111 protein-coding genes, 3 tRNA genes and 1 other RNA gene (1 of these 115 running past the window's edge) are annotated in these 113,993 nt (G+C 75.4%); 59 read left to right on the top strand and 56 right to left on the bottom strand.

All coding sequences use genetic code 11. From position 1 onward, the window contains the following. Positions 1-174: the beginning of a GNAT family N-acetyltransferase gene (locus H7K62_RS24095; RefSeq protein ID WP_186719789.1), read on the bottom strand. It extends 384 nt beyond the left edge of the window; the window shows 174 of its 558 coding nt (coding positions 1-174); its start codon is at positions 172-174; its stop codon lies off the left edge, out of view. A 111-nt stretch (positions 175-285) separates the two neighbouring features. On the opposite strand from H7K62_RS24095, the gene hemW reads away from it, so the two are divergent. Further along, positions 286-1,593, top strand: a complete 1,308-nt coding sequence (gene hemW, locus H7K62_RS15190) for a radical SAM family heme chaperone HemW (protein WP_186719787.1) — start codon at positions 286-288, stop codon at positions 1,591-1,593. On the opposite strand, the gene H7K62_RS24090 is transcribed toward hemW, so the two are convergent. Further along, positions 1,571-2,251 (bottom strand): DUF4870 domain-containing protein, encoded by a 681-nt coding sequence (locus tag H7K62_RS24090; RefSeq protein ID WP_186719785.1) that lies wholly within the window; start codon positions 2,249-2,251, stop codon positions 1,571-1,573. The genes hemW and H7K62_RS24090 overlap by 23 nt on opposite strands. Before the next feature lie 137 nt (positions 2,252-2,388). After that, positions 2,389-3,282: a DUF3097 family protein gene (locus tag H7K62_RS15180; RefSeq protein WP_186719897.1), complete on the bottom strand. Its 894-nt coding sequence runs from the start codon at positions 3,280-3,282 to the stop codon at positions 2,389-2,391. Between the two features lie 210 nt (positions 3,283-3,492). Between H7K62_RS15180 and hrcA the strand changes: the two genes are divergently transcribed. Continuing rightward, positions 3,493-4,542, top strand: coding sequence for a heat-inducible transcriptional repressor HrcA (hrcA, locus tag H7K62_RS15175; protein WP_186719783.1), 1,050 nt, complete (start codon positions 3,493-3,495; stop codon positions 4,540-4,542). 74 nt (positions 4,543-4,616) lie between these two features. After that, positions 4,617-5,747 (top strand): molecular chaperone DnaJ, encoded by a 1,131-nt coding sequence (gene dnaJ, locus H7K62_RS15170; protein ID WP_186719781.1) that lies wholly within the window; start codon positions 4,617-4,619, stop codon positions 5,745-5,747. Positions 5,748-6,022: 275 nt separating this feature from the next. Here dnaJ and H7K62_RS15165 read toward each other — a convergent pair whose 3' ends face one another. Continuing rightward, entirely contained in the window at positions 6,023-6,604 is a 582-nt protein-coding gene (locus H7K62_RS15165) for a Gmad2 immunoglobulin-like domain-containing protein (protein WP_186719779.1), read from the bottom strand. 101 nt (positions 6,605-6,705) lie between these two features. Here H7K62_RS15165 and H7K62_RS15160 point away from each other — a divergent pair, with 101 nt between their 5' ends. Then, positions 6,706-7,053, top strand: coding sequence for a histidine triad nucleotide-binding protein (locus tag H7K62_RS15160; RefSeq protein ID WP_186719777.1), 348 nt, complete (start codon positions 6,706-6,708; stop codon positions 7,051-7,053). A gap of 37 nt (positions 7,054-7,090) precedes the next feature. On the opposite strand, the gene H7K62_RS15155 is transcribed toward H7K62_RS15160, so the two are convergent. Continuing rightward, complete coding sequence (locus tag H7K62_RS15155) at positions 7,091-8,899, bottom strand: glycoside hydrolase family 15 protein (protein WP_370591799.1); 1,809 nt, start codon at positions 8,897-8,899, stop codon at positions 7,091-7,093. A gap of 365 nt (positions 8,900-9,264) precedes the next feature. Here H7K62_RS15155 and H7K62_RS15150 point away from each other — a divergent pair, with 365 nt between their 5' ends. The 7 genes from H7K62_RS15150 (at position 9,265) to H7K62_RS24085 (ending at position 18,004) form a co-directional block, all read left to right on the top strand. Further along, the gene (locus tag H7K62_RS15150) at positions 9,265-10,368 is read left to right on the top strand and encodes a PhoH family protein (protein ID WP_186719775.1); all 1,104 of its coding nucleotides are present in this window, start codon (positions 9,265-9,267) and stop codon (positions 10,366-10,368) included. Then, complete coding sequence (ybeY, locus tag H7K62_RS15145) at positions 10,365-10,856, top strand: rRNA maturation RNase YbeY (protein ID WP_186719773.1); 492 nt, start codon at positions 10,365-10,367, stop codon at positions 10,854-10,856. The genes H7K62_RS15150 and ybeY overlap by 4 nt, the downstream gene beginning before the upstream one ends. Before the next feature lie 25 nt (positions 10,857-10,881). Then, positions 10,882-12,345 (top strand): hemolysin family protein, encoded by a 1,464-nt coding sequence (locus tag H7K62_RS15140; protein WP_186719771.1) that lies wholly within the window; start codon positions 10,882-10,884, stop codon positions 12,343-12,345. Next, positions 12,335-13,330, top strand: a complete 996-nt coding sequence (era, locus tag H7K62_RS15135; RefSeq protein WP_186719769.1) for a GTPase Era — start codon at positions 12,335-12,337, stop codon at positions 13,328-13,330. The genes H7K62_RS15140 and era overlap by 11 nt, the downstream gene beginning before the upstream one ends. A gap of 132 nt (positions 13,331-13,462) precedes the next feature. Beyond that, positions 13,463-14,221: a hypothetical protein gene (locus H7K62_RS15130; protein ID WP_186719762.1), complete on the top strand. Its 759-nt coding sequence runs from the start codon at positions 13,463-13,465 to the stop codon at positions 14,219-14,221. 274 nt (positions 14,222-14,495) lie between these two features. Continuing rightward, complete coding sequence (gene leuA / locus H7K62_RS15125) at positions 14,496-16,268, top strand: 2-isopropylmalate synthase (protein WP_186719761.1); 1,773 nt, start codon at positions 14,496-14,498, stop codon at positions 16,266-16,268. 128 nt (positions 16,269-16,396) lie between these two features. After that, a complete protein-coding gene (locus H7K62_RS24085; protein WP_186719760.1) occupies positions 16,397-18,004 on the top strand; it encodes a GGDEF domain-containing protein in 1,608 nt (535 codons plus the stop codon). Between the two features lie 22 nt (positions 18,005-18,026). On the opposite strand, the gene H7K62_RS15115 is transcribed toward H7K62_RS24085, so the two are convergent. Then, the gene (locus H7K62_RS15115; RefSeq protein WP_186719759.1) at positions 18,027-18,887 is read right to left on the bottom strand and encodes a tryptophan-rich sensory protein; all 861 of its coding nucleotides are present in this window, start codon (positions 18,885-18,887) and stop codon (positions 18,027-18,029) included. Positions 18,888-18,932: 45 nt separating this feature from the next. Here H7K62_RS15115 and recO point away from each other — a divergent pair, with 45 nt between their 5' ends. Beyond that, the gene (recO, locus tag H7K62_RS15110) at positions 18,933-19,676 is read left to right on the top strand and encodes a DNA repair protein RecO (RefSeq protein ID WP_186719755.1); all 744 of its coding nucleotides are present in this window, start codon (positions 18,933-18,935) and stop codon (positions 19,674-19,676) included. A gap of 51 nt (positions 19,677-19,727) precedes the next feature. Beyond that, a complete protein-coding gene (locus H7K62_RS15105; protein ID WP_186719753.1) occupies positions 19,728-20,594 on the top strand; it encodes an isoprenyl transferase in 867 nt (288 codons plus the stop codon). A gap of 83 nt (positions 20,595-20,677) precedes the next feature. Here the strand turns inward: H7K62_RS15105 and H7K62_RS15100 are convergent, their stop codons facing one another. Continuing rightward, positions 20,678-22,519: a phosphoenolpyruvate carboxykinase (GTP) gene (locus H7K62_RS15100; RefSeq protein WP_186719751.1), complete on the bottom strand. Its 1,842-nt coding sequence runs from the start codon at positions 22,517-22,519 to the stop codon at positions 20,678-20,680. Between the two features lie 116 nt (positions 22,520-22,635). On the opposite strand from H7K62_RS15100, the gene H7K62_RS15095 reads away from it, so the two are divergent. The 4 genes from H7K62_RS15095 (at position 22,636) to H7K62_RS24080 (ending at position 27,238) form a co-directional block, all read left to right on the top strand. Next, the gene (locus tag H7K62_RS15095; protein WP_186719749.1) at positions 22,636-24,084 is read left to right on the top strand and encodes a helix-turn-helix domain-containing protein; all 1,449 of its coding nucleotides are present in this window, start codon (positions 22,636-22,638) and stop codon (positions 24,082-24,084) included. Positions 24,085-24,138: 54 nt separating this feature from the next. Beyond that, positions 24,139-24,951 (top strand): alpha/beta fold hydrolase, encoded by an 813-nt coding sequence (locus tag H7K62_RS15090; RefSeq protein WP_186719748.1) that lies wholly within the window; start codon positions 24,139-24,141, stop codon positions 24,949-24,951. A gap of 86 nt (positions 24,952-25,037) precedes the next feature. Further along, complete coding sequence (locus tag H7K62_RS15085) at positions 25,038-26,456, top strand: glycine--tRNA ligase (protein WP_186719747.1); 1,419 nt, start codon at positions 25,038-25,040, stop codon at positions 26,454-26,456. 128 nt (positions 26,457-26,584) lie between these two features. After that, positions 26,585-27,238, top strand: coding sequence for a PilZ domain-containing protein (locus H7K62_RS24080; RefSeq protein ID WP_186719746.1), 654 nt, complete (start codon positions 26,585-26,587; stop codon positions 27,236-27,238). A 149-nt stretch (positions 27,239-27,387) separates the two neighbouring features. On the opposite strand, the gene H7K62_RS15075 is transcribed toward H7K62_RS24080, so the two are convergent. Then, on the bottom strand, positions 27,388-28,833 hold the full coding sequence (locus H7K62_RS15075) for a cation:dicarboxylate symporter family transporter (RefSeq protein ID WP_186719745.1): 1,446 nt from the start codon (positions 28,831-28,833) through the stop codon (positions 27,388-27,390). Between the two features lie 160 nt (positions 28,834-28,993). On the opposite strand from H7K62_RS15075, the gene H7K62_RS15070 reads away from it, so the two are divergent. The 12 genes from H7K62_RS15070 (at position 28,994) to H7K62_RS15015 (ending at position 42,140) form a co-directional block, all read left to right on the top strand. Further along, positions 28,994-30,649 carry a sensor histidine kinase gene (locus tag H7K62_RS15070; RefSeq protein WP_222437664.1) on the top strand — a complete coding sequence of 552 codons (1,656 nt, stop codon included), beginning with the start codon at positions 28,994-28,996 and terminating at the stop codon, positions 30,647-30,649. Continuing rightward, positions 30,646-31,362 carry a response regulator gene (locus tag H7K62_RS15065; protein ID WP_186719744.1) on the top strand — a complete coding sequence of 239 codons (717 nt, stop codon included), beginning with the start codon at positions 30,646-30,648 and terminating at the stop codon, positions 31,360-31,362. The genes H7K62_RS15070 and H7K62_RS15065 overlap by 4 nt, the downstream gene beginning before the upstream one ends. Positions 31,363-31,443: 81 nt before the next feature. Then, the gene (locus tag H7K62_RS15060; RefSeq protein ID WP_186719743.1) at positions 31,444-32,448 is read left to right on the top strand and encodes an ABC transporter ATP-binding protein; all 1,005 of its coding nucleotides are present in this window, start codon (positions 31,444-31,446) and stop codon (positions 32,446-32,448) included. After that, complete coding sequence (locus H7K62_RS15055; RefSeq protein ID WP_186719741.1) at positions 32,445-33,233, top strand: ABC transporter permease; 789 nt, start codon at positions 32,445-32,447, stop codon at positions 33,231-33,233. Before H7K62_RS15060 ends, H7K62_RS15055 begins: the two co-directional genes overlap by 4 nt. 11 nt (positions 33,234-33,244) lie before the next feature. Beyond that, positions 33,245-34,534 (top strand): sensor histidine kinase, encoded by a 1,290-nt coding sequence (locus H7K62_RS15050; protein ID WP_186719740.1) that lies wholly within the window; start codon positions 33,245-33,247, stop codon positions 34,532-34,534. Further along, entirely contained in the window at positions 34,531-35,148 is a 618-nt protein-coding gene (locus tag H7K62_RS15045) for a response regulator transcription factor (protein ID WP_186719738.1), read from the top strand. The genes H7K62_RS15050 and H7K62_RS15045 overlap by 4 nt, the downstream gene beginning before the upstream one ends. A 149-nt stretch (positions 35,149-35,297) precedes the next feature. After that, positions 35,298-35,888, top strand: coding sequence for a hypothetical protein (locus H7K62_RS15040; protein WP_186719736.1), 591 nt, complete (start codon positions 35,298-35,300; stop codon positions 35,886-35,888). A 108-nt stretch (positions 35,889-35,996) separates the two neighbouring features. Next, positions 35,997-37,394: an MDR family MFS transporter gene (locus tag H7K62_RS15035; RefSeq protein ID WP_186719891.1), complete on the top strand. Its 1,398-nt coding sequence runs from the start codon at positions 35,997-35,999 to the stop codon at positions 37,392-37,394. A 64-nt stretch (positions 37,395-37,458) separates the two neighbouring features. After that, positions 37,459-38,259, top strand: coding sequence for a signal peptidase I (gene lepB, locus H7K62_RS15030; RefSeq protein ID WP_370591795.1), 801 nt, complete (start codon positions 37,459-37,461; stop codon positions 38,257-38,259). An 893-nt stretch (positions 38,260-39,152) separates the two neighbouring features. After that, positions 39,153-39,542, top strand: coding sequence for an STAS domain-containing protein (locus tag H7K62_RS15025; RefSeq protein ID WP_186719734.1), 390 nt, complete (start codon positions 39,153-39,155; stop codon positions 39,540-39,542). 47 nt (positions 39,543-39,589) lie between these two features. Then, positions 39,590-40,801: a tRNA dihydrouridine synthase DusB gene (dusB, locus tag H7K62_RS15020; protein WP_370591794.1), complete on the top strand. Its 1,212-nt coding sequence runs from the start codon at positions 39,590-39,592 to the stop codon at positions 40,799-40,801. Positions 40,802-40,805: 4 nt separating this feature from the next. Next, positions 40,806-42,140: a deoxyguanosinetriphosphate triphosphohydrolase gene (locus H7K62_RS15015; protein ID WP_370591793.1), complete on the top strand. Its 1,335-nt coding sequence runs from the start codon at positions 40,806-40,808 to the stop codon at positions 42,138-42,140. A 72-nt stretch (positions 42,141-42,212) separates the two neighbouring features. On the opposite strand, the gene H7K62_RS15010 is transcribed toward H7K62_RS15015, so the two are convergent. Further along, positions 42,213-43,568, bottom strand: coding sequence for an Nramp family divalent metal transporter (locus H7K62_RS15010; protein ID WP_186719732.1), 1,356 nt, complete (start codon positions 43,566-43,568; stop codon positions 42,213-42,215). A 141-nt stretch (positions 43,569-43,709) separates the two neighbouring features. Beyond that, positions 43,710-44,663 carry a dihydrodipicolinate synthase family protein gene (locus H7K62_RS15005; RefSeq protein WP_186719729.1) on the bottom strand — a complete coding sequence of 318 codons (954 nt, stop codon included), beginning with the start codon at positions 44,661-44,663 and terminating at the stop codon, positions 43,710-43,712. A 177-nt stretch (positions 44,664-44,840) separates the two neighbouring features. Between H7K62_RS15005 and H7K62_RS15000 the strand changes: the two genes are divergently transcribed. Beyond that, the gene (locus tag H7K62_RS15000; protein WP_222437662.1) at positions 44,841-45,851 is read left to right on the top strand and encodes a LacI family DNA-binding transcriptional regulator; all 1,011 of its coding nucleotides are present in this window, start codon (positions 44,841-44,843) and stop codon (positions 45,849-45,851) included. A 9-nt stretch (positions 45,852-45,860) separates the two neighbouring features. Here the strand turns inward: H7K62_RS15000 and cls are convergent, their stop codons facing one another. Next, positions 45,861-47,396 (bottom strand): cardiolipin synthase, encoded by a 1,536-nt coding sequence (gene cls, locus H7K62_RS14995; protein ID WP_255480491.1) that lies wholly within the window; start codon positions 47,394-47,396, stop codon positions 45,861-45,863. A 105-nt stretch (positions 47,397-47,501) separates the two neighbouring features. On the opposite strand from cls, the gene dnaG reads away from it, so the two are divergent. The 3 genes from dnaG to H7K62_RS14980 all read left to right on the top strand — a co-directional run bounded on the left by dnaG (position 47,502) and on the right by H7K62_RS14980 (position 50,367). Further along, complete coding sequence (gene dnaG / locus H7K62_RS14990) at positions 47,502-49,409, top strand: DNA primase (protein WP_186719727.1); 1,908 nt, start codon at positions 47,502-47,504, stop codon at positions 49,407-49,409. Positions 49,410-49,572: 163 nt separating this feature from the next. Next, positions 49,573-49,971, top strand: a complete 399-nt coding sequence (locus tag H7K62_RS14985; RefSeq protein WP_186719725.1) for a hypothetical protein — start codon at positions 49,573-49,575, stop codon at positions 49,969-49,971. A gap of 120 nt (positions 49,972-50,091) precedes the next feature. After that, positions 50,092-50,367 carry a hypothetical protein gene (locus tag H7K62_RS14980; RefSeq protein ID WP_186719723.1) on the top strand — a complete coding sequence of 92 codons (276 nt, stop codon included), beginning with the start codon at positions 50,092-50,094 and terminating at the stop codon, positions 50,365-50,367. A gap of 33 nt (positions 50,368-50,400) precedes the next feature. Here H7K62_RS14980 and H7K62_RS14975 read toward each other — a convergent pair whose 3' ends face one another. The 3 genes from H7K62_RS14975 to H7K62_RS14965 are packed head-to-tail and all read right to left on the bottom strand — an operon-like array spanning position 50,401 to position 53,779. Next, a complete protein-coding gene (locus tag H7K62_RS14975) occupies positions 50,401-50,604 on the bottom strand; it encodes a hypothetical protein (protein ID WP_186719716.1) in 204 nt (67 codons plus the stop codon). A gap of 37 nt (positions 50,605-50,641) precedes the next feature. Then, on the bottom strand, positions 50,642-52,645 hold the full coding sequence (locus tag H7K62_RS14970; RefSeq protein ID WP_186719714.1) for a primary-amine oxidase: 2,004 nt from the start codon (positions 52,643-52,645) through the stop codon (positions 50,642-50,644). Between the two features lie 9 nt (positions 52,646-52,654). Further along, entirely contained in the window at positions 52,655-53,779 is a 1,125-nt protein-coding gene (locus H7K62_RS14965; RefSeq protein ID WP_186719712.1) for a hypothetical protein, read from the bottom strand. 147 nt (positions 53,780-53,926) lie between these two features. Here H7K62_RS14965 and H7K62_RS14960 point away from each other — a divergent pair, with 147 nt between their 5' ends. Beyond that, on the top strand, positions 53,927-54,598 hold the full coding sequence (locus H7K62_RS14960) for a restriction endonuclease (protein WP_186719710.1): 672 nt from the start codon (positions 53,927-53,929) through the stop codon (positions 54,596-54,598). A 15-nt stretch (positions 54,599-54,613) separates the two neighbouring features. On the opposite strand, the gene H7K62_RS14955 is transcribed toward H7K62_RS14960, so the two are convergent. Further along, positions 54,614-54,844: a hypothetical protein gene (locus tag H7K62_RS14955; RefSeq protein ID WP_186719706.1), complete on the bottom strand. Its 231-nt coding sequence runs from the start codon at positions 54,842-54,844 to the stop codon at positions 54,614-54,616. 307 nt (positions 54,845-55,151) lie between these two features. On the opposite strand from H7K62_RS14955, the gene H7K62_RS24075 reads away from it, so the two are divergent. Further along, the gene (locus H7K62_RS24075) at positions 55,152-57,755 is read left to right on the top strand and encodes an AbfB domain-containing protein (RefSeq protein WP_186719705.1); all 2,604 of its coding nucleotides are present in this window, start codon (positions 55,152-55,154) and stop codon (positions 57,753-57,755) included. A 54-nt stretch (positions 57,756-57,809) separates the two neighbouring features. Here the strand turns inward: H7K62_RS24075 and H7K62_RS14945 are convergent, their stop codons facing one another. From H7K62_RS14945 to H7K62_RS14935, 3 genes are read right to left on the bottom strand one after another with little or no spacing between them, the layout of a single operon-like run. After that, positions 57,810-58,454 carry a class I SAM-dependent methyltransferase gene (locus tag H7K62_RS14945; RefSeq protein ID WP_222437661.1) on the bottom strand — a complete coding sequence of 215 codons (645 nt, stop codon included), beginning with the start codon at positions 58,452-58,454 and terminating at the stop codon, positions 57,810-57,812. Further along, positions 58,451-58,708, bottom strand: coding sequence for a hypothetical protein (locus H7K62_RS24070; RefSeq protein ID WP_186719702.1), 258 nt, complete (start codon positions 58,706-58,708; stop codon positions 58,451-58,453). Before H7K62_RS24070 ends, H7K62_RS14945 begins: the two co-directional genes overlap by 4 nt. Positions 58,709-58,749: 41 nt before the next feature. Beyond that, a complete protein-coding gene (locus H7K62_RS14935) occupies positions 58,750-59,262 on the bottom strand; it encodes a hypothetical protein (protein ID WP_186719700.1) in 513 nt (170 codons plus the stop codon). Between the two features lie 65 nt (positions 59,263-59,327). On the opposite strand from H7K62_RS14935, the gene H7K62_RS14930 reads away from it, so the two are divergent. Further along, positions 59,328-59,930, top strand: coding sequence for a hypothetical protein (locus tag H7K62_RS14930; RefSeq protein WP_186719699.1), 603 nt, complete (start codon positions 59,328-59,330; stop codon positions 59,928-59,930). A 121-nt stretch (positions 59,931-60,051) separates the two neighbouring features. Further along, positions 60,052-61,329, top strand: coding sequence for an ANTAR domain-containing protein (locus tag H7K62_RS14925; protein WP_186719698.1), 1,278 nt, complete (start codon positions 60,052-60,054; stop codon positions 61,327-61,329). 66 nt (positions 61,330-61,395) lie between these two features. Here the strand turns inward: H7K62_RS14925 and H7K62_RS14920 are convergent, their stop codons facing one another. The 3 genes from H7K62_RS14920 to folE all read right to left on the bottom strand — a co-directional run bounded on the left by H7K62_RS14920 (position 61,396) and on the right by folE (position 63,323). Continuing rightward, complete coding sequence (locus H7K62_RS14920; RefSeq protein ID WP_186719694.1) at positions 61,396-61,740, bottom strand: hypothetical protein; 345 nt, start codon at positions 61,738-61,740, stop codon at positions 61,396-61,398. Between the two features lie 177 nt (positions 61,741-61,917). Further along, positions 61,918-62,583 carry a GntR family transcriptional regulator gene (locus H7K62_RS14915; RefSeq protein WP_222437660.1) on the bottom strand — a complete coding sequence of 222 codons (666 nt, stop codon included), beginning with the start codon at positions 62,581-62,583 and terminating at the stop codon, positions 61,918-61,920. 86 nt (positions 62,584-62,669) lie between these two features. Further along, positions 62,670-63,323 (bottom strand): GTP cyclohydrolase I FolE, encoded by a 654-nt coding sequence (gene folE / locus H7K62_RS14910; protein WP_186719692.1) that lies wholly within the window; start codon positions 63,321-63,323, stop codon positions 62,670-62,672. Between the two features lie 175 nt (positions 63,324-63,498). Between folE and H7K62_RS14905 the strand changes: the two genes are divergently transcribed. The 8 genes from H7K62_RS14905 (at position 63,499) to H7K62_RS14870 (ending at position 75,400) form a co-directional block, all read left to right on the top strand. After that, positions 63,499-64,818 (top strand): sarcosine oxidase subunit beta family protein, encoded by a 1,320-nt coding sequence (locus H7K62_RS14905; protein WP_186719690.1) that lies wholly within the window; start codon positions 63,499-63,501, stop codon positions 64,816-64,818. 35 nt (positions 64,819-64,853) lie between these two features. Further along, positions 64,854-65,132: a sarcosine oxidase subunit delta gene (locus H7K62_RS14900; protein WP_186719688.1), complete on the top strand. Its 279-nt coding sequence runs from the start codon at positions 64,854-64,856 to the stop codon at positions 65,130-65,132. Continuing rightward, complete coding sequence (locus tag H7K62_RS14895; protein WP_186719686.1) at positions 65,129-68,074, top strand: glycine cleavage T C-terminal barrel domain-containing protein; 2,946 nt, start codon at positions 65,129-65,131, stop codon at positions 68,072-68,074. The genes H7K62_RS14900 and H7K62_RS14895 overlap by 4 nt, the downstream gene beginning before the upstream one ends. Further along, positions 68,067-68,687, top strand: coding sequence for a sarcosine oxidase subunit gamma (locus H7K62_RS14890; protein WP_186719684.1), 621 nt, complete (start codon positions 68,067-68,069; stop codon positions 68,685-68,687). Before H7K62_RS14895 ends, H7K62_RS14890 begins: the two co-directional genes overlap by 8 nt. 54 nt (positions 68,688-68,741) lie before the next feature. Beyond that, positions 68,742-71,222 (top strand): GcvT family protein, encoded by a 2,481-nt coding sequence (locus H7K62_RS14885; RefSeq protein WP_186719682.1) that lies wholly within the window; start codon positions 68,742-68,744, stop codon positions 71,220-71,222. Continuing rightward, a complete protein-coding gene (locus H7K62_RS14880; protein WP_186719680.1) occupies positions 71,219-72,598 on the top strand; it encodes an L-serine ammonia-lyase in 1,380 nt (459 codons plus the stop codon). Before H7K62_RS14885 ends, H7K62_RS14880 begins: the two co-directional genes overlap by 4 nt. A gap of 11 nt (positions 72,599-72,609) precedes the next feature. Beyond that, on the top strand, positions 72,610-73,509 hold the full coding sequence (purU, locus tag H7K62_RS14875) for a formyltetrahydrofolate deformylase (protein ID WP_370591792.1): 900 nt from the start codon (positions 72,610-72,612) through the stop codon (positions 73,507-73,509). Positions 73,510-73,765: 256 nt separating this feature from the next. Continuing rightward, positions 73,766-75,400, top strand: coding sequence for a BCCT family transporter (locus H7K62_RS14870; protein WP_186719677.1), 1,635 nt, complete (start codon positions 73,766-73,768; stop codon positions 75,398-75,400). Between the two features lie 41 nt (positions 75,401-75,441). On the opposite strand, the gene H7K62_RS14865 is transcribed toward H7K62_RS14870, so the two are convergent. Beyond that, positions 75,442-76,248: an IclR family transcriptional regulator gene (locus tag H7K62_RS14865; protein ID WP_186719675.1), complete on the bottom strand. Its 807-nt coding sequence runs from the start codon at positions 76,246-76,248 to the stop codon at positions 75,442-75,444. Between the two features lie 212 nt (positions 76,249-76,460). On the opposite strand from H7K62_RS14865, the gene H7K62_RS14860 reads away from it, so the two are divergent. Beyond that, entirely contained in the window at positions 76,461-77,774 is a 1,314-nt protein-coding gene (locus tag H7K62_RS14860; RefSeq protein ID WP_186719673.1) for an aromatic ring-hydroxylating oxygenase subunit alpha, read from the top strand. Beyond that, on the top strand, positions 77,771-78,958 hold the full coding sequence (locus H7K62_RS14855) for an FAD-binding oxidoreductase (protein ID WP_186719671.1): 1,188 nt from the start codon (positions 77,771-77,773) through the stop codon (positions 78,956-78,958). Before H7K62_RS14860 ends, H7K62_RS14855 begins: the two co-directional genes overlap by 4 nt. Before the next feature lie 45 nt (positions 78,959-79,003). Here the strand turns inward: H7K62_RS14855 and H7K62_RS14850 are convergent, their stop codons facing one another. From H7K62_RS14850 to H7K62_RS14835, 4 genes are all read right to left on the bottom strand, one after another. Then, positions 79,004-79,915, bottom strand: coding sequence for a GNAT family N-acetyltransferase (locus H7K62_RS14850; RefSeq protein WP_186719670.1), 912 nt, complete (start codon positions 79,913-79,915; stop codon positions 79,004-79,006). A 7-nt stretch (positions 79,916-79,922) separates the two neighbouring features. Beyond that, positions 79,923-80,306: an ATP-binding protein gene (locus H7K62_RS14845; RefSeq protein ID WP_186719668.1), complete on the bottom strand. Its 384-nt coding sequence runs from the start codon at positions 80,304-80,306 to the stop codon at positions 79,923-79,925. A gap of 79 nt (positions 80,307-80,385) precedes the next feature. Next, entirely contained in the window at positions 80,386-80,907 is a 522-nt protein-coding gene (locus H7K62_RS14840; RefSeq protein ID WP_186719666.1) for a hypothetical protein, read from the bottom strand. A gap of 81 nt (positions 80,908-80,988) precedes the next feature. Beyond that, positions 80,989-81,198, bottom strand: a complete 210-nt coding sequence (locus tag H7K62_RS14835) for a hypothetical protein (protein WP_186719664.1) — start codon at positions 81,196-81,198, stop codon at positions 80,989-80,991. Positions 81,199-81,339: 141 nt separating this feature from the next. On the opposite strand from H7K62_RS14835, the gene H7K62_RS24065 reads away from it, so the two are divergent. Next, positions 81,340-82,650 carry an SDR family NAD(P)-dependent oxidoreductase gene (locus tag H7K62_RS24065; protein ID WP_222437659.1) on the top strand — a complete coding sequence of 437 codons (1,311 nt, stop codon included), beginning with the start codon at positions 81,340-81,342 and terminating at the stop codon, positions 82,648-82,650. On the opposite strand, the gene H7K62_RS14825 is transcribed toward H7K62_RS24065, so the two are convergent. From H7K62_RS14825 to H7K62_RS14805, 5 genes are all read right to left on the bottom strand, one after another. Next, positions 82,623-83,342, bottom strand: coding sequence for a class I SAM-dependent methyltransferase (locus H7K62_RS14825; RefSeq protein ID WP_370591791.1), 720 nt, complete (start codon positions 83,340-83,342; stop codon positions 82,623-82,625). The genes H7K62_RS24065 and H7K62_RS14825 overlap by 28 nt on opposite strands. Further along, a complete protein-coding gene (locus tag H7K62_RS14820; protein WP_186719662.1) occupies positions 83,339-83,770 on the bottom strand; it encodes a hypothetical protein in 432 nt (143 codons plus the stop codon). Before H7K62_RS14820 ends, H7K62_RS14825 begins: the two co-directional genes overlap by 4 nt. A gap of 142 nt (positions 83,771-83,912) precedes the next feature. Next, positions 83,913-85,511: a methyl-accepting chemotaxis protein gene (locus H7K62_RS14815; RefSeq protein WP_186719660.1), complete on the bottom strand. Its 1,599-nt coding sequence runs from the start codon at positions 85,509-85,511 to the stop codon at positions 83,913-83,915. A gap of 79 nt (positions 85,512-85,590) precedes the next feature. Beyond that, positions 85,591-86,328 (bottom strand): HpcH/HpaI aldolase family protein, encoded by a 738-nt coding sequence (locus H7K62_RS14810; protein ID WP_186719658.1) that lies wholly within the window; start codon positions 86,326-86,328, stop codon positions 85,591-85,593. Positions 86,329-86,368: 40 nt separating this feature from the next. Further along, positions 86,369-86,617: a hypothetical protein gene (locus tag H7K62_RS14805; RefSeq protein WP_186719656.1), complete on the bottom strand. Its 249-nt coding sequence runs from the start codon at positions 86,615-86,617 to the stop codon at positions 86,369-86,371. 152 nt (positions 86,618-86,769) lie between these two features. Here H7K62_RS14805 and H7K62_RS14800 point away from each other — a divergent pair, with 152 nt between their 5' ends. Further along, positions 86,770-87,201 carry a GNAT family protein gene (locus tag H7K62_RS14800; RefSeq protein WP_186719654.1) on the top strand — a complete coding sequence of 144 codons (432 nt, stop codon included), beginning with the start codon at positions 86,770-86,772 and terminating at the stop codon, positions 87,199-87,201. Here H7K62_RS14800 and H7K62_RS24060 read toward each other — a convergent pair. After that, positions 87,198-88,118 (bottom strand): bifunctional methylenetetrahydrofolate dehydrogenase/methenyltetrahydrofolate cyclohydrolase, encoded by a 921-nt coding sequence (locus H7K62_RS24060; RefSeq protein WP_186719652.1) that lies wholly within the window; start codon positions 88,116-88,118, stop codon positions 87,198-87,200. The two genes, H7K62_RS14800 and H7K62_RS24060, sit on opposite strands and share 4 nt — an antisense overlap. A 96-nt stretch (positions 88,119-88,214) precedes the next feature. Then, the gene (locus tag H7K62_RS14790) at positions 88,215-89,093 is read right to left on the bottom strand and encodes a hypothetical protein (RefSeq protein WP_186719651.1); all 879 of its coding nucleotides are present in this window, start codon (positions 89,091-89,093) and stop codon (positions 88,215-88,217) included. A gap of 115 nt (positions 89,094-89,208) precedes the next feature. Between H7K62_RS14790 and H7K62_RS14785 the strand changes: the two genes are divergently transcribed. Beyond that, a complete protein-coding gene (locus H7K62_RS14785) occupies positions 89,209-89,727 on the top strand; it encodes a GNAT family N-acetyltransferase (RefSeq protein WP_186719650.1) in 519 nt (172 codons plus the stop codon). 92 nt (positions 89,728-89,819) lie between these two features. Here the strand turns inward: H7K62_RS14785 and H7K62_RS14780 are convergent, their stop codons facing one another. The 11 genes from H7K62_RS14780 to H7K62_RS14730 all read right to left on the bottom strand — a co-directional run bounded on the left by H7K62_RS14780 (position 89,820) and on the right by H7K62_RS14730 (position 95,445). Continuing rightward, positions 89,820-90,410 (bottom strand): hypothetical protein, encoded by a 591-nt coding sequence (locus H7K62_RS14780; protein ID WP_186719649.1) that lies wholly within the window; start codon positions 90,408-90,410, stop codon positions 89,820-89,822. After that, on the bottom strand, positions 90,410-91,009 hold the full coding sequence (locus H7K62_RS24055) for a DUF6286 domain-containing protein (protein WP_186719648.1): 600 nt from the start codon (positions 91,007-91,009) through the stop codon (positions 90,410-90,412). The genes H7K62_RS14780 and H7K62_RS24055 overlap by 1 nt, the downstream gene beginning before the upstream one ends. Then, a complete protein-coding gene (locus H7K62_RS14770; RefSeq protein WP_186719647.1) occupies positions 91,006-91,497 on the bottom strand; it encodes an Asp23/Gls24 family envelope stress response protein in 492 nt (163 codons plus the stop codon). Before H7K62_RS14770 ends, H7K62_RS24055 begins: the two co-directional genes overlap by 4 nt. Positions 91,498-91,510: 13 nt before the next feature. Then, entirely contained in the window at positions 91,511-91,702 is a 192-nt protein-coding gene (locus tag H7K62_RS14765; RefSeq protein WP_186719645.1) for a DUF2273 domain-containing protein, read from the bottom strand. Between the two features lie 113 nt (positions 91,703-91,815). Next, positions 91,816-92,175, bottom strand: a complete 360-nt coding sequence (locus H7K62_RS14760) for an Asp23/Gls24 family envelope stress response protein (RefSeq protein ID WP_222437658.1) — start codon at positions 92,173-92,175, stop codon at positions 91,816-91,818. Beyond that, positions 92,172-92,624 carry an Asp23/Gls24 family envelope stress response protein gene (locus tag H7K62_RS14755; protein WP_186719643.1) on the bottom strand — a complete coding sequence of 151 codons (453 nt, stop codon included), beginning with the start codon at positions 92,622-92,624 and terminating at the stop codon, positions 92,172-92,174. The genes H7K62_RS14760 and H7K62_RS14755 overlap by 4 nt, the downstream gene beginning before the upstream one ends. A 253-nt stretch (positions 92,625-92,877) precedes the next feature. Further along, a tRNA-Ile gene (locus H7K62_RS14750) sits at positions 92,878-92,951 on the bottom strand. A gap of 40 nt (positions 92,952-92,991) precedes the next feature. Further along, a complete protein-coding gene (locus H7K62_RS14745) occupies positions 92,992-94,344 on the bottom strand; it encodes a hypothetical protein (RefSeq protein ID WP_222437657.1) in 1,353 nt (450 codons plus the stop codon). A 317-nt stretch (positions 94,345-94,661) separates the two neighbouring features. Next, positions 94,662-94,734, bottom strand: a tRNA-Asn gene (locus H7K62_RS14740). 73 nt (positions 94,735-94,807) lie between these two features. Continuing rightward, positions 94,808-95,242, bottom strand: a complete 435-nt coding sequence (gene arfB, locus H7K62_RS14735; RefSeq protein ID WP_186719639.1) for an alternative ribosome rescue aminoacyl-tRNA hydrolase ArfB — start codon at positions 95,240-95,242, stop codon at positions 94,808-94,810. A 53-nt stretch (positions 95,243-95,295) separates the two neighbouring features. Next, the gene (locus tag H7K62_RS14730) at positions 95,296-95,445 is read right to left on the bottom strand and encodes a hypothetical protein (protein WP_186719638.1); all 150 of its coding nucleotides are present in this window, start codon (positions 95,443-95,445) and stop codon (positions 95,296-95,298) included. Positions 95,446-95,501: 56 nt separating this feature from the next. Here H7K62_RS14730 and H7K62_RS14725 point away from each other — a divergent pair, with 56 nt between their 5' ends. Then, a complete protein-coding gene (locus H7K62_RS14725; RefSeq protein ID WP_222437656.1) occupies positions 95,502-96,008 on the top strand; it encodes a hypothetical protein in 507 nt (168 codons plus the stop codon). 92 nt (positions 96,009-96,100) lie between these two features. Here the strand turns inward: H7K62_RS14725 and H7K62_RS14720 are convergent, their stop codons facing one another. Next, positions 96,101-96,856, bottom strand: a complete 756-nt coding sequence (locus H7K62_RS14720; RefSeq protein ID WP_186719637.1) for a hypothetical protein — start codon at positions 96,854-96,856, stop codon at positions 96,101-96,103. A gap of 62 nt (positions 96,857-96,918) precedes the next feature. Then, entirely contained in the window at positions 96,919-97,326 is a 408-nt protein-coding gene (locus H7K62_RS14715) for a hypothetical protein (protein ID WP_186719636.1), read from the bottom strand. A gap of 290 nt (positions 97,327-97,616) precedes the next feature. Between H7K62_RS14715 and H7K62_RS14710 the strand changes: the two genes are divergently transcribed. Next, positions 97,617-98,120, top strand: a complete 504-nt coding sequence (locus H7K62_RS14710) for a DUF3145 domain-containing protein (protein WP_186719634.1) — start codon at positions 97,617-97,619, stop codon at positions 98,118-98,120. Between the two features lie 66 nt (positions 98,121-98,186). On the opposite strand, the gene H7K62_RS14705 is transcribed toward H7K62_RS14710, so the two are convergent. From H7K62_RS14705 to fdhD, 8 genes are all read right to left on the bottom strand, one after another. Continuing rightward, positions 98,187-99,440 carry a beta-ketoacyl-[acyl-carrier-protein] synthase family protein gene (locus H7K62_RS14705; protein ID WP_186719632.1) on the bottom strand — a complete coding sequence of 418 codons (1,254 nt, stop codon included), beginning with the start codon at positions 99,438-99,440 and terminating at the stop codon, positions 98,187-98,189. A gap of 132 nt (positions 99,441-99,572) precedes the next feature. Beyond that, complete coding sequence (locus H7K62_RS14700; protein WP_109776135.1) at positions 99,573-99,821, bottom strand: acyl carrier protein; 249 nt, start codon at positions 99,819-99,821, stop codon at positions 99,573-99,575. 88 nt (positions 99,822-99,909) lie between these two features. Beyond that, complete coding sequence (locus tag H7K62_RS14695) at positions 99,910-100,932, bottom strand: beta-ketoacyl-ACP synthase III (RefSeq protein ID WP_186719630.1); 1,023 nt, start codon at positions 100,930-100,932, stop codon at positions 99,910-99,912. Continuing rightward, positions 100,929-101,924, bottom strand: a complete 996-nt coding sequence (locus H7K62_RS14690; RefSeq protein WP_186719628.1) for an ACP S-malonyltransferase — start codon at positions 101,922-101,924, stop codon at positions 100,929-100,931. The genes H7K62_RS14695 and H7K62_RS14690 overlap by 4 nt, the downstream gene beginning before the upstream one ends. 101 nt (positions 101,925-102,025) lie before the next feature. Continuing rightward, positions 102,026-103,255, bottom strand: a complete 1,230-nt coding sequence (locus H7K62_RS14685) for a PucR family transcriptional regulator (RefSeq protein WP_222437655.1) — start codon at positions 103,253-103,255, stop codon at positions 102,026-102,028. Positions 103,256-103,608: 353 nt separating this feature from the next. Next, a complete protein-coding gene (locus H7K62_RS22710) occupies positions 103,609-103,740 on the bottom strand; it encodes a hypothetical protein (RefSeq protein ID WP_255480462.1) in 132 nt (43 codons plus the stop codon). 150 nt (positions 103,741-103,890) lie between these two features. Beyond that, positions 103,891-106,698: a pyruvate dehydrogenase (acetyl-transferring), homodimeric type gene (gene aceE / locus H7K62_RS14680; protein ID WP_370591790.1), complete on the bottom strand. Its 2,808-nt coding sequence runs from the start codon at positions 106,696-106,698 to the stop codon at positions 103,891-103,893. 165 nt (positions 106,699-106,863) lie between these two features. Then, a complete protein-coding gene (gene fdhD / locus H7K62_RS14675) occupies positions 106,864-107,781 on the bottom strand; it encodes a formate dehydrogenase accessory sulfurtransferase FdhD (RefSeq protein ID WP_186719624.1) in 918 nt (305 codons plus the stop codon). A gap of 131 nt (positions 107,782-107,912) precedes the next feature. Here fdhD and H7K62_RS14670 point away from each other — a divergent pair, with 131 nt between their 5' ends. The 6 genes from H7K62_RS14670 to H7K62_RS14645 all read left to right on the top strand — a co-directional run bounded on the left by H7K62_RS14670 (position 107,913) and on the right by H7K62_RS14645 (position 111,285). Beyond that, entirely contained in the window at positions 107,913-108,335 is a 423-nt protein-coding gene (locus H7K62_RS14670; RefSeq protein WP_186719622.1) for a DUF3052 domain-containing protein, read from the top strand. Between the two features lie 25 nt (positions 108,336-108,360). Beyond that, positions 108,361-108,433: transfer RNA gene (locus H7K62_RS14665), tRNA-Val, on the top strand. 19 nt (positions 108,434-108,452) lie between these two features. Further along, positions 108,453-109,298, top strand: a complete 846-nt coding sequence (locus tag H7K62_RS14660; protein ID WP_186719620.1) for a Nif3-like dinuclear metal center hexameric protein — start codon at positions 108,453-108,455, stop codon at positions 109,296-109,298. After that, positions 109,295-110,056, top strand: a complete 762-nt coding sequence (locus H7K62_RS14655; protein WP_186719617.1) for a zinc ribbon domain-containing protein — start codon at positions 109,295-109,297, stop codon at positions 110,054-110,056. Before H7K62_RS14660 ends, H7K62_RS14655 begins: the two co-directional genes overlap by 4 nt. A gap of 7 nt (positions 110,057-110,063) precedes the next feature. Then, a complete protein-coding gene (locus H7K62_RS14650) occupies positions 110,064-110,486 on the top strand; it encodes a rhodanese-like domain-containing protein (protein ID WP_186719615.1) in 423 nt (140 codons plus the stop codon). Positions 110,487-110,529: 43 nt separating this feature from the next. Then, positions 110,530-111,285: an alpha/beta fold hydrolase gene (locus H7K62_RS14645; protein ID WP_186719613.1), complete on the top strand. Its 756-nt coding sequence runs from the start codon at positions 110,530-110,532 to the stop codon at positions 111,283-111,285. A 7-nt stretch (positions 111,286-111,292) separates the two neighbouring features. Here H7K62_RS14645 and H7K62_RS14640 read toward each other — a convergent pair whose 3' ends face one another. Together H7K62_RS14640 and H7K62_RS14635 are read right to left on the bottom strand one after the other, a co-directional pair. Then, complete coding sequence (locus tag H7K62_RS14640) at positions 111,293-112,561, bottom strand: SLC13 family permease (protein WP_222437654.1); 1,269 nt, start codon at positions 112,559-112,561, stop codon at positions 111,293-111,295. After that, the gene (locus H7K62_RS14635; RefSeq protein ID WP_186719612.1) at positions 112,558-113,355 is read right to left on the bottom strand and encodes a YaaA family protein; all 798 of its coding nucleotides are present in this window, start codon (positions 113,353-113,355) and stop codon (positions 112,558-112,560) included. Before H7K62_RS14635 ends, H7K62_RS14640 begins: the two co-directional genes overlap by 4 nt. Before the next feature lie 92 nt (positions 113,356-113,447). Here H7K62_RS14635 and rnpB point away from each other — a divergent pair. After that, an RNA gene (rnpB, locus tag H7K62_RS14630) (RNase P RNA component class A) lies at positions 113,448-113,880 on the top strand. The last annotated feature ends 113 nt before the right edge of the window (positions 113,881-113,993 follow it).

The following is a 113,993-nucleotide window of genomic DNA, read 5'->3' as shown; positions in this document are numbered from 1 at the left end:
GTCGGCGCTGGCCGGTGGGTACGTCATGGACGCGGGAAGGCAGTACCTGTCCTGCCCCGGACCGGGCTTCAGCGCCAGCACGGAGGCCAGCAGCCGCGGGTCGCTGGCGTCCGACAGCGGCTCGAGCCTGACCGCCGGCAGCTGCCGGGGCTTCCTGGCGCTCGCTCCACCCACGCCCCCATCCCAGCACCCGCCCGCTCCGCCGCGCGCTCCCACCCTCGGTGGGCGCTCGGTGGGCGCTCGGTGGGCGAAGCGCCCACGGGAGGGGTGCGACGATGGACGGCGATGAGCCCCGCCCTGCCCGACGGCGACCCCGCCCCCGCCGACGGGCTGCTGCCGGCCTCCGCCGCCACCGGCGCCGCGACCCGTGACCTCGGCGTCTACCTGCACGTGCCGTTCTGCCGGGTCCGCTGCGGCTACTGCGACTTCAACACCTACACCGCCTCCGAGCTCGGCCCGCCCGAGCTGCCCGGCGCCTCCCAGGCCGGCTACGCCGGCGCGCTCGTCGAGGAGGTGGCGCTCGCGGCCCGGGTGCTGGAGGCCTCGGGCCTGCCGCGCCGCGAGGTCTCCACCGTCTTCGTCGGCGGCGGCACGCCCACGCTGCTGCCCGCCGCCGACCTGGCCCGCGGCCTCGACGCCGTGCGCGAGCACCTCGGCCTGGCCGCCGGCGCCGAGGTCACCACCGAGGCCAACCCCGACTCCGTCACCCCCGCCTCGCTCGCCGAGCTCGCGGCGGCCGGGTACACGCGCGTGAGCTTCGGGATGCAGTCGGCGGTGCCGCACGTCCTCGCCGTCCTCGAGCGCACTCACGACCCGGCCCGCGTGCCGCAGGCCGTCCGCTGGGCCCGCGAGGCGGGCCTCGCCGTCAGCCTGGACCTCATCTACGGCGCGCCGGGGGAGTCCCTGGCGGACTGGCGCACCAGCCTGGACGCCGCGCTCGCCTGCGAGCCCGACCACCTCTCCGCCTACGCCCTGGTGGTGGAGGAGGGGACGGCCATGGCCGCCCGGGTGCGCCGCGGCGAGCTGCCCGCGCCCGACCCCGACGACGAGGCCGCCCAGTACGAGCTCGCCGACGCCGTGCTCCGCGACGCCGGGTACGGCTGGTACGAGGTGAGCAACTGGGCGCGCACGCCCGCCGACGCCTGCCGCCACAACGTCGCCTACTGGCGCGGGCAGGACTGGTGGGGCGCCGGCCCCGGCGCGCACAGCCACGTCGGCGGCGTGCGCTGGTGGAACGCCAAGCACCCCGCCGCGTGGGCCCGCCGCCTCGCCGCGGGCACCAGCCCCGCGGTGGGCCGGGAGGTCCTCGACGACGACGCGCGCGCCGTGGAGGCCGTGCTCCTCGGCGTCCGCCTGGCCGAGGGGCTGCCGACCTCGCTCGTGCCGCCCACCGGGCTCGCGCAGGTGCCGCGCCTCGTGGCCGACGGCCTCCTCGAGGACCCCGCACGCAGCGGCGCCCCCGACGGCGAGCAGCCGCGGCTGCGGCTGACGCTGCGGGGGCGCCTGCTGGCCGACGCCGTCGTCCGCGCCCTCCTCGGCTGGGAGGGGGCCGGCGACGGCGCCGCCGGCGTCACTTCACGAGCCGCCAGTTGACCGGGTAGCGGTAGTCGACGCCCTGGTTGGCCTTGACCGCCGCGATGATCTCGAAGACCAGCCCCACCACCCCGACGACGACGAGCAGCGGCACCGTGAGGATCGCGCCCACGAAGAGCGTGACCACGGTCAACAGGATCAGCGCCACGTAGACGATCGTCAGCAGGATCTGGAAGTTCAGCGCCTCCACCACCTGCCGGCGCACGAACGCGCCCCGCTCGCGGAACACGAAGAACAGCACCAGCGGGCCGACTGCGCCCAGGTACAGGAAGTAGGCGGACAGGCCGCTGAGCAGCAGGCCCGCCACGATCGCCGACACGTGCGCCAGGCAGGCCCACAGGCGCTGGTCCTGCGGGCTCATCTCGCCGCGGGGCTGGCCGTACGCCGGCGGGTGGCCCTGCTGGGGACCGGGCTGGCCGTACCCGGGCTGCGCGGGCGGTAGCTGCTGGCCGTACCCGGGCTGCGCGGGGGGCGGCTGCTGGCCGTAGGACGGCGCCGGGTGCCCGTAGGACGGGGCTCCCGCGCCGGGAGCCGTCGCGGCGCCGGGCTCGGTGGGCTGCTCGCCGTACCCGCTGCCGTACTGGCCGTAGTGCGGCGGCGGCACCTCTCCGGGCTGCTGGTCAGGCTGGTCGGACGGCCGGCCGGGCTGCTCGGACACTTCTCCTCCTCGCGGCCCGGGGCTCTCCGCGGGCCAGCCCCCAGGGTTCCGGAAGATGCCACCCGGCACCAGCGCCACACGCCCGGACGGCGCTGCTCGTCGTCCCCCTGCTCCGTCTCCTGCCCCCGTCCGCGCGGTCAGCGGTCCAGCTGGTCCCCGGTGACGAAGTCGATGAGCTCCTCCACCCGCCCGGACAGGGTCGGCTCCAGGTCCCCGATGGTCCGCACGGTCCCCAGCACCCGCTGCCAGCCGCGGGCGACGTCGGCGGGGGTGTCGTGCGGCCAGCCGAGGGCCTCGAGCACGCCCTCCTTCCACGGCCGGCCCCGCGGGACCACCGGCCAGGCGTCCAGCCCGAGCCGCGCCGGTCGCACCGCCTGCCACACGTCCACGTAGGGGTGCCCCACCACGAGCACGTGGTCGGCGGCGCCGGGCGCGGCGCGCAGCGCGTCAGCCACGAGGCGCGTCTCCTTGGAGCCGGTCACGAGGTGGTCGACCAGCACCCCGACCCGCCGGCCCGGCCCGGGACGGAACTCGGCGACGGCGGCCGCGAGGTGGTCGACGCCCTGCAGGCCCTCGACCACCACGCCCTCGACCCGGAGGTCGTCACCCCAGACCTTCTCCACGAGCTCGGCGTCGTGCTTGCCCTCCACCCAGATCCTCGAGCCGCGCGCCACGCGGGCGCGGGCGCCCTCCACGGCGAAGGACCCGCTGGCGGTGCGGCCCGGGCGCAGCGGCGCCGCTCCCGAGGCCGTCCGCGCCGCCGGGGGCGGGCCGACGGGCGGCACGAGCCGCACGGGCTGGCCCTCCTCGAGGAACCCGGGCCCGAGGGGGAAGCTGCGGGTGCGGCCCTTCCAGTCCTCCAGCACCACCACGTGCACACCGCCGGCCTTCTCCACGCGCACCACGGCGCCGCTCCAGCCGGTCTCGACGTCCTCGACCACCAGCCCGACGGCCGCCGGCACCTCGCGGCTCGCGGTGCGGGCGCGGCGCCGGCCCGTGGTGGGGTCGGTGACGGTGTCGCCGCGGCGCAGCGGCGCGGAGGCGCCCCAGCCGCCGTAGAGCGCTGAGGACGACGACGCTGCTGGCGGCGCGGACCGCGGTGCGGACGCGGGGCGCCGCGGGGGTGTCGGGGGAGTCGGCACCCGATCGACGCTACCTGCGGCTCCGGCCGGACGGCGTAGGATTGGCACTCCGTGCTGCTGAGTGCCAGCAGTGGTGCCGACGAGCGGGAGGGACGCACCGTGACCGAGCCCCGGCGCCTCGCCGTCCTGCGGGCCATCGTCGAGGACTACGTCGCCACGCAGGAGCCCGTCGGCTCCAAGGCGCTCGTGGAGCGGCACGCCCTCGGCGTGTCCCCGGCCACCATCCGCAACGACATGGCCGCGCTGGAGGAGGAGGGGCTCATCGCCCAGCCCCACACCAGCGCCGGCCGGGTGCCCACCGACAAGGGCTACCGCGCCTTCGTCGACGGGCTGCCCGCCGTGCGCCCGCTGTCACCGGCCGAGCGGCGCGCCATCGACAGGCTGCTGGGCGAGGGCGGCCAGCCGGTCGACCTCGACGACGTGCTGGAGCGCACGGTGCGGGCGCTCGCGCAGCTCACCCAGCAGGTGGCCGTCATCCAGTACCCCTCCCTGGCCCGCGCCCGGGTGCGCCACGTGGAGCTGGTCCAGCTGGCCCCGCGCCGGCTGGTGCTGGTGCTCATCACCGACAGCGGCCGCGTGGAGCAGCGCTCGGTGGAGGTGCCGCCCGAGGCGCCCGAGGTGGCCCCCGAGCTCGTGACCGAGCTGCGCGGACGCCTCAACGCGGCCACCGCCAGCCGCCGTGCCGACGAGGCCGTGGTCGCGCTCGACGGCGTGGTCGCCTCCTGGTCGGCGGCCCGCCCCGAGGACGCCGCGGCCGCCGGTGCCGTGGCGGCCGCCCTGCGCTCCGCCCTCGACGCCACCCGCGAGGAGCGGATGGTGCTGGCGGGCACCGCCAACCTCGTCCGCGGCGCCGGGGGGTTCTCCGCCTCCGTGGCGCCCGTCCTCGAGGCGATCGAGGAGCAGGTGGTGGTGCTGCGCCTGCTCGCGGAGATGGCGGACGACCCCGCCAGCGGCGTCTCGGTGCGCATCGGCCGCGAGATCGTGCACAGCGGGCTCTCCGACGCCGCCGTCGTGGCCTCCGGGTACGGCTCGGGCGGCGAGGTGGTCGCTCGCCTGGGCATCCTGGGACCGACGCGCATGGACTACCCGACCTCGATCGCCGCGGTCCGCGCCGTCGCCCGCTACCTCAGCAGGGTCCTGGCGCGGTGACCCGCCCCGCCGCACCTGCCGCGCCCGCCCTGCTGCACCGACCGACCTGCCCACTCCTCAGGAGCGTCTGACCCGTGCCGACCGACCACTACGCCGCCCTCGGGGTGCCGCGCGACGCGAGCACCGAGGACGTCAAGAAGGCCTACCGCAAGCTGGCCCGCCAGCTCCACCCCGACGTCAACCCCGACGCCGGGGAGCGCTTCAAGGAGGTCTCGGCCGCCTACGAGGTGCTGAGCAACCCGGACAAGCGGCGGGTGTACGACGCGACCGGCAGCTCCGGCGGCGGCTTCGGCGGCGGCGGGTTCCCGGGCGGCGGCCAGGCCTTCGACCTCGGCGACCTGTTCGGCACCTTCTTCGGCGGTGGGGGCGGCGCCGCGCGCGGCCCGGTCTCGCGCGCCCAGCCCGGCCAGGACGCCCTGATCCGCCTCGAGGTGGACCTCGCCGAGGCCGTCTTCGGCGCCGAGCGCGAGATCACCGTCGACACCGCCGTCGTCTGCCCGACGTGCAACGGGAACTGCGCCCAGCCGGGCACCCAGGTCCGCACCTGCGACGTCTGCCACGGCCAGGGACAGGTGCAGCGCGCCGCCCGGTCGCTGCTCGGCCAGGTGCTCACCACCTCCCCCTGCCCCGCCTGCGGCGGCTACGGCACCACCATCCCCGACCCGTGCAACGAGTGCGCCGGTGACGGCCGCGTGCGCCGTCGGCGCACGCTGACCATCCGCGTGCCCGCCGGCGTGGACACCGGCACCCGGATCCAGCTGTCCGGCCAGGGCGAGGTGGGCCCGGGCGGCGGTCCCGCCGGCGACCTCTACGTGGAGGTGGTCCAGCGCCAGCACGACCTCTTCACCCGCCGCGGCGAGGACCTGCACGCCACCCTGCCCGTGCCGATGACCGCGGCGGCGCTCGGCACGGTGCTGGAGATGGAGACCCTCGACGGCCTGCGCGAGGTGGAGGTCCGGCCCGGCACCCAGCCCGCCGAGGTGGTCACCCTGCGCGGCCTGGGCGCGGCGCGGCTGCGCTCCGGCGGTCGCGGCGACCTGCACGTCCACATCGACGTGCAGGTGCCCAAGGGTCTGGACGACGAGCAGGCCGAGCTGCTCCGCCAGCTGGCGGCGCTGCGCGGCGAGGAGCGCCCCGAGGGCCGGCTCTCACCCGCCTCCGGCGGGGTGTTCTCCCGCCTCAAGCGGGGCTTCTCCGGCCGCTGAGGCACTGCTCCTGCACTGCTCCTGCACTGCTCCTGCACTGCTCCTGCACTGCTCCTGCACTGCTCCTGCACTGGTCCAGCGCTGCTCCTGCTCTGCTGTGAAAGCTGACGCGACTGACCGCGGTCACCTCCGGAGGTGACCGCGGTCAGTCGCGTCAGCACCGTGCTGGGCCGACGCGTCCGCAGGTGACCACGGTCACCTGCGGAGGGCGGTGCAGGGCGTCCGCCGACGGCGTCAGGCGACGGCGCCTGCCGACGACGGCCAGGCGACGGCGGTCAGTCGACGTAGAAGGTGACCTTCGCGGCGCCGGAGCCGACCTTGCCCTCGCCCGCGGACTCGTCAGGCACCCAGACCTCGGCGGTGCAGGGAGCGCAGGTGCCCTTCTGGACGGTCTGGGGGATGGAGAAGTCGCCCACCGCGCCGTTGGCGCCGGCGTCGGTGTACCCGTCGGACAGCACCGTGCCGTCGGCCTGCGTGATCTTGTACAGCAGGGTGCCCTCGGGCGCCGAGCCCTGGCCGACGATCCCCATCGGGCCGGCCGGCAGGTGCTCGCCCTCGGTGGGAGCGGTGATCACCACGGACTTCGACGTGCCCGAGCCGGTGGCGGCGGGACCGGCGGCGGTGGCCGCGGACCCGCTCGCCGCGGACGTGGTGGTCGCCGAGGAGCTCGCGGAGGACGACGACGCGCTCGTGCTCGCCGCGCTGCTGGTGGTGTCGGCGCCGACCGGCTCGGTGGCGGTCTGGGCCCCGCCGCAGCCGGACAGCAGCAGCGCCATCGCGACGGCGACCGGCGCGCCGGCGCGGGCGGTCAGGCGGGCGGTGCGGTGTGCCCGCTGGGTCCGGGTGTGGGCTCGCATGCCCCGTTCCTACCGCTGCGGGCGGTCTGCGCGGGCCAGGACGCGCCGACCGCCCTCACCGGGTGACCGGATCGTCACCTGCGGGTGGGTACCGTCGGCGGGTGGCCCAGGACCCTGACTGCATCTTCTGCCGGATCGCCTCCGGCGACGTGCCGGCGCAGGTGGTCGCGCGCACGGACCGCGTCGTCGCCTTCCGCGACCTCGACCCGCAGGCCCCGCTGCACGTGCTCGTCGTGCCGGTCGAGCACCACCGCGACGTGCCAGCCCTCGCCGCCGCGGACCCCGAGGTGCTGGCCGAGGTCACCGCGACGGCGGCGCGGGTGGCCTCCGAGCTGGACGACGGGCAGTTCCGGCTGGTGTTCAACACGGGGGCGGGCGTCGGCCAGAGCGTCTTCCACGTGCACGGGCACGTGCTCGGCGGGCGCCCGATGGGCTGGCCCCCCGGCTGACCGGCGGCGCTCCGGCGCCTCAGCCGCCTCAGCCGCCTCAGTCGTCCTGGTCGTCCTGGTGCTCGTGCACCGTGACGGCGGCGTTGACCAGCGCCAGGTGGCTCAGCGCCTGCGGCAGGTTGCCCAGCCAGTGCCCGGTGGCCGGGTCGACCATCTCCGCCAGCACGCCGACGTCGTTGAGCACCGCCTCCGGCCCGTCGACCAGGGCGTCCATGAGCGCCCGCGCCTCCTCGCCGCGTCCGCACAGCTGCAGCGCGGAGACCATCCAGAACGAGCAGGCCACGAAGCTGCCCTCCTCGGCCGCGGCCCCCGTGTAGCGGTACAGGTGGGGGCCGTGGCCCAGCTCGCGGCGCAGCGCGTCCAGGGTCGAGCTCATGCGCGGCCCGCGGTCGAAGCCGCTCACGGCGTGCAGGAGCACGGACGCGTCCAGCCGCTCGGTGCCGGGGTACCAGGTGTAGGCGCCCAGCCGCTCCGACCAGCAGTGCTCGGCCACCCACCGCTGGATGAGCGCCGCCTCCGAGCGCCACCGGGACGGGTCGCCGGGCACCTGGCCCAGCTCGGCGAGGTGGACGGCGTGGGTGAGCGCCTGCCAGCAGCCCATCTTGCTGCTGGTGTAGTGGCGCGCCGTGTGCAGCTCCCACATGCCGGCGTCGGGCTGGCGCCACCGGTCGCACGCGGCGTCGGCGGTGGAGGCCAGCTGCCGACCGGTCTCGGCGTCCAGCGCCCCGCCGCCGTCGACGTAGAGCCGCAGGATGCTGAAGAGGTCCCCGTAGACGCCCAGCTGCAGCTGCCCGGCAGCGCCGTTCCCGCGGACCACCGGACCCGCGCCGCGCCAGCCGGGGGCCTGCAGCTCCTCGACGCCGCCGCGCGGCACGCGGCCCGACAGCGCGTAGAAGACGTCGGGGACGGCGCCGTCGGAGCGGATGGTCCGCAGCAGCCAGCTGACCGCCGCGTGGGGCTCCTCGCGCAGCCCGAAGCGCATCATGGCCTGCAGGCTGTAGGCGGAGTCGCGCACCCAGGCGAAGCGGTAGTCCCAGCACTTCGATCCCGACGGGTCCTCCGGCAGCGACGTCGTGGCGGCGGCCGCCACGGCCCCGCTCGGGGCGTGGAGCAGCAGTTTGAGCACCATGGCGCTGCGGCGCACCGCGGCGTCCCACGGTCCGTCCCAGTCGAACGTGCGCGACCAGGCCCGCCAGTTCTCCACGGTCCGGTCGACGCCGGCGTCCACCGCCTCGCCCGACGGGACCCACAGCGGCTCGCCGGAGGTGGCCACCAGGCCGAGCACCGAGCGCGAGCCCGCCACCACGTCCAGGTCCACCCGCACCTCCCGCTCGCCGTCGGTGCGCTGGAGCCGGGCGCCGCCGCCGTCCGCGTCCGCCGGGCCCGGGTCCAGGACCTCCGCGACCACGGCCATCGTCAGGCCGTCCACGCGCAGCAGCGTGGCGGCGGAGGTGCGCTGCACCCACGGGCCGGCGGTGCCCAGGCAGGTGCCGGGCCGGACCACGGCCCGCACCCGCACCCGGCCCGTCAGACCCTCGACGCGGCGACCGAGCTCGGCCCACGGCAGCCGGCCCGCCACCCCGGTGCTCAGGCAGTCCGTCACCCGCACCGCACCGCTCGCGGTGCGGAAGGTGGTGGTCAGCACGTTGGTGCCGGGGACGTGCTGGCGCTCCACCTCGAACGGCTCCACCGGCGCCAGCTCCACGCACCCGCCGTCGTCGGGGTCGAGCAGCGCGGCGAACGGCGGCGTGGAGTCGAGGTCGGGCAGCGGCAGCCAGTCGACCCGGCCGTCCCGGGCGACCAGCGCCACGGTGCGGCCGTCGCCGAGCGCCGCGTAGGTGCGCAGGTCCGCCCACCCGTGACCGTCGCGCTCGTGCGCGGGGGAGGGCGAGGGGGAGGACCCGTCCGCCCAGCGGACCGGGGCGACGTCGCGGTGCGAGCCCGGCACCGGGGCGCGCCGCGCCTCATCGGCGCGGAGCCGCTCGGACAGCACCCCGGCGGAGGGGCCGGCGGGGGGCGCGTCGGTGGTGTCGGTGGTGTCGATGACGACGACGCTAGGTGCGTCGTGCCCGACGCGCCTCGCGGAGCGCTCCGCGGCCCGCCCGGCGGAGCATCCGTCGGTGCGCTGACGGTCCCGAGAGCTACCCTGGACCTCGATCGGCCCCGGTCAGGGGCCCGGCCAGCAGGAGACCGGGGCGCCCAGCCCCTCCCATGCCCGACTCCACACCGCCCGCCGGCCCCGCGTCCGCCCCCGGAGCGCGCCCCGCAGGCAGCCAGCCCGCCGTCGTCCACACCATCGTCGTGCCGCCCGAGGTCTCGATGGTGGCCCTCCTCGGCACCCGTGACGAGCTCGTCCGCGCCGTCGAGCGGGCCTTCCCCCGCGCCGACGTCCACGTGCGCGGCAACGAGGTCACCATCACCGGTGCCTCCGCCGACGTCGCCCTGGTCGAGCGATTGCTCGACGAGATGACCGCCGTCGTGCGCGCCGGCCAGCAGCTCACCGTCGACGCCGTCGAGCGGTCCCTCGGCATGCTGCGCGCACAGACCGCCGAGCGCCCCGCCGACGTGCTGACCATGAACATCCTGTCCGGGCGCGGGCGCTCGATCCGCCCCAAGACGCTCGGGCAGAAGCGCTACGTCGACGCCATCGACAGCCACACCATCGTCTTCGGGATCGGCCCGGCCGGCACCGGCAAGACCTACCTGGCCATGGCCAAGGCCGTGCAGGCGCTGCAGGCCAAACAGGTCGACCGGATCATCCTCACCCGTCCCGCCGTGGAGGCGGGCGAGCGGCTGGGGTTCCTGCCGGGGTCGCTGACGGACAAGATCGACCCCTACCTGCGACCCCTGTACGACGCCCTGCACGACATGCTCGACCCCGACTCCATCCCGCGCCTCATGGCCGCGGGGACCATCGAGGTCGCACCGCTGGCGTTCATGCGCGGCCGGTCGCTCAACTCCTCGTTCGTGGTGCTCGACGAGGCGCAGAACACCTCTCCCGAGCAGATGAAGATGTTCCTCACGCGCCTCGGCTTCGACTCCAAGATGGTCATCACCGGTGACTCCACCCAGGTCGACCTGCCCACGGGGACGCAGTCGGGGCTGCGCGTGGTGGAGTCGATCCTGTCCGGCATCGAGGACATCCACTTCTCGCGCCTGAGCAGCCTCGACGTGGTCCGCCACCGCCTGGTGGGAGAGATCGTCGACGCCTACGGGCGCTGGGACGAGGCGCACCAGCAGCCAGCGGTCGCCCCGCGCGGCCAGCAGGGCCGCCGCAGCGGTGGAGCCGGTGACGGCAGGGTGACGGCCCGGTGAGCGTCGAGGTGGTCGACGAGTCGGGCTTCACCGACCCGTCCGGCGCCGGTGGCCCCGGCGTCTCCGTGGGCGAGGTCTCCGAGCTGGCCCGGTTCGTGCTGGCCGAGATGCACGTGCACCCCGCGGCCGACCTGTCGGTGATCCTCGTGGACACCACCGCCATGACGGCGCTGCACGAGCAGTGGATGGACGAGCCCGGGCCCACCGACGTCCTGAGCTTCCCCATGGACGAGCTGCGCCCCGGCAGCGAGGACGAGCCCAGCCCGCCCGGGCTCCTGGGCGACGTGGTGGTGTGCCCCGAGGTCGCCGCCCGCCAGGCGCGCGAGTCCGGTCACTCCACCGCCGAGGAGGTGCTGCTGCTCGTCACCCACGGCTGCCTGCACCTGCTCGGCTTCGACCACGCCGAGCCCGACGAGGAGCGCGAGATGTTCGCCCTCCAGCGCCGGCTGCTGCTGACGTTCCTGTCGCGCCGGCCCCAGCCGTCGTGACCCGTCCGCAGCGGCCGAGCCGGCCGTGACGCCCGTCCCCGACGCCTCGCTGCCCTGGCTGGCGGCGGCCGCGGTGCTCGGGCTGGTGGTGGCGGGCTACCTCGCGGCCGCCGAGGCGGCGCTGTCGCGCCTGACCCGCGCCGAGGCGCAGCGGCTCGCGGCCGACGGGCGCCGCGGCGCGCCGGCGGTGCTCGCCCTCGTGGCCGACCCGGTGCCCGCGCTGTCCGTGGCCACCCTCGTGCGCGTGACGTTCGAGGCCCTCGCGACCGTCTGCGCCGCGCTCGCCTCCGCCGCGCTGTTCTCCCAGTGGTGGGTGGGCCTGGTCACCGCCGTCGTCATGGGCGGGGTCGTGTTCACCCTGCTCGGCGTGAGCCCCCGCACCGTCGGCCGGCAGAACCCCGAGCGCATGGCGCTGCGCTCGGCGGGGCAGCTGCGCGCGCTCACGGGGCTGCTCGGACCGCTGTCGCGCGGCCTGGTGGCGCTCGCCAACGCCGTGACCCCCGGGCGCGGCTACCGCGACGGGCCGTTCTCCACCGAGGGCGAGCTGCGCGAGCTGGTGGACAGGGCGAGCGAGTCGGCGATCATCGAGGCCGGCGAGCGGGAGATGATCCACTCCGTCTTCGAGCTGGGTGACACCATCGTCCGCGAGGTCATGAGCCCCCGCACCGACATGGTGACCATCCCCGAGGACACCGAGTCCCGCGAGGCGCTCGACCTCTTCCTGGCCTCCGGGCACTCCCGGCTCCCGGTGGTGGGCTCCACCGTGGACGACGTGGTGGGCGTCCTCCACCTCAAGGACGTCGTCAGGGTGCTGCACGACAGGCCCGTGCGGCGCCGGGGGGCCACCGCCCGCGCCCGGGACCTGGCGCGCCGACCCGTCTTCGTGCCGGAGACCAAGCAGGTGGACGCGCTCCTGCGCGAGATGCAGGGCGCCTCGCTGCACCTGGCCCTGGTCATCGACGAGTACGGCGGCGTGGCCGGGCTGGTCACCCTGGAGGACCTCCTGGAGGAGATCGTCGGGGAGATCACCGACGAGACCGACACCGAGTCCCCCGACGTGGTGCCCCTGGACGACGGCGGCTTCCGGGTCAGCGCGCGGCTGCACGTGGAGGACCTGGGCGACCTGTTCGGCCTGGAGATCGACGAGGACGAGGTCGACTCCACCGGCGGCCTGCTCGCCAAGGCCCTCGGCACCGTGCCCGTGGTGGGTGACGAGGCCGAGGTGGCGGGCCTGGTGCTCCTGGCCGACGAGGTGGACGGGCACCGCATCACCACGGTGGTCGTCCACCGCGCCGAGGAGCCCGACGCGGGCGAGGACGACGACGACGGCGAGCGCGAGCGGGACCGCGAGCGCGAGCGCGACGAGAAGGCCGAGCGCAAGCGGGAGAAGCGCGAGCGCAAGGAGCGCGAGCGCCGGCAGTCCGAGGAGGAGCGCGAGCGCGCTCCGGAGCAGCAGCAGGAGCAGGAGCTGGTCAGCGGTGAGTCCTGAGAGCGGTGCGAGCGGTGGTGGGGCGGTCGTCCCGGGGGAGGGCCAGCAGGAGGTCCCGGAGCACCGCTCGGGCTTCGCCTGCCTGGTGGGCAGGCCCAACGCCGGCAAGTCCACGCTGACCAACGCGCTGGTGGGGGAGAAGGTGGCGATCACCTCCTCCCGCCCGCAGACCACGCGCCACACGGTGCGCGGCATCGTGCACCGGCCCGAGTCCCAGCTGGTGCTGGTGGACACCCCCGGGCTGCACCGGCCCCGCACGCTGCTCGGGCAGCGCCTCAACGACCTCGTGCTCGGCACCCTGGCCGAGGTGGACGTCATCGCGCTGTGCCTGCCCGCGGACGAGCGCACCGGCCCGGGCGACCGGTGGATCGCGGCGCAGCTGGCCGACGTGCGCCGCACGCCCGTGGTCGCCGTCGTCACCAAGACCGACAAGGTCGACCGGGGGCGCCTGGCGGAGCGGCTGCTCGAGGTGACCGCGCTCGGCGACGAGGTCAGCCGGGCCGGGGCCTCGCTCTTCGCCGACGTCGTCCCGGTCTCCGCCTCCGGCGGCTTCCAGGTGGAGGACCTCACCCGGGTGCTCAGCACGCACCTGCCGGTGGGGCCGCCGCTGTACCCCGAGGGCGAGCTCACCGACGAGCCGGAGGCCGTGATGGTGGCCGAGCTGGTCCGCGAGGCGGCCCTGGAGGGCGTCCGCGACGAGCTGCCGCACAGCCTGGCCGTGGTCGTCGACGAGATGGCCCCCCGGCTGGGGGAGGACGGCCAGCCCACGGGCCTGCTCGAGGTGCACGTGCTGCTCTACGTGGAGCGGGACAGCCAGAAGGGCATCGTCATCGGCCGCGGCGGCGCACGGCTCAAGGAGGTCGGCACCACCGCCCGCCAGGGCATCGAGGCGCTGCTGGGCACCCGGGTGCACCTCGACCTGCGCGTCAAGGTGGCCAAGGACTGGCAGCGGGACCCGCGGCAGCTGGCGCGCCTGGGCTTCTGAGCGGCGCAGCCCCGGCGTGTGACGAGGCTGTCACCGCCGGGTGCTGACCTGCCACGTGCGCGCCACCCGCGGGCGGCCGTGGCGGAGTGAGGTGGTGGGCACCAGCGCTCACCGTCTCCGTGGAGGTCCACCGTGCGCACCACCCCCGTCCTCGCCACCCCCGTCCTCGCCGCCGCCCTGGTCGCCGCGGCCGCGCTGGGCGGCCCGGCCCTGGCCGCCGTCGCCGCACCAGCGCCCGTCGTGGCCGGCGCCACGACCTCGGCGACCTCGGCGACCTCGGCGACCGCCACCGCGGTCCGCTTCGCCCCCGGCGCCACCGGCGCCGCGGTGCAGGGTCGGCTCGCGGCCGGCGGCGCACGCACCTACGCCCTCGACCTGCGGGCCGAGCAGCTGCTGGAGGTCTCCCTCCAGCGCGGGTCGACCACGCAGACCTTCACGCTCGTGGCGCCGGACGGCACGCCGCTGCACACCGACCACGGCCAGGACCAGGGCGGCGGCGCCTTCGTCGCGCGCACCTCCGGCACGTACCTGCTCACCGTCCGCTCGGGAGCCGCCGCCGGGTACGGGCTGCACCTGACCGTGCCGCAGCAGCTGCGGTTCGCCCCCGGGGGCACGTCGACGAGCGTGCGCGGGCAGCTCCCCGCCGACGACGACCACCCGTACAGCTTCGCCGCGCGCGCCGGCCAGCGGGCCACCGTGGCCTTCAGCGCCTCCGAGGCCGACGCCGTGTGGTTCCTCGTGGGGCCCGACGGGAGCCCGCTGCACACCGACCACACCAGCGCCCAGCAGGGCAGGACCACCGTGCAGCTGCCTGCCAGCGGCACCTACCGGCTCGACGTCCGCTCCGGGGCGGCCACCAGCTACGAGCTGGCTCTGACGGTCCCGCGCTGACCCCGCCGTCGTCGTCGTCCCCCTCCTCCTTCCGCGCCCTCCACGGCGGGTGCGGGGAGGAGGAAGCGGTGGCGGGTGGGCGCGGGGCGGGCGGGGTGGCCCCGCGGGGCGGGCGGGCGGTAGCGTGGTCCGTGATGTTCGCGGTGAGCCTCCTCCTCGGCTGCCGCGACGAGGTCTCGCAGCCCTAGGTCGGCTCCCTCGTCGCGGAGTCCCGTCCTGCCGGCCGCCCCCACGGGGCTGCTCGTCGCAGCCCGGACCCCAGGAGCCCTTCCAGATGCGCAACACCCAGCAGCCCTCTCCCATGGCCGCCCACCGCTACCCGCCGTTCGCGTTCGGCGTGGACCTGCCCGACCGGACCTGGCCCGGCCGGCGCATCGAGACCGCGCCGCGCTGGTGCGCCGTCGACCTGCGCGACGGCAACCAGGCCCTCATCGACCCGATGGGCCACGACCGCAAGCTGCGGATGTGGGACCTGCTGGTCTCCATCGGCTACAAGGAGATCGAGGTCGGGTTCCCGTCGGCGTCCCAGACCGACTTCGACTTCGTGCGGTTCCTCATCGAGACCGGCCGCATCCCCGACGACGTCACCATCCAGGTGCTGACCCAGGCGCGCGAGCACCTCATCGAGCGCACCTACGAGGCCATCCGCGGCGCCAGGACCGCCATCGTGCACCTGTACAACTCCACGTCCGCGCTGCAGCGGGACGTGGTCTTCGGCATGGACCGCGACGGCATCGTGGACCTGGCGCTGCAGGGCGCGCGGCTGTGCAAGAAGTTCGAGGAGGGCCTGGGTGACGGGCCGGACGCCACGCAGGTGTTCTACGAGTACTCCCCGGAGAGCTACACCGGCACCGAGCTCGACTTCGCGGCGCGCATCTGCAACGAGGTCATCGACGTCTTCGACCCCACGCCCGAGCGCAAGGTCATCATCAACCTGCCGTCCACGGTGGAGATGAGCACGCCGGACCTGTACGCGGACTCCATCGAGTGGATGATCCGCAACATCCGGCGCCGCGACGAGGTGATCGTCTCGCTGCACCCCCACAACGACCGCGGCACGGCCGTGGCCGCCGCCGAGCTGGGCCTCAAGGCCGGCGCCGACCGCGTGGAGGGCTGCCTGTTCGGCAACGGCGAGCGCACCGGCAACGTCGACCTGGTGACGCTGGCGCTGAACCTCGTGGTGCAGGGCGTGGACCCGCAGGTGGACTACCGCGACGTCGACGGCGTGCGCCGCGCCGCCGAGCACTGCAACCAGATCGCCGTGCACGAGCGCCACCCCTACGCCGGCGACCTCGTCTACACCGCCTTCTCCGGCTCCCACCAGGACGCCATCAAGAAGGGCTTCGACAAGATGGCGGAGCGCTCGGCGGCGGCCGGGCTGACCGTCGACGAGGACGAGTGGGCCGTCCCGTACCTGCCGATCGACCCGCGCGACGTCGGCCGCTCCTACGAGGCCGTCATCCGGGTCAACAGCCAGTCCGGCAAGGGCGGCGTGGCCTACCTCATGCGCACCGAGCACTCCCTGGACCTGCCGCGCCGGCTGCAGGTGGAGTTCTCCCAGGTGGTGCAGGCGCGCACCGACGCGGAGGGCGGGGAGGTGACCGCCGCCCAGCTGTGGGAGGTCTTCGCCGACGAGTACCTGCCCGCGGCCGACTCCTCCGCCCGCGGCGCCGCGAACGTGGCCTGGGGCCGCTTCGCGCTGCGGGGCCTGCGCACCGACTCCTCGGCCTCCCGCGACGGCGGCGCCGGGGGCGTGGACAGCATCGAGGTAGACCTCCTCGTGGACGGCGAGCAGCGCACGGCCACCGGCGCCGGCAACGGTCCGATCTCCGCCTTCGTCGCGGCGCTCGCGCAGCAGGGCACCGCGGTGGCGGTGCGCGACTACTCCGAGCACGCCCTGGGCGCCGGAGGGGACGCCACCGCCGCCGCGTACGTCGAGTGCGAGGTGGGGGGCCGCGTCCTGTGGGGCGTCGGCATCGACCCCAACACCACCGTGGCCTCGCTCAAGGCGGTCGTCTCCGCGGTGAACCGCGCAGCCCGCGGCTGACGGCGGCTGCACGGCGGCTGCACCGCGGCTGCACGGCGAGGTGGCCGCCGGGGCTCAAGCCCCGGCGGCCACCTGCCGATGTCCGGCTGACGGAGGAGCGCGGGGGCGCTCGGCCGGGGGAGGTCGACGTGGCTGCTGGAACGCTCGTGGTGCACGGGCTCCCGGGGCCCTTCCACGCCGTCGTGGAGGCGACGGGGGACCTCCTGGACGACTGCGAGTTCGCCGACTGCACGGCGCGCTGCGAAGCGGCGCTGCCCTGGGTCGAGGCCCTCGGGGACCGCAGCACCGGCAGGTACCTGCGGTACGTGGCCGCCCTCGCCCTGGTGGAGCTGGCCGAGCTGGAGCGCGCGGGAGACCACCTCGAGGACCTGCTCGGCGTCTCCGACGGGCAGGACCCGCTGTGGCGCGCCAAGGCGCTGGCCCTGGCCTCCGAGGTCGCCTTCACCGGTGGCCGCCCCGCCCGCGCCGTCGAGCACCTCGCCGAGGCCCTCGACCTGCTGGACACCGCCGGCTCCCGGCACGTGAACCGGCTCTCGGCCACCATGGCCGCCGGGCTGGCGCTGCAGGCGGCCGGCGCCTACCCCGAGGCCGAGGTGCTGCTGCGCCGCGTGCTGGCCGACGTGCCCGGCACCCCCGGCGTCACCGAGCTCAACGTGCTGCCCGAGCTGGTGCTGCTGGTGGCCGAGCGCGCCGCCAGCGCCGAGCTGCGCGGCGAGCGCGCCGCCGCGGACCGGCAGTGGTGCGGGGTGCTGGCGCTGTCGCTGCGCTGGCGCCGCCGCGGGCACCTGGAGGGCGAGCCCTCGCACGTCCTGCGCTCCACGGCCGCGGAGGCGCTCGCCTGGCAGCGCCTGGGAGACCACGCCGCGGCCAGCGCCGCCGCCGCGGGCACCGGGCTGCTGGGGGAGACCAGGTCCGGGGCGCTGACGGGCCGCGTCGAGGGCGTCATGGCGCGCCTGCACCTGGCCGGTGAGGCCCGCCGCCGCGGGGACGTCGCCGCGGCCCGCGCCCACCTCGACGAGGCCCTCGCCGAGACCCACCGCACCGAGCCGGGCGTGTGGACCTACACGGCGCTCGCCGCCCTGGCCGAGCTGGACGCCGAGGAGCGCCGGCAGCGCGACGGTGACGACACCCGCCCCGACCGCTGGCGCGAGCTGGCCCAGGCGCTGCTGGTGCGCACCGCCGCCACCAGCCGGTCGCTGGTCTCCGAGCTGGAGGCCCGCCGCCGCGCCCGCCGCGCCGCGGAGGCCCACGACGCCGCCGCCCTGGCCGTCCTCACCGACCCCCTCACGGGTGTGGCCAACCGCCGCGGCCTGGACGAGGCGCTCGCGGCGGCCGCGCGGGACGGCACCGCGGTCGCCGCCTGCTTCGTGGACGTGGACAGGTTCAAGTCCGTCAACGACACCTTCTCCCACGAGGTGGGGGACGAGGTGCTGCGCCGGGTGGCCGCGCTGCTCGAGGAGGTCACCCGCGGGCACGACCTCGTGGCCCGCTACGGCGGGGACGAGTTCGTGGTGCTCAGCGCCACCGCGCGCGACCTCGCCGCGCTCGGCCAGCGGGTGGTCGACGAGGTGGCCGCCCTGCCCTGGGGGCGGCTGGCACCGGGGCTGCGGGTGACGGTGTCGGTGGGGGTGACCGGTCCGCTGCCCGCGGCGGCGGTGCTGCCGTCAGCGGACGCCGCCATGCTCGACGCGAAGCGGCGCGGCCGCTCGCGCGCCGTGGTCCGCCGCGCCTCCTGAGGGGACCCCTGGGCGCCGGCGCTCAGGCAGCGGTGGGGCGCACGCCCCGGGCGCGGACCACCAGCGGCGCGGCGAGCACCGCGACGGCCGCCAGCACGGCGACCACCGAGACCACCGGCGCCTCCGGCTGCCCGGACCAGCGGCCCACCGCGATCCAGGCCAGGCCCCACGCGAGCGACAGCGCCGGGGCCACCCGTCCCTGCCCGCCCACGGCCAGCAGCCAGCCGACCCCCGCGGCCACCACGAGGACGACGACGGCGAGCGCGGTGGCGAGCGCGCCCGTGACCGGCAGACCGGCCGCGGCGAGCGCCGCCGCCGCGTTGGCGACCGTGGCGATGCTGACCCACCCGAGGTAGAGCCCGATGACGCCGTCCAGCAGCACCAGCTGCAGCGGGGAGGCCGGGCGGCTCTCGCCGCGGCGCGTCGCGGCGGTGGCGCGCAGCCGGACGAAGGCCACCACGAGCACCGCCAGCAGCAGTGCGATCACCACGAGCGCCCCGTTCACCGAGCCCGCCTGCGCGGTGAGGATCCATGCGGCGTTGAGCAGCAGCGACGCCACCACCCACCACCCGGTGGCGCGCTGGCGCGCGTCGTGGCGCTGGGCGGGGAGCAGCTGGTAGACCGCCAGGGCGAGCAGCCCGGCGTAGATGACCGACCAGATGCCGAACGCCGGGCCCGCCGGGGCCACGAGCGTGGCGCTGGCGGACAGGGCGCCACCGGCTGCCTGGTCGATGGGGGTGCCGACCACGGCGCCCGAGCCGAGGAAGCCGCCCACGAGGGCGACGACGGCGCTGACGAGGACGGCGGTGGTGCGCGCGGTGTCGGTGGACCGCGCCGAGCGGCTGGCGCCGCGTGCGCCCGCGGTGCTGGACGTGCTGGTCATGCGGATGACGGTAGGTCTGTCGGGGCCGTGCGGCACGATGAGGCCGTGCGCACCTACCGGGACGAAGCCGTGGTCCTGCGCACCCACAAGCTGGGCGAGGCGGACCGGATCGTCACGCTGCTGACGCGCCACCACGGCCGGGTCCGCGCCGTCGGCAAGGGCGTGCGGCGCACGTCCAGCCGCTTCGGGGCGCGGCTGGAGCCGTACATGCTGCTCGACGTGCAGCTGCACGTGGGTCGCTCCCTCGACGTCGTCCAGCAGGTGGAGACCCTGGCTCCGTACGGGCGGTTCCTCGCCGAGGACTACGCCCGCTGGACCGCCGCGGCCGCCATCGCCGAGACCGCCGAGCGGATGACCAGCGAGGAGCGCGAGCCGGCCACGCAGCAGTTCCTGCTGGTGGTGGGGGCGCTGCGCACCCTCGCCGGCGGCCAGCACGACGCCTCGCTCGTGCTCGACGCCTACCTGCTGCGCGCCATGGCCGTGGCGGGCTGGGGCGCGAGCCTGGCGGCGTGCGCGGTCTGCGGGGACCCCAGCGCGGCGGTGGTCGACCACCCCGCGTTCGCGGTGGCCTCCGGCGGTGTGGTGTGCCGGGAGTGCCGCCCGCCGGGCGCCGCGGCGCCCGACGCGCGGACCCTGGCCCTCCTGCAGCAGCTGCTCTCGGGAGACTGGGACCGTGCCGACGCCTCCGAGGTGCGCCAGCGCCGGGAGGGCAGCGGCCTGGTGGCCGCCTACCTGCAGTGGCACCTGGAGCGGGCGGTGCGGTCGCTGCCCCTGGTGGAGAGGGCGTGAGCGCGTGACCCGGGTTGTGCAGACCAGGGCGTCGACCAGGGGGACCGCGCGGTGAGGGGCCGCCGGTCGTCGTCGACGACGGGAGCGGCGCGCCGCACGGCGCCCGTCGTCCCGCCGCCCCCGCACCCCTCGGGGGCGCGGCCCCCGGCCGTGCCGGCCGAGCTGGTGCCGCGGCACGTGGCCATCGTCATGGACGGCAACGGGCGGTGGGCCAACGCGCGCGGGCTGCCGCGCGTGGAGGGCCACAAGATGGGCGAGGCGTCCCTGCTGGACGTGGTCGCCGGGGCCATCGAGATCGGCGTGCAGCACGTCTCCGCCTACGCGTTCTCCACCGAGAACTGGAAGCGCTCCCCGGAGGAGGTGCGCTTCCTCATGGGCTTCAACCGCGACGTCATCCGCCGTCGCCGCGACACCATGCACGAGTGGGGCGTGCGCGTCCGCTGGGCGGGTCGCCGTCCCCGGCTGTGGCGCAGTGTCATCAAGGAGCTGGAGGAGGCCGAGCAGCTGACCGCCGACAACTCCACCTGCACCCTGACGATGTGCGTCAACTACGGCGGCAGGGCGGAGATCGCCGACGCCGCCAAGGCGCTGGCCCGCGAGGTGGCGGCCGGGCGGCTCGACCCGGAGAAGATCGACGAGCGCGCCCTGGCCCGCCACCTCGACGAGCCCGACCTACCGGACGTCGACCTCTTCCTGCGCACCAGCGGTGAGCAGCGCACGTCCAACTTCATGCTGTGGCAGTCCGCCTACGCGGAGCTGATGTTCGTCGACACGCCCTGGCCCGACGTCGACCGCCGCGTCCTGTGGCGCGCCGTCGAGGACTACGCCCGCCGCGACCGCCGCTACGGAGGAGCCCTGGACCGGCCGGCCGAGGCCGAGCCCGCGGGTGCGGGCCCGGCTGGCGGTCAGACCGGCTGACCGGCCGTCCCGACCGTCCCGGCCGCTGGGCTCGGTGAGCCTGACGAGGCCGGGACGGCGGTCGCTCTTCAGCGACCAGCGGTTCACGCGGCGTCCTGGGCGCCACCGGTGCGCCGGCGCAGCTCCCCGAGCTGGGCCAGCAGCGGGGCGGGGACCCGGTCACCGAAGAGCGCGAACAGCTCGGCCACGCCGTCGGCCTCGCGGGCGTAGTCGGCCGGGTCGGCGCTGAGCAGCTCCTCGAGCGTCCCCGGGGCGAGGTCGAGCCCGGTGACGTCGAGGTCCTCCGTCCGCGGGACGAGACCGGCGGGGGTGTCCACGGCGTCCAGACGGCCCTCGAGGCGGCCCACCACCCACTCCAGCACGCGGCTGTTGTCACCGAAGCCCGGCCACAGGAAGCCGCCGTCGGCGTCCTTGCGGAACCAGTTGACGGAGAACAGGGCGGGGGCGTGCTCGCCGAGCAGCTCGCCCTGCTCGAGCCAGTGGCTCCAGTGGTCGGCGGCGTTGTAGCCGGTGAAGGGCAGCATCGCGAACGGGTCGCGGCGCACCTCCCCGACGGTGCCCTCCGCGGCGGCGGTCTTCTCCGAGGCCATCGTGGCGCCCAGGAACACCCCGTGCGACCAGTCACGGGCCTGGGCGACCAGCGGCACGGTGGTGGCCCGGCGGCCGCCGAAGAGGACCGCGTCGAGGACGACGCCCTCGGGGTCGTCCCAGGAGTCGGCCAGCGTCGGGCACTGCTCCGCCGCCACGGTGAACCGGGCGTTGGGGTGGGCGGCGGGCCTGCCGGACTCCGGCGACCACGGCTGCCCGGTCCAGTCGACAAGGCCCTGCGGCGGCGTGGCCGTCAGCCCCTCCCACCACACGTCGCCGTCAGGGGTCTGGGCGCAGTTCGTGAAGATGGTGCCGCCCCACAGCATCTGGTGGGCGGCGGGGTTGGTGGCCTCGGACGTGCCGGGGGCCACCCCGAAGAAGCCCGCCTCGGGGTTGATGGCGCGCAGGCGCCCCTGCTCGTCGCGGCGCATCCAGACGATGTCGTCGCCGAGGGTCTCGACCTTCCACCCGGGCAGGCTGGGCGTCATCATCGCGAAGTTGGTCTTGCCGCAGGCGGAGGGGAAGGCCCCGGCCACGTGGTACCGCTTCCCCTCCGGCGTCGTGACGCGCACCAGCAGCATGTGCTCGGCCAGCCAGCCCTCCTCGCGGCCCATGGCGGAGGCGATGCGCAGGGCGAAGCACTTCTTGCCCAGCAGGGCGTTGCCGCCGTAGCCGGAGCCGTAGCTCCAGATCTGCCGGCTCTCGGGGAAGTGGGCGATGAGCTTGGTCTCGTTGGAGGGCCACGGCACGTCCTCGCGGACCTGCTGGCCGAACTCGTTCTCCAGCGGGTAGCCGACGGAGTGGACACCGGGCACCCACGGGGCCCCGGCCTCGATGAGCTCGCGGGCGGCGGTGCCCACGCGGGTCATCGTGCCCATCGAGAGCACGGCGTAGAGGGAGTCGGTCACCTGCACGCCGAGCTGGGAGAGGGGACCGCCGACCGGGCCCATGGAGAAGGGCACCACCCACATGGTGCGGCCCCGCATGCTGCCCTCGAACAGCTCGAGGAGCTCGGCCTCGAGGTCCACCGGGTCGCGCCAGTTGTTGGTGGGGCCGGCGTCGTCGGGGTCGGCGGTGGCGATGACGGTCCGGTCCTCGACGCGGGCGACGTCGTCGGGGGCCGAGCGCGCCAGGTAGCTGCCGTAGTGCGGCTCCGGCAGCGGCTCGAGGGTGCCCTTGCGCACGCCCATGCTGATGAGGCGGTGGCGCTCGGCGGCGGAGCCGTCGCACCACACCACGCGAGCCGGCTGGGTGAGCTCGGCGATCCGCGCCACCCAGGCGCGGACGTCGGGGACCTCGGAGCCGGTGGTGGCGGGGGCGTCGTCGATGAGCGTCATGGGGCTCTCCCTCGTGGGTGGGACTGGGCGTCTGCCTCGAGGATTCCCCGCCCGGCGGTGCTCTTAAAGCCTGCAGGTCAGTGAAGAAGCAGGATTCTTGCGGTAGCGTCAAGTCCATGACGACGTCGCCGAACGCGGCCGACCCGCTGACCCTCGGGCGGCGCGTCCGGCACCTGCGCAGCCAGCGCGGACTGACCCTCGACCAGCTGGCGGCCGACACCGGTGTGTCGGCCAGCCAGCTCTCCCTGGTGGAGAACGGGCACCGCGAGCCCCGCCTCGGGCTGCTCTCGGCGCTCGCCTCGGCGCTCGGGGTGCCGGTCGGGGCGCTGCTCGACCCCGAGCCGCCCACCCGGCGCGCCGCCCTCGAGATCGCCCTCGGCCGCGCCCAGGCCAGCCCGGCGTACGCGCGGCTGGGGCTGCCCGCCGTCAGGCCCTCCAAGACCCTGCCCACCGACGCGCTCGAGGCGCTCGTGGGGCTGCACAGCGAGCTGCGGCGCCGGGACGAGGCCACCAGCGCCACCCCCGAGGAGGCCCGCCGGGCCAACACCGAGCTCCGCCAGACCATGCGCGCGGTGCACAACCACCTGCCCGAGCTGGAGGAGCTCGCCGAGCGCCAGCTGCGGGCGGCGCGCCACACCGGTGGGCCCCTCACCCACCGGACCGTGGCCCGGATGGCGGCCGACCTCGGCCTGACGATCATCCACGTCGACGACCTGCCCCACTCCACCCGCACCGTCACCGACCTGGAGAACGGCAGGATCTACCTGCCGCCCGTCTCGATCCCCGGCGGGCACGGGCTGCGCTCGCTGGCGCTGCAGGCCATGGCCCACCAGCTGCTGCGGCACTCCGCGCCGGTGGACTACGCCGACTTCCTGCGCCAGCGCATGGAGATCAACTACTACGCCTCGGCCTGCCTGGTGCCCCGCACCCCCGCCGTGGAGCTGCTCAGCGCCGCCAAGACCGCCAAGGACCTCGCCGTGGAGGACCTGCGCGACGCGTTCGGCATCACCCACGAGACCGCCGCCTGGCGCCTCACCAACCTCGCCATGCACGACCTCGGCATCCCCGTGCACTTCCTGCGCGTCACCGAGGACGGCTCGCTGACCAAGGGGTACGAGGACGACGGCGTGGGCTTCCCCGCCGACGCCGGCGGCGCTGTGGAGGGCCAGTACGTCTGCCGGCGCTGGGCCGCCCGCGCGGTCTTCTCCCAGCGCGACCGCACCACGGAGTTCCACCAGTACACCGACACCCCCGCGGGCACCTTCTGGTGCAGCGCGCAGACCGGCCGCGACGCCACCGGCAAGCGGTTCTCCATCACCGTGGGCGTGCCCTACGTGCACGCCAAGTGGTTCCGCGGACGCGACACGCCGGTGCGCGCACGCTCCTCCTGCCCCGACGAGGGCTGCTGCCGGCGCCCGCCGGCGGACCTGGCCGACCGCTGGGCCGGCAGGAGCTGGCCCTCGGCCACCATGCACGCCCACGTCCTCGCCCCGCTGCCCAGCGGGTCCTTCCCCGGCGTGGACGACGCCGAGGTGTACGCCTTCCTGGAGCGCCACTCCTCCTGAGGGGCCTGGGCACCACGGCCCCCGCACCTGCGAGGGACCTGGGAAGATCCCCCGGTGCCCACCGACGCCCCGCTCGACCACCAGCCGACACCGCGCCTGGTGGTGACGGAGGACCGCCGACGCATCGCCACCTACGACCTGGGCGCCTCCGACGGCCCGGTGGACGCGCCGGTCGTCCTGGCCGTCCACGGCTTCGCGTCGAGCTTCGTGGCCAACTACGTCCGCACGGGCTGGGTGCGCGACCTGCAGCGGGCGGGCGTGCGCGTGCTCGGCGTGGACCAGCGGGGCCACGGCGCCTCCGAGAAGCCCCACACCCGCGAGGCGTACTCGGTGGACCACCTCGTGGAGGACCTGCGGGTGGTGCTCGACACCTACGGCGTCTCGGAGGTGGCCTACGTGGGCTACTCCCTCGGCGCCCGCGTCGGCTGGCGCGCCGCCCTGGACATGCCCGAGCGCATCAGCCGCGCCGTGCTCGGCGGCATCCCCGACGGCGCCCCGCTGACCCGGTTCCGCACCGAGGAGGCCCGGCACGCCCTCGCCACCGGCGAGCAGCCCTCCGACCGCGTCACCGCCGGGTACCTCACCATGGCGAGCGCCGTCCCCGGCAACGACGTCAACGCCCTCGTGGCGCTGGTCGAGGGGCTGCGCCGCGGCGGTCCGGACGACGACCCCGACCCGCACGACCCGCCCCGCGTGCCGGTGCTGTTCTGCACCGGCAGCGAGGACGGGATCATCGAGGGCTCCCGGCGCCTGGCCGGGGCCACGCCCGGGGCCCGGTTCTACGAGATCCCCGGGCGCCACCACTTCAACGCCCCGGTGTCGCGCCAGTTCCGCGAGACGGCCATCGACTTCGTCCTCGGCCGCTGAGGGGCCCGACGGCCGCCGTCGTCGTCCACGGCGGCGGTCCTAGGCTGGAGCGTCCACCGACACACCAGCCGGAGAGGGTCCCCGCCGTGAGCGCTCCCAGCACCAAGCCCAGCAAGAAGAAGTCCAGCCTCGACGACGTCGTCAGCCTCGCCAAGCGGCGCGGCTTCGTCTTCCCCTCCGGGGAGATCTACGGCGGCACCCGCTCGGCGTGGGACTACGGGCCGCTGGGCGTGGAGCTGAAGGAGAACATCAAGCGCCAGTGGTGGCGCTCGGTGGTCACCAGCCGCGACGACGTCGTCGGCCTGGACTCCTCCGTCATCCTGCCGCGGCAGACCTGGGTGGCCTCCGGCCACGTCGGCGTCTTCACCGACCCCCTCACCGAGTGCCAGCAGTGCCACAAGCGCTACCGCGCCGACCACCTGGCCGAGGAGTTCGAGGAGAAGAAGGGCCGCGCGCCCGCCGGGGAGAACGGGGGCCTGGAGGAGATCACCTGCCCCAACTGCGGCACCCGCGGCCGCTGGACCGAGCCCCGCGACTTCAACATGATGCTCAAGACCCACCTGGGTCCCGTCGAGGACGAGTCCGGGCTGCACTACCTGCGCCCCGAGACCGCGCAGGGCATCTTCGTGAACTTCGCCAACGTCATGGGCTCGGCGCGCAAGAAGCCGCCGTTCGGCATCGGCCAGATCGGCAAGTCGTTCCGCAACGAGATCACGCCGGGCAACTTCATCTTCCGCACCCGCGAGTTCGAGCAGATGGAGATGGAGTTCTTCGTCGAGCCCGGCACCGACGAGACGTGGCACCAGTACTGGATCGACGACCGCACCGACTGGTACGTCGACCTGGGCATCGCGCGGGAGAACCTGCGCCACTACGAGCACCCGAAGGAGAAGCTCAGCCACTACTCGACGCGCACCGTCGACATCGAGTACCGCTTCGGCTTCTCGGGCTCGGAGTGGGGCGAGCTCGAGGGCATCGCCAACCGCACCGACTTCGACCTCAAGACGCACTCGGAGCACTCGGGCACCGACCTGAGCTACTTCGACCAGGGCAAGGGCGAGCGCTGGGTGCCGTACGTCATCGAGCCCGCGGCCGGCCTGACCCGCTCCCTCATGGCCTTCCTCGTGGAGGCGTACGCCGAGGACGAGGCCCCCAACGCCAAGGGCGGGGTCGACAAGCGCACCGTGCTGCGCCTGGACCACCGCCTGGCCCCGGTCAAGGCCGCGGTGCTGCCGCTGTCGCGCTCGGAGGACCTCTCGCCCAAGGCTCGCGACCTGGCCGCGCAGCTGCGGAAGAACTGGAACGTCGACTTCGACGACGCCGGCGCCATCGGCCGCCGCTACCGCCGCCAGGACGAGATCGGCACGCCGTTCTGCCTCACCGTCGACTTCGACACCCTCGAGGACCAGGCCGTCACGGTCCGCTCGCGCGACACGATGACGCAGGAGCGCGTGGCGCTGGACCAGGTGCAGGGCTACCTGGCGAGCCACCTCGTCGGCTGCTGACCCCGGGCCCTCCCGGCTCCAGCCCGCCCCCGCGGGGGGGGACCACCGGCCGTCCGCTGAGGGCGGCCGGTGGTCCGCTCCTGCGGAAACGCTGACTGCGACACGCCGTCACCCCTAGGGTGGCCAGCGTGTTCGTGACCCCCGACCAGGTGCCGCCGGTGGGCGGCCCCGTGCGCCTCCTGCCGATCTCCGGGGGGCCCGAGCAGCGCGGGACGCTGTCCGACTGGAGCACGAGCCCCGCCGGGCTCGTCGCCACCGCCGTCGTCACCCTCGACGACGCGGGGGCCGCCTCCCTCGCCGACGAACCCGTGTGGGCGCACCTGCAGACCGCCGGCGGTGCCGCCGTGGTGCTCGAGGCGGTGGCCGAGGGCACCGCCGTCGACGGCGAGCTCATGCTCACCGGTGTGCTGGCCCTGGCCACCGAGCAGCAGCGCGCCGAGCCCCGCGCCGACATCGCCCGCCGCGCGCAGCTGCGCGGCAGGGTGGCCGCCGCCGCCCGCACCATCGACCTGTCGCGCACCGGCGCCCGCGTGGTGCTCGCCACCGACGCCGCCCTGGCCAACCTCGGCGCCGCCGCCGACGACGAGGTGGAGCTGGTGGTGGAGGTCGACGCCGAGGAGACCGTCACCGCCGCCGCCCGCGTCGTGCGCGTCGACGCCGAGCGCGCCGAGGTGGCCCTCAGCTTCATCGACCTCGCCGACGCGGACGCCACGCGCATCGAGCGCGCCGTGCTCGGGCGGATCAGCAGCGAGCGGGAGCAGGCCGGCGCCTCGTCCGCCTGACGCCTGCCCGCCTCCTCGATGGCTCAGGGTGGCCCCGGTCCATCGACATCGGACCAGGGCCACCCTGAGCCAAGAGGGGACGGGCGCAGACGCACCGGACGCCGGCCTCCTCGGGGGAGACCGGCGTCCGGGCGTCGGGAGGTGCGGCGTCAGCGCTGGGTGCTGCCCGCCAGCGGACGGTCGCCCGAGAGGTCGAGGTCACCGGCGAGCTGGGACGGGGCCACCGGGCCGGCGGTCGGGGCGCCGTGGGCGCTGTCGGCCGCGAGGCTCGACTCGTCGAAGGGCAGGCCGCCGGAGAGGACGGCCTTGACGCGGCCGGAGTCGATCTGCTTGGTCCAGGTGCCGACGAGCACCGTGGCCACCGCGTTGCCGGAGAAGTTGGTGACGGCGCGGGCCTCGGACATGAACCTGTCGATGCCCACGATGAAGCCGACACCGGGGACCAGGGCCGGGGCGTGGGCCGAGAGGCCGCCGGCGAGGGTGGCCAGGCCGGCGCCGGTGACGCCGGCGGCGCCCTTGGAGGCGAGGATCATGAAGAGCAGCAGGCCGATCTGGGCGCTGACGGACAGCGGGGTGCCCATGGCGTCGGCGATGAAGATCGAGGCCATCGTCAGGTAGATCGCGGTGCCGTCGAGGTTGAAGGAGTACCCGGTCGGCACGACGATCCCGACGACGGGACGGGCCACGCCCAGGTGCTCCATCTTGGCGATGAGGCGGGGCAGCGCGGTCTCGGAGGAGGACGTCGAGACGATGAGCAGGAACTCGCGGCCGAGGTACTTCAGCAGGCTGAAGATGTTCACGCCGGTGGCGATCCGCAGGATCGTGCCGAGGATGACGAAGACGAAGACGGCGCAGGTCAGGTAGAAGGCGCCCATGAGGATGGCGAGCGCCTTGAGGGCGTCGACGCCGGTGGCGCCGACCACGGCGGCGATGGCGCCGAACGCGCCGATCGGGGCCAGCCACATCACCCAGGCGAGGATCTTGAAGACGAGCTTCTGCACGTGGCCGACCAGGTCGAGCAGCGGCTTGCCGGCGTCGCCCATGGTCTGGAGCGCAAAGCCGACGAGGAGCGCGACGGCGAGGACCTGCAGCACCTGCTCCTGCACGAGCGCCGAGAACAGCGTGGTGGGGATGAGGCCGGTGATGAAGCCGATGACGCCGGGGTGCTCCGCCGAGGCCTCGGCGGCGGTCGCCGCGGCCTTCTGCGCCGCAGCCGCGCTGGCGTCGGAGATGGTCAGCCCGTCACCGGGGTGGATGACGTTGCCGACGATGAGGCCGATGACCAGGGCGAACGTCGACATCGCCAGGAAGTAGCCGAGGGCGATGCCGCCGACCTTGCCGACGGTCGCTGCCTTCCGGATGGAACCGATGCCCAGGACGATGGTGCAGAAGATCACCGGGCCGATCATCATCTTGACCAGCGAGATGAAGGCGTCACCGATGGGCTTCATGCCCTTGGCGGTCTCCGGGGCGGTCAGGCCCAGGACGATGCCGGCCGCCACCGCGACGATCACCGCGATGTACAGCCAGTGGGACTTGTCCCTGTGCTTCCTGGGGGCGGTCCCGGCCGGGACCGCAGCTGCCGAGCTGCTCATGATCAGCGCACCTCCACGTCGTCGTGAGACCGGGGCTGCTCCGCTCCGGTGTGCCACGGGTCACAGCCCGTCTGTCCTGAAGGCTGCCCGGTGCCGCCGGGGGTGTCGTCGTTGTGAACCTTGTGTTCACAGCCCGCGACCAGCACTGCATCCTGTGGGGGTGCTCGGGTCCCGGGTGCGGGCGATGTCGCTCGCGCGTCAGCTGCTCGCCCTGCAGGCGGCTCTGCTCGTCGTCCTGCTCCTCGGGGTCGCCGCCCTCGACGCGGTGCTCGACGTGCGCCGCGACCAGGCTGCCGCCTCCCAGCGCGTGCTGGGCATCGCCGAGGCCATCGCGCTGAGCCCCGAGGTGGTCCAGGCCGCGGCCGCCGAGCGCACCGACCCGGGCAGCGCGACCGCGGCCCTGCAGCCCTTCGCCGAGGCCGTCCGCTCCGAGGCCGGGATCTCCTTCATCACGATCATGGCGCCCGACGGCACCCGCTGGACCCACCCGAACCCGGCGGAGATCGGCAGGACCTACCTGGGCTCGCGCGAGCAGGCCCTGGCCGGCCAGCCCTACACCGAGACCTACACCGGCACCCTCGGGGCCTCGGTGCGGGCCGTCGTCCCCGTCTTCGGGACGACGACGACGGCGGCGGACGGCGGACGCCCCGTGGTGGCGCTCGTGGCCGTCGGGGTGACCACCGCGCAGCTGGACCAGGAGTTCCTGCGCAGCCTGCCCGTGCCGCTGGCCGCCCTCGGGGGCCTCATGCTCGTGGCGCTCGCGGGCAGCGCCCTGGTGTCCCGGCGCCTGCGCCGCCAGACGCACGGCATGGGCAGCGAGGAGCTCGAGCGCATGTACTCCTCCCACGAGGCGGTGCTGCACTCGGTGCGCGAGGGGCTCGTCGTCGTCGACCCGAGCGGCAGGGTGGGGGTGGCCAACGACGAGGGCCGGCGCCTGCTGGGCCTGGACGGGGCCGGCGCGGACCCGGTGGGCAGCCCCGCGGCCGGTCTCCCGGTGGCTCCCTCGCTGCGCGACCTGCTGGTGGACGGGCGCGAGGCCACCGACGAGACCCACCTCACGGACGAGCGGGTGCTCGTGGTCAGCCAGTCGCGGGTGGAGTGGGCGGGGCGCCGTCACGGGACGGTGATGACCCTGCGCGACCGCACCGAGCTGGAGGAGCTCACCGGTGAGCTCGACTCCACCCGGGCGCTGTCGGAGGCGCTGCGCTCACAGGCGCACGAGGCCGCCAACCGCCTGCACACCGTCGTCGTCCTCGTGGAGACGGGGCACCCCGACCGTGCTGTCGAGTACGCCGTCGAGCAGCTGGCGGTCAGCCAGCGGCTCACCGACCGGGTGGTGGAGAGCATCGAGGAGCCGGTGGTGGCCGCGGTGCTGCTGGGCAAGACCGCCCAGGCCGCGGAGCGGGCCGTGACCGTGCAGGTGGAGCCGGGCTCGTTCCTGCCTGCCGGGCTCGCCACCAGCCCGTCGGCGGGACGCGACCTGGTCACGGTGCTCGGCAACCTCATCGACAACGCCGTCGACGCGGTGGCCGGCCTGGACGCCCGCGCCGACGGCGAGGGGCGCGAGGTCCTCGTGGGCGTGCGCCCTGACGGCCCGGACCTGCTGCTCAGGGTCAGCGACAGCGGCCCCGGCCTGCCCGACGACCTCGTCGACGCCGCCTTCACCCGCGGCTGGACCACCAAGGTGGCCGCGACCGCCGCGGGACGGGGGCTGGGGCTGTCCCTGGTCGACCAGGTGGTCCGCCGCCGCCGCGGCACGGTGGACGTCGACGGCTCCACGTTCGAGGTGCGGCTCCCGCTGGCGGGCCTCGCGTGAGCGGTGCGGTGCGGGTGCTGGTCGTGGAGGACGAGGCGGTCCTGGCGGCAGCGCACGCCCAGTACGTCACCGGGGTGCGGGGCCTGGTGCTGGCGGGCACCGCGGGGACGGTCCGCGACGCGGTCGCCGTGCTGAGGGCCGCCCCCCGCGAGGCGCCGGTGGACCTCGTGCTGCTCGACCTCGACCTGCCCGACGGGCACGGGCTCGACCTGGTGCGCTCCCTGCGGGCCGCCCGCTGGACCGGTGACGTCATCGCCGTCACGTCCACCCGCGACCTGCACGCCGTGCGCGCGGCCGTCTCCCTGGGCGTGGTGCAGTACCTGCTCAAGCCGTTCACCCGCCGCTCCTTCGAGGAGAAGCTGACCCGCTACCTCGACTTCCGCGCCCAGCTGCACGGCGACGACGCGCGCGAGGCCCCGCTGGACCAGGGCGACGTCGACCGCGCCTTCGCCGCCCTGCGCAGCAGCGCCGGGGCGGCCCTGCCCTCAGGGCTGGCGCCGGAGACCCTGGAGGCGGTGCGCCGAGCGGTCACCGCGGCGGGTCCCGCGGTGGGCGCCTCCGCCTCGGAGGTGGCGGCCACGTGCGGCACCTCCCGGGTCACCGCCCGTCGCTACCTGGAGCACCTCACGGAGGCCGGTGAGCTCGAGCGGCACCAGCGCTACGGCGGCACGGGCCGCCCGGAGGTCGAGTACCGGCTGGCCCGCGCCCGCTGAGCCCCACCCCTGACACCTGTCACGGGCAGGTCGTGACGCCAGGCCCAGGGACGGCGGGCCCCCGGCCGCCAGGCTCGTCCCATGAGCACAGCGACCACCACCGCGCGGGGCGCGCAGCCCCGGGGGACCGCGCGCGCGGCCCACCCCGCAGCCCCCGCCCCCGGCGCCCCGGCCCTCCTCCTGCGCGGTCTCACCCAGCGCTTCGGCGCGGTCACCGCCGTCGACGGCATCGACCTGCGCATCGAGCCCGGAGAGGTGGTGGCCTTCCTCGGGCCGAACGGCGCCGGCAAGACCAGCACCCTCGACGTGGTGCTCGGCCTGGCCCAGCCCACCTCGGGCACCGTGGAGGTGTGCGGCACCACGCCGCGCGACGCGGTGGACCGGGGGTGGATCTCCGCGGTCATGCAGACCGGCGGCCTGCTCAAGGACCTCACCGTGGCCGAGACGGTGCAGCTCACCGCGAGCCTGTTCGCCAGCCACCAGCCGCTGTACGCCGTCATGGAGCGCGCCGGCATCGCGGGGATCGCCGGCCGCCGGGTGGGGAAGTGCTCCGGCGGTGAGCAGCAGCGGCTGCGCTTCGCCCTGGCGCTCCTGCCCGACCCGCGCCTGCTCGTGCTCGACGAGCCCACCACCGGGATGGACGTCGAGGGCCGCCGCGCCTTCTGGGGCGCCATCCAGGCGGATGCGGCCAAGGGCCGCACCGTGGTCTTCGCGACCCACTACCTCGAGGAGGCCGACGCCTACGCCGACCGCGTGGTGCTGGTCAGCCGCGGGCGCGTGGTGGCCGACGGCACCGCCGCGCAGGTGCGCGCCATGTCCTCCGGTCGCACGGTGCGCGCCACCTGGCCGGGCGCCACCCCCGCGGAGGTGGACCGCCTCGGCGACCTGGACGGCGTCGAGTCCGTCTCCCTGGCGGGCAGCACCGTCACGGCGCACACCACCGACTCCGACGCCCTGGCCCGCCACCTGCTCACCCGGACCCCGAGCCGTGACCTCGAGGTCACGTCCCGCGGCCTGGAGGACACCTTCGTGGCCCTCACCCAGCCCACCACCGGCACCCCCAGCACCTCGCAGGAGCAGCGATGACCACCACCACGGCCACCACGACGGCCACCACGACGGCGCTGACGACGACGGGCGCGGTGCGCCGCCCGCTGGTCAACCCGACCTACGTCCGCCTCGAGCTGCGGCGGCTCCTGCGCAACCGGCGCACCCTCGTCTTCAGCGTGGTGCTCCCGGTGGTGTTCGTCCTGAGCTTCTCCGGCGCGCAGTCCGACCCGCAGGGCAAGGCGTACGTGGCGGTCAACTTCGCCGTCTACGGCGCGATGGTCGCCGCGGCGGTCACCGGAGCCGCCGTCTCCATCGAGCGCAGCACGGGCTGGAGCCGCCAGCTGCGCCTCACGCCGCTGCGCCCCGCCGCCCAGGTGGTCACCAAGGTCCTGACGGCGCTGGTGCTGGCGGCGCTGCCCGTCGTCGTCGTCCTGGCGGTGGGGGCCGTCATGGGCGGCCGCCTGCCCGCGGGGGACTGGGCCGTGGCCGCGCTCGCCGCGTGGCTGGGCGCCGTCCCGTTCGCGGCGCTCGGGCTGGCCGTCGGCTACCTCGTGCCCGCGGAGAACGCGATGCAGGTGGTGGGTGCTGGGATGTCGCTGCTGGCGATGGTGGGCGGCCTCTTCGTCCCGCTGTCGATCTTCGGGACGACGATGCGGCACATCGCCGCCCTCACCCCCGCGTGGGGCCCCAGCGTGCTGGCCCGCCACCCCTTCGCCCACGAGTCGAGCGTCGCTGCCGGCGCGGCCAGCCTGGTGGTGTGGGCACTGCTGTTCGGCGCCGCCGCGGCCTGGCTGTTCCGCCGCGACACCGCCCGCGTGTGACCATCGCTCCCGTGAGGACGAGCGCCCCGGCCGCCGCAGCCACCGCTGCCGCGGCCGGCGTCGCGCCGTCGTCGTCGGCGTCGTCGTCGGCGTCGTCGTCGGCACCCCTGTCGCCCCCGACGCCCCCGTCGCGCGCGGCGCGGCGGTGGCGCCGCTGGGGCTGGCTCATGGCGGCGGTCTGGCTGGTGTTCCTCCTCAACCCGCTGCTGCCGGCGCTGCGCAACCCCGACCGGGCCTCCGGGACCGTCTCGGTGGTGGCGGTCCTCGCCTTCGCCGCGCTCTACCTGTGGTCGCTGGCGTTCCGCGACCGCCAGCGCGACGCCTACGGGTGGGCGCTGGAGCAGGAGCCGCGGGTCGCGTGGACCACCTTCGCCTCGCTCGTCGTGCTGTCGGCCCTGTCGTTCGTGGGTGCCGGCGTCGACGGCGCGGCGACCTTCGTCTTCCTGGCCGTCTACGCGATCTTCGCGCTGCCGCGGGTGGCGGGGGTCGTCATCTCCCTCGGCATCGTGGTCGGCTGCCTGCTCGCGCCGTTCGCGGACCCGCGCCTGGGAGACCTCGACTCCATCGCCCTGTCCACCGCCCTGGCCGGCACCACCATCTTCGGGGTCACCGCCACCGCCCGCCGCGGCCGCCAGCTGGCCCTGGCCCAGCAGGACCTCGCGCGCCTGGCCGTGGTGGAAGAGCGCGGCCGCGTGGCCCGCGACCTGCACGACCTCCTCGGCCACTCCCTCACGGTGGTGACGCTCAAGGCGCAGCTCGCCTCGCGCCTGCTGGAGACCGGTGACGAGGCCGCCCGGGAGCGCGCCAGGGCGGAGGTGGACGAGGTGGAGCGCCTCTCGCGGGACGCCCTGGCGGACGTCCGCGCGGCGCTGGCCGGGTACCGCGAGGCCAGCCTGGGCACCGAGCTGGCCGGCGCCCGCCAGGCCCTCGCCGCCGCCGGCATCACCGCGCACCTGCCCGCCAGCGTCGACGCCGAGCTGCCCGCCGAGCTGCGGGAGGTGTTCGCGTGGGCCGTGCGCGAGGGCGTCACCAACGTGGTCCGCCACTCCCGCGCCTCGGAGTGCTGGGTGGAGCTGTCGTCGGTGGAGCTGGTGGTCAGCGACGACGGCCGCGGCCCCGCGCGATCCGCCGACGGCGCACCGGACGGCAGCGGGCTCGGCGGCCTGGCCGAGCGCGCCCGGCGCGCCGGGGCGCGGGTCAGCACGGGCCGCTCCAGCGCGGGCGGCTTCCGCCTCGCCGTCACGGTCCCCGGACCCGCCGCCGTCGACGTCGCCGACGACGACGAGGGCGGGCGCGCATGACCTCGCTGCGGCTGCTGCTCGCCGACGACCAGGCCCTCGTCCGCGGCGCGCTCGCCGCGCTGCTGCAGCTGGAGAGCGACCTCGACGTCGTCGCCGAGGTGTCGCGCGGTGACGAGGTGGTGGCGGTCGTGCGCGAGCACCGCCCCGACGTCGCCCTGCTCGACGTGGAGATGCCCGGCCTGGACGGCATCGCGGCCACCGCCGCGGTGCGCGCCGCCTGCCCGGGCACGCGCGTGCTCGTGGTCACCACCTTCGGCCGCCCGGGCTACCTGCGCCGCGCGATGGAGGCCGGCGCCTCGGGCTTCGTGGTCAAGGACACCCCCGCCCGGGAGCTGGCCGACGCCGTCCGCCGCGTGGCCGCGGGGCTGCGCGTGGTGGACCCGGCGCTGGCGGCGGAGAGCCTGGCCGCCGGCACGAGCCCGCTCACGGAGCGGGAGACGCAGGTGCTGCGCGCCGCCCGCGACGGCGGCACCGCGGCCGACCTGGCGTTCGCCCTGGGGCTGTCCGAGGGCACCGTCCGCAACCACCTCTCGGCGGCCATCGGCAAGACCGGGGCCCGCACCCGGGCGGAGGCGGTGCGGCTGGCCGAGGCGAACGGCTGGCTGCTCGGCTGACGGGCCTCCCAGGAGGCTCCCAGGTGGCGGCCCGCAGCACCAGGTGCGTCGCGGCTGGCCGACAGCCTGCTCACAGCCGGGCAGCGCACCGTCGACAGCGCCCGCCGGCGACGACCTGGCGGCGGGCCGGCCCCGAGCACGGAGGACCAGTGCGCACCAAGACCATCGCCGCCCTCACCGGTGGGCTCCTGCTGGCGGTGGGCGTGGCGGTGGCCCTGCCCGCCTCCGCCTCGACCTCAGCGCCCGGCGCGTCGACGACGGCGACGGCGCCGTCCCGCACCTCCCAGCAGCACCGCGAGCAGCGGCTCGCGGAGGACCTGGCGCCGCTCGTCTCGAGCGGCGCCCTGACCCAGGCCCAGGCCGACCGGGTGGCCTCCACGCTGGCCGCGGACCGGGCGGGCGGTCACCGCGGCAGGGGCGGCAAGGGCGGGTGGGGGAAGGCGGAGCTCGACGCGGCAGCGGCGCTGCTGGGCACCACCCCGCAGCAGCTGCGCACCGAGCTGCGCCAGCCCGGCGCCACCCCGGCCAGCGTGGCCAAGGCCCACGGGACCAGCACCGACGCCCTCGTGAACGCCCTCGTCGGGGCCGAGAAGGCCCAGCTGGCCGAGCGCGTGGAGGCCGGGAAGATCACGCAGGCCCAGGCCGACCAGCGCGCGGCGCGCTTCCGCCAGCACCTGCTGGCGCGGCTCGACCAGCCGCTGCACGCCCCCCACCAGCACGCGGCGGGTGCCGGCGCCTGACCGCCGTCCGCCTGCGGGTTGCTCGGGGCACCTAGCCTGGGGCCCGTGAGTTCGACGAGCGCGGGTGTCGGGCTGCGGTCCGAGCGCGGCCCGGTCCTGCTGGGCGTCATGCTGTCCACGGCCCTCGTGGCCATCGACGCCACCGTCATCGCCACCGCGGTGCCCTCCGTGGTGGCCGAGCTGGGCGGCTTCGCCCAGTTCCCGTGGCTCTTCAGCGCCTACCTGCTCGCCCAGGCCGTCACCGTGCCGGTGTTCGGCAAGCTGGCCGACGTCTTCGGGCGCAAGCCCGTGATGCTGGTCGGCATCGGCCTGTTCCTGCTCGGGTCGGTGCTGTGCGGCGCCGCGTGGAGCATGGGATCGCTCATCGCCTTCCGCGCCGTGCAGGGCCTGGGCGCCGGCGCGGTGCAGCCGATGTCCATGACCATCGTCGGGGACGTCTACTCCGTGGCCGAGCGCGCGAAGGTCCAGGGCTACATCGCCAGCGTGTGGGGCGTCTCGTCCGTGGTGGGACCGACCCTGGGCGGGGTGTTCTCCGAGTACACGAGCTGGCGGTGGATCTTCCTCATCAACATCCCCCTGTGCCTGGTGGCGGCCGCCGCCATCGGCTGGCGCTTCCACGAGCAGCGCGAGCGGCGACGGGCCCAGGTCGACGTCCTCGGGGCGACCCTCCTCACGGCGGCGCTGACGCTGCTCGTGCTGGGCGTGCTCGAGGGCGGCCAGGCGTGGGCGTGGGCGTCGGCGCCGGGCGTGGGCGTCTTCGCCGCCGGCGCGCTGCTGCTGGCGCTGTTCGCGGTGGTGGAGCGCCGCGCCGCGGACCCGGTGGTGCCGCTGCACCTGCTGCGCCGCCGCCTGCTCGTGGCCACCAGCGCCGCGTCGGCGTGCATCGGGGCGGCGCTGCTCGCCCTGACCTCCTACGTGCCGACGTACGTGCAGGTCAGCCTCGGCACCGGCCCGCTGGTGGCGGGCTTCGCGCTCGCCGCGCTGACCCTCGGGTGGCCGGTCTCGGCCTCCCAGTCCGGACGCCTGTACCTGCGCTTCGGGATGCGCTCCACCGCGCTCGTCGGGGCGGTGGTGGTGCTGGCCGGTGCGGGGATGCTCCTGCTGCTCGACGCCTCCTCCAGCGTCGCGCTGGTGGCCGGGGCCTCCTTCGTCATCGGCCTGGGCATGGGGCTGTCCGCGTCCCCCACCCTCATCGCCGCGCAGTCCGCCGTCGGCTGGGGCGAGCGCGGGGTGGTGACGGGCCTGAACATGTTCGCCCGCTCCGCCGGCAGCGCGGTGGGCATCGCCGTGTTCGGGGCGGTGGTCAACGCGAGCCTGGGCGGCCGCTCGGCCGACTCCGGCACCGTGGCCCCGGCCGAGCTCGCCGACGCCGTCCACCTGGTCTTCGTCGGGGTGGTGGCCCTGGCGGTGGTGCTGCTGCTCGCCGTCCTCCTCATGCCGGGGGACCGGCCGGCCCCCCGGCGTGACCAGGAGCCCGACCCGGACGCCTCAGCCCTGGCCGCCTGAGGCCCCGCCGGCCACCGGCGCGGCCCGACCCCCCGCAGCGGGGGCCGCGGGTGAGACTGGTCGCGTGGACCACGACGACGACGACGGGCGCACCGCCACCCAGGCGCCGCTGCTGCGCCCGCGGCGCCCGCGCCGGCGTCGGCGCCGGGCGCTCGCCGCGGTCCGCGAGGCGGCCGTGGTGGTGGTCGCGGCCCTGGTGGTGTCGCTGCTGGTGACCACCTTCCTGGCGCGCCCGTTCTCCATCCCCAGCGCCTCCATGGAGCCGGCGCTGCTCGAGGGGGACCGGGTGCTCGCCACGCCGCTGGTGCCCGGCGCGCTGCCGCTGCAGCGCGGGGACGTGGTGGTCTTCGCGGACCAGCGCGGCTGGCTGGACCGCGGCACCGGCGCCTCCTCCGCCGCGGGTGCCGCGACCGGCGGTGCGTCTGAGCAGCAGCGCGGACCGGTGGGCCGGGCCGCCGTCGCCGTCCTCGTCTTCCTGCGGGTGCTGCCCGACCCCGCCCAGGGCCACCTCGTGAAGCGGGTCGTCGGGCTGCCCGGGGACCACGTGGTCTGCTGCGACGCCGCAGGACGGACGTCCGTGGACGGCGTCGCCCTCGACGAGACGCCCTACCTGCAGCCGGGGACCGACACCACGCAGGTGCCGTTCGACGTGACGGTGCCCGCCGGGCAGCTGTGGGTGATGGGCGACAACCGCGGGAACTCCCGCGACTCCCGCTACCACCAGGACTCCGACGGCGGCTTCGTCGCGCAGGGCGCCGTGGTCGGACGGGTGGTGCTGCGGGCGTGGCCGCTGGACCGGCTCGGCTGGCTGCCGCGCCACGGCGAGGTCTACGCCGCCGTCCCCGACCCGCCTGCGGCGCGCTGAGAGCGCGATGATCGTCGTCGTGGACGACGAGGACCTCCTGCCGGAGCCACCTGCGGACGAGCTGGACTTCCCGGTGGCGGCGCCCGCCGACCTCTCGCTGGCTGACGTGGCTGTCTCGGGCAGGGGCTGGGGCCGCTCCGGCGGGCCGGACGCCCCGGTCCGGTGGGGGAGCGTCGACGTCGCACCGCGGACACGACGGAGCACGGACGGCGACGAGGAGGTCGAGCCGCCGTGGCGGCTGTCGACCCGGCCGAAGCGCGGTGTCCGTCCCGCCGGTCCCGCCCGGACGGGTGTGCTCGTCGACCCCTCTCCCGCCGGACTCGCCTGGGAGGCCGTGACCACCCTGCTCGAGGGCAGGGTCCCCGCCGGGCTCGGGGCGGAGGACCACCGGCGCAGGTCCGAGCAGGACCAGGAGACCGCTCGGCGGCTCCAGGCGTCGTTCGCGCTGCTGCCGCCGGCGGACAGCGGCTGCTGCCGCGGTCGGAGGCTGCGGACCTCCTCCGCGACGCGTGGGGGTGAGTGCGCGAGGGCGGTCCCTCCGGCAGGCCTGACGCCGGCGCTCCGCAGCGGACCGTGGTGGCCCTGCGGGGCCTCGGACGATCGGCCCCTTGCGAGTAGCCGCCCGGTCACGCTGAAGGGGCACCTCCTCCGAGGTGCCTGACCACCCCTCGCCCCGCCCCTCCGGCGGCCCGTTCCGCGACCGGCTCTCGCGGGGGTCCTCGACGCGCTGCGGGCGTGGGGTCCGCTCAGGCGCACGCCCGGGGCCCGGGGGACGCCCGACCGGGCGAGGTGAGGCGCCCCCGGGGTGCTCAGCGGCCTGCGCGCTGGGAGGATCGCAGCGGTCGACGGCCTGACCCACCACCACGAGGGCGGTCAGCCGCCGGGGGGTACGCATGAGCATCACGACGAGCACGGCGAGCCAGACGGGCGACCTGCCCGGCGCCGACGACGTCGCCGTGGTGCTCGTCGAGGGGGACCTGGACATCCGGACCGCCCCGGAGCTGCGCGAGGTGCTGCGCGGGCTCCTGCGGCCCACCGGGGCCTCCGCCGCCCAGCACGTCGTGGTGGACCTGCGGCGAGTGACCTTCATCGACTCCTACGCGCTCGGCGTGCTGGTGCAGGGCTACAAGCTCTCCCGGGCCCACCGCCGCACCTTCGAGCTGGTCTCCACGGGCACCCGGGTGGCCAGCCTGTTCCGCATCACCGGCATGCAGCACGTCATGCCGCTGCACCCCGACGTGCCGTCGGCCCTGCACGAGCGGCGCACCGCCCGCGTGGGGTGACCCCCGTGCTGCGCCCGGCGCGCCGACCGGTGCGGGACACTGGTGCCGTGACCACCGCACTCGACGCTCCTGGCCAGGCCGGTGAGCTGGCCGCGCCCCTGCTGCCGCCGCTGCGCTTCGGGCACCACGTCGTCGACGTCCCCGTGGTCCTCGCGCCGATGGCCGGGGTGACCAACGCCCCGTTCCGCAGCCTGTGCCGCGAGCACGGCGCCGGCGTCTACGTCTCGGAGATGGTCACCAGCCGGGCCCTGGTGGAGCGCACCCCGGAGAGCCTGCGGCTGGTGCAGCACGAGCCGGGCGCCAGCCCCCGCAGCGTGCAGCTCTACGGCGTCGACCCCACCACGGTGGGCGCCGCGGTGCGGATGCTCGTCACCGAGGACCTCGCCGACCACGTGGACCTCAACTTCGGCTGCCCGGTGCCCAAGGTGACGCGCCGCGGCGGTGGCTCGGCGCTGCCCTGGAAGAGCGACCTGTTCCGGGACGTGGTGCGCTCCGCCGTGCGCAGCGCCCAGCGCTCCAGCGGGCCCGACGTCCCGGTCACGGTGAAGATGCGCAAGGGCATCGACCCCGAGCACCTCACCTACCTCGACGCCGGCCGCACCGCCGAGGCCGAGGGCGCCGCGTGGGTGGCGCTGCACGGCCGCACCGCCGCGGACGGCTACGCCGGCACCGCCGACTGGGAGGCGATCGCCCGCCTCAAGGAGGCCGTGACCAGCGTGCCCGTGCTCGGCAACGGCGACGTCTGGTCCGCCGAGGACGCCGTGCGCCTGGTCGAGCGCAGCGGCTGCGACGGCGTGGTGGTCGGGCGCGGGTGCCTCGGGCGGCCGTGGCTGTTCGCCGACCTCGCGGCGGCGATGCGCGGGGAGCCCCAGCGGGTGCGCCCGGGCCTGCGCTTCGTGGCCGAGACCCTGCGCCGCCACGCCGAGCTGCTCGTGGAGCACTTCGGTGACGAGCTGCGCGGCTGCCGCGAGATCCGCAAGCACGTCGCCTGGTACCTCAAGGGCTACGTGGTGGGCGGGCACCTGCGCGCCCAGCTGGGCCTGGTCGACTCCCTGGCCGCGCTCGACGCGCTCATCGACACCCTCGACCTCGACCAGCCCCACCCGGGCGAGGCCGCCGAGGGCTCCCGCGGCCGCACCTCGCCCGCGCCGCGGGTGGTGCTGCCCGAGGGCTGGCTCGACTCCCGCGAGCTCGACGGCGCCGCCCTCGACGTGGTGCGCGCGGGTGAGCTCGACCCCGCCGCGACGGCGGGCGGGTAGGCGCGTGCGGACCGAGGGCCGGCACGACCGCGGCGCGCACTGCGAGGTGGACGGCGAGGCCAGCGGCTACGGCGAGCACGCCCGAGCCCGCTGGGCCCCGGAGGCGCCCAAGAGCTACAAGCGCAGCGCGTTCGCCCGTGACCGCGCCCGCGTGCTGCACTCCTCGGCCCTGCGCCGCCTGGGCGCCAAGACCCAGGTGGTGGGTCCGGGCTCGGACGACTTCGCCCGCACCCGCCTCACGCACTCCCTCGAGGTGGCGCAGGTGGGGCGCGAGCTGGGCGGGGCGCTGGGCTGCGACCCGGACGTCGTCGACACCGCGTGCCTGTCCCACGACCTCGGCCACCCGCCGTTCGGCCACAACGGCGAGTCGGCGCTCGCGCAGCTCACCGCCGCCATCGGCGGCTTCGAGGGCAACGCCCAGACGCTGCGGCTGCTGACGCGCCTGGAGCCCAAGACCCGCTTCCCCGACGGCGCCGGCGGGGGCCCGGCCGGCCTCAACCTCACGCGGGCGAGCCTGGACGCGACCACCAAGTACCCGTGGCACTCCGGGGACGACCCGCGCGGTGTGACGCGCAAGTTCGGCGTCTACGCCAGCAGCACCCCCGGCGGCGGTGGCGGCGACGACGGCGACGACGCCGTGTTCGCGTGGCTGCGCGACGGGGCTCCCGACCGCCGCCGCTGCATCGAGGCGCAGGTCATGGACCTGTCCGACGACGTCGCGTACTCCGTGCACGACCTGGAGGACGCGGTGGTCGCGGGCCGGCTGGACCTGCGCGCGCTGGCCTCCCGAGACGAGCGCGGCCACATCGCGGACGCCGTGCGCGCCTGGCACCTGCCCGACGCCGCCGACGTCGAGGTGGACGCCGCCCTCGACCGGCTGCTGGCCACCCCGTACTGGGTGGACCACTACGACGGCTCCTGGGCGTCGCTGGCGGCCCTGAAGGACACCACCAGCCAGCTCATCGGCAGGTTCTGCGCCGCCGCGGAGCAGGCGACCCGCGCGGTGGCCGGCCCCGGGCCGCTGACCCGCTACGCCGCCGACCTCGTGGTGCCGCGCGCCACCGAGGTGGAGATCGCCGTCCTCAAGGGGGTCGCCGCCGCGTTCGTGCTGACCAGCCGGGACAAGGCCTCGACCTACGCCGAGGAGCGCCAGGTGGTCACCGACCTCGTGCGCGCGCTGCTGGAGACGCCGCACGTCATGGAGCCGCCCTTCGCGGCCTGGCACTCCCAGGCCGACGACGACGCCGGCCGCCTGCGCGCCGTCGTGGACCAGGTCGCCTCGCTCACCGACACCAGCGCCCTCGCCTGGCACGCCCGCCTGGTGATGACCTACCCCTGACGGGGTGTCGTGCGGCGCGGCCGCGCCCCGGCGGGGTGCCGGGGCGCAGCCGCGCGCGTGGGGCTGTGGGCCTCAGAGGACGACGGTCACCAGCAGCTGGTAGCAGACGGCGAAGATCGCGGCGATGCCGACGACAGCCAGGACGTTCTGCCACCAGCGGTTGGCCAGGTCGCCCATGAGCCGGCGGTTGTTGGTCAGGACGAAGAGCAGCACGCCCAGCAGCGGCGCCACGACCACGGTGAGCGCCTGGGCCACGATGATGAGCTGCACCGGCGAGGTGCCGTGCGCGAGCACCGTGACGGTGGCTCCGAACGCCAGCACCGCGAGCATGCCCAGCCGGGGCCTCCAGCTGGAGAGCGTGTTGCCGAAGCCCAGGCCGTCCGAGAGCAGCGTGCCACCGGCCGTCGCGTTGGCGATCATGGCCGCCACGGCGGCGCCGAAGAACCCGAGCGCGAAGATGGTGCGACCGAGCTCGCCGGCGATGGGCTCCAGGACGCCGGAGAAGTCACCCAGCGTGGCGCCTGCTGCGCCTCCGACGCCCGGGAGCGTCGCCGCAGCGGCGATGACCACCAGCGCCGTCATGATGCCGGGAGCCACGATGCCGGGAACGGTGTCGACGATGGTCGTCTCCCGGTACTGCTCGCGGCGCAGGCCGCGCTCGCGGGAGGCGTACCCGGTGTAGAAGGCGGCGTTCATCGAGAAGTTCGTCCCGACGAGGGCGACGAGCAGCAGGCCCGTCCCCGCGGGGACGACCGGGACCAGACCGCCGGCGGCAGCCCCCCAGTCGGGTCGCGTGACGATCGCCGTGGCGACGAAGGCGATGCCCATGGCCGCCACGATGACCAGCAGCAGCTTCTCGACGACGCCGTAGAGGGAGCGCGCGAAGACGATGCAGGCGATGACGGCGGTCACGGCCAGCGTCCACCACATCGGGTTGCCGCCCACCACGAGGGACAGGCCCAGCCCGGTCCCGACGGCGTTGCCGACGGAGAAGGCCAGGGTGATGAGGAAGACGCCCAGGCCGGCCGCCACCCCGGTGGGGCGCCCCAGGGTGGTCTTGATGGTGTCGACGAGCGAGCCGCGCGAGCGCAGGGCCACGCGGATGCTCATGTCGGCGAAGACGACCATGAGGACCGTCGCCACCGCGATCACCCAGATGAGGGAGTAACCGTAGCGGCTACCGGCCTGGATGGCCGAGGTGAGGTTGCCCGGGCCGAACTGCCAGGCACCGGCGATGAAGGCGGGCCCTGCCAGGGCGAGCAGCCGGAGGCGGGACCTCCAGCGGCCGGCGGGGGGCGCGGGCTCCTCGCTGCCGGAGCCCGTGGGCGTGGGCGCGGGAGCGGGGGCGGAGGCTGAGGGTGAGGGGGCGGAGTCGTGGGAGACCAGCAACACGGGGTCCGCGCTGACGGTGCGGTGGGTCTGGCTCATGGGCGGAAGCCCTTTCTCGGCGTCGTTGCTGAGGTGGCGCCCATCGGCGCCGGTGCTGCTGTCGTGCTGAGTGCTGAGCTGCGGTGGTGCGGTGGTGCTCCCGGTGGGGGGCGGCGAGCGCTGCCCCCCACCGGGAGGGTCTCAGGCGGAGACGAGGTCGCCTAGGCGGACCTCCGGCATGTCGGCCGCGGCGACGGCGGCGGCGATCTCGGCCTCGGCGCCTTCCGGCAGGGGCATCAGCGGGGAGCGGACGGTGGCGTGGTCGAGCAGGCCGCGCGCCACGAGGGCCCACTTCAGCGCCACGGTCCCCTCCATGTGCGAGCCGCGGTGGTACACGGCCTTGGTCACCGGGAGCAGGCGGTCGTGCAGGGCGCGGGCGGCGGGGTAGTCCTTGGCCTTCCCCGCGGCGATGAAGTCCACGAGCAGCTCCGGGGCGATGCCCCCGTAGCCGACGAGCAGGCCGTCGACGTCGAAGATCGTGTGCAGGAGGTACTCGTCGTGGCAGGAGAGCACCTGCAGGTCAGGGTGCTCGCGGCGCAGGACGGGGATCTCGGTGTCCCAGCGCTTCATGTTGCGCACGCCGTTCTTGGTGGCGAAGACGCCGGGCTGGGCGGCGATGTCCAGCTGGGTCGCCAGGTCGTAGCTGGCCTTGGTGGCGTCCGGGTACTGGAAGAGGATCAGCGGCAGACCGCTCTCCTCGTGGATCGCGCGGTAGCGGTCCTGGGCGGCGCCGGGCTGGAAGCCGAAGCGCAGCCAGCCGTGGGAGGGGTACACCAGGCCAGCAGCGGCGCCCGCGGCCACGGCGCGCTGGGCCTCCTGCGCCGCCACGGCGGTGCCCTCACCGGTGATGCCGGCGATGATCGGGATGCTCGGTGCTGCCTCGGCGAAGGAGGTGATGACGTCAGCCTGCTCGGACTGGGTGAGGAAGGTGCCCTCCCCGGCGTGGCCCAGGACCACCAGGCCGGTGATGCCCTCGACGCTGGAGTAGAAGCGGCCGAGGCGGGCGATGGCGTCGTGGTCGACCGCGCCCTCGCGGGTGAAGGGCGTGACGGGGGCGGGGGTCAGGCCGCGGAGGTTGAGAGGCTGGAGGGTCATGTCAGGTGCCTTCCTCATCGTCGAGCTGGCTGTCGGGCCACTGTGTTGCATCGTTCAGTGGAACGTTTGCATACACTTCTCCCGGAGGCCGTCGCGTGTCAAGGGGTCGGCTAGGGTCGACCTGCTGGCTCTGGTCGGCGGCCGCTGTGGGACGGCCTGGCGCAGGAGGGGGTGGCCGTGGCGGCAGCCGTGACGCTGCGGGACATCGCCGAGCGCGCGGGGGTGAGCGTGTCGATGGTGTCGCGCGTCCTCGACGAGCGTCTGCCCCCCACGCGCAGCGAGGCCGCCGCCCGGGTGCGCCGCGTGGCCGAGGAGCTCGGCTACCGGCGCAACCTCGCCGCCTCCAGCCTGCGCCGCGCCGCCACCGGCACCGTCGGCCTGCTCGTGCCCCGGCTCACGGACACCGTCATGGCCGTCCTCTTCGAAGCCGTCTACGCCGAGGCGTCCCGGCGCGGCCTCTTCGCCGTCGTCTCCGTCGCCGGCGACGATCCCGACCTGGAGCGGACCGCGACCGAGGCCCTACTCGCACGCCAGGTCGACGGCCTGGTCCTCGCCACCGCTCGCGTCGACGACCAGCTGCCCCGTGACCTGCGCGAGCGGGGGGTCCCGCACGTGCTCGCACTGCGGACCGACGGCGCGAGCCCGGCCTCCCTCGGTGACGACGAGCTGGGCGGCTACCTGGCCACGCGCCACCTGCTCGACCTCGGCCACCGCCTGATCGGGCTCCTCGCCGGTCCGGACTTCGCCTCCACGGCGCTGGGGAGGCGTCGCGGTTACGAGCGCGCGTTGCGCGAGGCGGGCCTGCCCGTGGACCCCGCGCTCGTCGTCCCGACGTCCTTCGGGGTGGAGTCCGGCGAGGAGCACGGGGCGCGGCTGCTGCAGTCGGAGGCACGTCCCACCGCCTTGTTCACGGTCAACGACAACCTCGCGGTCGGTGCCGTCTCGGCCGCCACCCGCCTCGGCCTGGAGGTGGGCCGGGACGTGTCCGTGGTGGGCTACAACGACATCCCCATCGTCAGCCGCATGCCCGTGCCGCTCACCTCCGTGCGGGTGCCGTTCGAGAGCATCGCGTCCAAGGCGCTCGACCTCCTGCTGCAGGAGGGGGGCGCGCAGGCGGGGAGGACGTCGCTCAGTGCCCCGACCCTGATCCCGCGAGCCTCGACCCGTCCGCCCCGCTCCGGTCCGTGAGCGCGACGGCTACTGCAGGGCCGATGTCAGGCGGCAGACGTTGTCGAAGAGCTTGCTGCGCCAGGGCCGCTGCAGCCAGTCGCTCAGCAGCAGCTCCCGGCTGACGGCGCGGTAGGAGTCCTCGACCTGGCGCAGGTCGTCCACGAAGGAGCGGCCGCGCACCATGACGGAGATCTCGAGGTTGAGGCTGAAGGACCGGATGTCCATGTTGGAGGAGCCGACCACCGCGACGTCGTCGTCGATCGAGACGTGCTTGGCGTGGAGGATGTACGGCGCCGGGTAGAGGAAGATCCGCACCCCGGCCCGCAGCAGCGCCTCGTAGTAGGAGCGCTGCGCGTGGAAGACCAGCCACTGGTCGCCCACCTCGGAGACGAACAGCTCCACCCGCAGGCCGCGCTCGGCGGCGGTGGTCACCGCGTAGAGCAGCGAGTCGTCGGGGACGAAGTACGGGCTGGTGATGATGACGCGCTCCTGGGCGTAGTACATGAGCGCGTTGAAGAGCTTGAGGTTGTTCTCGCCGTCGAAGCCGGGACCCGACGGCACCACCTGGCAGTCGAGCAGGCCCGGACGCCCGGCGGCCACCACCGGTGCGGCGTCGGCGGTCCCGCCCTCCAGCGGCGCGGGGATCGCGGCCTCCGCCTCGGCCTCGAGCAGCTCGTCGGTCTCGGAGTACCAGTCGGTGATGAACAGGGCGTTGATCTCGGCGACCACGGGCCCCTCGAAGCGCACCATGACGTCCTGCCAGGCCAGGTTCCGCCGGCCGTAGCGCTTCTTGTGGTACCCGCGGTCCACGGCGTTCTGGCTTCCGGTGAACGCCACCAGCCCGTCCACCACGAGGATCTTGCGGTGGTTGCGCAGGTCGGGCCGCTGGAACCTCCCGCGCAGGGGCTGCACGGGGAGCATCTCGTGCCACTGGGCGCCGAGGTCGTCCAGGGCGCGCAGCGTGCGGCGGTAGCCGGGGGTGCGCAGCGAGGCGACGTGGTCCAGCAGGACGCGCACCGTGACGCCGCGGTCCACCGCGCGGGCCAGGGCGTCGAAGAGCGGCTGCGTCGCGGCGTCGAGGTTGAGGATGTAGAACTCCACGTGCACGAAGCGCTGCGCGGTGTCGACCTCCTCGGCCAGCTGCAGCAGCACCTTGTCGTAGTCGGTGGAGATCTCCGCGGCGTTGCGGGTGACCAGCGGCATCGCCCCGGCGTGGCGGTTGAGGCGGACCAGCGAGGCCAGCCACGGCGGCCACGGGTCGTCCTCGCGCATGAGGTCCATGCCCTCGGTGCGCGCCATGATCATCTTGTTGATGGTGCGCTGCTTCTGGCGCCGCACCCGCGGCAGCTTGGGGGAGCCGATGAGCCAGAACGCGGCGATGCCCAGGTAGGGCAGGAAGAAGATGGCCAGCAGCCACGCCATCGCCGAGGACGGACGGCGGTTGGTGGGGACGACGGCGACGGCGACCACGCGGATGACGGCGTCCACGGCGATGAGGGCCACGCTGAACCACACCGGCAGGGTGGGGACCACCGAGGGCAGGTCGCCCAGCCAGCCCAGCAGGTCCGTCACCCGCCGAGCGTAGGTCTCGGACGGCCCGCCCGACCGCTGTGCACAGGCCGCCGTCGCCCGACCGGCGGCGGCAGGAGAGCCACCTAGACTCCTGGGGTGGCGGGGAAGATCCGGCGCGAGGACGTCGACGCCGTCCGCGAGCGGGTGCGGATCGACGAGGTGGTCGGCGAGCAGGTCGTGCTCAAGTCCGCCGGCGTCGGCTCCCTCAAGGGCCTGTGCCCCTTCCACGACGAGCGCACGCCGTCCTTCACGGTCCGCACCTCGACGGGGCGCTACCGGTGCTTCGGGTGCGGCGAGAGCGGCGACGTCTTCGACTTCCTCGTCAAGACCACCGGCGTCACGTTCGTCGAGGCCGTCGAGACGATGGCCGGACGCGCCGGGGTCACCCTGCGCTACGAGGACGGCGGGGGTGCCCGCCCCGCCCAGGACGTCGGCAAGCGCCAGCGCCTCCTGGACGCCCACCGGGTCGCGGCGGAGTACTACGCCGAGCGGCTCTTCTCGCCCGAGGCGCAGGTGGGCCGGCAGTTCCTCAAGGACCGGGGCTTCGACCGGGCCGCCGCGGAGCAGTTCGGCGTCGGCTACGCCCCCACCGGGTGGGGCGCCCTCACCGACCACCTGCGGGGGAGGGGCTTCACCACCGACGAGCTCGTCACCGGCGGTCTGGCGGCGCAGGGCCAGCGCGGCCCGTACGACAGGTTCCGCGGCCGGCTGGTGTGGCCCATCCGCGACGTCACCGGCGCCACCATCGGCTTCGGCGCCCGGCGCCTCACCGAGGACGACTCCGGCCCGAAGTACCTCAACACCCCCGAGACGCCGCTGTACCGCAAGTCCCACGTGCTCTACGGCCTCGACCTCGCCAAGAAGGAGATCGGTCGGCGCAAGCAGGTGGTGGTGGTGGAGGGGTACACCGACGTCATGGCCTGCCACCTCGCCGGGGTGCCGACGGCGGTGGCCACGTGCGGCACGGCGTTCGGCTCCGACCACGTGGGCATCGTCCGCAGGATGCTGGGCGACGACGACGGCGCCGGCCAGGTGGTCTTCACCTTCGACGGCGACGCCGCCGGCCAGAAGGCGGCGCTGAAGGCCTTCGAGCACGACCAGGAGTTCGTGGCCGCCACCTACGTGGCGGTGGAGCCGCGCGGCATGGACCCGTGCGACCTGCGGATGGCCGACGGCGACGAGGCCGTGGTGGCCCTGGTCGAGGCGAAGCGCCCGATGTTCGAGTTCGCCGTCCGCCAGGTGCTCACCGGGTGGGACCTGGAGACCGCCGAGGGGCGCGTCAAGGCGCTCGCGGCGGCCGCCCCGGTGGTGGCCGGCATCAAGGACCGGCAGCTGCGCGAGGAGCACACCCGCCAGCTGGCCCGGATGCTCGGCATGGACCTGGGGGCGGTGCAGCGGGCCGTGGGCAGCGAGGTGCCGCGCGTGGCGCGGGGCGCCTCCGGCCGCCCGGGGCAGGGGGTCGGCCAGCAGGGCCGCGGTGGCGGGCAGCGCGGCGGCGGCCGGCCGGGGGAGCGCGACGCCGTCGCGGACGCCGAGCGGCAGCTGCTGGCGCTGGTGGTGCAGGCGCCGTCGTCCGTGCCGGACGCCTTCGACGCGCTGCCGGAGGACGCCTTCGTGCTCGCGCCGTCGCGCGCCGTCCACGAGGCCGTCCGCACGGCGGGCGGGGTGGTCGCGGGGCGCGCGGCGGGCGTCTCCTGGGTCGAGCACGTCATGCACGCCTGCGCCGACGGCACCGCGGACCAGGTGCGGCCGCTGCTCGGGGCGCTGGCGGTGGTCCCGCTCCCGGTCGACTCCGAGGAGGGCCTGGCGCGCCTGGCGGCGGGTCTGCTGGGTGGGGTGCGCCTGCGCGAGCTGGCGCGCCGCGAGGCCGACCTCAAGGGCCGGGCGCAGCGGCTGGAGTCCGCGGGCGAGCACGAGGCCGCCGGCGAGGCGTACGCGCAGCTGTTCGCGCTGGCCTCCGAGCGGCAGCGGATGCGTGCCGAGGCGTCCGAGGGCGGCGCCTGACCCGGTCGCCAGGGGAGGACGCGCCCGGGAGGTGACCCCCAGTCGTTGCTCTGTCACACCGTGTGGTTGGATGATCTCGCGCGGACATCACGCTTTGCTCACAATCGGTGGCGCTGCGTGTCGTTACCGGGTTCGGTGCGGGACGCGACGTAGCGTTCCCGAGGTGATCGCAGCGCCGCGCCCCACGCCCGGTCCCCTCCCCGGTGACCTCTACCTCGACCCCGCGGTCCCCGACTGCGAGCGGGTCACCATCAGCCGCAACGGCTGGTCGGCGCAGGCCTCCCACGTCTGGACCGGGGTGGGCTGGACGCGCCTCGTGCCGGGCGTCGTCCACGACGTCCCCGCGCACCCCGAGGTCACCCTGCCGTGCGCGCGAGCGGTGCCGGCGCCCCGCCCGGCTGCGCCGCTGGCCGCGGCGCCCGACCTCGCGCCCGACCTCGCGCCGGTGGCGGCGCACGCCGAGGGGTTGGACCGCTGGCGCCGTCGCCGGTCCCCGCGCCAGCAGGTCCAGGACGCTGCGGCGGGCGCCGCGTCGTCGCACAGCGTCGCCGACGCCAGCTGATCCCTGCTGGCTCCTACTGGCCCCTGCTGATCTCCCGGCATCGCGTCACCCAGCGTCAGGGCGGTCCCGAGGTCGAACACCCGTTCGCACGAGAGCGGTCCGGGGTGCCATCCTGGTGCCGTGGCAGGGGGCAGCAACCGGGCGAGCACCGGGCTGCCCGCGTGGCTCGTCGCGGCCAACGAGAGCACCCGCATGGCCGCTGAGGAGGCCCTCGCCCAGCGCCGGCCGCAGCGCCGCGTGCACTGCTGGGTGCACGCCACCGGCGCCGACCACCCGGGTCTGGTGCTCGAGTGGCGTCGCGAGGGCGCGGGCTGGATGGCCCGCGTCGTGTGGACCACCGGCGGTGGGGACCTGGTCTGCACCTGGCTCGACGCCGAGCAGATCGAACCCGTCTGACGCGCCGGTGGGGTGGCGGAGCGGCGCTCGGCCTCAGCCCTTGGTGAAGACCCAGGTCTGGGGGTGCCCCTCGGAGTCGAAGCCGACGGAGTGCAGGTGGTAGCCGGTGCGGCGGCTGAAGTGCGTCGCGCCGGTGCCCTGCGGGTCGAGGGCGCCGGCGTGCGCGGCGTCGCGCAGGGCGTCCTCGGTCTCCGCCGCCATCTGCTGGCGGTTCTTCACCACGATCTGCTGGGCCATGCGATGACATCGGCGCACGGCCCAGCAGCCTTGAGCCTCAAGCGTGGCAGTGGCCCCCGTCTGCACCAGCGCCGTGCCCGCGCGGCGGAGCGACGTCGAGGGTGGGGTTCCTGTCGAAGAAGCCGGACGGCGTGATCGAGAAGCCCACCGGGTCGCACGGCATCACCGGCCAGTCCTCCGGCCGCGGCACGTGGTGGATCCCGAAGACGTGCCACAGCACCACGTCGGTGGACTCCAGCGGCTCGTCGTCGGCGATCCAGCGCGACATGCCGGTGTCCTCGGCGGACTGCGTGGGGTTGTCCCCGGCCGGCCACAGCTCGTCGTCGTGGTGGCGGGTCACCCACACCGGGTTCCCGATGACGGGGGCCCGCCGGAACTGCGGCGCCTCGGGGTCGAAGAGGGACGGGATCGCCGAGGGCGTGTGGAGCTTGTACGCCACCGGCGCTCCGTGGGCGTTGCGGCGCTGCGGGTTGGTGACCTTCCACGTGCGCGCCGTGGCGGCGTTCGTGGAGCGGGCGGCCTCCCGCTCGGAGCGCACCGGCGTCGACCGGGTGGTCACGGCCAGCCCGTACGGGTTGCCGGGGCCGATCGGCTCGGCCACCGAGTCGACCTCCACCACGGTGTTGGTGGCCAGCTCCCCGGGGCGCGCGTCGACGTCGAGGTCCAGCCGGGCCACGATGAAGTGCTGGTGGTTCGGGGCGTAGGTGCGCTCGTCCACGAGCACGCCCGTGGCCGGGGTCGCCTCGCCCGGCGGCAGCGGGGTGGTGACCATGATCCCGGTGGCGCGGACCTCGCAGCTGACCGCGCCGTCCTGGTGCAGGCGCCAGTAGACGAGGTACTCGTAGTTCGCGACGGTGGCGTGGAACGAGATCACCATCACGCGCGCGCGGCGCACGGCGGCGCGGCCGCTGGCGTCGACGTGCTTCCACAGCACGCCGTCGTCCTCCTCGTGCAGGCAGATGGCGTTGGTGACGGTGTACGGCTCGCCGCGGGAGTCGGTGAGGACGGCGTCGAGGTAGCGGATCTCGCCCAGGCAGTCGCAGCCCAGCTCCAGCGACGTCGTCATGTACCCCAGGCCCCACTCGCCGATGTCGTAGGCGGTGCGGCGGTAGTGGTCGAAGGACGGGTCTCGGTAGGGCACCACCATCTCCGCGAACGAGAGCCGGTGGCCGACGGTGCGGCACTGGTCCCCGTCGACCCAGTCCAGCTGGTGCAGGACGAGCCCCTCGCGCGGGGTGAAGCCCAGCCGCACCTGCCAGCGGTCCCACGTCAGCAGCCCGTCCACCACGGTGAACCCCGGCCCGGCGGGCTGGGTGATCTCCAGCGGCGCCAGGGGCTCCCGCACGGCGAAGCCCGGCAGCACCGCCGGCAGCAGGTCCGCCTCGTACTCGCCGACGACGACGGGCGAGGCGTCCACCGCACCGACCGCGCGGCGCGCCGCGTCGTCGTCCTCGTCCACGGCCAGGAGCTCGAAGGTGTTCATGTCGAGCACGAACTTCAGGCCGCTCACCGGGTGCGCGTACGGCGAGCCCGTCGGCGTCTCGCGGCGCCACACGTCAGCCCACCCCAGGCGCCGGTCCCGCCACTGCTCCGGCATCACCTCGCGCCCGTAGGTCCAGGTGTCCAGCAGCACCAGGTCCAGGTCGGTGATGCCGCGGGCCGCGAGCGCCTCCTGCACGCGGGGGTGCGCCTTGAGCGCCTCCTCGGCCTCGTGCCACTCGTCCACCGTGAAGTTGGGCGTCTCGCCGGGCAGGTGGCGCCACTCGTCCACGGTCCCGGCACCCAGGTCGACCACGGCGGTGTACGTCTTGTCGTCAGCGCGGTCCCACAGCACCGAGCGGGTGCGGCGGGGCACCGGGTCCCCCTCGCGCCAGGCGACCAGCTCGGCCTTGGGCGGCTCGGCCAGGGAGACCGACGCGAAGCGCATGGTCTCGGCGAGGTGGCCGCTGGAGGCGAGCAGCTCGCGGCTGCGGGCCAGCTCTCCGGCGCCCAGGGGCACCAGGGGGTGGGTCGGCGGCGTTGACGACGGCGGGGTGCTCACGCGCGAACCCTAGGACTCCCCGGCGCCGCCTCCCAGGGCCGGGAGGTGGACGGTGAACACCCAGCGCCGTCCCGGGTGCTCGCTGGCGCCCCACAGCACCGAGGCGGGGTCGGCCGGGTCGGCGGGGTCGAGGTCCTCGCAGCCGGGCGGCAGCGCGCCCCGGTGCGTGGACCAGGCACCGGGGGAGCCGACGTGCAGGTCGCCGCGGCGCTCGTGGCCGGCGCTCGCGGAGACCGCCCAGGTGGGACCTGCCGACCCGCTGGCAGCGGGCAGCAGCGCCACTCCCTGCATCCGGGGCGGCTGGTCGGCGTGCACGGCCACCGGAGCTCCGCGGGGGAGCCCGGTGGCGGGGTCGAGCCGGTGCACCACGAGGCGGGGAGCACCTCCCGGTCCGACCGCGCCCGCGCGCCGGTACTCCGCGCTGACCAGCACGGGGGTCCCGTCGTCGAGGCGCCCGGCTCCGGTGCAGGAGAAGCGGAACCGGGCGGCTCCCAGGCCCGCGCGCAGCAGCGGGACCCGCACCGCCCGCCGCTGCGGGAGCACCCACCGGTCGCTGGCGGCGGCGGGGGCGCGGCGCAGGTCGTCGAGGGCGAAGACCCGCAGCCCGACGAGGGTGTCTGCCACCAGGAGCAGCGGCCCCTCGGAGGGGGAGGCCACCACGGCGAGCCCGCCGGCGTGCACCGGGACCGCGCCGAGGGGGCGCAGCCACGCGAGCGGTCGGCGGTGGGCCACCACCAGCTCGACGTGCGCGTAGCGCGGGCGGGCGGGGTCGGACCTGTCGACCGCGCTGACGCGGGAGCGGGGGAGCCGGCGGCTCCACCAGGGACCGCGCGCCGTCTCGTACCAGCTCACCAGCAGCACCCGGCCGCCGTCGAGGGCGGCGATGCCCTGGGGCCACCACGCCGGGTCGTGGGCGTCGTCGTCGGCCCAGGTCAGACCGTCCCCGGTGAGGTCGCCCGGCACGTCGGCGGCGAGGACGGGGACGGCGGCGGTCCCGCCGCCGTGGCGCAGGTGCTGCAGGAGGGCGCCCAGTCCGGTGGCCGGGTCGGTGGCTGGGTCGGTGGTTGGGTCGGGGGCGGACCCCGTGGTGGCAGCGCGGTGGCGCGGGCGCGTGGGGCGCAGCTGCATGCTCACCGCGCCAGCCTGCGCGGTGCGGCCTGTCGGCGCGCGGGCGCGGGCGTGCACCGGGCAGCTGCCCGCGCCGCGTGCGACGTCTGCCGATGGGGGGGTGACGCGGCGTGGTGATCGCTGCCGGGTCGCACGCGTCGCCACCCTCGTCCCGTGGCGAGGCCGGAGGTACGCGGGGGCGCGGCGTCCGCACGCGGTGGGCGTGCGCGCTGGACGCTGCTCGCGGCCCTGGTGATGCTCGCGCTGGCGGGCTTCCTCGGGCGCCACGCGGTGGCGGAGGCCTGGCGGTGGCTGGGGTGGTGGCACTGGGTGGTGCTGCCGCTCCTCGTCGCGCTGGCGGGGGTGTGCGCCGTCCTGCTGGGCCCCCCGCCGTCCCCGGCCCAGCTCGACGCCGAGCGCCAGCGCCAGCTGGCTCAGGCACGGGCCGCCGTGCGCGAGGAGGCCGAGGCGCTGCGCGAGGTGTCGCCGCAGCAGTTCGTGCTGCTGGTGAGCCGCTCCCTGCGCCGAGACGGCTGGGCGGACGCGCACGTGGACCCCCGTGACCCCTCCGGGATGCTCGTGGTGGCGCGGCGGGGAGGTGCCAGCCTGCTGGTGCGCTGCCACCACCACCCGGTCAAGCGGGTGGTGGCCCTGGAGGTGGCGGAGCTGGTGGGGGCCCGTGCCTCCTACCCCGGGGCGATCGCCGTCATCGCCACCACCTCGGACTTCGCGGCCACCGCGCTGGTCTCGGCGCGCGACTTCGGCGTGGTGCCGATGGACGGCGAGGACGTCAGCCGCTGGCTCGCGCTGGGCGCCGCCGCCTGGCCCGCCACCGCGACCGCGTGACGGGCCGGCGCGCCCTCAGCGCACCGAGAACTGGCTGACCTGCTGCTCCAGCTGCGAGGCCACCTGTCCCAGCTGCGCGGTGGTGTCGGTGAGCTGCGCGGCCCCGTCGCGCATGGCGGAGACCGCACCGCGCACGCTCCCGACCGCGGCGTCGAGCGCCCTCCCACCGGTGCCCCGGCCGCCCGCCTCGACGGCTCGTCCTCCGCCGGGGGACACGGCCGTCCCGCCCGCGGGCGGCGCGGTCACCCTCCCGCGCCCTCGGGGAACCCGCTCGCGGTGACGCATCGTGAGCGGCGACTCCCCGACGGAGACCGCTGCGCACCACGACGGTGACACACCGTTGTCGCTCCACCGCACGGGTGGACCTTCCGGGGCCTGAGCACGGGATCCGTTGACTCTCCGTGTTGGTGATCTCTAGCGTCCGGGCTGCTGTCGTGCGACAGAACGCGCCCCCCACCTCGGAGAAGCCATGGTCCAGGCTCCACTGCCCCCTGCCCGCGCGCCACGGTCCCGTGCACGCTCGGTCGCCGCAGCCGCCGTCGTCGCCGGTCTGGTGACCAGCGGGTCCCTGGTGCTGGCCACCGCACCGGCCGCCCAGGCCGCAGCGCCGGGCACGTACACCGTGGGCGGTGCGGCGGTCCAGCTCAACCAGCCCTCCGACCCCGGGCTGGGAGCCCTCACGCCCGCCGCGGACGCCGCCGACAAGGGCATGTTCGGTCCGCAGACCGCGTGGCCGATCATCCCGCTGCACGTCGCCCTGGGGCGCAACGGGCACCTGACCAGCTGGGGCACGCCGCTGGACACCGCCCAGCAGGGCGGCACCCTCTACGACGACTGGGACGTCTCCGCCGGGGCCGCCCGCGGCGCGCACACCCAGACCGCGTCGATGAACGGCTACAACAGCTTCTGCAACGGGCCGGTGACCCTCGCCGACGGCCGCGTGCTCATGGTGGGCGGCAACTCCACGCAGATGACCATGGTCTACGACCCCGTCACGCACCAGCAGACGATGGGTCAGAACCTCGCCTACCAGCGGTGGTACGCCACGTCGCTGCGGCTCACCGACAACCGCGTGCTGGTGCTCGGCGGCGCGAACTACTACAACACCAAGGCCTACCAGACGCCGAACGACAGCTCCGCGGTGGCGACGGTCCCCGAGATCGGCACGGGCACCGGCGCCTGGACCAAGCTCACCGGGGCGCAGAGCACCACCGCGTTCGGCGCCCAGGACAACCGCTGGTGGTACCCGCGGGCCTTCAACGGGCCGGCCGGCACCGTGGTCGGCACGTCCGGTGACCAGGTGTGGAGCCTGTCCACCGCTGGCAGGGGGTCGGTCACCAAGACCGGCACCCTGCCCTTCAACCCCCGGGTCTCCGGCTCGCAGGTGATGTACGCCCCGGGCAAGGTGCTCGTGGCCGGCGGCGGCCAGCCCTTCAACGAGGACGGCACCACCGCGACGAACGCCGCGGCGGTGGTGGACTTCTCCACCGCCACGCCGCGCACCACCTCGACCCAGCCGATGGCGAACAACCGCAACTGGCTGAACCTCACCGTGCTGCCGACCGGGGAGGTCCTCGCCAACGGCGGGACGCGGGTGGGCACCCAGGGCGGCGACGGCAACTCCGTCCGGCAGGCCGAGGTGTGGAACCCGACCACCGGCACCTGGCGCGCCGCCGCGACCGCGCAGCGGACCCGCACCTACCACTCCACCGCGATCCTGATGCCCAGCGGTGCCGTCTTCACCGGCGGCGGCGGGGTGCCGGGCCCGGAGGACAACCTCAACGCCGAGCTCTACTACCCGGCCTACCTGTTCACCAAGGGCGGCGACGGGGTGGTGCGCTGGGCCTCGCGCCCGGCGATCACCGCGATCTCCGGCTCCGCCACCTACGGCGGCACCATCAAGCTGGCCATCGGTGACGGCCGGGCCATCGCCTCCGCCTCGCTGACGAGCATGGGTGACGTCACGCACGGCCAGGACACCGACCAGCGCCGCGTACCGCTGACCACCACCCAGAACGGGGGGACCGTCAGCGCCGCGCTGCCCGCCTCCGTGAACACCCTGCCCCCGGGCGACTACGAGCTCACCGTGGTGGACCGCAACGGAGTGCCCTCGGCCGCGCAGGTCCTCACCCTCCGCAACGGCGCCGCCGGGTCGGTCACGGTGGGCAGCGCCACCCAGGTGCAGGACCAGGGCGCTCCCGCTCCCCAGCCGGGCGGCACCGTGCCGCTGACCCCGGACACGGCCGTCGGCCTGGAGGCCGTGAACTTCCCCGGCTACCGGGTCCGCCACCAGGACTTCGGCGCGTACCTGCAGCCCGCCGGGACCGGCAGCGACGCGGGCACCAAGGCCGACAGCACCTTCTCGGTGCGCACCGGTCTGGCGTCCGCGGACGGCGTCTCCTTCGAGGCCGTGAACTTCCCCGGCTACTACCTCACCGCCCCCGTGGGCGGTGGGGCCGTGGGCCTGGTGAAGGACGACGGCTCCGCGTCGTTCGCCGGTCGCGCGACCTTCGCGGCGGTCACGGGCGCGACCGGCCAGAACACCACCTTCCAGGTGTGGGCGGACCGGACCCTCGTGCTGCGCCACGCCGACTTCAAGCTGTTCGCGCAGAAGGCGGACGCCAGCGACCAGGGCCGTGCGGACTCCACCTTCGCCGTACGCGCCGGGCTGACCGCCGCGGCACCGGTCCCGTTGACGGCCGGCAGGGCCGTGGGCCTGCAGGCCGTCAACTTCCCCGGCTACCGGGTGCGCCACCAGGACTTCGCGGCGTACCTGCAGCAGGTCGGGGCGGGCAGCGACGCGGGCGCCCGGGCGGACACCACCTTCGTGGTGCGGCCCGGACTGGCCTCCGCGGACGGCACCAGCCTGGAGGCGGTGAACTTCCCCGGCTACTACCTGACGGCCCCGGCGGGGGGCGGCGCGCTGGCCCTGGTGAAGGGAGACGGCTCGGCGGCCTTCGCCGCTCGGGCGACCTTCGCGCCCGTGGCCGGAGCCGCTGGCCAGGGCACCACCTTCCAGGTGTGGGCGGACAGGACGCTGGTGCTGCGGCACGCCGGGTTCCGGGTGTACGCGGTCAAGACCGACGGGAGCGACCTGTCCAAGGCCGACTCCTCCTTCACCGTCAGCTCCGGGCTCTCGCCAGCACCCCGTCAGTGACCAGCGCCTGACCGGGCGCCCGGCGCCGGGGTCCACCGACCCCGGCGCCGGGCGTCACCGCGTCCGCAGGACGACCACCGCGTACCCGTCCGCCGCCGGGTCACCGGTGCCGGGGCCGCCGTCCCACGACGTCCACCGCTGCTCCAGCACCAGCCCGGCCTGGGCGAAGACCTCCAGGACGACGACGAGGGGCACGGCCTCGCAGCCCTCCGGCAGGTGCTCGGCGTCGAGCCCGAAGCCCGCCACCAGCAGCCCTCCCGGTCGCAGCAGTCGCGCACAGCTGCGCGCGGCCCCCGTCAGCGACGCCCCGAGGAACGGCACCACGTTGCCGGCCAGCACCACCGCGTCGACCGCGCCCCCGGCGGCCTCCGGGGTGACCACGGCCAGGTCGGCCACCAGCCAGGGCAGGTCCGGGCGGGTGCGCCGGGCGACGTCGACCATGGCGGGGTCCGGGTCGCACCCGACCACGTCGTAGCCCAGCTCCGCCAGGCGGACCGCCACGCGTCCGGTGCCGCAGCCGGCGTCGAGCACCCGTGCCGGCGGCGGCAGCAGTCGCTGCACGCACCGCGCCTCCCCGTGCACGTCCTCACCGTCTGCGGCCAGCGCCCGGAAGCGCTCGGCGTAGACCTCGGCGTAGTCGACCCCGTGCTGGGCCGTGGCCACCCGGCGCCAGAGCGCCGCGGGGTCCGCCGTCGTCACCGGCGCGCGCCGAGGCGGTGACCGGTCAGCCCGGCCAGCAGCAGCAGGCCCGCCAGCACCACCAGGGCGCCGTACAGCTGCTGGTCGTCGATGATGAGCGGCCCGGGCACCACCCCGCCCACGGGAGCTGGCTCGTACGAGGCCGAGACCACGCTGTAGAGCGCTGCGCCGCCCGTCGCGACGAGCACCACGCCGATCACCACCAGGGCAGCGGCGAGCGCCCAGGGCCAGGCGCGACGGACGGCGGTGATCACGGGACCATCCTGCCCTGTCGCGCTGGCCGCGCTCGGGACGCTCATCGGCTGAGCGTGACCCGGCCGACGTCATCAGCGCACGCGTCGATGGTCCGGCCGGTGGTGTCGACGACGACGTCGGCGTCCCGCGCAGCCGCCTGCGCCGCGGCGTACCGCTGCTCGTAGAAGGCGTCCGGGGCACCCCGAGCGGGGTCAGCGCTGAAGCGCTGGCGCCAGGCCGCCTCCTGTGCCACCAGCTGCACGGTCGTCGACGAGCTGGCCGGGCAGGCGCCCCGGACCACGTCGCGCAGCTCCTCGGTGTGGAAGGTCCACGTCACCAGCGCCACCTCGACGCCGGCACCGGCCGCACCGGTCAGCACGGCACCCAGGTTGCTGGCCACCAGAGCGCGCATCGCGCCGTCGACGCGCCACGGCTGGTGCATCCAGAGCGCGTCGACGTCCACCCACTGCAGCAGCGGGGCGCTGCCCACCGGACCCGCGTGGCGCGCCAGGACGGCGCGGGCCACGGCGCTCTTGCCCACGCCGGGAGCGCCACCGAGCAGGACGAGCCGCACGCCGGACACCCTGCCACGGGGAAACCCGGTGCGCCGCGAGGTGGCGGGGCAGCAGGCTGCGGGGTGTGCTGGTGCTCCTCAGCGGCTCCGCGTGCTCGGGCAAGACGACCGCGCTGGGCGCCCTGCGCTCGGCCGAGCAGCTGCGCGGGCGCGTGGCGGTGCACGATGCCGACGAGGTGGGCGTGCCCTCCGGCGCCGGCACCGCCTGGCGACAGGAGGCGCTCGAGGGGTGGGTGAGGCGGGCCCTCGACCTCCAGCGCGGAGGCCTGCACCTGGTCCTCGCCTCCCAGTCCCCCTGGGGGGAGCTGCTGGCGTGCCCGTCCGCCCCGGCGCTGGACGGCGCCGCGGCGCTGCTCCTCGACGTCGACGACGACGAGCGGCTCTCCCGCCTGGCCGAGCGGGACGGCGAGCGCTGGGACCACCAGGCCCGCGGGGCGTTCCTCGGGTGGGCGCAGTGGCACCGCGAGCACGCCGCCGACCCGTCGGCCCGCCAGCACGTGCTGGTGGACGGCGGCTGGGCGGCCATGCGGTGGGACCGCTGGACGAGCTGGCGGCGAGGTGACCCGCGCTGGTCCGTGCCGGTGGTGGACACGACCCGGACGAGCGTCGCCGGTTCGGGTCGTCGGGTCGTCGAGGCGGTCGCGGCGCTGCTCCCCGGCTCCGGGTGACACCCGGCTGACACCCGGGTGACAGCCGGGTGCCGAACACCCGTCCCGGACCTGGGAGGCGCCTGGCACACTGGCGGAGCATCGAAACCAGGTGACAGCTTCCTCCGAAGGGCGATCCCTGGTGTCCGCTCAGCCTTCATCCACGCCGACGCCGCCCACGCCGTCGGCACACCCGCTGGAACAGCGCCTGCAGCGGCCCACCCCGCAGCGCGAGGTCGCGGGCCCCGGGACGCAGCCGGAGGACGCCGAGGACCTGGTCGGGTGGCTCCTGCACTCCCTGCCCACGCCGATCGTCACCACCGACGCCGACGGCGGCATCGTGCACTCCAACCCCGCCGCCTCCGAGCTGCTCGCCAGCACCGCCGCGGCGCTCCTGCGCACTCCCGTTCAGGCCTTCGTCGCCGCCGAGGACCGCCCCCTGGCCAGGTCGCTGCTCGCCCGCGCCGGACGTGAGGGGACCGTCACCGCGCGCCTGCGCCTCGTGCCCCGGGAGGGCTCCTCGCGGGAGGTGCACGCGGTCGTCACGCCCTGCCCCTGCGAACGAGGTGACCGCCGGCTGGTGGTGGTGCTGCCCGCCGAGGGTGCCGCCCTGCCCGGAGAGGTCGACGTCGCTCGCGACGCCGCCCCGCGGTCGGCCGGGCCCGCCGGGGGTGAGCCGCTGCGGCGGGTCGCCGCGCTCGTGCGGCTGGCGGTCACGGGCGCGTCGAGGCACCAGCTGCTGGCCGCCGTCGCCTCCGCCGTCACGGTCGCGGTGCCCGGTGCCGCCGCGGGCAGCGCGAGCACCGGTGAGCCCGCCCAGCCGACCGACAGCGCAGCGGACGGCGCCCTGGCTCAGGCCGCCGACGGGGCCCAGTGGGCCGCCGACGAGGGGCCGGCCGCGCTCGCGCACAGCACCGGTGAGCCCGCGTGGACCGCGGACCTGACCCGGGACGAGCGCTGGCCGCGGCTGGCGCAGCGCGCAGCCGGGGGAGGAGCGCGGGCAGCGGTGTCGGTGCCGCTGCGCGACGGCGACCGCGTGATGGGCGTGGTGAGCGCCTACGGCGACGCCGCCGGTGGACCGGACGTCGAGAGCGCCGTGGCGTTCGCGCAGGCCGCGTCAGCGGTGCTGGCGGCGGCTCGGCGCACCGCCGACCTGGAGTCGGAGGTGGAGAACCTCACGCTGGCCATGCAGTCCCGTGCCGCCATCGAGCAGGCCAAGGGCGCGGTGGCCAGCCGGCTGGGGTGCACCGCGGAGGAGGCCTTCGGGGCGATGGTCGTGATGAGCCAGGACCGCAACGTCAAGGTGCGCGACATCGGGGTGCTCGTGGCGGCCGCACCCAGCGACAGGTCCCTGGACGAGCCGCTGCGGGCGGCCCTCGAGCGCGCGCGCCAGCGCACCGCCGCGCGCTCGCGGGGCTGAGACCCGCCGCGACGGCGACGGGTCCGCAGGGACCAGAGGCCCGTGGTCAGGCGCTCGGCGCTGTGCTCAGCCGACGTGGCGGGGGCGCAGCACCGCCGAGGCCGCCGCGGCCACGAGGTCGACCGTCTCCAGGGAGAGCGTGAAGTCGAGGACGTCGTCCCAGCTGATGGTCGAGCCGGTGTGCTCCTCGAGCGCCTCGGCAGGCACGGACCAGTGCTCCGAGGAGACCCCACCGGTGGTCAGGAGGCGCACGACGTCGTCGCTGGCGTGCTTGCGCACCTCGTCAGCGCAGTCCGGGCAGTCGAACGCGTAGAAGCTCCACGCCGAGACGGTGCAGACCACCAGTCGCACCTGGGGCGGGGTCAGCTCCACATCGCCGCAGGTGGGGCAGGAGGCCTTGATCGTCGTCATGTGAGGGTGGGTCCTTCCGGCGCGGAGCACGCCCCGTCTCCTCGGGGGTACTCACAGCGTCGGGACGTCGCCGGCCCACCTTGAGCGCCGCGCGGTCATCGCGTGGGGCGAGGACGAGCGTCATCCACCGTCCGGCCCCCTCGTCCACCCGCCGCCGCGGGGGAGCGGGGACGGGCCTCAGATGACGGAGCGGACGGCCACCTCGAAGCCGCGGACGTGCTCGGCGGCACGGGCAGCGGAGGCCGCGCCGTCCCCGGCGGCGATGCCGCGCAGCAGCTCGACGTGCTCGAGGACGTGGCCGTCGACCGCGGGCATGCGGTCCAGGAACAGGCAGAAGATCCGGGTGGCCAGGTTGTGGTGCCGGACCAGCGCGTCCTCGAGGTGCGGGTTCCCGGCCACGCGGTAGATGGTCCGGTGCACCTGCGCGTCGTAGTAGATGAGGTCGTGGTTGCTGGTCGTGGTGAGGTCCAGCTGCTCCAGCCGGTCTGCCAGGTCCAGCAGCTCCTGGGTCTCGGCGGGTGTCGCGCGCTCCGCCGCCCGCTGGGCGGCCAGCGGCTCCAGCAGCGAGCGGACCTCGGAGATGTGCGCGAGGTCGGTGATGTCGACCCCGGTCGCGAACGTGCCCCGGCGCGGGTAGGTGACGATGAGGCGGTCCACCTCGAGCCGCTTGATGGCCTCGCGCACGGGCGTCTTGCCCATCTGCAGCTGCTCGGCGAGCGCGTCGTCGTCGAGGGGCTCGTTGGGGCGGATGTCGAGCATGATCAGGCGGTCGCGGATCTCCGCGTACGCCCGCTCGGCCAGCGACGAGTAGCGCTCCTCGCGAAGGCCCGAGACCTGCTCCACCCTCCAACTGTAGGGGTGAGCGGCTCGCGCGGTCCTGGTGGAGCCGCCCCGCCGGGTGCGGGCGCGCGGCCGCTCCGCCGCGGTCGTCACGACCGCCCCCGCCGGGCGAGGTCGAGGAACTCCGCCCGCGTGCGGGCGTCGCTGCGCACGCGCCCCCGCAGCGCCGACGTCCTGGTGGTGGCTCCGGTGGCGCGCACGCCGCGCAGGGACATGCAGCTGTGCTCCGCCTCGAGCACCACCCCCACGCCCTCGGGGTCCAGGGCCTCCTGCAGCAGGTCCGCCACCTGGCACGTGAGGCGCTCCTGCACCTGGGGTCGCCGTGACAGGGCCTCCACGGCCCGCGCCAGCTTGGACAGCCCCACCACGCGGGCGCCCGGGAGGTACCCGACGTGGGCCACTCCGGCGAAGGGCAGGAGGTGGTGCTCGCACAGGGACGTGAACGGGATGTCCCCGACGACCACGAGCTCGTCGTACCCCTCGTCGTTGGGGAAGGTGGTCAGCGCGAACGGCTCCGGGGTGAGCAGCTCGGCGTAGGCGCGGGCCACGCGGCGGGGCGTGTCCAGCAGACCGGGCGACCCGGCGTCCAGGCCCAGGGCGGCCAGCAGGTCGGCCACGGCCCGCTCGGCGGCGGCCGGGTCGGGCAGCGGGGCCGCCGCGGGCACGACGTGGTCGACGACGGCGTCCCCGAGCGGCGCGGGCGCGCGCCCGGGGTGCGGTGGGACGGGCGCCTCGGTCCTCATGCCAACCCCTCTCGAGATCGCGTCCCCCCCTTGACCGGAGGGGGCGCGGTGCCTACGTTACAGACAACTGATACATCAGTCTTCTTAGCACAGGCCCCTCCGCAGCAGCCCGCACCGCCGCCCAGCCGCCAGCCAGCCGCCAGCCAGCCGCCAGCCAGACCAGGGAGACGAGCCGATGACCACCGTCGACGCCTTCTCGACCGACCCGGACGACGCCGTTCCCCACACCCCCGCCGCTGCCGCCGAGGGTCGGCTGCACGGCACCCCGCCCCGCACCCCGGGCGCGGACCTGCCGGAGCACCCGGACTTCCTCTGGAAGGACCCGGAGCCGAAGAAGGCGTACGACGTCGTCATCGTCGGCGGTGGCGGCCACGGCCTGGCCACGGCGCACTACCTCGTGAAGAACCACGGGATCACCAACGTCGCGGTGCTGGAGAAGGGCTGGCTGGCGGGCGGCAACATGGCCCGCAACACCACGCTCATCCGGTCCAACTACCTGTGGGACGAGTCCGCGGCCATCTACGAGCACTCCCTCAAGCTGTGGGAGGGCCTCGAGGAGGACCTGGGCTACCCGATCCTGTTCAGCCAGCGCGGCGTGCTCAACCTCGCGCACACGCTGCAGGACGTGCGCGACAGCGTGCGCCGCGTCGAGGCGAACGTCCTCAACGGCGTCGACGCCGAGTGGCTGGAGCCTGACGAGGTCCGCAAGGTCTGCCCGATCGTCAACACCTCCTCCGACATCCGCTACCCGGTGCTGGGCGCCACCTACCAGCCCCGCGCCGGCATCGCCAAGCACGACTACGTGGGCTGGGGCTTCGCCCGGCGCATCGACGAGGCCGGCGTCGACATCATCCAGGGCTGCGAGGTCACCGGCTTCCTGCGGGACGGCAACCGCGTCACGGGCGTGCGCACCACCCGCGGCGACATCGCCTGCGGGAAGGTGGCCCTGGCCGCGGCCGGCAGCACCTCGGTGCTCACGGACATGCTGGGCCTGCGCGTGCCGATCCAGTCCCACCCGCTGCAGGCGCTGGTCTCCGAGCTCCTCGAGCCCGTGCACCCGACGATCGTCATGTCCAACGCCGTGCACGTGTACGTGTCGCAGGCCCACAAGGGCGAGCTGGTCATGGGCGCCGGCGTCGACGCGTACAACGGCTACGGGCAGCGCGGCGCGTTCCACGTCATCGAGCGGCAGATGGCCGCCGCGGTGGAGCTGTTCCCCGTCTTCGCGCGAGCGCACCTCCTGCGGACGTGGGGCGGCATCGTGGACACCACCCCCGACGCCTCGCCCATCGTCGGGCGCACCCCGTACGACAACGTCTTCCTCAACTGCGGCTGGGGGACCGGCGGCTTCAAGGCCACCCCCGGCGTCGGCTGGGTGTTCGCGGACACCATCGCCAACGACGAGCCGCACCCCTACGCGGCGCCCTTCTCCCTCGACCGCTTCGTCACCGGCCGCCTCGTGGACGAGCACGGCGCCGCCGCCGTCGCCCACTGACGCCCCCGCCGACCCGCAGACCCAGGAGACCCGACGTGCAGATGATCCAGTGCCCGTGGTGCGGGCCCCGCGAGGAGGTCGAGTTCCACTACGGCGGGCAGGCCCACGTGCCCTACCCCTCCGAGCCGGCAGCGCTGAGCGACGAGGAGTGGGCCCACTACCTGTTCTTCCGCGACAACACCCGCGGCCTGTACGCCGAGCGCTGGTCGCACAGCTCCGGCTGCCGCAAGTGGTTCAACGCCGTGCGCGACACGGTGACGTACCGCTTCCACGCCACCTACCGCCCCGACGAGCCCCGGCCGGTGACCGCATGAGCGAGACGACCCCCACGACGACGCCCGCCGGCCCGCGGGCGCCCTTCCGCACGGCCACCGGCGGTCGCGTGGACCGCAGCACGCCGGTGCGGTTCACCTTCGCCGGCGTCGAGCACACCGGCTACCGCGGGGACACGCTGTCCTCCGCGCTGCTCGCCGACGGCGTCCACCAGATCGCCACCAGCATCAAGCTGGGCCGCCCCCGCGGCATCGGCGCCGCGTGGGCCGAGGACCCCAGCAGCCTGGTCCAGGTGGAGGAGCCCTTCCCGGACCCGATGCTCCTGGCCAGCACCGTGGAGGTCTTCGAGGGGCTCGTGGCCGACGGCGTGCCCGGCCAGGGGCGCCTCGCCGACATCGCCGACTCCGCCCGCTACGACTCCCGGCACCTGCACGTCGACCTGCTCGTGGTGGGCGCCGGTCCGGCGGGCCTGCAGGCCGCGCTGACCGCGGCCCGCTCGGGAGCGCGCGTGGCGCTGCTGGACGAGCAGTCCGAGGCCGGCGGCTCCCTGCTCGGCTCCGACGAGCTGCTCGACGGCCGCCCGGCGCTGGAGTGGGTGGCGGACGCCGTCGCCGAGCTCGCCGCCGCCCCGGAGGTGGTGCACCTGCAGCGGACCACCGTCTTCGGCGTCTACGACGACGGCTTCGCGCTCGCGGTGGAGCGCCGCACCGACCACCTCGGCGGGCAGGCCCCCGAGGGGGTCTCGCGCCAGCGCGTCTGGCGCGTGCGGGCCCGCCGCACGGTCGTGGCGCCCGGCGCCCACGAGCGCCCCGTGGTCTTCACCGACAACGACCGGCCCGGGACCATGCTCGCCGGCGCCGCCCGCACCTACCTGCACCGGTACGGCGTGCGCGCCGGCTCGCGCGCGGTGGTCTTCACCACCAACGACAGCGCCTACCGCGCCGCCGTGGACCTCGCGGACGCCGGCGTGGAGGTCGCGGCCGTCGTCGACACCCGTGAGGCCGCCCCCGCGCACTGGGCGGCTGAGTGCCAGCGGCGCGGCATCCGCGTCCGCACGGGCAGCGCCGTCGTCGGCACCCGGGGCACCGAGCGGGTCAGCGCCGCCCTCGTCGGGCCCTTCGACCGTGCGGGCCTCGCCGCGGGCGCCCGCTCCTCGGCCGGCCAGCCGGCGCCCGAGGTGCTCGAGTGCGACCTGCTGCTGGTCAGCGGCGGCTGGAACCCCGCCGTGCACCTGCACAGCCAGGCCCGCGGCAAGCTCTCCTTCGACGCGCGGCTGGGGGCGTTCCTGCCTGCCGAGCGCCTGGAGGACCTGCTGGTCGCCGGCTCCGGCGCAGGCGCCTTCGACCTGCAGACCTGCCTGCGCCAGGGGGGCGCCTCCGCCGCCACGGCCCTGGCCGAGATCGGCCTGGACGTCACCGCCGTCCCGGTGCCCTCGGCGCCCGCCCAGCCCCCCGTGACCGACCCCGACCTCGTGTGGGTGGTGCCGGACCCCTCCGGAGACAGCAGCCGCCAGTTCGTGGACGTCCAGCGGGACGCCACGGTCGCCGACGTCGAGCGAGCGCTCGGCGCCGGCCTGCGCTCGCCCGAGCACGTCAAGCGGTACACGACCATCGGGACCGCGCACGACCAGGGCAAGACGTCCGGGATCGTGGCCTCGGGGATCATCGCCGAGCTGCTGGGGTCCGCGCCGGAGTCGGTGGGCACCACCACCTTCCGCCCGCCGTACACCCCGGTCGCCTTCGCCACGCTCGCCGGCCGCGACCGCGGCCAGCTGTTCGACCCGGTCCGCACCACCTCCGTGCACGACTGGCACGTCCAGCAGGGCGCGGTCTGGGAGGACGTCGGCCAGTGGAAGCGCCCGCGGTACTACCCGCTGGCGGGCGAGGACATGGAGACCGCCGTGCTGCGCGAGTGCGCCGCGGCCCGGACGTCCGTCGGCATCCTCGACGGCTCCACCCTGGGCAAGATCGACGTGCAGGGCCCGGACGCCGGGGAGCTCCTGGACCGCCTGTACACCAACCTCATGAGCAGCCTCGCCGTCGGCAAGGTGCGCTACGGGGTGATGTGCGGTGCTGACGGGATGGTCATCGACGACGGCACCGTGCTGCGCGTCGCCGAGGACCGCTTCCTGGTGATGACCACCACCGGCGGTGCCGCCAAGGTGCTCGACTGGATGGAGGAGTGGCACCAGACCGAGTGGCCCGAGCTGGCCGTGCACCTGGCGTCGGTCACCGAGCAGTGGGCGGCGTTCCCCGTGGTGGGCCCGCGCTCGCGCGACGTCATCGCCGCGGTCTTCGGGCCCAGCGCCGGCGGGGACGTGGACGCCAGCAACGAGGCCTTCGGGTTCATGACCTGGCGCGACACCACCCTCGAGGGCGTGCCGGTCCGCCTGGCGCGGATCAGCTTCTCCGGCGAGCTCGCCTGGGAGGTCCACGTGGACGCCCGCCACGGGCTGGCCGTCTGGGAGCGTCTCGTCGCGGCCGGCGCCCCGTACGGGATCACCCCCTACGGCACGGAGACCATGCACGTGCTCCGGGCCGAGAAGGGCTACCCGATCATCGGGCAGGACACCGACGGCACCGTCACCCCGCAGGACCTCGGCATGGACTGGGTAGTGTCCAAGAAGAAGGTCGACTTCGTGGGCAAGCGCTCCTTCGCCCGCGCCGACAACCAGCGCGCCGACCGCAAGCACCTCGTCGGCCTGCTCCCGGTCGACGGCACCACCGTGCTGCCGGAGGGCTCGCAGATCGTCGAGCACTCCGAGGACGGCGTCCTGCCCGCCCCGCCGGTGCCGATGCTCGGCCACGTCACCTCCAGCTACCGCAGCGCGCACCTCGAGCGCCCGTTCGCCCTGGCGCTGCTCAAGGGCGGGCGCGCCCGCGCCGGCCAGCTGGTGCACGTCCCCGTCAAGGGCCGCCTCGTCGCCGCCGAGGTGACCGGCCCCGTCCTGGTCGACCCCGAAGGAGCTCGCCGCGATGGCTGACCCGACCGCCACCCTGGTGCCGCTTCCGCGCACCCTTCCGAGCACCCACCCCCTCGACGCCCGGCCCGACCTGACCGAGGCCACCGCCGGGACCGTCCGGGTGGAGCCGGTGGCGGCGATGGTGCAGGTCCGCGCCGCGCTGCCGGGGCCGTCGGCGGACGCCCTGGCCCGGGAGCTGGGCGTGCCGCTGCCGGCGCGCCCCGGCACCTGGGTCGCCACCCCCTCTGGTGGCCGCGTGGTCTGGCTGAGCCCCGACGAGTGGCTGGTGACCGACCCCTCGGCCCGCTCCTGGGAGCTGGAGGAGCGGCTGCGCTCCGCCGCCGCCCCCCTGGGAGGCGCCGCCGTGGACGTCTCGGCGCAGCGCGTCTGCCTGCGGCTGCAGGGGCCGCACGCCCGGGAGCTGCTCGCGGCCGGGTGCGCCACCGACACGCACCCCTCCGTGTTCCACGAGGGCAGCGCCGCCCAGACGCTGCTCGGCCAGGCCGGCGTGATCCTCCTCGCCCTCGGCGGCGACGGGCTGGACTACGAGGTGCTGGTGCGCTCGTCCTTCGCGCGCTACCTCGCCGACTGGCTCGCCGACGCCGCCACCGAGCACCGCACCGCGGGCGCCTGAGCGCACGCCACCCAGCCACCCAGCCACCCAGACCGCAGCAGCCAGGAGACGGACATGACCTCCTCACCCCGAGTGGTGATCATCGGTGCCGGCATCGTCGGGGCCAACCTCGCCGACGAGCTCACCGAGCGCGGCTGGGACCGCATCACGGTGCTCGACCAGGGGCCGCTGCCCCTGGCGGGCGGCTCCACCTCGCACGCCCCGGGTCTGGTCTTCCAGACCAACTCCTCCCAGACCATGGCCCGCCTGGCCTCCTACACCGTCGAGAAGCTGAAGTCCCTCGACGTCGACGGGGCGTGGTGCTTCAACCAGGTCGGCGGCCTGGAGGTGGCCACCACGCCCGAGCGGCTGGCCGAGCTGGAGCGCCGCCGCGGCTGGACCCGCTCGTGGGGCATCGGCGACGCGCGGATCCTCTCGCCCGCCGAGTGCGCGGCCCTGCACCCGCTGGTCGACCCGGAGCAGGTGCTCGGCGGCCTGCACGTGCCCAGCGACGGCCTGGCCAAGGCGCACCGCGCCGTCGTCGCGCTGATGGCGCGGGCCTCGGCCCGCGGCGCGGTCTTCCGCGGACAGACCGAGGTGCTCGGGGTGGAGCAGTCCGGCGGCCGCGTCACCGGGGTGACCACGGCCGACGGCGTGCTCCCCGCCGACGTCGTGGTCTCCTGCGCCGGGTTCTGGGGCCCGAAGGTCGGCGCGATGGTGGGCATGGACGTGCCGCTGCTGCCCCTGGCCCACCAGTACGCGAAGACCGGCCAGGTGCGCGAGCTCGTGGGCCGCAACACCGAGCTCGCCGAGGCGGGCCTGCCCATCCTGCGCCACCAGGACGCCGACCTGTACTTCCGCGAGCACGGCGACCGGGTCGGCATCGGCTCCTACGCCCACCGCCCCATGCCCGTGCGGCTGGACTCCCTCGACTCCTCCGACGAGGTCTCGGCGTCCTCGATGCCGTCGATGCTCCCCTTCACCGAGGAGGACTTCGCCCCCGCCTTCGAGGACGCGAGGAAGCTGCTCCCGGCGCTGGCCGAGGCGAAGGTGGAGGAGGGCTTCAACGGCGTCTTCTCCTTCACCCCCGACGGCGGCTCGCTGGTGGGGGAGAGCAAGGAGGTCGCGGGCTTCTTCGTGGCCGAGGCCGTGTGGGTCACCCACTCCGCCGGTGTGGCCAAGGCCGTGGCGCAGCTGCTGGTCGACGGGCGCTCGGAGTACGACCTGCACGCCCTCGACGTGCACCGCTTCGAGGAGGTGCAGCTCGACGAGGCCTACGTCAGCGAGACCTCGCAGCAGAACTTCCGCGAGATCTACGACATCCTCCACCCGCTGCAGCCCAAGGAGTCACCGCGCGACCTGCGGGTCAGCCCCTTCCACGCCCGCCAGGTGGAGCTGGGCGCGGTCTTCCTGGAGGCCTCCGGCTGGGAGCGCCCGCACTGGTACGAGGCCAACGCCGGCCTCGTCGAGCAGCTGCCCGCCGAGTGGACCCCGCCGGCGCGCGACGCGTGGGCCGCGAAGTTCCACTCGCCGATCGCCGCCGCCGAGGCGTGGAAGACCCGCACCGCCGTCGCGATGTACGACATGACCGCGCTCAAGCGCATCGAGGTCTCCGGTCCCGGTGCCCTGGGGCTCCTCGAGCGCATGAGCACCGGCAAGATGGACAAGTCCGTCGGGGCGGTGACCTACACGCTGTGGCTGGACGAGGCCGGCGGCATCCGCAGCGACGTCACGGTGGCGCGCCTGGGCGAGCAGCTGTTCCAGGTGGGCGCCAACGGCAACCAGGACGTCGTCCACCTGCTCGACGAGGTCCGCAGGGCCGGTCTGCAGGACAGGGTCCAGGTGCGTGACACCACCGGGGAGACCTGCTGCATCGGCCTGTGGGGCCCGAACGCCCGCACGCTCGTGGAGCGCCTGTCCACCGACGACTTCAGCAACGAGGGCCTGAAGTACTTCCGCGGCACCCGCGCCCGCATCGCCGGCGTGCCCGTGACGGCGCTGCGCCTGTCCTACGTCGGCGAGCTCGGCTGGGAGATCTACACCACCGCCGACAACGGCCAGCGGCTGTGGGACGCCCTGTTCGCCGCAGGCCAGGACCTCGGCGTCATCGCCGCCGGTCGCGCGGCCTTCAACAGCCTCCGGCTGGAGAAGGGCTACCGCTCCTGGGGCTCGGACATGACCACCGAGCACGACCCGTACGAGGCCGGCCTCGGCTTCGCCGTGCGCTCGGCCACCGGCACCTTCACCGGCAGCGAGGCGATCGCCGGGCGCAGCGAGGACACCGCCGCGCGCAGGCTCGCGTGCCTGACCATCGACGACGGCACCACCGTGGTGCTCGGCTCGGAGCCGGTGCTCGTGGACGGCCAGCCGGCCGGGTACGTCACCAGCGCGGCCTTCGGCCACACCGTCGGCCGCCCGATCGCCTACGCCTGGCTGCCCGCCTCGGCGGCGTCGGTCGGCAGCAGGGTCGAGATCGAGTACTTCGGGAAGCCGGTCGCGGCGACCGTCGCCGCAGAGCCGCTGGTCGACCCCGAGATGGCGCGGATCCGCCGGTGAGCCTGAGCGTCTTCGACCTGTTCAAGGTCGGCATCGGGCCTTCGAGCTCGCACACCGTGGGCCCGATGAAGGCCGCCTGGACCTTCGTGGAGCGGCTGCGCACCTCCGGGCTGCTGGGCCGGACCGCCCGGGTCCGCTGCGAGCTGTTCGGCTCCCTCGGGGCCACGGGCCACGGGCACGGCAGCCTCGGCGCGGTGGTGCTGGGCCTGTCCGGCGAGCAGCCGCACCTGGTCGACCCCGTGGCCGCGGCGCCGCTGGTGGCGCGGGCCCGGGAGGAGGGGCTGCTGCGCCTGGGCGGTGAGGGCGGCCCGGTCCTGCCCTTCGACGTCGACGAGGACGTGGTGCTCCACCGCCGCAAGCGGCTGGAGTTCCACAGCAACGGCATGGTCTTCCGCGCCCACGGCGCGGACGGGGAGGTGCTCGCCGAGCGGCACTACTACTCGGTGGGCGGCGGCTTCGTGCTCGACGAGGACGAGGCGGGCCAGCCCCAGCTGGTCCCCGACTCGACCCCGGTGGCGCACCCCTTCACCACCGGCCTGGAGCTGCTGGAGATCACCGAGCGGACCGGGCTGCGCATCAGCGACGTCATGATGGCCAACGAGCTGTCGTGGCGGACCGAGGCGGAGGTCCGCGAGGGCCTGCTCCACATCTGGTCCGTCATGCAGGAGTGCGTGGCGCACGGCACGAAGACCACCGGCGTGCTGCCCGGCGGGCTCAAGGTCCGGCGGCGCGCCGCCGCGCTCAAGGCCCGCCTGGAGCTGGAGGCCGACGAGCGCGACCCGCTGCGCGCCCTGGAGTGGGTGACGCTGTACGCGCTGGCGGTCAACGAGGAGAACGCCGCGGGAGGCCGGGTGGTCACCGCCCCCACCAACGGCGCCGCGGGGATCATCCCGGCGGTCCTGCACTACTACGAGCGGTTCGTGGAGGGCGCCGACGACGACGGCGTGGTGCGCTTCCTGCTCACCGCCGGGGCGATCGGGATGCTCTTCAAGCTCAACGCGTCCATCTCCGGCGCCGAGGTCGGGTGCCAGGGCGAGGTCGGTTCGGCGTGCTCGATGGCCGCTGCCGGTCTGGCCGAGGTCATCGGCGGCAACCCCCTGCAGGTGGAGAACGCCGCAGAGATCGGCATCGAGCACAACCTCGGGCTGACCTGCGACCCCGTCGGCGGGCTGGTGCAGATCCCCTGCATCGAGCGCAACGCCGTCGGCTCCGTGAAGGCCATCACCGCGGCGCGCATGGCGGTCCGCGGCGACGGAGCGCACCACGTCCCGCTGGACAAGGCCATCAAGACGATGCGCGAGACCGGCGCGGACATGAAGGACAAGTACAAGGAGACCGCGCGCGGCGGCCTCGCGCTGAACATCGTCGAGTGCTGAGGAGGCACCTCGTGACCACGACCGCACCTGCCGCCCCGGTGGCCGCCCCGGCCTCCGGGGCCCCCCGCACCGCGGTGCTCGCCCTCAGCTGCCCCCAGCAGCCGGGCATCGTCAACGCCGTGACGTCGTTCCTGTACCAGCAGGGCCACGACATCGTGGAGCACCAGCAGTTCGACGACCCCCACAGCGGTCGCCTGTTCTCGCGCACCGCCTTCGCCAGCGTGGACGGCGACGTCGACGTCGCCCGCCTCGAAGCGGCCTTCGCCCCCATCGCCGCCAAGTACGGCATGGACGTCAGCTTCAGCGGCGGCGAGCGCCCCCGGGTGCTCGTCATGGTGTCCAAGATGGGCCACTGCCTGAACGACCTCGTCTTCCGCTGGCGCTCGGACACCCTGGGCGGCGACCTCGTGGCCGTGGTGTCCAACCACGAGGACCTGCGGCCCATGGCCGAGGCGGCGGGGCTGCCGTTCCACCACGTGCCGATCACCGCCGCCACCAAGCCGGAGGCCGAGGCGCGGCTGCTGGAGCTGGTGACGGAGTCCGAGGCCGACCTCGTGGTGCTCGCGCGCTACATGCAGGTGCTCTCCGACGACACGTGCCGCACGCTCAAGGGCCGCGCCATCAACATCCACCACTCCTTCCTGCCGGGCTTCAAGGGCGCCAAGCCGTACCACCAGGCCTACGACCGCGGGGTGAAGCTCGTGGGCGCCACGGCGCACTACGTGACCCCGGACCTGGACGAGGGCCCGATCATCGAGCAGGAGGTCATCCGGATCGACCACTCCCACGACCCGGCGGCCCTGGCCACGGTCGGGCGTGACGCGGAGGCGCTGGCCCTGTCGCGCGCCGTGAGGTGGCACTGCCAGCACCGCGTCCAGCTGAACGGGCACCGCACGGTCGTCTTCCGCTGATCGTCGGGCGCCGCAGCGCCCCCCCGGAGAGCACCCGTCCTGACCAGGGCGGGTGCTCTCCGGCGTCCAGAGCTTGACGGTCGCTGGGCGGTCGCTGGACGGGCCCACCGTCCGCACCCCTTGACCGCAGACTGATGCATCAGAAAAGGTGTTACATCCAGGTCACACGCGGCAGCGCTGCCCGCTCCGCTCCTAGGGTGCTCCTCACCGCCCCAGCTGGACCTGGCCGCGCCGCCTGACGTGAGAGGACCGCACCATGTCGCTCGACCACGCAGCCCCCCCGTCCGAACACCGCCGCAGGCCCGTCGACACCCCCGTGCTCGCGGTCTCCGCGGTCGTCGTCGTCGCCCTGGTGGTGGTCGGCATCGCCGTGCCGGACCAGCTCGCCTCCGGCAGCAGCGACCTCCTCGGCTGGATCACCGGCAACCTCGGCTGGGCCTTCGCCGTCAGCGCCACCGGGTTCGTGGCGCTCGCGCTGGTCCTGGCCTTCAGCCGCACCGGCCGGATCCGCCTCGGCGCGGACGACGAGCGCCCGGCCTTCAGCCGGGCCTCCTGGATCGCCATGATGTTCTCCGCCGGCATGGGCATCGGCCTCATGTTCTACGGCGTCACCGAGCCCGTCACGCACCTCATGACCCCGCCGGAGGGCGACGTCACCGGTGGGACGCCGGCGGCCGCCGACGAGGCGATGCAGTACACGCTCTTCCACTGGGGCCTGCACCCGTGGGCCATCTACGCCGTCGTCGGCCTGGCGCTGGCCTACTCCAGCTACCGCAAGGGCCGCCCGGGCGGCTTCTCCGCGGCCTTCGCGCCGCTGCTGCGCGGCCCGCGCGGGCGCGGCGCCGCCAAGGCCATCGACGTCCTCGCCATCCTCGCCACCGTCTTCGGCTCGGCGGTCAGCCTGGGCCTGGGCGCCGCCCAGATGAACGGGGGCCTCTCGCAGGTCTTCGGCGTGGCCAGCAGCACCGGCTGGCAGGTGGGCATCATCGCGGTGCTCACGGTCTGCTTCATCATCAGCGCCGTCAGCGGCATCGAGCGCGGCGTCAAGATCCTGTCCAACACCAACATGGTGCTGGCCGGTCTGCTGCTCCTGTTCCTGTTCGTGGTGGGCCCGACCGTGTTCATCCTCGACATGGCCCCCAACGCCGCCGGCAACTACCTCGCCGGGCTGCCGCGCATGTCGCTGCGCACCGGAGTCTTCGGCGGCCAGGAGTGGCTGTCCGCCTGGACGATCTTCTACTGGGCGTGGTGGATGTCCTGGACGCCCTTCGTGGGGGCGTTCCTGGCCAAGATCTCCCGCGGCCGGACCATCCGCGAGTTCGTCGTCGGCGTCATGCTCATCCCCACGCTGGTGAGCCTGGTCTGGTTCTCCGTCTTCGGCGGCACCGCCATCAACGCCCAGCTGACCGGCGCGCTCGACGTGCTGGCCAGCGACGACCAGAACGTGCAGATGTTCAACCTGCTCGCGCTGTTCCCGTGGTCCGGGCTCACCTCGATCGTCGTCGTCGTCCTGGTGGCGATCTTCTTCGTGTCGGGCGCGGACGCCGCGAGCATCGTCATGGCGTCCCTGTCGAGCCACGGCGACGACGAGCCGCGCCGCTGGCTCACCGCCTCCTGGGGCGCCATCACCGGCGTGGTGGCCGTCGTCCTGCTCTACGCGGGCGGCCTCAAGGCGCTGCAGAACCTCACGATCATCGCCGCGACCCCGTTCCTCGTGGTCATGGTGCTGCTGTGCTGGGCCCTGCTGAAGGACCTGCGCGGCGACAAGGCCCCGGTCACCGGGCAGTTCCCCGCGGTGCCGCCCGCCGCCCCGGCGGCGTCCAGCCGGACGGTCTCGGTGGTCGAGGCCGAGGACGCCGCGGCCGCGCGGCGGGTCCCGGTCGCGGACTGAGCCGTGGCGAGGCCCGGTGCCGGCGGTGCTCTGCCGCCGGCTCAGCCGGGCTTGACCGCGCCCAGGCGCCACGAGGCCCGGGTCGCCGCCGCCACGACGCGGGCCGCGGTCCCGGGGAGCGACTCAGGGGTCATCCGGTACGTGGGGCCCCCCACGGTCATCGCGGCGACCACCGCGCCGTCGGCGCCCCGCACGGGCGCCCCCACCACCACCAGGCCCGCCTCGTGCTCCTCCTGGGCCACCGCCCACCCGCGCTCGCGCACCTTGCGGAGGTCCTCGCCCAGGGCCGCGCGGTCCACCAGGGTGTGCTCGGTGAACCGCTCCAGGCCGGCGCGGCACAGGTCCGCCAGGTGCTGCTCGGGCCACTCGGCGAGGAACACCTTGCCCGCGGCGGTGGCGTGCAGGGGACCGCGGCGCCCCACGTAGTCGGTGCTGGCCACGATGGCGCTGCCGGCGGCCTGGTCGACGGTGGTGATCTGCACGCCGTCGCTCACCACGAGGTTCACGGTGTCGCCGGCCTCCTCGGCCAGCTGGGCGCACAGGGGGCGGCACAGGGCGGTGACGTCCTGGGCGCCCGCCGCCCCGGCGGCCAGCTGGCCGGCGGAGGGACCGAGCCGGTAGCGGCCGCGGTCACCGTCCTGCTGGACCAGTCCGCGCGCCTCCAGCGTGGCGAGCAGGCGGAACGCCGTCGCCTTGTGGATGGCCACCCCCGCCGCCAGGTCCGTCAGGCCCGAGGGGCCCCGCGCCGCCAGCGCCTGCAGCAGCGAGACGGCCCGGTCCACCGACTGGACCGTGCCCTCGCGCGCGCCGCCGGTGGCCCCGCTGCTGTCACCGCCGTCGTTCCGCATCCCGGAACACTACGGCGGTTCGGCGAGTCTGCTGCGGATCGCGGCGGCACCCCTTGACAGCGCCGGGCCGTGGTTCCAAGATCTGCCGTACCACACAGCGAGACAGTTTCACCAGATGAAACTCCCGGGCGATGACGCCCGCGAGACCCGCCAGGCCCACCGACAGCGCCCGCCCGTGCGACACCGGAGAAGCCGGTCCGAAGGGAAGCCCCATGACCACTCAGCTCACGCCGCCCACCGCCGCGAGCAGCCCGGCCTCCGCGACCGCCGCCCCAGCGCCCGGTGCGAGCGCCGCTGAGCTGGTCGCGCGGCGCCAGAAGGGCTACAGCCTGGAGGGCGGCTTCTACACCAGCCAGGAGGTCTACGACCTCGACATCGACGTCATCTTCACCCAGAACTGGATCTTCGTGGCCGCGGCCGCCGAGATCCCCGAGGCGGGCGACTTCGTCACCGTGGAGGTCGGCAAGGCCTCCGTCATCGTCGTGCGCGACGACGACGACCAGATCGCGGCCTTCCACAACGTCTGCCGGCACCGCGGCTCGCGGCTGCTGGAGGACAAGGGCTTCGTGGGCAACATCGTGTGCCCCTACCACCGCTGGACCTACGCCCTCGACGGCTCGCTGCTGCACGCCGAGTCCCAGCCCCCCACGTTCGACAAGACCTGCTTCTCGCTGCGCACGGTGCACGTGCGCAACCTCGCCGGCCTGGTCTTCATCTGCCTGGCACCCGAGGCCCCGGCGGACTTCGACGAGGTCGCGAAGATCGTCGAGCCGCACCTGGCGCCCTACCAGCTGGACAAGGCCAAGGTCGCCCGTCAGGTGGACCTGCCGGAGGCGGGCAACTGGAAGCTCGTCATGGAGAACAACCGCGAGTGCTACCACTGCGACGGCCACCCCGAGCTCACCAGCGCCTACTTCCCGATCTTCGCCTACGACGAGGAGGACATCACCCCTCGTCTCAAGCCGCTCTTCGACAGGTACACGAAGGCCGCGGACGCCCTCGCCGAGAAGCGCCGCGAGCAGGGCACGCCGCTGCAGGACCACATGCAGCTGGACACCCGCCAGGTCGGCTTCCAGCTCTCGCACCTGCCGCTGGACGGCGAGGGCAAGTCCTTCGCCGAGAACGGCGCCGCCGTGTGCTCCAAGCTCATCGGCGAGGTCAAGGACGCCGCCTTCGGCGACCTGTCGCTGCACATGCAGCCCAACAGCTGGTTCCACTTCCTGGGCGACCACGCCGTGGTCTTCTCGGTGATGCCCACGTCGCCCACCACCAGCGTCCTGCGCACCACCTGGCTGGTGCACCCGGACGCGGAGGAGGGCGTGGACTACGACCTCGAGAGCCTGTGCACCGTCTGGAACGCCACCAACGACCAGGACCGGGTGCTGGTGACCAACACCCAGATCGGCTGCGGCGACCCGAGCTACGTGCCCGGTCCGTACTCGATGGTCGAGGACCAGGTCGAGGGCTTCGTGAACTGGTACGTCACCCGCCTGCGCGAGCACCTGGGCGTGGAGGCCACCGCATGACCAGCGCCGCGACCGCCCCCACCACCGGGGCCGCGCCGGCCCCGCAGGCCCCGCCCCACCCCGGCGGCCTGACCACCTGGGGCGACGAGGAGGACGAGTCGCTGCTCGTCTGCCAGGCGGTGCTGGACGTCACGCACGACGTGAAGACGTTCACCTTCGCCTCCCCGCAGCCGCACCTGTTCCACTTCGAGCCGGGGCAGTTCATCACCCTGCGCCTGGACGTGGACGGCACCGAGGTGCTGCGCTCCTACACCGTCTCCTCCCCGCCCACCCGGCCCCACGCGCTGTCCATCACGGTCAAGCGCAAGCCGGGCGGGGTGGTCTCCCCGTGGCTGCACGACACGGTGCGGCCCGGCACCGCCCTGCGGGTGCAGCCGCCGCTGGGCGTGTTCAGCCACAGCCGCCACCCGTCGGGCAGGTACCTGTTCCTGTCCGCCGGCAGCGGCATCACGCCGCTGATGTCCATGACGCGGACGCTGGCCGACCTCGGCCGCGACGCCGACGTGGTCTTCGTGCACAGCGCCCGCACTCCCGCGGACATCATCTTCCGCCGGGAGCTCGAGGCCCTGGAGGCGCTGCACCCGTGGCTGCGGGTGGAGCACGTGGTCGCGGAGACCGGTGACGAGCCCGGCTGGTCCGGGCTCGTCGGCCAGCTGGACGGCCCGATGCTCACCGCCGCGGTGCCGGACTTCGCCGACCGGGAGGTCTTCGTCTGCGGGCCGCCGCCGTACATGGACGCCGTCCGCGCCGCGCTGCTCGCCGCCGGGCTGCCGGCGGAGCAGTACCACCAGGAGACGTTCAGCTTCGAGCGGCTCGACCTGGGCGACGCCTCCGCGGAGCCCTCGCTCGACGCCCCGGACGTCGAGCGCGTGGCCGACGCCTCTGCCGGTGACTCCGCCGGTGCCCCCGCCGAGGCGGAGGAGGGCTTCGCCGTGCAGTTCACGCGCAGCGGTCGCTCCATCCGCTGCGGACGCGACGAGACGATCCTGCAGGCGGCGTTCCGCGCCGGTCTGACCCCGCCGTCCTCGTGCAGCGAGGGCGTCTGCGGCACCTGCAAGACCACGCTGGTGGACGGCGAGGTCGACATGCAGCACCAGGGCGGCATCCGTCCGCGCGAGGTGACGATGGGCAAGGTGCTGCTGTGCTGCTCCAAGCCCCTCACCGACGTCTCGGTGGAGGCCTGACGCCGGGCCTGCTCCTCGGGTCTCGTCCTCGGTCTGGGCAGGCGCTCAGCCGGCGGGGCGCGACCAGGTGAGCCACAGCGGCTCGACCCGGTAGCCCAGCCGGCGGTTGGCCCGCAGGGACGCCTCGTTGACCTCGGCCCCGCCGGTGCGGAACGTCCGCACCCCGCGCGAGGCGAGGTCGACGACGGCGAACGCCTTCAGGGCGGTGGCGACGCCGCGCCCCCGCTGGTCCGCAGCGACCGCCGTGAGGTCGGTGTCCGCGCTGCGGCCGTCCTCGTCGACCTCCAGCAGCGTCACGGCGACCAGGCGGCCACCGCCGCCCGCGGCGGCGGAGGCGGTCGCGCCGTACCCGACGCGCCCCGGGCCGGTCAGAGCGGCCACCACGTCGTCGAGGTCGTGGTCGGGGGGCGGTGTCGCCGGGGTGGCGGGGAAGTCGGCGCGGCAGCTCCGCAGCAGCCGGTGGGCCGGACCCGCGTCAGCGCGGTCGAGCCGGTGCAGGCGCAGGCCTCTGCCGAGAGCTGCCTGCGCCCGGCGGTGGAGGACGTGCAGGTCGTCGTCGTCGACGTCCAGGCGGGCGCCCCAGGAGCGGCTGGCGAGGGCGTAGCCAGCGCGCCGCACCCCCTCGAGGGAGAGCGCAGCGTCCTCACGCACGGTGACGTGCCAGTAGTCGACGCCCGCCCCGAGCCGGCCGCCCGGCGTGGTGGCGGCCCGCTCCGCGTCCAGCCAGGACTCCAGGTCCGCGGCCAGCAGCGTCAGCCGCCTCTCCCGCGGGCGGGCGTCGACGGAGCTGGACAGGGCAGCCGCGGTGACACCGTCCGGGCCGCGCAGGACCACCGCGCGCCCCTCGTCGAGCGCTCGGGCGAGGTCGGGGGCGGGCTGGCCCGGGAACGCCGCCGCCCAGAGCGCGAGGAGCCGCTCCAGGTCCGCCGGTGACGCGGCGTCGACGGTAGGGCCCACGCGGGCCTCAGAGGTGGCGGTCGCTGGACAGGGTGAACCAGACGACCTTGCCGCCGGGCTCCTCCTGCACACCCCACGCGTCAGCGAGGTCCTCCAGCAGCGCCATGCCCCGACCGTGCGGGGAGCCGCGGCGCAGCCGCAGCACCTGCGGCAGCTCCGTGCTGTCGTCGCCGACCTCCACCCGGATCGTCTCGGTCGTGGCGATGACGCTCAGCCGCGCGCGGCTGGCGGCGTGCAGGACGGCGTTGGTGACCACCTCGCTGGTGAGGAGGACGGCGAGGTCGGTGGACAGGCCGGATGCGCCGGACGCGCGGCAGCGCTCGCGCACCACCGCACGGGCGGCTGCGATGGAGCTGGGGACCGCGTCGAGGACGGTCGACGCTCGCTCCACCCCTCGAGATTAGGGGCGCCCCGGGCGCTCCACCCGCCGGGGCGGCCGCACGTCCCCGCTCGGTCCGGGGGTCAGCGGATCAGCTCGGCGCGTCGTCATCCTGCGTCTCGCCGTCATGACTCTCAGTAGTGGCGGCGCGGCGCTCGTCGGCAGCCGCGCGCCGGGCCCGCGCCGCCCGGCGCCGGTCGGTGCGGGCCTCGACGCGGTCGCTGGCCGCCCAGTCGCGGGCCACCGCCGCGTGCTGGCGGTCCAGCGCCCCGGCGTCGGGCAGCCCCGCCGCGGCGGCGCGTTCGGCGGCGGCGCGGTCACGGACGAGGGCCCGGGTGTCGCGGGCCTCCGCCGCGCGGTCGCGGCGCTCGGCCTCGGTGTCGAAGGCGTCGGCCAGCGCGTCGAGCCGGTCGGCGAGCCGGTCCTGCTCCTGCTCCAGCCGCGCCTGCTCGGCGCTGCCGACGGGCTCCAGCTGCTCGCGGAGCTCTGCCGCGCGCCGCAGGGCCCGCTCCTCCTCCTCGACCAGCGCCTCCTCGTCCTCCGGTGCCGCCGCGGGGCCGCTCCGGACGTCGCCGTCACCGCTGCCGCGCAGGGGCTCAGGAGCGTCGGACACGCGTCCCACCGTAGGGGAGTCCTTGCCGGTCCAGCGCCCCGTGGTGGGTGGCGCGGGAACCGCTCGGGCGGCGGCGCCGCGTCAGCGGCCCGTGCGGTCCCGGCGTCCCTTGCGGCCCTTCTTGCTGCGCTGCGCGGCGTCAGCGGCCTTGGTCAGGCCCTTGGTCACCACGCTGGGGCCGCGGCGGGCCTCGATGCTGCGGGCGGCCTTGCGCGCCACCGCGGCGCCGACGGGCACGGCGACGGACAGGAGCAGCCAGCGGCGGAAGCTGGTGGCGAGCAGGAAGGGCACGGCGTCTCCCGGAGATCGGTCGACGAGGTGCGTCGACGGGGTCGTGGTCGGCGGGGCCAGGGCCCCTCAGGTCGAGCCTTACACCGCAAGGCGCCCTCGGCGACCCGAGCGTCCACCGGGTGGGTCCGGCAGCATGGGCCGGTGATCACGACCCGCGCCGGAGCCCCCCGCACGTCCTCGTCGTCGTCCTGGTCGTCGTCCTCAGGAGCGGTGGCGGTGGTCACCGGCGGCGGCAGCGGCATCGGCGCCGCCCTCGCCCGTGCGCTCGGCGACCGGGGCGTGCGGCCCGTCGTCGCGGACGTCGACCTCGGGGCCGCCCGGGCCGTGGCCGCCCAGACCGGGGGCCGGGCGGAGCGGGTGGACGTCGCCGACCCCGCCCAGGTCGAGCAGCTGGCGCGCAGCGCGCCCGACGCGCGCTGGCTGTTCCTCAACGCCGGCGTCCTCGGCGAGCACCTGGGGGCGCCGTGGGAGGTGCCCGCCGAGGACTGGCGCCGCGTGCTCGACATCAACCTCGGCGGGGTGGTCAACGGGCTGCGGGCCTTCGTGCCGCGGCTGCTCGCGACCGGGGAGCCCGCGCACGTGGTCATCACCGCCTCGCTCGCGGGGGCCGCCGTCTTCGGGGGCGGTGGCGCGTACGGGCCGTCCAAGCACGCCGTCCTCGCCGTCGCCCGGCACGCGGCGATGGCGCTGGAGGGGACCCCGGTGCGCGTGCACGCCGTCTGCCCCGACCTCGTCCGCACGGGCATGTCCCCGGAGGGGATGGCGCCCGAGGAGGTCGCCGCGCACGCCCTGGCCCTGGTCGACGGCGGCGGGTTCGCGTGGGTGCCGCCCGTCTGGCGCGACGCCGTGCGGACCGGGGCGGCGGCCCTCGCCGGCGGGGAGGCGCCCAGGCCGCCTGAGCCCACCCGCCCGGCAGCGGCGCTGCTGCTCAACGGCACCGTCGGCGCGGGGAAGTCCACCACCGCCGAGCAGCTGGGCCACCTGCTCGACCAGCGGGGCGCCGCCCACGCCCGGGTGGACCTCGACGAGCTGCGCCGGGCCTGGCCGGCCCCCGCGCACGACCCGTTCCAGCAGGAGCTCGCGCTGGCCAACCTGCGGGACGTGGCCGCCAACCTCCGCCGCGCCGGCGCCCAGCGCCTGGTGCTGGCCGGGGTGCTGGAGGACCGCGCCTCCCGCGAGCGGTGCGAGCGGGCGCTCGAGTCGCCGCTGGTGGTGGTGCGGCTCCGGGCCGACGTCGCCACCGTGCGGGAGCGCCTCCAGGCCCGCCACGCCGACGACGACGGGCTGCGGTGGCACCTGGACCGCTGCGCCGAGCTGCACGGGGTGCTGGAGGCGGCCGGGGTCGACGACCACGTGGTGGACGTCGACGGGATGGGCCCCGCCGAGGTGGCCGCCGCCGTGCTGCGCGTGGCCGGCTGGGACGCTCAGGCGGTGACGCAGAAGAGGACGTAGCCGTAGCTCAGCGACAGGGCACCCGGGTGCGCCGCCAGCCACGGGCCGGCGACCTGCGGCGGGAACTCCAGCCGCAGCACCGCCTGGAGGTCCGCGCGGCGCTGGAAGTCCCAGCTGCTCATGACCTCGCGGCGCACGGCCCCGCGCTGGGCCCACCACGCGTCCGTCGCACCGGCGGCCCCCTGGTAGGCGGCCCACGGGCTGGCGGCGAGCAGCTCGGCGAACTCGCCCGCGCGGTGGTCGTTGTCGACCACCACCAGCGACCCACCCGGGCGCAGCACGCGGCGGACCTCCGCGAGCCCGGCGTCGCAGCCCGGCGGGAAGAAGTAGGCGAAGCGCGCGTGCACCACGTCGACGCTGGCGTCCGGCAGCGGCAGGTGCTCGGCCGACCCCTGCAGCACCCGGGCACCCCCCGGACGGGCGGCCGCCAGGGGCAGCAGCGAGGGGTCGGGCTCCACCCCGACCACCTCCGCGGCCTCGGCGGTGTACCCGGGCAGCCAGTACCCCGCACCGCAGCCGAGGTCGAGCAGCCTGCGGCCCCGCCACGGGGCCAGCTCGCGCAGGGCGTCGAGCACCAGGCCCGAGGGGTCCATCGCGGTGTTCTCGAGCTCGTAGACCTCCGGCCGGTCGGCCTGGTTCGGTGCTCGCACGAAGTCCGGCGGCGCCCCGCCGGCGCCCGGCGCCGCGCTCACCACGGCCAGCGCGAGGGCCACTGGCGGCGCACGGCGTCGGCCTCCTGCCACTTCACCCGTGCCCGCTCGACGTCCTCGTGGGCGCGCAGGAGGTCCTCCTGGCGCGCTGGGTCGGAGCGCGCCAGGTGCGCCACCACGCGCTCGCGGCGCAGGGCGGTCTCCAGCACCCGCTGCCGGCGCCGCTCCTCGTCCTCGGCGGCGTGGCGCAGGCGCACCTGCTCGTCGCGGGCGCGGCGCTCGGCGGTGCGCTGCTGCTCACCCTCCTGGCGGCGGCGGTCCTCGTCGTCGCGCTGGTGGCGCCACAGGTCCACCGCGGCACGGCGGCGCTGCACGGCGTCGGAGGCCCGCCGCTCGACGGTCTCGTCGTGCTGGCGCCGCAGCTGCTCCCGCGAGGAGCGGTCGTCGTGCGCAGGTCCGTCGGAAGCCACGGTGCCCGCCCCCTTCGACGGCGTGCGCGCAGGTGCGCGCTCCACCAGGGTCGCACGCCTCGGCACTGCCGACCCGCGGCCGCGCCGGGTGCCTCCCGGCCGCTGCCTGCCGCCTGCCGCCTGCCTCCCGCCGCCCGGTGGCTCAGAGGCGGAAGGTGGCCACGGCTCGCTCGAGCGACTCCGCCACGGCGGCCACCTCGGAGGTGACCGCCTCGGTGTCCGCGGCGGTGCGCGTGGTGTCCTGCGCCGTGGCGGCCACGTCGGACACGGTCCGCGCGATCTGCTCGCTGCCGCGGGCCACGGCCGAGACGGTGCGGACCATCTCGGCGGTGGTCGCCGCCTGCTCCTCCACGGCCGCGGCGATGGTGCCCTGGAGGGCGTCGATGCGGGTGATGACCTGGCCGATGCCGCGCAGCGCGCTGCCGGCGGCCTCGGCGTCCACCCGGGTGGCGCTGACCTTGGCGGTGATCTGGTCGGTGGCCTCGGCGGTCTGGCGCGCCAGCTGCTTGACCTCGTCGGCCACCACCGCGAAGCCCCTGCCGGCCTCGCCGGCCCGCGCCGCCTCGATGGTGGCGTTGAGGGCCAGCAGGTCGGTCTGGCCCGCGATGGCCGTGATGAGGGCGACCACCTCGCCGATCTCGCGGCTGGAGGTGCTGAGGCGCTCGATGGTCGACTGCGCGGCGTCGGCGGCCTGCACGGCGTCTCCGGCCACCTGGGACGCCGACAGGGTCGACTCCGAGATGGACTGGATGGCCGCGGTCATCTGCTCCCCGGCGGCCGCCACGGTGGCGATGTCCGCGCTGATGCGGTCGGTGGTGCCGGCCACCTCGGCGGTGGTCGCCGACGTCGTCGTCGCCTCCTGGGACAGCTGGACGGCGGAGGAGCGCAGCCCGGCCACGGAGGAGCTGAGGGTCCGCGCGTCGGTGGTGAGCCCGCGCACCAGCGCGGAGAAGGTGTCCAGGGACTCGTTGGTGGCGGTGGCCAGGACCCCGATCTCGTCCCGCCGCCCCACGGGGGCGCGCTGGTCGAGGCGGCCCTCGGCCAGCCCCCGCACCACTCCCACCACCGCGGTGAGCCGGCCGGTGATCGAGCGTGTCACCCGGGGGGCGGCCACGGCCGCCAGGACCACGGCCAGGACGGTGGTGAGCAGGAGCAGCAGCTGGAGCCGGCGCGTGGCGGCGTCGGTGGCCTCGTGGGCGGCCTTCGTGCGCTCGTCGAGCTGGCCCACCAGGGTGCCCGTGGCCTCGTTCAGCTGCTGCCAGCTGGTGTCCAGCGGACCGTTCAGCACGTCGTACGCCTGTCGGCTCGACGCGGGGGTGTCGGTGCGGGTGAGCTCCAGGAGCTCGTCGGTCTCCTGGAAGTACGTGGTCCAGAGGTCGCGGACCTTCCCCAGCGAGGCCTCCTCGCCGGGGGACAGCTCACCGGCGCTGAAGCTGGCGAGCAGGGCGTCACCCTCCTTGCGGGAGGTGGCGAGCCCGTCCACGTTGTAGGTGTTGGTGGCCAGCGACGGCACGCCGTCCGTCACGGCCTGGGCGTAGACGTACGCCTGCCAGCCGGAGACGTCGGTGTTGTAGTACTCGATGCGCTCCGCCTTGCGCGCGGTCACCTGGAGCGCTGCGAGCGACTCGCTGCGCTGCTGCTCCTGCTGCAGCGCCCACAGCCCGGTGCCGCCGCACAGGACGGTGAGGGCCGTCAGCGCGGCGAAGGCGGCGCCCAGGCGTGACCCGACGGAGTTCAGCACGCCAGAGGCATCGGTCCGCCGCTGCACCGCCTTGACCGGCAGCGCCGCACCCGGACGGGAGACAGCTGGCCGGCGGCGGTCACCCGACAGCGGCGACGGCAGCGGCGCTGATCAGCCCGGTGTCCGTGGCGACCACCACGTCGGTGAACCCCAGCTCCAGCAGACGGCGGCCGCGCTCGGCGCCGCCCCCGAACGCGCCCGCGCGCACGCCCGCCGCGCGGCACGCGGCGACCACGGCCGGCAGCGGTGCGCCTTCGCCGTCGTCGGCGAGCAGCGCGTCCAGCGTGGTGCCCAGCGAGAGCGACAGGTCGTTCGGGCCCACGAACACCATGTCGACCCCGGGGACCGCGGCGATGTCGGCCGCGCGCGCCAGGCCCGCCGCTGTCTCCACCATGACGGCGCAGCGCACCGCGGCGTCCGCCTCGGACGTGCTCGGCGCGGTGCGTCCCACCAGGCCGTGCATCGGACCGAAGCTGCGACGGCCCCGGGGCGGGTAGCGGCAGGCCGCGGCCGCAGCCGCGGCCTGCTCGGGCGACTCGACCAGGGGGACGACGACGCCGGCGGCGCCCGCGTCCAGCGCGCGGCCGATGCCGCTGGCGCGGTCGTCCGCGAGGCGCACCCACACGGGCACGTCCGTCTCCAGCGAGAGCAGGACGTCGGTGAGGGAGCGGTCAGTCCACGCGCCGTGCTGGGCGTCGAGCACCACCCACCCTGGGCGGGCGGCGAGCAGCAGGCGCAGCACGCGCGGGTCGTCCAGGGTGCTCCAGACGGCGAGCCTCTGGTCGGCGGTCTGGTCGGCGCTCTGCTGGGAGGTCACGGCGCGCTCCGTCTTGGTCGTCCTCGGTGACGCCACCACGCTAGCCGCCGGCGAGGTCCGGCTCGGTGGCCCGGGACCTCACCGCGCGGTGATGGACGACGACGGCGGTGCCGCCCACCAGGGCCGCCAGTCCCAGCACCGCGGCGGCGGTCAGGGCCAGCGCCCACCCCTGCCCCCGCCGCAGCTGCAGCCGCCCGTCGGCCGCACCGCTGCGTCCACGCCGTCCTCCTCGCCGCGCCGGCCACCGTCGTCGTGATGGTGCTTCGGGTCCCCGGGACGGCGCGTCCACCGCGAGGCTCCGTGCACCGGGCGGCCCTCCTCCCGCGGGAGGACCAGCGGGGTCGTCTCGGTCGGCCCGGCGTGGGACGTCGACAGGGCACCGCTGCGGGGGCATCATCCGCACCACCGGCGTCCGCCGCGCTCGCAGGGGGAGGTGGGCTCGTGCGCCGACTGGTGTGCGCGGAGGTCGACGCCCGCGACCTCACCACCTGCCGGCTGCTCGCGGCCTTCGAGCGCCGCCGCGGTGCCCTGGTCCCGGTCGCGTTCCTCGCCTTCGACGAGGACGTCGAGCTGGTCCACACCGCGCCCGCGCACCGGCGCCGCGGGATCGCTTCGAGCCTGCTGGCGCGGGCCCAGGAGGAGGTGCCGGCGCTCGGCTACTCCGGCGACCACACGGCCGACGGGGCGGCGTGGGGGAGGGCGCGGGGGCTGGACGTGCCGACCGCCGACGCGCTCACCGAGGACACGGAGGTCGCGTGGGCGGCCGCGTCGGTCTACCTGTACCTCACGCACGCCGAGCCGGAGGACCTGCTGTGGCAGCACCCGCTGCGGCGGCGCGCGCGGAGGCTCCGCTGGCGCAGGGCGGGCAGCTAGCTCCGGGGCTGCCGCGCCGACGCCAGCCGCACGAGGTTGCGCGCCGCCATCGCGATGGTCAGCGGACCCACCCGCGGCACGAAGACGCGTGCCACCTCCTGCACGGACGGGGCGAAGTTGGTGTACTCGGCGACGTCCACGCAGATCGCCCCCTCCTTGACCTCCTCGCCGCGGACCAGCTCGAAGTCGCGCGAGGGCACCGCCGAGATGACCACGTCGGCCTGGGCCAGCGCCGCGCGGCGGTCGACGTCGGAGGCCCGCACGTCGTGCGCGTGACGGCCGATCGCGGGCTCGAACGTCAGCGGCCCCGACAGGTCCAGGGAGTGCACGCGGGCGCCGTCGTTGGCGAGCATCGCCGCCAGCGGGCGGCCCACCACGTCGCTGCGGTTGATGACGCACGCGGTCACGCCCTCCAGCGGCGCGTTCTCGCGGTCGCTGTGCAGGCCCGCCGCCTCGAGCAGCTTCAGGACGGCCAGCGGCGTGCACGGCAGGATCGCCCGGACCGTGCGCTCGGGGTCCACGAAGCGGGTGTTCTCGTACAGGAGCCGCCCCCAGAAGGAGTGCATGCCCTCGACGTCCTTGCGGGGGTCCACCAGCTCGCGCAGCCACCGGTCGCCGGTGCGGTCGGTGAGCGGGTAGTAGAGGAACAGTCCGTCCACGTCGGCGTCGGTGTTGGCCGCGGCGACGGCCGCCTCCGCCTGCGCCGCGGTGGTGCGGCGCAGGTCCAGCTCGATGCCGACGTCCTCGAACCCCCGCTGGGCGTACCGCGCGTACGTGGCCGCAGGGCCCTTCTCCTGGCTGATGAGCCCGACCACGCGCAGCGAGCGCCCCTGCTCGGCGAGGCGCTGGACGTCAGCGCGGACCTGGTCGCGGAAGGCCGCGGCCACCGGGGACGGGTCGAGCACGGTCGCGGTCACGGCTCCTCAACCTAGCCGGGCGAGGTTCCTCACCCGGTGGGGGTCCTGAGCCGCGGAGCCTCGCTGGCCGAGGGGAGAGCTGACGCCCACCACGGGTCAGCGGACCGCCACAGCCGTCTGCGCTGACTGCAGCGGCTCGCCGGTTCCGCCGCTGCGGGAGCCGTAGGTGTCCACCCACGCGTCCGCGCGTCCGGCGTGCAGCGCGGGGGAGCCCGCGGTGGTGGGCCGGTAGACGACGGTGACCACCTGGTCCGCGGGGCTGCACGGGAAGTCCGCGGGGCCGTCGCCCTGCGCGGCCCGCGGGCGGGTCTCGCCGTCCTGGAAGAGCGTGAACGCCGCGCGGACCGTGCCGGTGCACGCCGGCACCACCCAGCGGGCGGCCGCGCTGACGCCGGTGGGGCTGCCCGCGTCCGCGTGCAGCGAGACGCCCTGCAGGAAGCGCGGGACCACGCTCGTCGCCTCGGGCAGCCCGGTGGCGCTCACGACGGCACGTGCGGTGGTGCTGGTGCTGCTGGTCTGCCGCCCCCCGGAGGCCGCCGCGTACGTGGTGGTGGTGAGGACCACGTCACCCGCGGTCAGCGCGCCCTGGGCGGGGTCCGCAGCGCCGTACCGGACCGTGATGGTCTGCGCAGCAGCCTGGCAGGGGTAGGCGCGCGCGCCCTTGTCCTGCAGGTACACCGACCGGCCACCGTCGGCGGTGCGCTGGGTGAGCATGAAGGTCGCGTAGACGGTGCCGCTGCACGCCGGGACGGTCCAGTCGGCGCTCGCGGACGTGGGCACCGAGGCGCCGGCGTCCGCCGTGACGGTGACGCCCCCGGCGAGCCTGGGGACGACGGACGCCGCCGCCGGCAGACCCGCGGCCGCTGAGCCGGTGTGGTGCCTGCCGTGCGCCGACGCAGCGGGCGCGAGCGCCACGGCTGCGGCGGCGAGCAGGGCGGTGGCAGCGGTGGGCGCCAGCAGGCGGGGGAGGTCCACCGGCCGAGCGTGCTCCCGCGTCCACCACGGGATCAAGGGGCTGGACGAAGTCGCTGCCGGCGGCGCCGATGCGCCGCGTGCGGGGGTGGCGAGCACCGGCGGCTACGGTGCAGCGATGGCTGAGGCACCCGTCGTCACGCTCCGCGCGCGCACCCCGGCCGACCTGGACGTCCTCTACGGCATCGCCTCCGACCTGGACACGTGGGAGGAGCGCGACCCGAGCGCTCCCGGTCCCGTGCCCCGCCAGCGGTACGACGCGCAGGCGACGGCCGCGGCCACGAGCTACCGCGACGACGTCTTCTTCGTCGTCGACGTGGACGGCGAGCCCGTCGGCAGCGCCACCCTGTTCGGCTTCGACGCGCTCGCCCGCCACGCCGAGGCCGGGATCAGCCTCGCGGCGGGGCACCGCGGGCGGGGTGTCGGCACCGAGGCGCTGCGGCAGCTGGTGGAGTTCGGCTTCACCCGCCGCAACCTGCGGCGCATCCACCTGCAGGCCATCGCGTCGAACACCGGCGCGCTGCGCGCCTACGCGAAGGTCGGCTTCGTGGAAGAAGGACGACGACGCGAGCACGCCTGGGTGCGCGGCGCCTACGAGGACGTGGTGGTCATGGGGTTGCTGCGCGCCGACCGCTGAGGCGCGGGACCCGGGGTGCCCCGGGAAGGCGACAGCCCCGGACGCCATGAGGCGTCCGGGGCTGTGCTGCCGCGGGTGCGGTCTGGTGCGGGTCAGGCGACGCGGGTCAGGCCCTTGGAGCGGCGGGCGATGGCCACGTGGACCCGGCCGCGCACGTCCGCGCGGGACAGGACCGTGTTCAGGTCCGCGCTGGCGGCGACCATGGCGTGGTCCAGGGCGACCAGGTCCACCTCGGGGTCAGCGACCACGTCCAGCTCGGCGATCAGCTGACCGCGCTCGGAGACCATCTTCCCGCTGGCCGAGCGCACCCCGGGCACCTCGGAGATGACCTGGGCGGCCACCGCCACGGCGGCGTCCCCGTCCAGGACCAGGGTCCCCGCGGCCGACGAACCGGGAAGGCGCACCGGGTCGGCGCCGCGGTGGGGGATGTGGGCCAGCAGCCACCACAGGCCGGCCAGGCCCAGCACCACGGCGGCGGCGGCGGTGGCGTAGGCCCACCACGAGGCCCCGGTGAGGTCGGTGGCCCCAGCGGTGGAGATCTTCTGGGGGACCGCTGAGGCGGGCACGCCCAGCTGGGGCAGCAGGTTCAAGGCCCAGGCGCCCACCAGGGCGCCACCGGCGAGCAGGACCAGGCCGACGACGAAGACGGCCAGGCGGTCAAAGCCTGCGGTCTTGCGGCTCATCAGCTCGCCTCCTTGGCGTTGATGGTGACCTTCGGGGCGTCGGCCAGGGCCGACAGGGCCCGCTGGACATCGGCCTGCACCGCGCCGCGGGTGGCGCCATCACCGGTGGTGGTGACCTCGACGGTGACCTTGCGGCGGGTGGCCGAGGCGGAGGCGTCCAGGACCCCGTCGACCTGGCGGGCGGCGCCGGAGGCCAGGCGGGCCACGTCGCGGGTGGTCAGGTGGGCGCCGAGGTCTCCGCGCAGGACCAGGGCCTTGCGCTTGCGGCGGGAGAAGGCCGCCAGCAGGAGAAGGAGGCCGATGATGATGGCGATGGCGGCGGGCACGGCCAGGGCCGCAGAGGGGGCCAGGCCGTTCAGGGCGGAGATGACCGATCCGAGCCAGGAGCTCTGGACGCCGTTGAGGCGGACCCAGGCGTCCTGGCCCAGCAGCACGGCGACGCCCAGGAGCAGGACGGCCAGCAGGGGCCCGAGCCAGCCGATGCGCCCGGCGCCGGTGGGCAGGGGAGCCGGGCGCAGCGGGGCGCTCGCCCGACTGGCCTGACCGGCCTGGCTGGTCTGGCTGGTCTGGGACTGGCGGGTCTGGGTGGGGGTGCTCACTGGACCCTCCTGGTGGTGGTGGTGCGCTGGTCGCGCACGACGGTGGAGATGGTGACGGCGACGGTGTCGGTGGTGGTGGCGGCGTACTCGCGCAGGCGCGTGGCGACGTGCTCGCGCACGGCGGCGGCGACGGTGGCTGCGGAGTGGGGCCACAGCAGGGCGATCTCGACGCTGAGGCGGGCGCGGTCGCCGGCGACCTGGGCGGAGGCCCGGGGCAGGGTGCGTCCCACCGCGGAGGTCAGCTGGTCGCCGATCTGGCTGGTGATGCCGCTGACGCCGCCAGCGGCCTTGGAGGCGCTCTTGTTCTGGGAGGGGGTGGCCACCCCGGGGACCTCCATGGCGGCGGCGCGGGCGATGGCCACCACCACGCGCTCAGCCACCTCGAGCTGACCGCGGTCGGCGGCGTCCGCTGCGGTCGGAGCCTGGCCCGCCACCGTCAGGTCTGAGAAGTCGACCTCGCGGTCCTGCTGCAGGGATGCGGTGCTCATGCGGGGCCTCCCGTCAGCCGCGGCTGCGGCGGCCGAGGGCGCCGAGGACGTCGATGCGGCCTTCGGCCTGGGCGCCGACGAGCCAGCCGATGACGCCGAGGACGAGGGCGCCGACCAGGGCGCCGAACCCTCCGACCGCAGCGGCGATGGCCAGGAGCAGACCGGCGAGGGCGCCGGCCCAGGAAGCGGGGACAGAGCTGTTCATGGTGTCTCCTCCGACTCGGTCTGGGAGCCCCGAGACCCTCGGGGCACAGGGGCGGGCGGGCCGCCGTGGCGACCCGCCCGCTCAGGTCCGGCGCTGGCGCCGGGGTGGCGCGGTCAGCGCGCCAAGACGTCCTCCACGTGGACGTTCACCGGCTGGGGCACTGCGGTGCCGAGGGCGGCGACCGCGTCGTGCACCGCGCGGGCGGTGGCACGGACGTCGACGCCGTACCTGACGGCCACGTGCACCTCGGTGCCGGTGGGACGCAGGGCCACGCCGTCGATCCGGCGCCCGGGCAGCAGCGTCGCTGCTGACCCTGCGGGACCGGCGGACAGGGCCGCGACCCCGGGGACGCCGAGCACCGTCTCGACCACTGCGTCAGCCGCGGCGGCGTCGTCGACGGCGCCCGGGGTGGTGGCCGCTGCGGGAGCGGCCACCGGGACGGCCCCGGGCGTCGAGGCGGACGAGGGGCTCACTGGACGCGGGCGGGCTTGGCCGGCTCGTCGTCCCCGTCGTCCTCGGAGGGGATGAAGACGTCGGCGACCTCGATGTTGACCTCGGTGACCTCGAGGCCCGTCATGCGCTCCACCGAGGCGATGACGTTGCGGCGCACGCCCGCAGCCAGGTCGGCGATGGACACGCCGTACTCGGCGATGAGGTTGATGTCGACGGCGGCCTGCTTCTCGCCGACCTCCACCGAGATCCCCTGGGCGTGGTTGGTGGTGGCACCCGGGATGCGCTCGCGCAGGGCGCCGATGGCGCGGGAGGCGCCGCCGCCCAGGTTGTGGACACCGGTGACCTCGCGGGCGGCGATGCCGGCGATCTTCGACACGACGGTGTCGGCGATCGTGGTGTGGCCCTGGGACGTGGTGAGCGCACCCGGCTTGGTCGAAGCGACGGCGGTGCTGGTGGTGGTCTGGGACATGGGGTTCCGTCCTTCCCTCTGCCGGCCTGTCGGCCGGTCCTCGTCGGGCTCTTGCGTCGTCCTCCGGGCGGTGCCCGAAGTGCGCGACATGAGGTAGGAGTCAGGAAGCCCGGAAACGTCACGGGACGATTGGTGTGACCTGGGTCACTCCGGCGAGAAGCCTGCCCAGGGGGGCATCGAGGGTCGCGGCCCTCGCAGCGTCAGTGTCTGCAGCCCCTCCACCAGCGCCGGGTCGCACGGCACGGTGATCATGTGCCGCGGGTGGGGCTCGAACCCACGACCCAGGGATTATGAGTCCCCTGCTCTGACCGGCTGAGCTACCGCGGCGCGTCCGCCCGATCGTGCCAGACGGCCGCCGTCCGCTGCGTCAGAGGCCGCGGCCCACCGCTGCTGCCGCCGCCAACCACGTCCGCCGCGTCGCGGGGCGCAAGGCGTCGTACCGCAGCTGCCCGTCCACGAGGTGCGGGTCGAACGGCACGGCGTGCACCTCGCGGGCGAGGGGGCGCAGACCGTCGACCACGCGCCGGACGTCCCTGGTCGAGGCGCGGCGATCCGCCTGCGTCACGAGCACCACCGCTGAGGCGGCCAGCGCCGCCGAGCGCTCGTCCCGCTGGCCCAGGCCCTCGAGCAGCAGGGCCGCGGCCTCGGCGTGGTCGTCGCGCGTGGTGGTCGGCACCACCAGCTGGTGCGCCCGCTCGATCATCCGCAGCCAGGTCGGCTCGGACTGGTCGTTGCCGGAGTCGACCAGGAGGAGGCGGTAGTAGGTGGTGGCCAGCTCGTGGAGGGCGTCCACGGCGTCCAGGTCCATGCGCTGCTCGCTGGCCAGCGCCGGGGGCTGGGAGCGCAGCACGTCGTAGCGGTCCTCGTGCTGGTGGTGCACGTAGGGCGCGAGGTCGGCCACCCCGGAGCCCCGCCCCAGCAGCGCGGGCACCCGCGGGAGCAGGTCGCTGGAGGTGCCCGTGTGGGCGTCCTGCTCGGTGCGCCAGCCGAGGGTGCCGCGGGTCTGGCTGCTCTCCCAGGCCAGCACGCTGCCGCCGCCGTGGCGGGCGAGGACGGCGGCCAGCATCGCCGTGCTCGGCGTCTTGCCCGCCCCGCCCTTGGGGTTGACGACGACGACGGTGCGCGGCCCCGCCCACTGCTGCGACAGGGCCCGGACGTCGGCCAGCTCAGCGCGCTCGGCGGCGCCGGGCGCCAGGTGCAGCCCCACCCGGTTCAGGCGGCCTCGCCAGCCCTGCGCGGCCACCGCCACGGCTTCCGCCCGGCGCACGAAGGAGCTGCGGCCCTCGGGGTGGTCGTAGCCCCAGGGGCGCTTCTCGAGCCGCGGCGCTGCCGCGGGGGCGGGCACCAGCACCGTGGCCACGGGGGAGGGGGTCGGGGCGGTGGTCGCAGCGCCGGCCGCGCCATCGCTGCCCGCGGTGACGACCTCGGCCTCCGCGTCGAGGTCGAAGGACCCGTCCTCGCCGTCCTCGTGCCCGTCGGGGCCTCCGGGCCAGACGGCCCCGGAGGGGAAGACCACCACGGTGCTGTCACCGTCCTCGGAGCGGGTGAGCACGCGCACCGGGTGGCCGAGCGCGGCGGCGCGGTCGGCCACCAGGACGCTGACCTCCTCGCGGGCCTCCGCGGCCGACGGCGCTCGCAGCACGCGGACGCTCCCCGCGACGGTCACCTCGGACGTGCCGTCGGCCCGTTCCACCACGACCACCTGGTCGACCTCGGTCACGCGCGCCACGTCGCCGTCTCCACCCCCGACGACCGCCGGCCTCGGCCGGCAGCCCTCGTCACCGCCGCGGAAGGGTCGCGGGCGGCGACCTCGCTGTCCCGCGATCGGCCCGAAGACCAGGGGCGGGCGCCGCCGTCGAGGCCGTCCCGGCACCCTCGTGCCGCACGGTCCCGCCCGAGCGGGTGCCGGTGGCGACGGTGGGTGGCGCGGGCGTCACCTCGTCGACCAGGACGCTTCAGCACAGCAGCTGCCGGGGCGCTGCGACGGGACCGGCTGGAGCGGCTCTCGAGCTCCGGTGCTCTGCGACTCCGAGGGGGCTCCCGCACTTGGACTCGAACCAAGAACCTGCCGGTTAACAGCCGGCTGCTCTGCCAATTGAGCTATGCGGGACCGGACGCGCCAGCGGCTGCGTCGGAGGACGACAGTACCAGGCGCCGTGCGGGCTCCGTGGGAGGACCGGACCTCACCAGTCGGGCCGGCGGCGCAGCGCCTTGGTGCTGCTGCGCGACTGCTTGGCCTCCGCCCGGCGCCGCCTGGCCCCCGCCGAGATCCGCGTGGCGCGACGGGCCGGTGGCGGTGCCGCGGCGGCCGAGGCGACCAGCGCGGCGAGCCTGTCGCGCGCCGCGGACCGGTTGCGCCGCTGCTGGCGGTGCTGCGAGGCGGCCACCACCAGCACCCCGTCCACCAGCCGGCCCTCCAGCGCCTCCAGCAGCCGCTCGCGCACGGGCTCGTCGAGCACCCGGGAGCCGGCCACGTCCCAGGAGAGCTCCACCCGGGAGTCCGCGGTGTTGACGCCCTGGCCGCCGGGCCCCGACGACCGCGAGAAGCGCCACCGCAGCTCCTCCGCGGGCAGCACCAGCCGGCCCGCCGCACGGCCGGAGCGTCCGGGCACGGTCACGACCAGCGGGCCCTCCGGGCGGTCGGCGCCCGCGGCGGCCCGGTCGGCGGGGCTCAGCTCGGCGACGGCGGCACCTCGTCCTCCGGGGGCAGGTCCTCCAGGGCGGCGACCTCCTCGGGCAGAGGCAGGTCCTCACCGCTGAGGTGGCCCGGCCCGTCGGCCCAGGGGGCGTCTTCGTCCGGCAGCTCCGGAGGTTCGCTCATGAGGCAGTGGTACCCCCTGCGAGCCGTCTGCGCACACCGCCGGGCAGGCTCACGGGGTGGCCGGCTCACTGGGGGACGACGACGACGGTCGCGGCCGTCCGGGCGCGGCGCGCACCGACGTGGTGGTCGACGCCGCCAACGCGGTGGGCTCACGCCCCGACGGCTGGTGGCGCGACCGCCCGGGGGCCGCCCGGCGGCTGCTCGCGCAGCTGGCCCTGCTGGCGCGGGCCGGCGTCGTGCCCGGTCCCGGCGGCGCCGAGGCGGCGCTGGCCGTGGGCGAGGTGCACGCCGTGCTGGAGGGGGCCGCGCGGGCGGCCTCCTCCGAGGGGCTCCACGCCGGCGTCCACGTGCACCTCGCCCCGCAGGACGGCGACTCCGCCATCGCCGGGCTGGCGGACCACCTCGTGGCCGCGGGGCGGACGGTGCTCGTGGTGACGGCAGACCGCGGGCTGCGCGCCAGGCTCCCGGCGGCGGCGAGCAGCGCCGGTCCCGGGTGGCTGCGCGCGGTGCTGGACGAGCTGCGCGCGGGCGACGCAGCCGGCGGGGTCGACGGCCCGGGGTGAGTGCGTCGGGCCGGGAGCGCCTCTCGGCGCGGGGCCGCTCGTAGCGGCTTCAAGTGGAGCCCGGGGCTACCGCGGCCCGACGCGCTCCAAGGCTAACCCCGACCGGGGCCGTCGGTCGCGCGATGGGGAGGACTCGCCGGTGGCGGGCCGCCGGACGGGCCCGCACCGCCCCCGCCGTCGTCGTCCTGCCCGGGGTCCCGGGCCGCCTCGAAGCGCTCCAGGCGCACCTGGCGGGCGGCCCCCTCGAGCTGCTCCGCGGTCCGCACCAGGCGCACGGCGGACTCGGTGGGACCGCCCGCCCGTGCCGCCGCGGCGGCACCGCCGGTCACCGGTGGCAGGCCCTGCGCCGCCCGGGCCGCGCGCCCGGCGGCCACCACGCGGGCGAACGCTGCCGCCCGCTCGAACGTGGTGGGGACGTCCCCGCGGGCGAGCCCGCGCAGCACGGCGTCCACGGAGCGGCGGACCTCGTCTGGACCGGGCGGGTCTCCCACCCCGGCCACGACCTCCATGACCGGCGCGCTGCGACGGCCCTCCTCGAACTCGCGCGCGGCGCCCTCGGGGTCTGCGTGGACCCACTGGCGCAGCGCGAACAGGCGCCACAGCGCCCCCGCGAGGCTGTCCGCCGGGGCGTCCGCCCACAGCGAGGACAGCACCTCCAGGCCGTGCTCGTCGGCCAGGCCCACGAGGCGCGCCGCCACCTCCTCGTCCTGGGAGCCGCGGGCGCCGTCGACGATGAGGCGGGCGGTGGTCTGGGCGGCCTCCTCGCGCAGCGCGGGGTCGCCGCCGCCGCGCAGGGAGTCCAGAGCGGCGGGGCCCAGGAAGGCGGGTCTGCGCGGGTGGTCGACCACGCGTCCATCACAGCACGCCGCGGGCGGGTCCCAGGAACCAGCAGCGGCCGCTGCGCCGGCGCTCAGTGGCGGAAGGGCCTCGGCGGCGCCTGCAGCACCGCGCGCGGGCACCCGCCCAGCGTCAGGCCGCCGTAGCCGAGCGCCTCGTCGCACAGCGACTCCACCGTCCAGCCCGCGTCGATGCCGGCCACGGTCACGGTGATGCGGTAGATGGTGATCTCGTAGCGCGTGGGCGTCCCGTAGGCCACGTGCAGGCTCCCGAGCAGCTGCGCCCCGCCGACGTCGCCCGAGGGAGACCACGGGCGGTCCCAGCGGCTCCAGGTGGTCGGTTCGGACTCCCAGACCCCGCCGTTCTGCACGTCCCGGCGTGCGAGCTCCAGCAGCACCGTGCGGGCAGCCTCCTCCGGCACGATGGCGGCGGGGCGGATGACCTCCGTGACGGGGTCGCGCCGGTGGCTGAGGGTGCTCACGCACTTCCATCGGCACGTGATCACCAGAGCCTGAGCGCTTCACCCTCCTGCACCCGTCCGGGTGGCCCCGGGACCCCCGTGCGACGGACCCGCGACCGGCGACCACGCTGCGCTCACCGACACGCCGGCGCCCGCGACCCCGATCTCCTGGTGCCGTCACGCCGCGTGGTGCATCATGACCGACGAGCAGAACGCGCCGCACGGTCCGTCCGCGTCGTCCGCACCGCTGTTCGTCCCGTCGCAGGTCGTTGGGGAAGACGCACCACGCGCCGAGGTCGGAGGAGGTCGAGATGTCCGGTGGGATCACCCGTGGCGTGCTGTTCGTGCACTCCGTGCCACGTGCGGTCTGCCCGCACGTGGAGTGGGCGGCGGCCAACGTCGTCGGCGTGTCGGTCACCATCGACTGGTCCGACCAGCCGGTGGCGCCCGGCCTGCTGCGCGGAGAGGTGCCCTGGCACGGGGCGCCTGGTACCGGGGCGCGCCTCACCTCAGCTCTGCGGGGGTGGGCGCACCTGCGCTTCGAGGTCACCGAGGAGCCCAGCGAGGGCGTCGACGGCGGCCGCTGGAGCCACACCCCGGAGCTGGGCATCTTCCACGCCGTCACGGACGCGCACGGCAACGTCGTCGTCCCCGAGGACCGGCTGCGCGCCGCCGTGGAGCGCGCCGGTGACGACCTGGAGCTGCTGCGCGAGGGCATCGACCTCGCTGTCGGCCGCGCCTGGGACGACGAGCTGGAGCCGTTCCGCTACGCCGGGGACGGCAACCCCGTCCGCTGGCTCCACCGCGTCGGCTGACGCACGCAGCACGGCGACAGCCCCCTCACAGCGCGTGAGGGGGCTCTCGCCGTCGTGCGGGGTCTCTCAGCTGGCGGGACCGAACGCCACGGCCACGTTGTGGCCGCCGAAGCCGAAGGCGTTGTTGAGCGCCACACCGCCCTCGGGCAGCTCGCGCGGGGTCTTCAGCACGAGGTCGACGTCGGCGCCCGGGTCGACGTCCTCGACGTTGATGGTGGGTGGCGCGAGGCGGTGGTGCAGCGCGAGGATCGCGAAGATCGACTCCACGGCTCCCGCGGCGCCCAGCATGTGGCCCGTCATCGACTTGGTGGCGGACAGGGCGACGTGGTCGAGGTCGGCGCCGAGGGCCACGCGCAGGGCCTTGACCTCCGCGAGGTCGCCCGCGGGCGTGGAGGTGGCGTGGGCGTTGATGTGCACGACGTCGCGGGGGCTCACGTCCGAGACGCGCAGCGCCTCGAGCACGGCGCGGGAGGCGCCCGCGCCCTCCGGCTCGGGAGCGGCGATGTGGTACGCGTCGGAGGAGGTGCCCGCTCCGAGCACCTCGGCGTAGATGCGGGCGCCGCGGGCGCGGGCGAACTCCTCGGACTCCAGCACCATGATCCCGGCGCCGTCGCCCATGACGAACCCGTCGCGGGTGGTGTCGTAGGGCCGGGAGGCGGTCTCGGGGGAGTCGTTGCGGGTGGACAGCGCCTGCATCGCGGCGAAGCTGGCCAGCGGCATCGGGTGGATCGCGGCCTCGGTGCCGCCGACCACGGCGACGTCCGCGCGGCCGGTGCGGATCATGTTGAGGCCGTAGGCGACGGCCTCGCCGCCGGAGGCGCACGCGGACACCGGGGCGTGGGCCCCGGCGGCGGCGCCCAGCGCCAGGCTGACGGCGCCGGCGGCGCCGTTGGGCATGAGCATCGGCACGGTCATCGGCAGCACGCGGCGCGGGCCGCGGGTGCGCAGGGTGTCGTAGGCGTCGAGCAGGGTGTGGACGCCGCCGATGCCGGTGGCCACCACGGCGGCCAGGCGCAGCGGGTCGACCTCGGGCGTGCCGGCGTCGGCCCAGGCCTGGCGCGCCGCGGCCACGGCGAACTGGCCCGAGGGGTCCAGTCGCTTGGCCTCGTGCTTGGGCAGCACGTCCGGGCTGGGGACGTTGGTGCGCGCGGCGAAGGTCACCGGGAGGTGGAACTCCTCCACCCACGGCTCGTCGATGGTGTGGGCGCCGGGGGTGCCGGCGAGCAGCGCGTCCCAGGTGGCCTGCACGGTGTCGCCGAGCGGGGTGACGGCGCCCAGGCCGGTGACGACCACGCGGGTGCGGGACGGGCTCGAGCTCACGGGGACCTCCGAGGTGCGGCTGGCTGCTGGTGGTGCTGGGTGGTGCCGGTGGTGCTGGCTGGTGCTGGCTGGTGCTGATGGTGCGGCTCCGGGGGGCCCGCCGCGGCGGGCCCCCCGGACGCGGGGCCTGTGTCAGCCCTGGGCCTGCTGGATGTAGGTGACGACGTCGCGCACCGTCTTGAGGTTCTTGGTGTCCTCGTCGGGGATGGTGACGGAGAACTTGTCCTCGGCCTGGACGACGATCGAGGTCATCGACAGGGAGTCGATGTCGAGGTCGTCGGTGAAGGACTTGTCCATCTCCACGCTCTCGACGGGCAGGCCGGTCTCCTCGTTGACCAGCTCGGCCACGCCGGCCAGGATCTCCTGCTCGGACTGCGCCATGGGTGCTCTCTCCTTCGTCGGCCCGGCGTCTCGCCGGGTCTGGGTGGGACCTGTGGTCTGGTGGTTCTCGCCGCCGCGGCGGGCGGGCTCAGGGCAGGACGACGACCTGCGAGGCGTAGGACAGGCCCGCGCCGTAGCCGATGAGCAGCGCCAGGCCGCCCGAGGGCGCCTGCCCCTCGGCGAGCATGCGGTGCATCGCCAGCGGCACGGAGGCCGCGGAGGTGTTGCCCATCTGCGCGATGTCCCGGGCCACCGGCACGCTCTCGGGCAGGCCGAGCTGCTTCACCATCGCGTCGATGATGCGCATGTTCGCCTGGTGGGGCACGAAGGCGGACAGCTCCTCCACGGCGATGCCCGCGGCGTCGATCGCCTTCTGCGCCACCGGGGCCATCTGCCAGACGGCCCAGCGGAAGACCTGCCGGCCCTCCTGCTCCAGGGCCGGCCAGACGACCTCCTCGCCGGCCTCCTGCGCAGCGCGCAGCTCCAGCCAGGAGCGCTTGTTCTTGATGGTCTCCCACTGGCCGCCGTCGCTGCCCCACACCGTCGGGCCGATGCCCGGGACGTCGGAGGGGCCGACGACGACGGCGCCGGCGCCGTCCGCGAAGAGGAAGGCCGTGGACCTGTCGGTGAGGTCGGTGAAGTCGGTCAGCTTCTCCGCGCCCACCACCAGCACGTGGCGGGCGGTGCCGCCGCGGACCAGGTCGCTGGCCTGGGCGAGGGCGTGGCAGAAGCCGGCGCAGCCGGCGGAGACGTCCCACGCGGCGGCCGGGGTGGCGCCCAGGCGGTGCGTGAGGATCGCCGCGGCGGCGGGGGTCTGGTACGGGTGGCTGACCGTGGCGACGATCACCGCGTCGATGTCGCTGGCGGCCAGCCCGGCCTTCTCGATCGCCTCGGTGGACGCGGCCTGCGCCATGTCCACCACGGAGGTGTCCGCGTCCGCCCAGCGGCGCTCCTCGATGCCGGTGCGCTGCCGGATCCACTCGTCGGTGGACTCGATGTAGGTGCAGATCTCCTCGTTGGTCACCACCCGCTGCGGGCGGAAGGCGCCGACGGACAGGATTCGTGCGTGACCGGGGCCGGTCGAGGAGACCAGCGAGGACGTGCTGCTCATGCGAGGGCGCTCCGGGGCTGCTGCGGGGACTGCGGGGACGAGGCGTGGCGGGCGATGAGGTCCCGGGCCGCGTCGAGGTCCTCGGGACCCTTGAGCGCCAGCAGCTCCACGCCGGGCATGGCCCTCTTGGCCAGCCCGGTGAGGGTACCCGCAGGGCTCAGCTCGAGCAGCGCGGTCACCCCGCGGGCCACGAGGGCGTCGCTGCACAGGTCCCAGCGCACCGGGTTGGCCACCTGCGTGACGATGCGCGCCAGCACGTCGGCGCCGCTGGTGACGACCGCGCCGTCGGCGTTGCTCAGCAGGGGCAGGGCCGGGTCGGCGGTGGGCACCCCCGGCGCCAGCGCGGCGAGCCGCTCGCGCGCCGGCGCCATGTGCTCGGTGTGGAAGGCGCCCGCCACCTGCAGCGGGATGACGCGGGCCCGGGCGGGCGGGGCGGCGGCCAGGGCCGCCAGCTGCTCGGCGGTGCCGGCGGCCACCACCTGGCCCGCGGCGTTGTGGTTGGCGGCGGTGGCGCCGGCGGCCTCGACGGCGGCCAGCACCTCCTCGGGCTTCCCCCCGACCACGGCGCTCATGCCGGTGCTGGTGGTCGCGGCGGCGGCGGCCATGGCCCGGCCCCGCTCCCGCACCAGCACGAGGGCGGCCTCGGGGGTGAGGGCCCCGGCCAGCGCGGCAGCGGTCAGCTCCCCGACCGAGTGGCCGGCGAGCACCACGTCCCCGGTGACGCCGTCCGGCCAGAGGGCCGCGGCGGCGGCCAGGCCGGCGGCCACGATGAGCGGCTGCGCGACGGCGGTGTCGCGGATGGTCTCGGCGTCGGAGGTGGTGCCGTGGGTGAGCAGGTCAGCGCCGAGGGCGTCGTCGTCGTCGGCGCCTCCCACCGGGCCCACGACGGCGCTGGACCAGCGCAGGCGCTCGGCCACCCCCGGGACCTCGAGCCAGGCGGCGAGCATGCCGGGGGTCTGCGACCCCTGGCCGGGGCACACGAGAGCGAGCACCTCCCCAGCCTGCCCGGTACCACCGCGGCGCACGGGTGCCGGGGCTGACGAAGTACCGCCACCGTCTTTGGAGGAAACCTCCAAGAGCGGTCAAGTGCTGGTCAAGGGACCGCGGTCGGCTCCGGGGCGCCGGACCGCCGTCCGGGCCGCTCGGCGAGGGCTCCCACCGCCAGGCCCACCTGCAGCACGAACGCCTCCCGGGGCACCGCCGGGTCCCACCCGGTGACCTCCGCCACCCGGCGCAGCCGGTACCTGACGGTGTTGGGGTGCACGAACAGCGCCCGCGCCGTGCCCTCCAGCGACCGCCCCGAGACCAGGTACGCGCGCAGCGTCTCCGCCAGCGCGGGAGCCGCCGCGGCCAGCGGGGCGTGCACCCGGTCCGCCAGGGCCCGGCGCGCCCCGGCGTCACCGGCGAGGACGCGCTCGGGCAGCAGCTCGTCGGCGGCCACCGGCCGCGGAGCCTCCGGCCAGGCGCGGGCGGCGGTCAGCGCCACCAGCGCCGTGCGCGCCGACCGGCCCGCCGCGGCCAGGCCGGCCACCACCGGGCCCACCACCACCGGGCCCGCGCCCAGGCGGGGCGCCAGCGAGGCGGCCGCCCGCAGCGGCCCGTCCTCCCCGGACGCGCCCAGCACCAGCAGCGCCCGCTCGCCGCGCAGGCCCACCAGGGCGTCGTCCGCCACGGTCCGCGCCGCGCGCCTCAGGTCCGCCACCACGGCGTCCGCCGCTCCCGCGGGGCGGGTGCCCACGAGCACGGCCACCGGCACGTCGTGCGCCCAGCCGAGCGCCGCGACGCGGGTGGCGAGATCGTCGTCGGCCTCTCCGCGCACCAGGGCGTCCACCACGAGGGCCTCCAGGCGCGCGTCCCACGCCCCCCGGGCCTCCGCAGCGCGGGCGTAGACCTCCGCCGCGGAGAACGCCACCTCCCGCGAGTACCGCAGCACGGCCTCGCGCAGGTCGGCCCGCAGGTCCGGCTGCTCGCCCGCGTCGGCGAGCTCGGTGACGCGCTCCTCCACCACGTCTACCACCACGCGCAGCAGCTGCAGGGCCTGGTGCAGCGAGACCGCCCGGACCAGCTCGCGCGGGGCCGTGGCGAACACGTCGGCCGAGACCGCCGGGCGCTCGGCGCGCGCGCGGAACCACGTGACGAAGGCCGCGATGCCGCCCTGCGCCACCAGGCCCACCCACGAGCGCTCCTGCGGGCCCAGCGCGCCGTACCAGGCGTGGCGCTCCTCCAGCCGCGCGATCGCCGTGGCGGCCAGAGCGCCGGTGGAGCCCTGCAGCGCCCGCGCCACCCGCTCGGTGGCGAGGGCCGGGTCCTCCAGGGCGGTCACGGTGTCAGGGTAGGCGCGGCGGCGTTGTGGACCTCCTCCAAGACGCCCCCTCGGGTCAGCGGCACGGCCCCCCTTCACCGGCCCGCCGCGCGCCGTCGTGCGCTCCGCGACGGAGGGCGCGGCCGCGCGACCCCGCCTCGAGGCGCCCGAGGCCGGTCGCCGGCCCGTGCAGGCCGCGGTCCAGGCGGGACGCACCTCCGGAGCGCGCCGCCACCTCGGGTCCTTCCCGCAGCTCCCTGGTCGGGACCCCGCGCAGCGCGTCCGCGCACGTCCCACTCCGTTGAGTGCGGGGTGGCCCTGGTCCACTCCTACGAGATCAGGGCCACCCTGCACCCACTGGGGTTGGGACCAGATCACCCCAGGGCGCCGCTCAGGGGCGGTGCACCGGTGATCGGGACGACGACGAGGGGGTCTTCCGGCCAGGCGTCGGTGGCTGGGGGCTCGTGCGCGGCGGCGCAGGCGGGCAGTGGGTGGCTCTGGTCCATGCGTCGAGTGGTGCGGGGTGGCCCTGGTCCACTCCTACGAGACCAGGGCCACCCCGCACCAACCGGGGAGGGGGACGGCGGAGGGCCGGGCCCGAGCGCACGGGGGTGCGCTCCGGACCCGGCCCCCGGTGGAGCCTCAGGCGGGAGGCGTCAGGCGTCGCCGCCGGCGTTGCCGGACGTGCCGGCGGTGACGTCGTCGAGGCGGTACTGCTCGTACGCCTTGACCGGCAGCCCGCGGTCGACCTCGCCGCGGCGGGCGAGGACCTGCAGCGCCCGGTAGGCGATGCTCGGCCCGTCGATGTGGAAGTGGCGGCGGGTGGCCGCGCGGGTGTCCGACACGCCGAAGCCGTCGGCGCCGAGCGAGACGTACTCGTTCGGCACCCACTGGCGGACCATGTCCGGCACGGCGCGCATCCAGTCGGACACGGCGACGACCGGGCCGGGCGCGTCGGCGAGCTGCTGGGCGATGAACGGCACCGGCGGCTCCTCGGCGGGACGGGTGAACGCCGCCTCGTCGCAGGCCAGGCCGTCGCGGCGCAGCTCGTTCCAGCTGGTCACCGACCAGACGTCGGCCAGCACGCCGAAGTCCTTGGCGAGCAGCTCCTGGGCCTCGAGCGCCCACGGCACGCCCACGCCGGAGGCGAGCAGCTGCACGCGCGGTGCACCCTCCTCGCCCGACGGCGCCGGGGCGATCTTGTGGATGCCCCTGACGATGCCCTCGACGTCGACGTCCTCCGGCTCGGCCGGCTGGACCATCGGCTCGTTGTAGACGGTGATGTAGTAGAAGACGTTCGGGTCGCGCAGACCCACCTGGCCCAGGTGCGCCCGGTCGGCCTCAGCGTCCTGGACGGCCGTGGAGCCCTCGCCGTACATCCGCTCGAGGCCGTCGCGGACGATGTGCCCGATCTCGTAGGCGTACGCCGGGTCGTAGGCGACCACCGCGGGGTTGGTGGAGGCCAGGAGCAGCGAGTGCCCGTCGGCGTGCTGCAGGCCCTCGCCGGTCAGCGTGGTGCGACCGGCGGTGGCGCCCAGCAGGAAGCCGCGGCCCATCTGGTCGGCGGTGGCCCAGAAGGCGTCGCCGGTCCGCTGGAAGCCGAACATCGAGTAGAAGATGTAGACCGGCAGCATCGGCTCGCCGTGGGTGGCGTACGACGTCGACGCCGCCTGGAACGCCGCGGCGGACCCGGCCTCGTTGATGCCCAGGTGCAGGATCTGCCCGGAGGTCGACTCCTTGTACGCGAGCATCAGCTCGCGGTCGACGGAGGTGTACTGCTGCCCCTCCGGGTTGTAGATCTTGGCGGTCGGGAAGAACGAGTCCATGCCGAACGTGCGGGCCTCGTCGGGGATGATCGGCACCACGCGGGGGCCGAACTCCTTGTCGCGCATGAGGTCCTTGAGCAGGCGGACGAACGCCATGGTGGTGGCGATCTGCTGCTTGCCCGACCCGCGCTTGACCACCGTGTAGGCGGAGTCGCCGGGGAGCTTGAGCGCCTTGGAGGAGGTGCGCCGCGACGGGACGTACCCGCCGAGGGCCTTGCGGCGCTCCTGCAGGTACTGGATCTCCGGCGCGTCCGGCCCGGGGTGGTAGTACGGCGGGCGGTACGGGTCGGCCTCGAGCTGGGCGTCCGTCACCGGGATCTTGAGGCCGTCGCGGAAGGCCTTGAGGTCCTCCAGCGTCATCTTCTTCATCTGGTGCGTGGCGTTGCGGCCGGCGAAGTGCTTGCCGAGCCCGTAGCCCTTGATGGTCTTGGCGAGGATGACGGTCGGCTTGCCGTTCTTCGCCGTCGCCGCCTGGTAGGCCGCGTAGACCTTGCGGTAGTCGTGCCCACCGCGCTTGAGCGACCAGATCTGGTCGTCGGTCATGCCGTCGACCAGCTTGGCGGTGCGCTCGTCGCGCCCGAAGAAGTGCTCGCGGATGAACGAGCCGTCCTCGGCGCGGTAGGTCTGGTAGTCGCCGTCGAGGGTGCGGTTCATCAGCCCGACGAGCGCGCCCTCGGTGTCCTTGGCCAGCAGCGGGTCCCACTCACGGCCCCACACGACCTTGATGACGTTCCAGCCGGCGCCCAGGAAGAACGACTCGAGCTCCTGGATGATCTTGTGGTTGCCGCGGACCGGGCCGTCGAGGCGCTGCAGGTTGCAGTTGACCACGAAGGTCAGGTTGTCCAGGCCCTCGTAGCCGGCCAGCTGCAGCAGGCCGCGGCTCTCGGGCTCGTCCATCTCGCCGTCGCCGAGGAACGCCCAGGTGTGCTGGTCGGAGGTGTCCTTGATCCCGCGGTTGTGCAGGTACCTGTCGAACTGCGCCTGGTAGATCGCGTTCGCCGGGCCCAGGCCCATGGAGACCGTGGGGAACTCCCAGAAGCCCTTCATGAGGCGCGGGTGCGGGTAGCTGGGCAGCCCGCGGCCGGGGGAGGTCAGCTCCTGGCGGAAGCCGTCGAGGTCGTCCTCGGACAGGCGGCCCTCGAGGAACGCCCGGGCGTAGGTGCCGGGGGAGGCGTGGCCCTGGATGAAGACGTGGTCGCCGCCGCCGGGGTGCTCCGGGCCGCGCCAGAAGTGGTTGAAGCCGACCTCGTAGAGCGTGGCCGAGGAGGCGTACGTGGAGATGTGGCCGCCCACGCCGATGCCGGGGCGCTGCGCGCGGTGGACCATCACCGCGGCGTTCCACCGGTTCCAGGCGCGGTAGCGGCGCTCGACGGCCTCGTCACCGGGGAAGTCGGGCTCGTCCTGCGGCGGGATGGTGTTGACGTAGTCGGTCGAGATCAGCCCGGGGACCGGGGCGCCCAGCTCGCGCGCGCGCACCAGCGAGCTGCGCAGGACGAAGGAGGCGCGGTCGCCGCCACGGGCCTCGACCAGGCCGTCGACGGACCCGAGCCACTCCCCGGTCTCCTCCGGGTCGGCGTCGGTCTGGTGCAGGGGGCCCGCCAGGGCTCCCAGCTCAGCGACCTCGTCGCGTGGTGCCACGTTGGTCTCCACATCGCTCGTCGTCCCCGCGGCGGGTGGCGCCGCGGGCGCCCGGCGTTCCGTGCGGGCGCGAGGTGGAGCGCTGCAGGGCCGCGTCGGGGCCCCTCCATCCTGCCCTCCCCGCCGGGGATGTCCACCTCCCGGTCGGAGGGGGCGTGCTCGCGGTCACAGCGCCGCGGCGCCCGATCCCTCGGTGGCTCGCTCGCCGACCCCGCCCAGCGGGCCGAAGCGCTCCTGCCCGGCGTAGACGTTGAGCCTCGGCGCCCGCACGAACCCCGCCAGGCCCATCCCCGCCCGGACCGCGAGGTCAACCGCCAGGGACGAGGGCGCCGAGACCGCCGACAGCAGCGGCACCCCCGCGCACCAGGCCTTCTGCGCCAGCTCGAACGACGCCCGCCCGCTCACCTGCAGCACCGTCCCGCGCAGGGGCCAGCCCCCCGCCAGGCGCTCGCGGGCGGCGCGGCCGAGCACCTTGTCCACCGCGTTGTGGCGCCCCACGTCCTCCGCCACCGCCAGCAGCTCCCCATCGGCGGTGAAGAGCCCCGCGGCGTGCAGCCCGCCCGTGCGCGCGAACACCCGCTGGGCCTCGCGCAGCCGGTCGGGCAGGGACAGCAGCAGCTCCGGCGACACCACCGTCGGGTCCTCGCGCAGGTCGTGCTGGCTGCGCCGGGACACGGCGTCGATGCTCGCCGTCCCGCACACCCCGCACGCGGAGGTCATCCCGAAGGTCCGCCGGCCCTCCAGGTCCGGGGCCGGCACGCCCGGGCGCAGCGTGAGCTCCATGACGTTCATCGAGCTCAGCCCGTCGGGGTCGGCCGGGTCGGGGTCACCGCAGTGGACGGCCGCGGCCACGTCGTCCGGGCCCGCGAGCAGGCCCTCGGTCAGGAGGAACCCGAGCGCGAGGTCGACGTCGTCCCCGGGGGTCCTCATGGTGACGACGACGGGCTCCGCGGCCGGCGCGTCGAGCGCGCGGACGCGCACCTCCAGCGGCTCCTCCGCGGCGAGGGAGTCGGGGCGGTGGACGGCCGTGCCGAGCGCTGCGTCGAGGCGCAGGACCGGCCGCCGGGGGCTCGAGCGCGCCATCCGGCCAGGTTAGTGCCGCTGAGCGCGGGGGCGAGGCGGTAGCGTTCGGGCCGCTGGCGAGCAGCCGGCGGCGATGCGCGGCAGAGGGTGTCCGCGGGAGGCGGCACCACCACCTTGGGGGGAGATCGAGCGTGAGCGAGACCGCGGGGGCACCCGCCACGAGCGGGGCGGCACGGCTGGGCCTGAGCGCGGGCCAGGCGGTGCAGGAGCGCGGCTACGACCACGACGTCGACCACGACCTGCGCGACGAGGTCGAGGACCTCACCGGTGAGCAGATGCTCGACGAGCACGACGTCGACGTCGTCGACGCGGTGCTGCTGTGGTGGCGCGAGGACGACGGCGACCTGGTCGACGCCCTGGTGGACTCCCTGGTCTCCCTCGCCGACGACGGCGTGGTGTGGCTGCTCACCCCCAAGGCCGGCAGCCCCGGCCACGTGCGCCCCTCCGACGTGGAGGAGGCCGCGCCCACGGCGGGCCTGTTCGCCACCTCGACGGTCAAGCCGTCGCCGGACTGGACGGCCATCCGCCTCGTCAGCGGTCGCGGCCGTCGCTGAGGCGGCCGCCGAGGCGGTCGCGCCAGGGCCTGTAGCTCAGCTGGTAGAGCACCGCGCTTACACCGCGGCTGTCGTCGGTTCGAACCCGGCCGGGCCCACCCCACTACCCTCGCGGACGTGAGCACCCCGACGCTGGCGCAGGTCGTCGCCGTCCTCGACGGGCTGTACCCGCAGGCCTGGGCCGAGGACTGGGACCGCCCGGGCCTGGTCTGCGGAGACCCGGAGGCCTCCGTGGAGCGCGTCCTGCTGGCGGTCGACCCCGTCGAGGACGTGGTCGAGGAGGCGCTGGACGAGGGCGCCCAGCTGGTGCTGGCGCACCACCCGCTGCTGCTGCGCGGCACCTCCTCCGTGGCCGCCACCTTCCCCAAGGGCCGGGTGGTGCACCGCCTGGTGCGCTCCGGGGTGGCCCTGTTCACCGCCCACACCAACGCCGACTCCGCGCGGCCGGGCGTCTCCGACGCCCTGGCGCGCGTGGTGGGGCTGGTGGACCTGGCACCGCTGGTCCCGGCGTCCCACGACGCCGCGCTCGGCCTGGGACGGGTGGGCCGCCTGGAGCGCCCCCTGCCGCTGCGCACCTTCGCCGAGCAGGTGGCCCAGGCGCTGCCGGGCACCGCCGGGGGCGTGCGCGTGGCCGGTGACCCCGACGCGCTCGTCGAGCGCGTGGCGGTCTGCGGCGGAGCGGGCGACTCGCTGTTCGCCGACGTGCGGGCCGCCGGGGTGGACGCCTACGTCACCGCCGACCTGCGCCACCACCCCGCCTCCGAGGCCCGCGAGCAGGCGCCGCGGACCGCCCTCGTGGAGGTCTCCCACTGGGCCAGCGAGTGGCCCTGGCTCCACGGCGCCGCCGAGCGCCTCACCGCAGCCCTGGCCGATCGCGGCCAGTCCGTCACCACGTCCGTGTCCGTGCGGTCGTCCGACCCCTGGAGCTTCCACGTGCCCTCGCCCGCCGGGACCGTCCGATGAGCGGTCCGACGCAGACCGCCCCCGCCCACGACCAGCGCCGCCTGCTCGACGTGCAGGCGCTCGACACGCGGCTGGCGCAGATCGCGCACCGCGCTCGCACCCTGCCCGAGCACGCCGCGATCGCGGCGCTGGACGGCACCGAGCGCAGCCTGCGCGACGAGCTGGTGGCGGCCCGCACGGTCGCCTCCGACGTCGAGCGCGAGGCCACCCGCGCCGAGACCGAGGTGGAGCAGGTCCGCTCGCGCGCCGAGCGCACCTCGGCCCGCCTGGCCGCCGGGGGCACCCCGCCCAAGGAGCTGCAGCAGCTGCTGGCCGAGGCCGAGGCCCTGACCCGCCGGCTGCGCACCCTGGAGGACGCCCAGCTGGAGGTGATGGAGCGCCAGGAGGCCGCCGCCGAGGCCGCCGCCGCCCTGGAGGAGCGCGCCGCCGGCCTGTCCGGTGAGCGCGCGAAGCTCGTCGCCGCCCGCGACACCGCCCTCACCGCGGCCCGCGAGGAGCACGACCGCACCGGCGCCCAGCGCGCCGGGGCCATCGGCCAGCTCGACAAGGGCCTGGTGGCGCTCTACGAGCAGGTCCGCGCCCGGCGCGACGGCCTGGGCGCCGCGGCCGTGGTGGGGGAGACCTGCGGCGGCTGCCGCCTGCCCTTCACCGGCACCTTCCGCGTGCGGGTGGCCGCCGCCGCCCCGGACGACGTGGTGCAGTGCGAGGAGTGCGACCGCATCCTCGTCCGCTCGCCCGAGCCCGAGCTGCGGCGGTGAGGCGCCGGTGAGCACCTTCACGCCCCGCACCGGCGACCTCACGCCCCGCCAGGCGTGGGACGCGCTCGCCGCGGACCCCGCGGCGGTGCTGGTCGACGTCCGCACCCAGGCCGAGTGGGTGTTCGTCGGGCTGCCGGACCTGTCCGCGCTGGGGCGGCGCGTGGTGGCGCTGGAGTGGACGAGCTTCCCCGACGGAGCCCACAACGCGCAGTTCCTCGCGCAGCTGGAGGGCGTGGCGCCGAAGGACGCCCACGTGCTCTTCCTGTGCCGCTCCGGCCACCGCTCGGTGGCCGCCGCGGACGCCGCGGCGCGGGCCGGCTGGCTGCGCTCGTCCAACGTCCTCGACGGCTTCGAGGGTGACCTCGACGCCGACGGCCACCGGGGCGCCCGCGGCTGGCGCGCCGAGGGCCTGCCCTGGCGGCAGTCCTAGCCGCTCCACCCCGCCCACCCCGCTCCGACGACAGGAGGCCCCTGTGATCCTCGCCCACGACGTCTCGGGCTCCGGCCCGCTGCTGGTGCTCGTCCACGGCATCACCGAGGACCGCCGCAGCTGGGACCCGGTCGACCTCACCGGCGCCTTCACCGTGCTCCGCGTCGACCTCCGCGGGCACGGGGCGTCGCCGGCCGCGGAGCCCTACGACATCCCGGTGCTGGCCGCGGACGTCCACGACACCGTCGTGCACGCGCAGGAGGCGCTGGGGCTGCCCGACGAGCCGCCCGCGGTGGTCGGCCACTCCCTCGGCGGCATCGTCGCCACGGCGTACGGCGCGCTGTTCCCGGCGCGGGCGGTGGTCAACGTGGACCAGCCGCTCCACCTCGCGGGCATGCAGCAGCAGGTCCAGCAGGCCGAGGGGATGCTCCGCGGTGAGCAGTTCCCGCTGTTCGTCGAGGGGATGTTCGCCCAGATGTCCGGTGACCTCGACCCCGCGCAGAAGGCCCGCCTCGACGGGATCCGGCGGCCGCGCCAGGACGTGGTCCTGGGGACCTGGCGGGTGCTGCTGGAGGGCTCGCCCGAGGAGCTCTCAGCGCTGGTGGACGAGCTGACCGAGGTCCCCGCCGACGTCCCGTACCTGGTCATCACCGGTCTGGACGCGGGACCGGAGTACGCCGCCTGGCTGCGGCAGGCCGTCCCGCACGCCGTGCAGGAGGTCTGGCAGCCGCCCACGCACTACCCGCACCTGGCCGACCCGGCGCGGTTCGTCGCCCGGGTCGAGGCCTTCGCCGGCTGAGGCCGGCTCAGAGCACCAGCGCGCCGACGCAGGCCACCAGCACCACGGGCACGAGCACGAGGCCCTGCAGCGCGAACCGGCCCCACCGCACGGGCACGTCCTCGGCGCGGCAGGCGCGCGCCCACAGCAGCACCGCCAGCGACCCCCACGGCGTGATGAGGGGGCCGGCGTTGACGCCGACGAGCACCGCGGCGGTGCGCAGCGGGTCGTCGGGGGACAGCAGCGGCTGCAGCGCGAGGTAGGCCGGGAGGTTGTCGACGGCGTTGGCGGCCGCCGCCGAGGTGCCGGCCAGGCGCAGCAGCTCGGTGAACCCCTCGCCCTGCCCGGCCACGGACGCCAGGGCCCCGGTGAGGCCGTGCTGGTTGAGCGCCTCCACCACCACGAACAGCCCCAGCACCGAGACCGCCAGCGGCAGCGGCACCACGTCCCAGCGCAGCGCAGAGCGCTTCCGCACGGCGAACACCGCGGCCAGCACCAGCGCGGCCGTGCCCGCCACTGCCCATGGCTCCAGGCCGACCGCCAGCGCCGGCAGCACGAGCACCACCACGGCGGCCGCCACCTTGAGCAGCACGCGGTCGGCCACGTCGGCCGGCTGCGGCCGGGAGTACCCCGTGCGCAGCGCCCGGTGGTGCAGGAGGGCGAGGACGACGACGGTCGCCACCACCGCCGCCACCGCGGGGCGCCACGTCAGCGCCGCGAACGCCGGGACGCCGCCGCCGGCGGGGCCGCCCTCGAGCACGTCGAGGGCGAGCAGGTTGGTGAGGTTGGACACCGGCAGCAGCAGCGAGGCCGTGTTGGCCAGCCACGCGCACGTCAGCGCCAGCAGCGCCCCCACCGAGGCGGGCGCGCCGGTGCGCCGGGCCAGGGCCAGCACCACGGGCGTGAGCAGCACGGCGGTGGTGTCCAGGCTGAGGGTGACGGTGGCGGCCACCGCGATGGCGACGACGAGCAGCCACAGCTTCCAGGTGCGCCCGCCGCCGTGGCGGGCGGCCCACACCGCGGCCACCTCGAACACGCCCGCCTTGCCGGCCAGCTCCGCCAGCACGGCGGCGCCCAGCAGGAACACCAGCACGCTCCAGGTGCGCCCGACCAGTGCCCCGGCCTGCCCGAGCGTGAGGGCCCCCGAGACCAGGACGACGGCGGAGGCGAGCACCGCCAGCAGCGGCACGAGCGCACCGTCGGGCAGCCAGCGCCAGGGCGTGGCCCAGGACGGCTCGCGGCGGCGCTCGTCGTCGTCCTGCGCGGTCCCCCCGGCGCGCTCGGGCGCCGGGCTCACGCCGCACCCCGCAGCACGACGTCGAGGTGGCGGACGCGGCCGGGGGCGGCCGGGGCCAGCTCCACCTCGAAGGCCTCGGCCGCGGCGGCGGCGAGCGCCTCGGGGGAGTCGGGCTCCTTCCTGCGCCGCAGCAGCAGGTGGCGCGCCAGCTCGCCGCGGGTGCGCTTGGCGTCGTGGCTGACCACGGTGCGCACGGGCCCGTCCGGTCCCGGGGCCTCCCGGAAGACCCGTACCGCCACCACCTTCCCGGCCAGCGCCCCTGCGGGCCGCCATGCGGCGGCGTACGCGGCGGAGCGGCAGTCGAGCACCACCTGGCCCGGCTGCCCGGTGAGCTCGTCGAGCACGGGTGCCAGGTGCGGGCGCCAGTGCGCCGCGAGCTGGCCGACGCCCGGCAGGTCCGTGCCCATGGACAGCCGGTGGGCCGGCACGCGGTCGGCGGGGCGCAGGAGGCCGTAGGCCGCGGAGACCACCAGCACGCGCTCGGCGGCCCGGGCGGCGGCCGCCCGGGGCAGCGAGGCGAGGCCGAGCGCCTCGAAGAGCACCCCCGTGAAGACCCTCGCGGCGGCGTGGGCGGGCTCGGTGCGCCAGCGGCCGTTGCGGGCCACCTCCTGCGCGAGCGAGGGGCCCGCGCCGACGGCGGCGGGGTCGTCGCTGACCGCGGCGGCGGCCTCGAGCACCCGCTCGCGCGCGGGGGCCAGCTGCGGCCACGACAGGGCCGCGAGGTCGACCGGGGTGCTGGACCGCCCGGGGCGGGCGGGGAGCTTGCGCTCCGAGGGCGGCAGCAGCAGGAGCACGGGCGGGAACAGTAGTGCGCGATCCTGTGCGGGGCCCGTCGTGCCTGCGCTGGTCGAGGTCGGGCCGCGCGGCGCTAGTCTGCTGTGGCGGACGAGCCAGCCGGGCGGCCGCGTCGGCGGACCTCGCGAGGGGCCCGCCGCCGAGGAACGTCCGGGCTCCGCAGGGCAGGGTGGTGGGCAACACCCACCCGGGGTGACCCGCGGGAAAGTGCCACAGAGAACAGACCGCCACGCCGCTCCCGGTCCGCCGGGGGAGGCGGGGCAAGGGTGAAACGGTGGTGCAAGAGACCACCAGCACCCCCGGTGACGGGGGTGGCTCGGCAAACCCCACCCGGAGCAAGGCCAGACAGGGAGCGTCCGAGGGCTGCCCGCCCGAGCTCCCGGGTAGGCCGCGACAGCGCCCGGCCCCTCGTGGGACGGGAGCGATGAGGACGGCGGCAACGCCGTCCCGAGATGGATGGCCGCCCCCCGCGACCGGTTCGCCGGCCGCGGGGACAGGACCCGGCGTACAGGCTGGCTCGTCCTCGCGTCGTCCTCACTGGTCTCCGCTGTCGGACGACGGCACCCGCAGTGGTGCTGACGATGACCTCGACCAGGCGCCGGGAGCGCGCACGGCGAGACTGCGATGAGGCGATCAG

Source organism: Quadrisphaera sp. RL12-1S (assembly GCF_014270065.1).
In the GTDB taxonomy this organism is placed as follows: Bacteria; Actinomycetota; Actinomycetes; order Actinomycetales; family Quadrisphaeraceae; genus Quadrisphaera.
The sequence above is the reverse complement of the archived record's forward strand: the minus strand, read 5'-3'. Positions and strand labels throughout refer to the sequence as shown.

What these genes read in the sequence shown, in the direction of transcription:
- hemW (WP_186719787.1), top strand. Translation starts at nt 286, where the DNA reads ATGAGCCCCGCCCTGCCCGACGGCGACCCCGCCCCCGCCGACGGGCTG.
- H7K62_RS15165 (WP_186719779.1), bottom strand. Translation starts at nt 6,604, where the DNA reads ATGCGAGCCCACACCCGGACCCAGCGGGCACACCGCACCGCCCGCCTG.
- H7K62_RS15150 (WP_186719775.1), top strand. Translation starts at nt 9,265, where the DNA reads ATGCCCGACTCCACACCGCCCGCCGGCCCCGCGTCCGCCCCCGGAGCG.
- leuA (WP_186719761.1), top strand. Translation starts at nt 14,496, where the DNA reads ATGCGCAACACCCAGCAGCCCTCTCCCATGGCCGCCCACCGCTACCCG.
- H7K62_RS15115 (WP_186719759.1), bottom strand. Translation starts at nt 18,887, where the DNA reads ATGACCAGCACGTCCAGCACCGCGGGCGCACGCGGCGCCAGCCGCTCG.
- H7K62_RS15100 (WP_186719751.1), bottom strand. Translation starts at nt 22,519, where the DNA reads ATGACGCTCATCGACGACGCCCCCGCCACCACCGGCTCCGAGGTCCCC.
- H7K62_RS15095 (WP_186719749.1), top strand. Translation starts at nt 22,636, where the DNA reads ATGACGACGTCGCCGAACGCGGCCGACCCGCTGACCCTCGGGCGGCGC.
- H7K62_RS15075 (WP_186719745.1), bottom strand. Translation starts at nt 28,833, where the DNA reads ATGAGCAGCTCGGCAGCTGCGGTCCCGGCCGGGACCGCCCCCAGGAAG.
- H7K62_RS15060 (WP_186719743.1), top strand. Translation starts at nt 31,444, where the DNA reads ATGAGCACAGCGACCACCACCGCGCGGGGCGCGCAGCCCCGGGGGACC.
- H7K62_RS15055 (WP_186719741.1), top strand. Translation starts at nt 32,445, where the DNA reads ATGACCACCACCACGGCCACCACGACGGCCACCACGACGGCGCTGACG.
- H7K62_RS15045 (WP_186719738.1), top strand. Translation starts at nt 34,531, where the DNA reads ATGACCTCGCTGCGGCTGCTGCTCGCCGACGACCAGGCCCTCGTCCGC.
- H7K62_RS15035 (WP_186719891.1), top strand. Translation starts at nt 35,997, where the DNA reads ATGCTGTCCACGGCCCTCGTGGCCATCGACGCCACCGTCATCGCCACC.
- H7K62_RS15025 (WP_186719734.1), top strand. Translation starts at nt 39,153, where the DNA reads ATGAGCATCACGACGAGCACGGCGAGCCAGACGGGCGACCTGCCCGGC.
- H7K62_RS15010 (WP_186719732.1), bottom strand. Translation starts at nt 43,568, where the DNA reads ATGAGCCAGACCCACCGCACCGTCAGCGCGGACCCCGTGTTGCTGGTC.
- H7K62_RS15005 (WP_186719729.1), bottom strand. Translation starts at nt 44,663, where the DNA reads ATGACCCTCCAGCCTCTCAACCTCCGCGGCCTGACCCCCGCCCCCGTC.
- H7K62_RS14975 (WP_186719716.1), bottom strand. Translation starts at nt 50,604, where the DNA reads ATGGCCCAGCAGATCGTGGTGAAGAACCGCCAGCAGATGGCGGCGGAG.
- H7K62_RS14920 (WP_186719694.1), bottom strand. Translation starts at nt 61,740, where the DNA reads ATGACGACGATCAAGGCCTCCTGCCCCACCTGCGGCGATGTGGAGCTG.
- folE (WP_186719692.1), bottom strand. Translation starts at nt 63,323, where the DNA reads ATGAGGACCGAGGCGCCCGTCCCACCGCACCCCGGGCGCGCGCCCGCG.
- H7K62_RS14905 (WP_186719690.1), top strand. Translation starts at nt 63,499, where the DNA reads ATGACCACCGTCGACGCCTTCTCGACCGACCCGGACGACGCCGTTCCC.
- H7K62_RS14895 (WP_186719686.1), top strand. Translation starts at nt 65,129, where the DNA reads ATGAGCGAGACGACCCCCACGACGACGCCCGCCGGCCCGCGGGCGCCC.
- H7K62_RS14890 (WP_186719684.1), top strand. Translation starts at nt 68,067, where the DNA reads ATGGCTGACCCGACCGCCACCCTGGTGCCGCTTCCGCGCACCCTTCCG.
- H7K62_RS14885 (WP_186719682.1), top strand. Translation starts at nt 68,742, where the DNA reads ATGACCTCCTCACCCCGAGTGGTGATCATCGGTGCCGGCATCGTCGGG.
- H7K62_RS14870 (WP_186719677.1), top strand. Translation starts at nt 73,766, where the DNA reads ATGTCGCTCGACCACGCAGCCCCCCCGTCCGAACACCGCCGCAGGCCC.
- H7K62_RS14865 (WP_186719675.1), bottom strand. Translation starts at nt 76,248, where the DNA reads ATGCGGAACGACGGCGGTGACAGCAGCGGGGCCACCGGCGGCGCGCGC.
- H7K62_RS14860 (WP_186719673.1), top strand. Translation starts at nt 76,461, where the DNA reads ATGACCACTCAGCTCACGCCGCCCACCGCCGCGAGCAGCCCGGCCTCC.
- H7K62_RS14855 (WP_186719671.1), top strand. Translation starts at nt 77,771, where the DNA reads ATGACCAGCGCCGCGACCGCCCCCACCACCGGGGCCGCGCCGGCCCCG.
- H7K62_RS14785 (WP_186719650.1), top strand. Translation starts at nt 89,209, where the DNA reads ATGGCTGAGGCACCCGTCGTCACGCTCCGCGCGCGCACCCCGGCCGAC.
- H7K62_RS14780 (WP_186719649.1), bottom strand. Translation starts at nt 90,410, where the DNA reads ATGAGCCGCAAGACCGCAGGCTTTGACCGCCTGGCCGTCTTCGTCGTC.
- H7K62_RS14770 (WP_186719647.1), bottom strand. Translation starts at nt 91,497, where the DNA reads ATGAGCACCGCATCCCTGCAGCAGGACCGCGAGGTCGACTTCTCAGAC.
- H7K62_RS14765 (WP_186719645.1), bottom strand. Translation starts at nt 91,702, where the DNA reads ATGAACAGCTCTGTCCCCGCTTCCTGGGCCGGCGCCCTCGCCGGTCTG.
- H7K62_RS14755 (WP_186719643.1), bottom strand. Translation starts at nt 92,624, where the DNA reads ATGTCCCAGACCACCACCAGCACCGCCGTCGCTTCGACCAAGCCGGGT.
- H7K62_RS14730 (WP_186719638.1), bottom strand. Translation starts at nt 95,445, where the DNA reads ATGAGCGAACCTCCGGAGCTGCCGGACGAAGACGCCCCCTGGGCCGAC.
- H7K62_RS14710 (WP_186719634.1), top strand. Translation starts at nt 97,617, where the DNA reads ATGTCCGGTGGGATCACCCGTGGCGTGCTGTTCGTGCACTCCGTGCCA.
- H7K62_RS14700 (WP_109776135.1), bottom strand. Translation starts at nt 99,821, where the DNA reads ATGGCGCAGTCCGAGCAGGAGATCCTGGCCGGCGTGGCCGAGCTGGTC.
- H7K62_RS14695 (WP_186719630.1), bottom strand. Translation starts at nt 100,932, where the DNA reads ATGAGCAGCACGTCCTCGCTGGTCTCCTCGACCGGCCCCGGTCACGCA.
- H7K62_RS22710 (WP_255480462.1), bottom strand. Translation starts at nt 103,740, where the DNA reads ATGGACCAGAGCCACCCACTGCCCGCCTGCGCCGCCGCGCACGAGCCC.
- fdhD (WP_186719624.1), bottom strand. Translation starts at nt 107,781, where the DNA reads ATGGCGCGCTCGAGCCCCCGGCGGCCGGTCCTGCGCCTCGACGCAGCG.
- H7K62_RS14655 (WP_186719617.1), top strand. Translation starts at nt 109,295, where the DNA reads ATGAGCGGTCCGACGCAGACCGCCCCCGCCCACGACCAGCGCCGCCTG.